We start from the raw sequence: 115,343 nt of genomic DNA, 5'->3' as shown, positions 1-115,343 counted from the left end.
GTGAATTAAAACTTTAGCAGCTTCAGTAAGGGCATCTTTAGGATTAATAGATCCATCAGTTTTGATTTCAAAAACTAATTTTTCGTAATCTGTCTTTTGCTCAACACGGAAGTTTTCAATTGCGTATTTTACATTTTTTACCGGAGTAAAAATTGAATCTGTAAAAATAGTTCCAATTGCAGCATTCTGTTTTTTGTTCTCCTCAGCAGGAACGTATCCTCTACCTTTTTCGATCGTTAAATCGAAATTCAGTTTAATTTTACTATCTAAATTACAGATAACAAGGTCTGGATTCAGTACTTGGAAACCTGAAATAAATTTTTGAAAATCACCTGCTGTTAATTGATCTTTACCAGAAACAGAAATAGTAACTGATTCATTATCGATATCTTCAATTTGGCGTTTGAAACGAACTTGTTTAAGATTAAGGATAATTTCGGTAACATCTTCAACAACACCTGAGATAGTAGAAAACTCATGATCTACACCTTCAATGCGAACGGATGTAATTGCATAACCTTCTAATGCTGAAAGCAAAACTCTTCTAAGTGCATTACCAACAGTCAATCCATAACCAGGTTCTAAAGGTCTAAATTCGAATTTACCTTCAAAATCGGTTGAATCGATCATGATAACTTTATCGGGCTTTTGAAAATTAAATATTGCCATAAATTTCGACTAAGTCAATTATTATTTGTTGTACAACTCTACGATTAATTGTTCTTTAATGTTTTCTGGAATTTGAAGTCTCGCAGGTACAGAAACAAAAGTCCCTTCTTTAAGATCATTATTCCAAGTAATCCATTCATAAACATGACTTGAATTAGATAAAGAACGTTCGATAGCTTCTAAAGATTTAGATTTTTCACGAACAGCAACTTTATCACCAGGCTTAAGGTGGTAAGAAGGAATATTAACAACTTCACCGTTTACTGTAACGTGTCTGTGAGATACGATTTGACGTGCACCTCTTCTAGAAGGAGCAATACCCATTCTAAAAACTACATTATCAAGTCTTGCTTCACATAATTGTAATAAAACCTCACCAGTAACTCCTTTAGTAGCTGATGCTTTTTCGAATAAATTTCTGAATTGTTTTTCTAAAATTCCGTAAGAATATTTAGCTTTTTGCTTCTCCATTAACTGAACAGCATACTCAGATTTTTTTCCTCTTTTTTTAGCCATCCCGTGTTGTCCAGGTGGGTAATTTCTTTTTTCGAAAGATTTGTCATCTCCGAAGATTGCTTCGCCAAATTTACGAGCGATTCTTGTGCTTGGACCAGTATATCTTGCCATTTTAAATTGTTTAAGATTGAGATTATGAATTCAGGTCTTATCCTTCGATAATCTATTTTCAATCTAGGTTATACTATATTTTTTGAGTATTAAACTCTACGTCTTTTAGGAGGACGACATCCGTTGTGAGGCATTGGAGTAACATCGATAATCTCTGTAACTTCAATTCCACCGTTATGAATAGAACGGATAGCAGACTCACGTCCGTTTCCTGGTCCTTTTACATAAACTTTAACTTTTTTAAGTCCTGCCTCAAGAGCTACTTTACTACAATCTTCTGCTGCCATTTGAGCTGCGTACGGAGTATTCTTTTTAGAACCTCTGAAACCCATCTTACCAGCTGAAGACCAAGAAATAACTTCACCTTTCTTATTAGTCAAAGAAATGATAATGTTGTTGAAAGTGGCAGAAATATGAGCTTCACCCGTTGATTCAACGATAACTTTACGTTTTTTTGCAGTTGCTTTAGCCATATTACTTATTATTTAGTTGCTTTTTTCTTGTTAGCAACAGTTTTTCTTTTACCTTTTCTTGTTCTAGAGTTGTTTTTAGTTCTTTGTCCTCTTAATGGAAGACCAGATCTATGACGGATACCTCTATAACAACCAATATCCATTAAACGTTTGATGTTTAAAGAAACTTCAGAACGTAATTCTCCTTCAATTTTAAAAGATGATACTGCTTCACGAATTGCTCCGATCTCATCATCATTCCACTCTTGAACTTTTTTATCTTGGCTTACTTGAGCTTTTTCTAAAATCTCAATAGCTCTACTTCTCCCTAATCCAAAGATATAGGTAAGTGCTATAACACCTCTCTTATTTTTTGGGATATCTACCCCTGCTATTCTTGCCATAATTATCCTTGTCTTTGTTTAAATCTAGGATTCTTTTTGTTTATTACGTACAATCTCCCTTTTCTACGCACAATGATGCACTCGGGACTTCTCTTTTTTACTGATGCTCTAACTTTCATAGTGAATATCCTTTAATATCTATAAGTAATTCTTGCTTTTGACAAGTCGTAAGGGCTCATTTCTAGTTTCACTTTATCACCAGGTAATAATTTGATGTAATGCATACGCATTTTTCCAGAAATATGAGCAATTACAATATGTCCATTTTCTAATTCTACACGGAACATCGCATTTGATAATGCTTCAATGATTGATCCGTCTTGTTCTATTGCTGATTGTTTTGCCATATAAAAATTAAGCTACTGCTTTTCTATTTTTACCAGTCTTCATTAAACCATCATAATGTTTGTTTAACAAGTATGAATTGATTTGTTGAATAGTATCTATTGCAACACCAACCATAATTATTAACGAGGTACCTCCAAAAAACATTGCCCAAGATTGTTGTACATCCATAAAACTTACAACAATGGCTGGGAACACAGCAATCAAAGCAAGGAATAAAGATCCTGGGAAAGTTATTAAAGACATTACTTTATCAAGAAAATCTGAAGTTTCAACTCCTGGTCTAACACCTGGAATAAAACCACCACTTCTCTTTAAGTCATCAGACATCTTATTAGTAGGTACTGTGATCGCAGTATAAAAGAAAGTAAATACAACAATTAAAGTTGCAAACACAAAGTTATACCAGAATCCAAACATATTACTAAAAGTACCTACAATTGATTGTGATGCGTCTGATTTTGATAATCCAGCTACAGCCGCAGGAATAAACATAATTGCTTGAGCAAAAATAATCGGCATAACCCCAGAAGCATTAAGCTTAAGTGGAATCCATTGTCTATTTCCTCCCATCAAATCTTGCTCATAATCACCTGAAGTTGTACGACGAGCGTATTGTACAGGGATTTTACGAACTGCCATAATTAACAGTACACAAGAAATGATTACTAATAACCAAATAATAATTTCAATAACTAATAACATTGGTCCTCCATTGTTATTGGTAACTCTGGTTGTAAATTCTTGAATAAAAGCTTGTGGAAAACGAGCTAATATACCAACCATAATCAACAATGAAATTCCATTTCCAATACCTTTATCTGTAATTTTCTCTCCTAACCACATGGCAAAAATTGTACCTGTAACCAAAATTATCACAGAAGAAAATAAAAACTCAAAAGAATTAAAACCTAGTAAGAATGCACTACTAGGTAATGTTCTATATAAATTATAGATGTAAGTTGGTCCTTGAACTAGTGTAATAACAATAGTTAACCAACGTGTTATCTGATTAATTTTTTTTCTACCGCTCTCCCCATCATTTTGAAGTTTTTGTAAATACGGAATCGCAATTCCCATTAACTGTACAACAATAGACGCTGAAATATAAGGCATAATACCTAAAGCAAAAACTGAAGCTTTAGAGAATGCACCTCCGGTGAACATGTCTAGAATAGATCCTAAACCATTTTTTGTTTGTCCCGCTAATCCAGTCAATTGCGTTGCATCAATTCCAGGAAGCGTAACGTGTGCTCCAAAACGATATACTAAAAGAAGTCCTAAAGTAATTAAGATTCTATTTTTTAGTTCTTCGATTTTCCAAACATTACTTATTGATTCAATAAATTTCTTCATACAATAGAAAAATTATATTGTTACAGCCTCTCCACCAGCAGCTTCAATAGCAGCTTTTGCAGTAGCAGTAAATTTGTGAGCAGTTACTTTTAATTTTGCTTTCAACTCTCCTCTACCTAAAATCTTAACGATTTCATTTTTGGTAGCTAGACGATTAGCCACATAAACTGTCATATCAACAGAGTCTGTAATAATACCATTGTCTACTAATAATTGAAGCGTATCTAAATTTACACCTTCGTATTCTTTACGGTTGATGTTTGTGAAACCAAACTTAGGTACACGTCTTTGAAGTGGCATTTGCCCTCCTTCAAATCCAATCTTTTTAGAATAACCAGAACGAGATTTTGCTCCTTTGTGACCTCTTGCAGAAGTACCACCTTTTCCTGAACCTTCTCCTCTACCTAATCTTTTATTTTGATTGTGCGTTGACCCTTCAGCTGGTTGTAAGTTACTTAAATTCATAACAGTATTTGTTATTTAGCTTCTTCAACAGAAACTAAGTGTTTAACTTTGTTTATCATCCCAAGGATAGCAGGATTTGAATCATGCTCTACAACTTGTCCCATTTTACGTAGACCTAAAGCTTCCAAACCTCTTTTTTGAGAAAGAGGACAGTTGATTTTGCTTCTTACTTGTTTTACTAATAATTTAGCCATAATTTCCTTGAATTAACCTTTAAAAACTTTTTCTAAAGAAACACCTCTTTGTTTTGCAACAGTATAAGCGCTTCTCATTTGTAATAAAGCATCAAAAGTTGCTTTAACTACGTTATGAGGATTTGATGATCCTTGAGATTTAGATAATACATCGTGAATACCTACTGATTCAAGAACTGAACGAACAGCTCCACCAGCAATAACTCCTGTACCATGAGACGCAGGAATTAAGAATACACGTGCACCACCAAATTTACCTTTTTGTTCGTGAGGAACTGATTGTCCATTCAAAGGAATTTTAACTAAATTTTTCTTAGCATCTTCTACTGCTTTCGCAATTGCTTCAGAAACATCTTTAGATTTTCCTAATCCATGTCCTACAACTCCATTTTCATCACCTACAACTACAATAGCAGAAAAACCGAAAGCTCTACCACCTTTTGTAACTTTAGTAACACGATTAACACTTACCAGACGATCTTTAAGTTCAAGACCACTTGGTTTTACCAATTCTACATTTTTGTATTTAGACATAATATATTAGAATTTAAGTCCAGCCGCTCTTGCGCCTTCTGCTAATGATTTAATACGACCGTGATATAAGTATCCTCCTCTATCGAAAGTTACTGTATCAATCCCAGCTTTTAACGCTTTTTCTGCAACAAGTTTTCCAACTGCGTTTGCAATTTCTACGTTCGTACCTTTACCTATTTCTTTTTCTCTTGAAGATGCAGCAAATAAAGTAACACCGTTTACGTCATCAATAAGTTGTGCGTAAATTTCTTTGTTACTTCTAAATACAGATAGTCTTGGTTTAGCAGCATAACCACTAATCGTTTTTCTAATTCTGAATCTAATTCTCTGTCTTCTATCAGATTTTGTTAATGACATAATCTTATTTTTTAAGCTGATTTACCTGCTTTTCTTCTTAATACTTCACCTACAAATTTAACACCTTTACCTTTATATGGTTCTGGCTTACGGAAACCTCTAATTTTTGCCGCAACCTGACCTAAAAGTTGTTTATCAATTGATGTTAATTTTACGATAGGGTTTTTACCTTTTTCAGATATTGTCTCTAAAACTACTTCAGGAGCAATTTCTAAAACAATATTGTGAGAATATCCAAGAGCTAAATCTAACTTTTGTCCTTGGTTTGAAGCTCTATAACCTACCCCAACCAACTCTAAAGATTTAGTAAACCCTTCATTTACACCAACAATCATATTATTGATTAATGATCTGTAAAGTCCGTGTTTTGCTCTGTGATCTTTGTGATCAGACGATCTTTCTACTAATACTTGATCGCCTTCAACTGTAACAGTTACGTCCGAAAACTCCTGAGTAAGTTGACCATTCTTTCCTTTTACTGTAATAATACCATCTTTAACTTCAACAGTCGTAGCAGCAGGGATTACAATTGGATTTTTACCTATTCTTGACATCTTATATAGTCTTTATAATTAGTATACGTAACAGATTACTTCACCACCTACATTTAATTGCTTAGCTTGTTTTCCTGTCATCAAACCTTTTGATGTAGAAACAATAGCAATTCCTAATCCGTTAAGGATTCTTGGTAAGTTAGCAGCACCTGCATATTTACGCAAACCTGGTTTACTAATTCTTTGGATATCTTTAATTACCGACTCTTTAGTATCTTTATCATACTTCAAAGCGATTTTGATTGAACCCTGAACGGCGTTGTCCTCAAATTTGTAACTCAAGATATAACCTTGATCAAATAAGATCTTAGTTATTTCTTTTTTTAGATTAGATGCCGGAATTTCAACAACTTTGTGGTTTGCAGCCACAGCGTTACGAACTCTCGTCAAATAATCTGCAATAGGATCTGTATACATATGTATTTGATTGCGATTATGGTTTTCGGGAGACACTCGTCTCCCGAACCTTTAATCAATTAAAATTATTTTTTGGTTTGCAAAAGTAATAACTTATTGCGAGATTACCAAGACGCCTTTTTAACTCCAGGAATTAATCCATTATTAGCCATCTCACGGAAAGTTACACGTGAAATACCAAATTGACGAATATAACCTCTTGGTCTACCTGTTAATTTACAACGGTTGTGCAAACGAACTGGTGAAGCATTTTTAGGTAATTTTTGTAAACCTTCAAAATCTCCAGCTTCTTTCAAAGCTTTTCTTTTCTCAGCATACTTAGCTACCGTTTTCTCTCTTTTCACCTCACGGGCTTTCATTGATTCTTTAGCCATGTCTTAATTCTTTTTAAAAGGTAAACCTAATTCAGCCAATAATGACTTTGCTTCTTTGTCTGTTTGAGCAGTTGTAACAAAAGTAATATCCATTCCTGAAATTTTGTTTACTTTATCAATATCAATTTCTGGGAAAATGATTTGCTCTAAAACTCCAAGGTTGTAATTACCTCTTCCATCAAAACCAGTAGCTTTGATACCACTAAAATCTCTTACACGTGGTAAAGCAGAAGTAATAAGTCTATCTAAAAACTCATACATTCTTTCACCACGTAAAGTAACTTTTGCACCAATCGGCATCCCTTTTCTCAATTTGAATGACGCAACGTCTTTCTTTGAAATAGTAGATACTGCTTTCTGTCCAGTGATCTTTGTTAACTCATCAACTGCATAGTCAATAAGTTTTTTATCAGATACAGCTGCACCAACTCCACGGCTCAAAACGATTTTTTCCAATTTAGGAACTTGCATTACGTTTGTGTATCCGAATTCCTCTTTAAGAGCAGAGATTACTCTACTCTTATATTCTTCTTTTAGTCTAGGTGTATATGCCATTACTATAGTACTTGATTAGATTTTTTTGAAAATCTTACTTTCTTATCTCCTTCTACTCTAATACCAACTCTAGTTGCTTCCTTAGTTTTAGGATCAATTAGTGAAATGTTAGATATTTGTATAGAAGCTTCTTTCTTAACGATACCACCTTGAGGGTTTTTAGCACTTGGTTTTGTATGTTTCGAAACCATGTTTACACCTTCAACTATCGCTTTATTTTTCTCACGGTAAACACGTAAAACTTTACCTTCTGAACCTTTATGGTCTCCAGCAATTACTCTTACGATATCTCCTGATTTTATTTTTAGCTTTATCATCTTAAAACGAATTAAAGCACTTCTGGTGCTAATGATACAATTTTCATGAATTGTTTTTCACGAAGTTCTCTTGCTACCGGACCAAAAACACGAGTTCCTCTCATTTCCCCTGCAGCGTTCAATAGAACACATGCATTATCATCGAAACGGATATAAGAACCATCAGCTCTTCTCACTTCTTTTTTGGTACGTACAACAACTGCAGTTGAAACAGCTCCTTTTTTAACGTTTCCGTTAGGAGTTGCATCTTTGATAGAAACTACAATCTTGTCACCAACAGAGGCATACCTTCTTTTGGTACCTCCTAAAACACGGATAGTTAAAACTTCTTTTGCTCCCGTGTTATCTGCTACTTTTAGTCTTGATTCTTGTTGTACCATAATTATTTAGCTCTTTCTAAGATTTCAACTAATCTCCAACATTTTGATTTACTTAAAGGACGCGTTTCGCTAATTCTTACAGTATCTCCAATGTTACAGTCGTTTGTTTCGTCGTGTGCAACGTATTTCTTTGTTTTCAACACGAACTTACCGTATAATGGGTGTTTTACTTTTCTTACTTCAGCAATAACAATAGACTTGTCCATTTTATTTGAAGTAACAACACCAATTCTTTCTTTTCTTAAATTTCTTTTTTCTTCCATCTTTCAGCAGAATACAATTATTGTAACTCTCTTTTAGTTAACTCTGTAGCCAATCTTGCAACTGTTCTTCTTACACTTCTAATTTGAAGTGGGTTCTCAATTGGAGAAATAGCGTGGGCCATTTTTAGGTCAGCATATATCTTCTTAGTTTGACTAAGTTTTTCTTGCAACTCCGCTGCAGAAAGATCTTTTATTTCTGATTGTTTCATAATATATTATAAATTATGCTTCGAAATCTCTAGCAACAACGAACTTAGTTTTTACTGGAAGTTTTTGTGCTGCAAGACGTAAAGCCTCTTTTGCAACTGACAATGGAACTCCTCCAACTTCAAACATTATTCTTCCGGGTTTAACAACTGCAGCCCAATATTCTACTGCACCTTTACCTTTACCCATACGTACTTCAAGAGGTTTCTTAGTGATTGGTTTGTCTGGAAATATTTTGATCCATAATTGTCCTTCTCTTTTCATGAAACGAGTTGCAGCAATACGCGCAGCTTCGATTTGACGAGAAGTTAAGAACATTCCATCTTCATGTACAGATTTAATACCAAACATTCCATTAGAAAGCTCAAATCCTCTTTGAGAATTTCCTTTCATTTTACCTTTTTGTACCTTACGGTATTTTGTTCTTTTAGGCTGTAACATTTTTCTTTAGTTTAAAAATTTACTTTCTTTTACGAGCGTCTGGTTTTGAACCTTTATTAAAGTTAGATTTGCCACGAGGAGCATCTCCACCTTTTCCACCACCAGCTTGTTTTTTATCCATTCCAGCAAGTGGAGAAAGATCTCTCTTTCCATAAACTTCACCTTTCATGATCCACACTTTGATTCCCATTCTACCGTAAGTAGTGTGAGCTTCTGCAAGTGCATAATCAATATCAGCTCTGAAAGTTGATAGAGGAATTCTACCTTCTTTGAAACCTTCTGAACGTGCCATTTCAGCTCCATTCAAACGTCCTGAAATCAAAACTTTGATACCTTCAGCGTTCATACGCATAGAAGCAGCAATAGCCATTTTGATTGCACGTCTGTAAGAAATACGACTTTCAATTTGACGTGCGATGCTTGTCGCCACAAGATAAGCATCTAATTCAGGTCTTTTAATTTCAAAGATGTTAATTTGAACCTCTTTGTCTGTAATTTTCTTAAGTTCTTCTTTTAACTTGTCTACCTCTTGACCACCTTTTCCGATAATAATACCAGGTCTAGCAGTAGTGATAGTAACGGTTACAAGTTTCAAAGTTCTCTCGATGATTACTTTTGATACACTAGCTTTTGATAAACGAGCGTGGATATACTTTCTGATTTTGTGATCTTCGGCAAGTTTATCACCGTAATCATTTCCACCATACCAGTTTGAGTCCCACCCTCTGATGATACCAAGTCTATTTCCAATTGGATTTGTCTTTTGTCCCATGCTGCTTAAGAATTGCTTTGTGTGTTATTGATAGCTCCAAGCACGATTGTAACGTGATTAGAACGTTTTCTTATTCTGTGTGCACGACCTTGTGGAGCTGGACGAAGTCTTTTTAACATCATTCCACCATCTACTCTGATCTCCTTAACAAATAATCCAGCTTCTTCTAAATTACCTTCACTATTTTTTTGCTCCCAGTTATTGATTGCAGATAATAATAGTTTCTCTAATTTTCTTGAAGCTTCTTTAGAACTAAATCTTAAAATGTTAAGTGCTCTTTCTACCTTCTGACCTCTTACCAAGTCCGCTACTAAGCGCATTTTTCTAGGTGAAGTAGGGCAGTTATTCAATTTTGCGAAAGCAATAGACTTATTAGCCTCTTTTCTCGCATCTGCTGTTTCTCTTTTACGAACTCCCATTGCTTCTTATTTTTTACCTTTATTTTTTGCTCCAGCATGACCTCTAAAAGATCTAGTTGGTGAAAATTCTCCTAATTTGTGACCTACCATGTTTTCTGTTACGTAAACTGGTACAAATTGACGACCGTTATGAACTGCGATAGTTTGTCCAACGAAATCTGGAGTAATCATAGAAGCTCTAGACCAAGTCTTAACAACTGCATTTTTACCACTTTCTACGTTTTCTTGAACTTTCTTGTCTAACTTATAATGAACGAAAGGTCCTTTTTTTAATGAACGTGCCATATCTTAATTATTTCTTTCTACGTTCTACGATATACTTGTTACTCGGGTTTTTCTTAGAACGAGTTCTATAACCTTTAGCTGGTATTCCATTTCTTGAACGTGGATGTCCACCAGAAGAACGTCCTTCTCCACCACCCATTGGGTGATCAACAGGGTTCATTGCAACAGGTCTTGTTCTAGGTCTTCTTCCTAACCATCTTGTTCTACCTGCTTTACCAGATACAACTAATTGGTGGTCTGAATTAGATACTGCTCCAATTGTAGCTGCACAAGTTAACAAGATCAATCTTGTTTCACCAGATGGCATTTTAATTGTAGCATATTTTCCATCTCTCGCCATCAATTGAGCAAATGTTCCAGCTGAACGAGCAATTACTGCTCCTTGACCTGGTCTCAATTCGATACAAGAAATAACAGTTCCTAAAGGAATTCTGCTTAAAGGCAATGTATTTCCAATTTCAGGTTGAGATTCTGGACCAGAAACTAATTTCTGACCAACTTTCAATCCGTTTTGAGCAATTACATACGTTTTCTCTCCATCAGCATAAGCTAATAAAGCGATAAATGCAGTACGATTTGGATCATATTCGATCGATTTCACTGTAGCTGGAATTCCTTCTTTTGTACGTTTAAAATCAATAATACGATATCTCTGCTTGTGACCACCACCCGTATAACGCATGGTCATCTTTCCTTGACTATTTCTACCTCCAGAGTTTTTTATCGGCGCTATCAAAGAGCGTTCCGGCTTATCAGTTGTAATGGCGTCATAACCATTCACAACTCTAAATCGCTGACCTGGGGTAATAGGTTTTAATTTTCTTACTGACATTTTTCTATCTTAGATATTGTTGTAAAAATCAATTGTTTCTCCTTCTTGTACTTGAACAATTGCTTTTTTGATTGCATTTGTCTTTCCGCTGATCAAACCACTTTTTGTGTATTTTGTAGTTCTATCCGGTCTTACATTCATTGTGTTAACACTCAAAATAGTTACTCCATAAGTAGCTTCAACAGCTTTCTTAATCTGAACTTTATTTGCTTTTTTGTCAACAACAAAACCGAAGCGATTCAAAACTTCACTTTCCTTGGTTACTTTTTCAGTTACTATAGGTCTAATTATGATGCTCATATTCCTATTATTTGCTTAAATTTTCTTCAATTACCTCTAAAGAGCTCTCCAATAACACTAAATTATTAGCATTTAGAATAGCGTAAGTGCTTAATTCATAACTACTTACAACATTAGAAGCTTTCAAATTGCGTGACGACAAATATACATTTTTATTTGACTCTCCCAACACAAATAGAGATTTTTTATTTTCTAACCCTAAAGCTTTCAAAACGTTAATGAAATTTTTAGTGTTTGGTGTTTCAAAATTAAAGTCTTCCAAAACAACAATACTTGCTTCTTTTGCTTTAATAGAGAAAGCTGATTTTCTAGCCAATCTCTTCAAGTTTTTATTCAATTTAAATGAATAACTTCTTGGTCTTGGTCCAAAAACTGTTCCACCACCTTTAAACAAAGGGTTTTTAATACTACCCGCACGAGCAGTACCTGTTCCTTTTTGTTTTTTAATCTTACGCGTACTTCCCGCTACTTCAGCTCTTTCTTTAGCTTTGTGAGTACCTTGTCTTTGATTTGCTAAATATTGTTTAACATCAAGATATACAGCGTGATTATTTGGTTCAATTGCGAATACTGAATCAGAAAGTTGAACTTTTCTCCCAGTATCTTTTCCGTTGAAATCTAATACTTTTACTTCCATTACTTCTGAATGATTACATAAGAGTTGTTATGACCAGGAACACATCCTTTAATAACTAGTAAGTTCTTTTCAGCAACTACTTTTAAAACTCTAAGGTTTTGAACTTTTACATTGTCTCCTCCCATTCTTCCAGCCATACGCATTCCTTTGAATACTCTAGATGGATAAGAAGAAGCTCCCACAGAACCTGGCGCTCTTAAACGGTTGTGTTGACCGTGAGTTGCTTGACCAACACCACCAAAACCGTGACGTTTTACAACCCCTTGAAAACCTTTACCTTTAGACACACCTTGTACATCTACAAATTCTCCTTCAGAAAAAATAGAAACATCAATAAGATCTCCTAATTTTTGCTCTGTTGCGAAATCTTGGAATTCAACGACTTTTTTCTTAGCTACAGTTCCCGCTTTTTTAAAGTGACCTAAAGCCGCTTTTGTGGAATGTTTCTCGTTTTTGTCATCGAAACCAAGTTGCAACGCTTCGTACCCGTCAACACCTTTGGTTCTGACTTGGGTAACAACGCATGGACCAGCCTCGATTACTGTACAAGGAATATTTTTCCCGTTTTCATCAAAAATACTAGTCATGCCGATTTTTCTACCAATTAACCCAGACATAAATATTAATTATTAATTATTAAATATAAATATAGAACGCAGCTTTTAACCGAATCCTATTTTTTAAGAGGTGCAAAAGTATAACTTATTTACACACAAACCAAAAAAATATTTTTCGCTTAAAAACAGCGTCCTTTTTTACTCTTGAACTACTTAAACTTTGATCTCAACTTCTACTCCACTTGGCAATTCAAGTTTCATTAAAGCATCAATAGTTTTAGATGAAGATGAATAAATATCAATTAATCTCTTATATGACATTACTTCAAATTGCTCTCTCGCTTTTTTGTTAACGTGCGGAGAACGTAGTACAGTGAAAAGTTTTTTATGTGTTGGCAACGGAATTGGACCTGTTACAACAGCACCGGTACTCTTAACTGTTTTTACAATCTTTTCAGCAGATTTATCCACCAACATGTGATCGTAAGATTTTAGTTTTATTCTGATTTTTTGACTCATTTTCTTAAAGATTAAGCGTTTCCTTTTGCTTTTTTGATAACTGCTTCTGAAATATTAGAAGGCGTTTCAGCGTAGTGTGAAAATTCCATTGTAGATGTTGCTCTACCAGATGAAAGCGTTCTTAATGTTGTTACATATCCAAACATCTCTGACAAAGGCACATCAGCCTTGATAGTTTTAGCACCATTTCTATCACCCATGTCATTAACCTGACCTCTACGACGGTTAATATCACCTACGATATCTCCCATGTTTTCCTCTGGTGTAATAACTTCCATTTTCATGATTGGCTCAAGAATGATTGCTCCTGCAGCTTTAGCCACTTCTCTATACCCCATTCTAGCTGCAAGCTCAAAAGAAAGCGCATCTGAATCGACAGGGTGGAAAGATCCATCAGTTAAAGTCACTTTTAAACTATCTACTTGGTATCCTGCTAAAGGACCAGTTTTCATAGCTTCACGGAAACCTTTTTCTACAGATGGAATATATTCCTTAGGAACGTTACCACCTTTTACAGCATTAATAAACTGCAATCCTACAGGAACTTTACCATCAACTTCATCAGCTGGCCCAAGTGTAAATACGATATCTCCGAATTTACCACGACCTCCTGATTGTTTCTTATATGTTTCTCTATGCGTAGCAGTTTTAGTAAACGCTTCTTTATATTCAACTTGAGGCTCACCTTGGTTCACTTCAACTTTAAACTCACGTTTCATACGATCAATCAAGATATCCAAGTGAAGCTCACCCATACCTGATATAATTGTTTGCCCCGAAGCCTCATCCGTTCTAACTGTAAAAGTTGGATCTTCCTCAGCTAATTTAGCTAAAGCCATACCCATTTTATCCACATCAGCTTTAGTTTTAGGCTCAATTGCAATACCAATTACTGGAGCAGGGAATTTCATTGACTCAAGAATAATTGGGTGTTTTTCATCACACATTGTATCTCCAGTCTTAATATCCTTAAACCCAACTGCCGCACCAATATCTCCAGCCTCGATATACTCGATAGGATTTTGCTTATTAGCATGCATTTGGTAGATACGAGAAATTCTTTCTTTATTTCCAGAACGAGTATTCAAAATATATGAACCCGCATCTAAACGACCTGAATAAGCACGGAAGAAAGCTAAACGACCAACATAAGGATCAGTAGCAATTTTAAATGCTAAAGCAGCGAATGGCTCTTTTACATCAGGACGACGAATAATCTTCTTTTGATCTTCCTCTAACAATTCAGCATCATCAGGATGAATACCCTCAATACCTTCTTTATCCATAGGAGACGGCAAATACTTACAAACAGCATCTAACATAAACTGAACTCCTTTATTTTTAAAAGAAGAACCAGCAAGCATCGGAATGATTGCCATATCTATAGTAGCAGCTCTTAAAGCATTATTAATCTCTTCTTCAGTAATAGAATTCTCATCTTCCATGTATTTATCAAGAAGATTCTCATCATAGTCAGCAACCGCCTCAATAAGTATAGATCTAAATTCTTTTACCTCTGCAAGCATATCCTCAGGGATAGGCACGATATCAAAAGTAGCTCCTTGAGTTTCATCATGCCAAATAATAGCTTGATTCTTAACCAAATCAACCACACCTTTGAAATCATTCTCTTCACCGATTGGCAAAGTGATTGCAACTGCATTAGACTTCAACATATCTCTAACTTGCTGACACACATTCAAAAAGTTAGAACCTTGTCTATCCATTTTATTAACAAATCCCATACGAGGAACTCTATATTGATCAGCAAGTCTCCAGTTAGTTTCTGATTGAGGCTCAACACCATCAACAGCACTAAACAAGAAAACCAACCCATCAAGTACACGTAAAGAACGATTTACCTCTACAGTAAAGTCAACGTGTCCCGGAGTATCAATAATATTAAAATGATATGGTTTTGATTCTGGCAAAGCCTTACCTTGCTCTGTTGGAAAACTCCACTCACAAGTTGTAGCTGCAGAAGTAATTGTAATACCTCTTTCCGCTTCTTGCTCCATCCAGTCCATTGTTGAAGCACCATTATGCACCTCACCAATTTTATGTGTTTTCCCTGTATAAAAAAGGATACGCTCTGTAGTTGTTGTTTTACCAGCATCAATATGCGCAGCAATCCCTATATTTCTTGTATATTTTAAATCTCTAGCCATTTCTTATGAATTAAAATCTAAAGTGAGAGAATGCTTTATTAGCTTCAGCCATCTTATGAGTATCCATTCTCTTCTTAACAGCCGCTCCTTCTTCTTTAGCCGCAGCTAAACATTCTGAAGCCAACCTTTGAGCCATAGATTTTTCATTTCTTCTTCTAGAATAAAGTATTAACCACTTCATTGCCATAGAAATCTTACGATCTGGTCTGATTTGCATTGGAATTTGGAATGTAGCTCCACCAACTCTACGACTACGTACTTCTACGTGAGGCATAACATTAGTTAAAGCATCTTTCCAGATTTCTAATGATGATTTTTCTGAATCTTGCTTTTTAGATTCAATGATGTCAATTGCATCATAAAATACTTTAAAAGCTGTAGATTTCTTACCGTCCCACATTAAGTTATTCACAAAACGCGTTACCAACTGGTCATTAAACCTCGGATCTGGTAAAAGTGGTCTTTTCTTTGCCGCTCTTTTTCTCATGTCTTTTTTTTAAAAGTTTAAATTACTTTTTTGCTTCTTTTGGGCGTTTAGCACCGTACTTAGATCTTCTTTGCGTTCTTCCTGCAACTCCTGACGTGTCAAGCGCTCCACGAACGATATGATATCTAACACCTGGTAAATCTTTTACCCTTCCGCCTCTAACTAATACTATCGAGTGCTCTTGTAAATTGTGTCCTTCTCCAGGGATGTAAGCATTTACCTCATTACCATTTGTCAAACGTACACGCGCTACTTTACGCATTGCAGAGTTTGGTTTTTTTGGTGTAGTAGTGTAAACACGCGTACAAACCCCTCTTCTTTGAGGACAAGAATCTAAAGCAACCGATTTACTCTTCTTAGTCATCTGAGTTCTTCCTGTTCTTACTAATTGTTGAATTGTTGGCATAATTAATACTAAAAATTTATTATGTATATTAAATTCCCGCTTTTTACGGGGTTGCAAATGTATAAAATATTTTTCACTATACAAACGTTAATGCATTAATTTTCAATAAGATTATTTAACCTTATGATTTTAATCTCAAAGATTAGATATTTGTATTATTTTTAATAAAACACTTTTAAAACTTGAAAACACTTTTCACTTTTTTTCTAATAATGACTTTAAGTTTACAATGTCGTGCACAACATTTTGAATTAAAGATAGCTGGAGAAAATAATTTAGACGAAAAAATCATAGACTCCATCCCATATTTAAAAAAACACAAAACCGTCAAATCCATCACTGATGAGATACAATTATTCTCAGAAAAACTTTCAGCGAAAGGCTATATTGACAACAAAATAACATCAAACGATCACATAAACGACAGCTTATACATCATCAGATTCAGCCTAAAGAAGAAAATAAATTTCATACATATATATATAGACAAAGAAAACACAATTTTAAAAACAGTATTCCCTAACATAAAAGAAGATACCCTCATAATTCCGTACGAAGAAATCGAATCACTATTAAACACAAAACTAAACCAACTTGAGCAGCTAGGCTATTCTTTTACAAATTTAAAACTAACAAACATCCAACATAAAAAAAACACTCTTTACGCTAATCTAGATTTCAAAAACAAGAAGAAAAGAGAAATAAACTCAATCATATTAAACTTCACACAAAACAACCAATCAAATTTTTTTCCTAAAGGCCACCTAAAACAACTTAACAAAAAATACAACAATAAAACCTTCAACCAAGAATCCATAAAACAACTCTACCAAGACATAAACAATTACGAATTTGTCTCTCAAACCAAATACCCAGAAATACTTTTCACGAATGATTCCACCAAAATCTATATTTATATTGAAAAAAGAAAAGCAAACACCTTTGATGGCTATATCGGCTTCACAAACAGCGAAAGCAAAAAAGTAACATTTAATGGATACTTAGACATCACCTTACTCAATACCCTTCATGCTGGAGAAAAATTCTCCTTATACTGGAAAAGCGACGGAAGCCAACAAAAGACTTTTAACACAAGTTTAGAGATCCCATACATTTTCAAAACCCCATTAGGAATAAAAGCCCAACTAAACATCTTTAAACAAGACAGCACTTTTCAGAATAGCAAAACCGCAATTAACCTTGGATACTATATCAACTATAACTCAAAAATATACTTAGGCTACCAATCTACGGAATCAAGCGACATACAGAATACAAACAACTCAACAATCAGTGATTACAAAAACTCATACACCACAATAAACTACAATTACAAAAAAACAAACTACAACAACAATCTATTTCCAGAAAAAGCACACATAAACTACATAGTCGGCTATGGCAAAAGAAACACAAATAACGAGCCTGAAACTGCAAAAAACAGCAAGCAATTTTACAGCTCGTTTAACATAAACTACAATTTTAAGCTAAACGAAAAGAATTACATTAACATAAATTCACAGAATTTTATCTTAAAAAGCGACAACTATATCATCAATGAATTATTAAGATTTGGAGGCATAAATTCAATTCGTGGATTTTCAGAAAATAGCCTACAAGCAAATTTTAATTGTCTAATTCTTACAGAATACAGATACTTAGTTTCACAAAATCTATACATCAATTCTATAGCTGATTACGGTATATACCAAGACTTAACAAACAATATCAATCAAAAAGAAATCAAAAAATTAATAGGAATTGGCATTGGAGTCACCATACAAACTACAAATGGATTATTAAAAATCGCCACGACAAACGGAAGCACTAAGACGCAAAATTTACAATTAAACAACACTATCATAAACATAAGTTATAATGTTAAATTTTAGTATTTAACAAAAAAATATTTTTATTTACTAGGAAAGTTAACAAATTATTAAGAGTTTTGCGATACTAATTCAAAATATTTAAAAATGAAACTAAAGTTCAATGGATTCTTAGTGCTATTCTTAGTACTAGTCGCGCAACTTACTTTTGCGCAAGAAAGAGTTGTTTCAGGGACTATTTCCGACAATGCGGGCATGCCATTACCAGGCGTGAGTGTATTGGTCAAAGGAACTAAAACCGGAACACAAACCGATTTTGATGGAAAATATTCTATCAAAGCTTCTTCAAGCCAAGTTTTGGTATTTAGCTACATTGGGATGAAAACCCAAGAAATAGCTGCAAGTTCTTCAGTAATCAATGTGAAACTGGCCGATGATTCAGTAGAATTAGAAAGCGTTGTTATTACTACTGCATTAGGGATCAAAAGAGAGAAAAAATCACTTGGATACTCTGCTCAAGATGTAAAAGGTGAAATAATCAGTGAAGGTGGAACTACCAATGCTGTTTCTGCTTTATCTGGAAACGTTGCTGGTCTTCAAGTTACTGCTCCATCTACAATGGGTGGTTCTACAAGAGTTATCTTAAGAGGTGTTGGATCTGTTACAGGAGAAAACAAACCACTTATCGTAGTTGACGGAATCCCATTAGATAACGGAAACTACAATGATGCCAACACCACAAGTGGTCGTGGAGGTAGAGATTACGGAGATGCTTCTGCGGATATTAACCCAGACGACATTGAATCTGTAACTGTATTAAAAGGTGGGCCAGCTGCTGCATTATACGGAAGTAGAGCAGGTAATGGTGCTATCTTATACACTACTAAATCTGGAAAGAAAAAAGGCGGTAAAAGCGAGTTCTCTTTCAATACAGGTCTAACGATGGAATCTATAAACATCAGACCAAATTTACAAAGATCATATGGTGGAGGTTCTATGTCAACTTTCAAAACTCAAGTTATTGATGGAAAAACTTACAACCTAGCAGAATATGATGTAGATGAAAGCTGGGGACCAAAGTTTGATCCAAACGTAAAATACTTACCTTGGAATGCTTTTGATAAAGAATTTGCAAATGATTATTTAAAAGAAAGATCATGGACAGCTTCTGCAAATGATGTAGATTCATTCTTTAGAGTAGGTACAACTAAAACCAACTCTTTATCTTACTTAACATCTACTCAAGATAGCAATTTTAGACTTTCTTATAGCAACCAACAGACTGAAGGTATAACACCGAATTCTTCACTTAAGAAAAACACCTTCTCGATTAATGCAAATTCTAAACTTGGAGACAAGTTTAAAATTGAAGGAATGATGACTTTTGTACAAACTAAAGGATTCAACAGACCTGAAGTAGGATACGGAGACAATTCAGTAGCTCAAAAATTCTATCAATGGGGACAAAGACAACTAGATTTCAATGATTTAAAAAATTACAAGTTAGCAGACGGAAGCCAAAGATCTTGGAACAGAACTGCATGGAATGATGGAACACCATTATACTCAGATAATCCATATTGGATTATGAACGAAAACACTTCTGATGACACGAGAAATCGTTTGTATGGTAATGCTAAACTTACCTACAACATAACTCCTGATTTGTATTTAGTTGGTAACGTTTACGGAGACATGTACACTTTAAACATTAACGAAAGAGTAGCAGTAGGTTCTCAAGCTACATCAAGTTTCAAATCGACTACACGTACTTTAAGTGATTTTAACTACGAAGCTCGTATTCATTATGACAAACGTTTTGGTAAATTCAGCATCAGTTCATTTGCAGGGGTTAACAAAAGAGTATCTAATTACTCACTATTAAGCGGAGAAACTGTAGGAGGACTTAGTTTAGCTAACTTATACAACCTTTCAAACAGTGTTGAAAGTGCTCTAGCAAAAAACACCGATACAAATAGCCAAACAAACAGTATCTATGGTTTTGTTTCTATCGGATATAATGATATGCTATTTTTAGAGGCAACAGACAGAAATGACTGGTTTAGTACAACATATAAAGATGTTAATTACGCTTCATTTACAGGAAGTTTTGTTTTCTCTGAATTAATGAAAAACTCTTCATGGCTTAACTACGGTAAATTAAGAGGAGGTTGGGCTCAAGCAGGAAACGCTACATCTGCATACAATTTAGCAGACTACGCTGACGTATTTACCCCTTTCCAAGGAGATCCTAGATACAGTAATCCAAACAGAGGTAACAACAAATATTTAGTACCTGAATTAAAAACTACTAAAGAAATCGGTTTAGAATTAAGCTTATTTAACAGAAGAGTTGGTATAGACGCATCTTACTACGATGTTGTAACTGAAGACTTAATAACTCCTGTAGAAACTTTCTCTGCTACTGGTAACACTAGTTATTATAAAAATGCAGGAAAATTACAAAACAAAGGATTTGAAACAACTATAACAGTTACACCAGTAAGAACTCAAGATTTCTCATGGGATGTTACATGGAACTTTGCTAAAAATGAGAACAAACTATTAGAATTATCTGGAGGTGCACAATCATTACTATTACAAACTGCACCATTCCGTGCTTCATTGTACGCAATAGTTGGTCAACCATACGGTCAGATTTATGGAACAGATTTCACTTATGATGACAAAGGAAATAAAATCATAGGAGCTAATGGTAGATACGTAGCATCTGGTCAAAAAGCACTTGGTTCGACTACTCCAGACTACAATATGGGTCTTAGAAACTCATTCAAATACAAAAATTTCAGTTTAAGCGCATTATTTGACATGCAAAAAGGCGCAAGCTACTTCTCAACATCACATATGTACGGAATGTACTCTGGTATGCTTGAGGAAACTGCAGCAAACGGAGTACGTGAAAACGGGGTAGTTCTAGAAGGTGTATTAGCGGACGGAACCCCAAACACAAAATCACTTACTGGTGTTCAATGGGGTAAAACTTATTCTGCTGGTATAGATAAACTTAATGTTTTCAGTTCTGACTACATTAAATTAAGAGAAGTTATGTTCTCTTACAGTTTCCCAGTAAAATACACAGGTCCTTTCTCAGCAGTTAAGTTATCTGCCTTTGGTAGAAATCTTTTTACATGGAACCTAGATTGGAAAGGAATGGATCCAGAAATGGCATCATACGGTAGTGGAAACGTTCAAGGAATAGAAGGTGGATCTTTACCATCAACTAGAACATACGGAATGAATCTAGAATTAAAATTCTAAAATAAGACAAAATGAAAAAAATATTCATATCATTATTATCAGTTATGGCTTTTGGCCTACTGACAACTACCGTAAGCTGTAGTGACGGATTAGAAGAATTAAACAAAAGTCCCAACCAGCCAGAGATTGTTACGGTCCCGGCTTATGGAATTTTCAATTATGCAAACAAGTACTTAATGGATAATACAAGGAGCGTTTTCCCATCAGGAAGACTAGCATTACCTTGGGTACAATATTCTGCTCAAACAACTTACACTGAAGAGGACAGATTCCAATTCAGAATTTCATCAAGAGATGCTTATTTCTCAGATTTGTATTTGACAGCTAGAGATTACAAAACAGTAATCGATGCAAATATAGCTCCTGAAACAGCTGCAAAAAACGCAGTTTATGGTAATAATAAAAACCAGATTGCAGCCGCAAGAGTGATGCTAGCTTATACTTTTTCACTATTAGCTGATACTTATGGGGATGTTCCTTATTATTCATACGGAAATAACGATCCAGATTTTCAAGCATTACAATTAGATAAAGGTATTGATACACCAAAATTTGCTTCGCAAGTAAAAATCTATACAGATATTCTAAAAGAGTTAAAAGAATCTGTTGCGATGTTGGTTTTGAACGAGCCAGTTTTCACAAAAGGAGATTATCTTTTTGATGGAGACGCTGAGAAACTTAAAAAATTCGCTAACTCTTTACGTTTACGTATAGCAACAAGAGTAAACGGAGTTGTACCTGGAGCTGCTACTCATATCACAGAAGCAATAGCTTCTGGGGTAATGACAAGTAATGCTGACAGTGTAGGTTTACAATACGAAAACAACAACGTAAACCCTGCTCCTTTCTATAAAGGATTCTATTTAGAAAACAGATCAGATTTCAGAGTTGCAAACACTTTTATTGATTTATTAAAAGGTAAAATTGGGGTTTTTGGAATTATTGATCCAAGATTACAAAAATACGCTGCACCTATTACTGCTGGTTTATTAGACATTAGAGATCAAGCCTATGCAGAAACTAACGATTTAACAAAGTATGCAGGTATGCCTTACGGTCTTGCTACTGATGAAGTTTCAACACAGAAAGCTAACACTTCTGTTTTTAGTTATAATGTATTGAAGAAAAATTATACTGAAATCCTAATGGAGTATGCAGAAGTAGAATTTTTACTTGCTGAAAATAATGGATGGAGTGATACTAATTACAAAAATGGTATTAGAGCGTCTATGGAACGTTGGGGTGTAGAGGATGCTAAGATTAATACTTACTTAGCAGCTGTTGCTGCTCCAAGTAAAGAAAATGTATTGACTCAAAAATACCTTGCTTTGTTTATGCAACCAGCAGAAGCTTGGGCTGAATACAGAAGAACAGGTTTTCCTTCTTCTTTATTAAAACCAGGACAAAAATATCCACTAAATGTTCCTGTGGGTTCAAAGGTTGAATATACTTTTGTTCCATTAGAACCATTAACAGATTTACCTACTCGTTTAACATACCCTACTAACTCAGCAACTCTAAATGGTGCAAACTATGCCGAAGCTGCTAAAAACATGGGTGGTGACAAACTAGATTCAAAATTAATCTGGGATAAAAACTAGTATTATTTAAGTGTTATTTGACACTATTACAATAAGAAACCACCAACGAAAGTTGGTGGTTTTTTTTATATATTTGCACTATGGAAAAAGAACATCAAATATTTGGAATTAGAGCTATCATAGAAGCAATCCAAGCTGGTAAAGAAGTAGACAAAGTATTCATCCAAAAAGAAATTTCTGGTGAATTAATGAAAGATTTAATGAAAGTGATGAAACGCGCTAATATTAATTTTTCTTATGTACCTGTTGAAAAACTAAATCGCTTAACTCCAAATAACCATCAAGGCGCTGTCGCAACCATATCTCCAATTGGTTTTATCGACATAGAGCATCTAGTAGAATCGACTCTAGAATCTGGATTAAAACCATTATTCCTGATATTAGATCAAATATCTGATGCTAGAAATTTTGGTGCCATTATTAGAACAGCAGAATGCACTGGAGTAAACGGAATTATTGTTCAAAAAGCGGGTTCAGCTCCTGTAAATGGAGATACCGTTAAAACATCGGCTGGTGCCGTTTTTAATGTTCCAATATGCAAAGTAGAACATATTAAAGATGCTGTATTTTACCTTCAAGGATCCGGAATAAAAACTGTTGCCGCAACTGAAAAAACAGATAAAAACATTTACGATTTATCACTAAACGAACCTTTGGCAATTATCATGGGATCTGAAGATAGAGGCATTAACCCTTCTGTTCTTAAAATTGTTGATGAAAAAGCAAAATTACCTATGTTTGGTACTATTGGCTCTTTGAATGTTTCTGTTGCTTGTGGCGCTTTCTTATATGAAGCTGTTAGACAAAGAAGCTAAATAACATAATCTTAGAAAGTAAATATAGCTTTCTAGTCGTTTAACAAAAAACTATACTTGTAAAATCAACATTTACGAGTATAGTTTTTTTTTGCTATACACACAACAGATAATAATTTTTAAAATTAAAACTAGTCAATAATATCTCAAATTAAACACAACCCACGCTAGTTTCTTTAGTTAACAAAACGCACAATTCCTAAAAGTTACATTAAACCCCCTCACCTATTTCTCAAAAAAAGCCAAGTATCAATATCCCAAATAACAATGAAAATTTTTCGTAAGAAACTAAGATAACACTTAATATTGATTACAAGTTTCATCATTTCCTTAAAATAAATATGGTGATAAAAATCTACATAAAACAATCCAAACAGATACAATTTTAAGTTCAATATAAGCGCGTATAAGGAAATCAAGCTAAAAAATAAACAATCCGTAGCAAAGAATAAACCTCTCATAAAAAATGAGATTACTACAAAACAAATTGATGTGCCCATATAAAATTCAAAAAAATAGCATTAACGAAAAAAGCAAAATGGAAAACACTTATAATATATCGATTTGACAGTGGAAACATAGATTAAAATTTAATATTTCATGACAATCATTTATATTCAACTTAAAACCATAATTTACATAGTTAAAAGAGTGTTTCAACTCAATAATACTGTCTATACTCTACCAATTTTAAGAAATTAAAAGCAAAGAACGCAGTGAGCCCCCGTCATACATACAAATTATTCCTATTAAATGAAAAATTGAGCTCAAAAAAAATCACTTTTTATTCAATCCAAAAAATCATTTTTTTTAATCATAAAAAATAAAGCTTTTCATTAAAAAAATGCAAATTTAATAAAAAGCACATAAAAATTTAACTTTACCTGTTTTAAAAAACAAGTAATAACTTACAATTAATAAATATTTTTAGTAAGAAATATAAACTTATTCCTAGGAAAAAGCTGTTTATTGAAATTACCAATTAGGTAGATTAACAATTTATTGTGAGTTTTGTGATTCTAATTAAAAATATTAAAAAGAATGAAATTAAAGTTCAAAGGGATCTTAGTGCTATTCCTAGCACTAATTGCGCAACTAACTTTTGCACAAGAAAGAGCTGTTTCAGGTACTGTTTCTGACAATACAGGGATGCCATTACCAGGTGTTAGTGTATTAGTAAAAGGAACAAAAACGGGAACACAAACTGATTTTGATGGAAAATACACTATCAAAGCTTCATCGAATCAGGTATTAATTTTTAGCTACATTGGAATGAAAACCCAAGAAGTAGCTGCAACGTCATCTACAGTTAATGTAAAATTAAAAGATGACTCAGTAGAACTAGAAGGCGTAGTTGTTACAGCTTTAGGAATTAAAAAAGAAGAGAAAAAACTTGGGTATGCAGTATCTAAAGTTTCTGCGGATGAAATTACTAAATCAGGTGAGCAAAATGTTCTTCAAGCATTAGCTGGTAAAGCTGCTGGAGTACAAATCATCGGATCTGGTGGAACTCCTGGTGCATCTAGTAAAATTATCATTAGAGGAACCAATACTATTACAGGTACAAGTGACCCTCTTATCGTAGTAGATGGTATTCCAATTGACAATTCTACAACTCAAACTAGTGCAGGTGACAATCCTTTTAATGCAAACTTATCAGGAATCAATAACTCAAACAGAGCATTAGACATTAATCCTGATGACATCGAAAGTGTTACTATTCTTAAAGGACCTGCTGCAGCTGCTTTATACGGAGCTAGAGCTGGTAACGGTGTTATTATTTACACTACTAAAAAAGGTAAAAACGGAAAAGGACTAGGTATTGATTACAATAATTCGTTAGCTATAGACAAAGTAAGTCAATTGCCTGCAAGACAAAACAAATATGTTCAAGGTAATTATGACAAAGCTGGAGTTCCTCAATATGCATCAAATACTCCACAAAGTTGGGGCCCATCGGCTGCATCATTAGGTCTTCCTACTTACGACAATCCACGTAATTTCTTTCAAGAAGGTATTACTCAAACTAATAATATTTCGATATACGGAGGAGATGACAAAGCTACCTTTAGAGCTTCTTATGGTAACGTTACGCAAACAGGGATGATTCCTGAAACAGGATTAAAAAGAAATACTCTTAGACTTTCAGGAGACTTAAAATTAAGCGAAAAATGGAAAGCGGGTGCTAGTATGCAATACACGCACACAACTACTACTTTAGCCCAAAACGGTAGTAATGCTTCTGGAGTTATGTTAGGTTTAATGCGTTCTCCTATTAATTATGACTTAAGAAACTACAAGGATGAGTTTGGAAATAACACCAACTATTTCTCTGGATATGACAATCCTTACTTTACTGTAAATGAAAATCAAGCAACAAGTGATGTAAATCGTGTTTTGGGTAACATCTACTTAACGTACAATCATGCAAAATGGTTATCATTAACAGCAAAAGGTGGTATTGATACTTACTCAGACGCACGTAAACAAATCTATGCTGTTTCATCAAATGGTGATGATTTAGGTGGGATTGGTGAAGTTGCTTACAATAGCATCACAAACAAAGATTACTATGGAGATTTAATAGCTTCAGGTTTAATACCATTAAACTCAGAATCGATAAAAATCAACTATACTGCGGGTCTTAACTTACGTTCTAATCAATATTTAGATATATTTTCAAGAGGTAAAGGTTTATCTGTACCAGGAGTATATAATTTGGGTAACGCAACTCAATTATACGCTTCTAACGTAGAAGAAAACACAATTTCTAGAGCTCTTTTTGCTCAAGTAGATTTTGACATCAAAGATCAACTTTTCATATCTGGTACAATCCGTAAGGAATGGGCATCTACATATGGTGACAATGTAAAAAGTGCTGTATTTCCTTCAGGAACGGCTTCTTGGATAGCATCAAATACCTTTGATTGGGGCAATTTCGTAAAATTTAGCTATGGATATGGAGAAGTAGGTATTGCGCCAGCAGCATATCGTACCAAAAGTTTTTACTCAAAACCATCCATGACTGATGGGTTCACAAATGGTTTAAGTTTTCCTTACAATGGAATAAATGGAATGGCTTTAGCTGGTCGTTTATCTAATCCTGATTTAAAACCAGAAAGAGTATTAGGTCACGATTTAGGATTAAGTACTAAATTTTTAAACAATCGTTTAGCGATAGATGTGAATTTATACTATAAAACATCTAAAGATTTATTAATTGATGTACCATTACCACAGTCATCTGGTTTTGCAGCACAATATAAAAATGCGGCTGAATTAGTTAACAAAGGTATTGAAGTAGAGATTGGCTACGATATATTTAAAAAAAGCAATCCATTTCAATGGAATGTTAATTTAAACTGGGCTAAAAACGAAAATGAAGTAACAGATATATCAGGTGGTTTACCTGAAATATCAATAGAAACTGCTTTTGCATCTATTGGATATTATGCTGTAAAAGGACAACCATTAGGAAGTTTTTACGGAACGAAATGGAAACGTGATGAAAATGGGCAAAAAATCATTGGAAGCAATGGATTAGCTGTCGTAGCTGATGAAGTAGGGAATTTAGGAAATTCAGCTCCAAAATGGACTGGTGGTATCAGAAATACTTTCTCTTACAAGAGAATAACTTTGTCTGCTTTATTAGATATTAGACACGGAGGAGAAGTTTACAATGGTACACTAGCAAGAATGCACAGCATAGGTGTCTCTGAAGCTTCTGCAGATAGAGAAAGAACTTATGTCATAGATGGTGTTAAAGAAGATGGAACTCCGAATGACAAAGCAATAACAGCCCAACAATATTATCAAAAATATCTTGGTGATGGTGGTGGAGCAGCAGAAGAGGCAGTAGAAACTGTAAACTGGGTTAGACTTCGTGATGCAACAATTAGCTATGATCTGAATGTAAAACAATTCCCATTCGTAACTGCTGCACAAATATCTCTAACAGGAAGAAACTTGTGGATAAATACAAACTACAAAGGAGTAGACCCTGAAACTAGCTTAACTGGTGCTGGATCTAGAATTAATGGATTAGACTATTTCAACAATCCTGGTAGTAAATCTTTCATAATGAGTCTACGCGTAAGCTTTTAATTAAAAACTAATAAAAATGAAAAAATACATAAAAGGTATAATTCTAACAGCGTTTAGCATAACGTTACTAAACAGTTGTCAATCTGAATTAGATGAATTTAACAACAATCCTAATAACCCCTCAGTTAGTACCCCTTCTTTATTGATGGCTGCAATGGAAGTTTCAACATTTTCTACGCATACAAGTGGTTTAATGAGAAATACAGGCATTTTTACACAACATTTGGCGGGTACAAATATTGGGCAAATGGGACCAATCGCAAGTTATATTGTAACCGAAGGAGATGTAAACAATGAGTGGAACCTTATTTATGGTACTACTTTAATGAATGGACATATCTTAAATAGAGATTTTGCAAAAGACTATCCATATTATAATGGAATAGGTCAGGTATTAACTGCTATAAATCTAGGATACGCTACAGATATGTGGGGAGATGTACCTTATGATGAAGCATTTCGTGCAGAACAAGGGAACAAAGCTCCTAAATACAATACACAACAAGAAATATACGCAAGATTACAAACTATCTTAGATGATGCTATTATAAACTTAGCAAAACCTTTAGCTAATAATGAAAAAGTACCTGAGGAAGACGATATGATTTTTAAAGGTGATACTAAAAAATGGATAAAAGTTGCTTACGTATTAAAAGCTAGATATGCTTTAAGACTAACTGCTATTGAAGGTAATGTTGCTGCTCAAAAAGCATTAGATTATATTACTCTAGCAGGTATGACTAAAAACGAAGATGATGCAAATACTTTGTTTACAAGTGAATCTAATAGTTTTAACCAATGGTATGCTTTTGAAGATACACGTGACAACTACTTAAAAGTGGGTAAATATTTTGTTGATTATCTAAAAAGCAACAATGACCCTAGACTATCAAGTATGATAGCCTTAACCAAAGCTCCAGTTCCTTTGCCACCAGGAACCATATTTATCCCAGAATATATAGGAAATGCACCTGAGGATCAATCATCTGTTGGAACTTCTTATATCGGAGCAGCATTTGCTAGTAAAGACTCTCCTATTGGAATTGTAACTTATGCTGAAGCAAAATTTATTGAAGCTGAAGCTAGAGCAATATTAGGACAATCAGGCGTACAAACTGCATTGAAAGATGCTGTAACTGCTTCTGTGACTAAGATTACTGGTACAGCTCCTACAGCAGGATTTTTAGCAACTGCAACTGCTGATTTTACTATTGCTAATATTATTCAACAGAAATATATTGCTCTATTTTTAACTATGGAGCCATATAATGATTATAGAAGAACAGGTTTTCCTGCGTTAGTTCCTAATCAAGATTCTAATACAAAAACTATACCTGTAAGACTACCTACTCCGTCTGATGAAAGACAATACAACCCAAACGCAACTGTGGTTAGTAATGTTACATCTCATATTTGGTGGGATAAAAACTAATCCTGTTTAAGCAATAGTATTACAATAACCACTCTGTTTATTCAGAGTGGTTATTTTTTTATATGATTGTCATCTAAAAAAATAAAACATCTGTTTTAATTCGTTTCTGTTTTTGTAGCATTGCCATCTTCTACAAAATCATAAACAACATTTAAGTTAGAGGTGAAAAAAGATTCTCTCTCGACAATAATCTCTTCTGGTTCGGGTAGATTAACAAAATTACCTTGCTCATCAAAATGTTTCATAAAAGCATCTTCTTCAGGGTTGAAATTAGGATCTTGCCAATCGTATAAAATAGGTTTTCGATATTCGGGTGTTTTATATTTTAATGATATTAAGAAACCTGTTATCAATCCCGCCAAATGACCTTCCCAAGAGATTGATGTGTCTACTTCTGGAAAAACATACCAAATCATCCCTCCATAAAGCAAAACAACGGATAACGACAAAGCCACTAATCGGTAATATTGAGTTTGTATGCCTTTGAAAAAAATAAAACTCACCAAAACATATATCAAGCCACTTGCTCCTATATGATAATTGGGTCTTGCAATGATCCAAGTAATTAATCCCGAAAAGAATATTCCGTAAAGAATTACGGGAACTGTTTGCTTTGGATAAAAAAATTGAAGCGCTGCCAATAAAACCAATAATGGTATCGAATTGTTATACAGATGACTTATATCTGCATGGATAAAAGGACTAAATATGATTCCTTGTAAACCTGAAAATACTCTAGGGAATATACCATATTCATAAAAGTCGAAATCATACCGTATTTGTAACCAATATACAATCCATAACAACAATACAGAAAACAATGGTAGTATAACAACCGAATTGGTAAACTTAAAAGGATTTTCCACTATTGATTATAATATATGATTAGTAGCTAAATTTATGTCAAAAATTTATCCAAAATAAATATAATGCTATTTTGTCAGACACTTATCTAATGCTAAAGCAGTTTTTTAGCCCAGATCGAAACGGCATCCTTTATTGTTGCTCCTTTAGCAATAATAAAGATATAGTGAAGAGCTGGAAATTGCTCTTAAAAAAAGCTAAATGTGATGACAAATCAAAATTGAAAATAGTAATTTTACAAAATGGAAGCACCATTAGCAGAACGCATACGACCACAGAAATTAGAGGACTATATTAGCCAAAGTCATTTGGTTGGACCAAATGGTTCTTTAACGCAACAAATAGTAAAAGGAATCATCCCGTCATTGTTATTTTGGGGACCTCCTGGAACAGGAAAAACGACTTTAGCTCAAATTATTGCACAGGAATCTAAACGTCCTTTTTATATACTGAGCGCTATTAATTCTGGGGTAAAAGATATTCGTGATGTTATTGAGAAAGCGAAACAAAGTGGGGGTTTATTTACTGCCAAAAATCCTATTTTGTTTATTGATGAGATTCATCGTTTTAGTAAATCGCAACAAGATTCGCTTCTTGCCGCTGTAGAAAAAGGATGGATTACTCTTATTGGAGCTACAACCGAAAATCCGAGTTTTGAAGTAATTCCTGCCTTATTATCAAGATGCCAAGTTTATATTTTGAATGCTTTTACAAAAAGTGATTTAGAGTTATTATTACATCGCGCTATGAAAACCGATGTTATATTAGCTACTAAAAAAATTGATTTAAAAGAAACCGAAGCGCTATTGAGACTTTCTGGAGGTGACGGAAGGAAATTGTTAAATATATTTGAACTAGTTATAAATGCATCACCAAATGATAATATAATTATTACTAATGATCGTGTGTTTGAACTGGTACAGCAAAACACGGTTTTGTATGACAAAAGTGGTGAACAACATTATGATATTGTTTCGGCTTTTATAAAATCAATTCGTGGAAGCGACCCTAACGGTGCTGTTTATTGGTTAGCAAGAATGATTGAAGGTGGTGAAGATGTAAAATTTATTGCTAGAAGAATGTTAATTCTATCTAGTGAAGATATTGGAAATGCAAACCCTACAGCATTTATTATGGCTAATAATACTTTTCAGGCTGTTACGACTATTGGTTATCCTGAAAGCAGAATAATACTAAGCCAATGCGCAATTTATCTCGCAACTTCGCCTAAAAGTAACGCTTCTTATCTGGCTATCGGTAATGCGCAACAACTTGTAAAACAAACTGGAGATTTACCTGTTCCTATACATTTACGCAATGCTCCTACTAAATTAATGAAAGAACTGGGTTATGGAGATGATTATAAATATTCGCATGATTATGCAAATAACTTTGCCGAGCAGGAGTTTTTACCCGATGCAGTATCTGAAACTGTATTATATAATCCCGGCAACAATTCTAGAGAGAATAGCAACCGGGAATTTTTGAGAAATCGCTGGAAAGACAAATACGGATACTAAATCCGTTTTTGTTTTAGAATTTAACAACTACTTTTTCTGAAACTAATTTGTCGTTTTGATAGTACTCAAAGTACCATTCGTTGTCTTTAACATTTAAAGATCCTTGAATATCTCCTTTTATAGCTATAAATGAATCTGGACGAGAAGTTTTCATTAACTTCATAACAACTTTTGGAGTTTTATCAATTAACTGATATCCTGTTTCTGTAGGTTGCGCATACAACAAATTAGGATCATCGTTATTCACAATAGTCTTAGCAACTGTAGTAGAAGCAACAACTAAAGGAGCCACTGAAACTGGCAGTTGATTATTTGAATTTGTTGAGGATTTGCCATTATATTTATAATTTAAAGCATTAACTGACATAAAAGCCTGATTTAAAGCTTCAGAATATGCTTGGTCATATTCTTTTATTTTACTTCTCCCTACATCTGATGTAAAAACAATTTTCCCATAACAATCTTTAAATGTAATATACAGTTTTGTCACTAAAAAAGCATTGTCTTTAATTACATTTATATACAATAAATCACATCTGTTATAACTTTCTGAACCAGCTTCATCTGCATAAAATGCATCAAAACCAGCTTTCTTCAAATTAAACTTTGTAAGAGTAGCCAATCTATATTGATTATCACTTCTCATAAAATCATATTTCAACGGAACAACAACCGCTTTATAATCGTTCAGAGATTGAGAGAAACCGTAGCTTGAGATAAAAAAAAGCAATAATAAGATTCTTGTTTTCATAGTTTTATAAATATTTTTTTAGTTCTAATAAATGATTAATTTGTTTTATATTTTGTTGTGCTTCAACATTCTTTTCATTAAAGAAAATTGCATCTATTCCTGCATTTAATGCACCTTGAATATCCGCATCTAGACAGTCACCAATCATAATACTATTTTCTTTTTTAGAATTAGCAACATTTAAGGCATATTCAAAAATAATAGGATTGGGTTTCTTTACCCCTGCCATCTCAGAATTTGTAATCGTTTGAAAATAAGACCCTATATTTGAGTTGGTTATTTTTCGATTTTGAACATCTGCAAATCCATTTGTAATGATATGTAACTTATATTTATCTTTTAGATATTCTAAAACCTCAATTGCACCATCAAAAAGATTATTATTATCTGGTAGTATTCGAATATACTCTTCAGACATTTCATCAATTAATTTATCAGAAATCTCATAATTCAAAGCATCAAAAGTATGCTTCAATCTATTATAACGCAATTCTATATGCGAAATTTTATCGTTTTGATATAATTTCCAACAAGCTTGATTTATGGGAATATATTGTTCTATAAACTCATTAATATTGATTGTTGGATGGCTTTCTTTTAAAATAGTCTCAAATGCTAATTCTGAATTTTTATCAAAGTCCCAAAGGGTATGATCTAAATCAAAAAAAATGTCGGTAATCATGGTATTGTTTTTCATTCTTAAAAAATTCCTTCATCTACAAAACTATAATATTTTGACTCAGTTATAATCAAATGATCTAAAACTTTAACATCTAAACTATCCCCTGCACGTTTTAATTTATTTGTAATTTGCTTATCTGCTTCACTTGGCTTCAAAACTCCCGAAGGATGGTTATGGCATAAGATTAAACCAGTAGCACCATTTTCGAGTGCTAATTTAAAAACCAATCGCACATCTACAATAGTACCCGAAATTCCTCCTTTACTTAATTGTGATTTTAAGATAATATTGTTTGAATTATTTAAAAATAAAACCCAAAATTCTTCATGCGGCAACTCTCCAATAATTGGGAGCATGATTTCAAAAACTCTTTTGCTAGATGTGATCATCGTTAACTCTACAATGTCCTCCACTCTTCTGCGTCGTCCTAACTCTGTCGCAGCAATAATCGAGACTGCTTTTGCACTCCCTATCCCTTTAAAAGTAATTAATTGCGCAAGAGATAATTTGCCTAGCGAATTCAAATTGTTATCTACACTAGAAAGAATTCTTTTACTCAAATCAACAGCAGATTCATTTCTGCTTCCTGAACCAATTAAAATAGCTATTAATTCTGCATCACTCAAAGCATCTTTCCCTTTGAGAATCAGTTTTTCACGAGGCTTATCATCCTCGGACCAAACTGTAATAGGCAAATGTGTTAGTTTCATAAATACGTATCAAAAATTTTATTAACTATAAATTCAGATTTTTATCAGTGTGCCCACACAACTCAAATCATCAATATTCATACAAATATCTTATTAAGCTAAGTTACATTTAAAATAAGAAAATTCGGTCAATGAAACAAAAAAAGCTATTTTAAATATACTTAAATTAAATAAAAAAGGATGAAATATAGTACACTACTATTAATGGCTATATAGTCTTGTGGTTGCAAACAAGAGCAAAGAGACAAAAAAAACATCTTATAACACTTTGACAAACAATACATTTTAAGAAAAACTATCGAATGTAGCAATTTCAACAATAGATCCAACATTCATTATGACTCAGCTTATTTATGGATTCAATACCTGAATGGTGATGTTCTCCAAAACAAAGAAATCTGCACAGATGTAATTATAAGATCTTATCGAATAATGAAACATAGACTTACAAAAAGAAATACATGAAGATATGGGGCTAATTATTTGAAATATCCGAGCTTAAAATATGGGGCTAACAAAACCGACGCTAATATAAACCACAGAAGAGTTCTTAATTTAGAAATTATCTTTGAAAGAAATGGACAAAAGTTAACAGTAAATCAAGATTCCTCAATATATAAAAACAGAAGAAATAGTATCTTGGATGATAAATGAAAAACTTCCTCATATTGGAATTATCACTAATAAAAAAACACGTGATGGAAAGCGAAACCTAATCGGTCATAATATTGGCGGAGGCCAAGTATTAGAAGACTACCTATTTAAATATAAAATTATAGTCCATTATACATATATATAATAAAAAAAGCCAACTACATCTAGTTGGCTTTGGTAAAAAATTTTTATTCCATTAATATTGAGATTATTCGATTAACACCTTTACATCATCAAAGTTCAAACCACCATAATTTCCTGAACTCATCAATAACAATGCTGAATTTTCTAAATTAAGGTTAAATAAGTATTCTTTAAAATCATTTGGATTTGTATAAATAATCAAGTCTTTTCGATTAAATGCTGTTGCTATTTGCTCATAAGTAACTTCATCTAATTGCTTAATTTTTACTGCATCTGGCGAATAAAAAACAATAGCAACATCTGCATATTCTAATGCTCCTTCATATTCTTTTAAAAAAGCCGCATTTAGACTGCTATAAGTATGTAATTCTAGACAAGCAACTAAAGTACGATTTGGATATTGCTCTTTAACTGCTTTTGTTGTTGCGGCAACTTTACTTGGCGAATGTGCAAAATCTTTATAGGCAACTTTACCTTTTCCTTCTGCAATTTTCTCTAGTCGTTTAGAAGCTCCTTTAAAACTTGCTATGGCTTCGTAAAAATCGGCTTCATCAACACCCATATTCTGGCAAATCCATTTTGCTCCAGCAAGATTATTCAAGTTATGTGCTCCAAAAACTTCAATTGGCATATACCCTTCTGGTGTTTCAAGAAGTGTTACTCCATCACTTACTGTATAATTTGGTGTATTATATGGTAATTTTCGAATTGGATTTGTAGCCGCTTCAGCCACACGTTTTACTTCTGGATCATTATCATTGTAAACCAATATCCCTCCATTTGTAATTTTCTCAATGAAAATCTCAAACTGCTCAACATAATTCTCATAAGTAGGAAAAACATTAATGTGATCCCAAGCTATACCTGAAATCAAAGCTATATTAGGTTGATATAGATGAAACTTTGGTCTTCTGTCTATAGGCGAAGATAAATACTCATCTCCTTCAAGAACCATAAAATCATTCTCTTCGGTAAGATGTACCATAGTATCAAAACCTTCTAATTGTGCTCCGACCATATAATCAACTTCGATATTATGATAATGCATTACATGCAAAATCATCGAAGTTATTGTAGTTTTTCCGTGAGATCCACCAATAACTACTCTAGTTTTGTTTTTAGATTGCTCGTATAAAAACTCCGGGTAAGAATAAATTTTCAATCCTAGTTCTTGAGCTTTAAGTAACTCCGGATTATCTGCCTTAGCATGCATTCCTAAAATTACTGCCTCAATATCAGAAGTAATTTTTTCAGGAAACCAACCCATTTCTAAGGGTAATATTCCTTTTTTTTCTAATCTCGATTTTGAAGGTTCAAAAATAGCGTCGTCACTACCTGTAACTTGATATCCTTTATTATGCAATGCTAATGCTAAATTGTGCATGGCGCTTCCGCCTATGGCTATAAAATGTGTTTTCATTTTAGTTTGCTCAGTTATACGTTTGTTTGTCTTGATTAAATCAATTTTTATTGTTTTTATACTCCTCCAAAACTTCTTTTGCCTTAATAGGCTGATTCATTTTCTTTTGGTATAAGTTGGCAAGCATAGTATAACTTGCCTTAGATTTACTTGTTATAATTGCATGTTTGTATTGTCGCTCGGCATCTGAATATCTTTTAAAATATTCATCAATATGGCCTCTTGACATATATCCGTCTATGGGAGACAACTTTAATAATTCATCAGAATATTTTATAGCTTTAGCTTGACTCCCACCAACAATTGCTGGTAATTGTAGATTTAATTCTATAAGAGCCCAACGCGCTCCAATATGTTTTGGATTTAGTACAATTGCTTGCTCAAATGCTCCTCGTATTTCATCAATCATTCCGAGTGCCTTAAATTTATTCACCTCAAGAGCTTTCATTCCTAAAGCACCACCATATTTATAAAAATTATTAGCAACTGCTGGCTTTAACTCTTTTAGCTTTTTATAATAAACTACAGCATCATTCCACTTTTTATTATGACTAGCAATATCACCCAAATACTCTAATGATTTAAAATCAGAGGGATTTTCTTTTAAAGCAGATTTAAAAAGATCCTCTGCCTTATCAAAATTCTCCGCATCAAATAATTTTTGAGCTTTCTCAAAAGTTGTCTGCGACCAGAATAAGGTCGGAAATAAAAGAAAGATTATTATTATTTGTTTCATACTCCAAAAATAGCAGAAATATAAAACGTATCGTTTCTTTTTTAGTATAAATTAGTAATTTGTAAGGAAATTATTTTCAACACAACACCAATCTTTTAAAATAATACTAAACCAGCTTTTATTAAGAATATCTACTTTGTCTTATTTCTAATTTCTGCCTCTTTATTTGGGCAACGATATGAAAAAAATTGAAATAAAAAACCCGATAAGCTTAAGAACTTATCGGGTTTAGTTTTATGATAAAAATCGGATTATTTGATAATTGTCATTTCGTCTACAATATGCTTTGCTCCAGCATATTTATCTATAATCCAAAGTACATAGCGAATATCAACATTGATTGTTCTTTGTAAGTTAGGATCAAAAATAACATCTCCTGCCATTGCTTCAATATTTCCGTCGAAAGCTACACCAATTAACTCTCCTTTTCCGTTAATTACTGGTGAACCTGAATTCCCTCCTGTAATATCGTTATCTGTCAAGAAATTTACAGGCATGTATCCTGCTTTATCTGCATATTGACCAAAGTCTTTAGCTTTATTTAATTCTAATAATCTAGCTGGTAAATCAAATTCTTGATCTCCTGCTTTATACTTTTTAACCATTCCGGTCATTGTAGTATAGTTATTAGTTTTAGCATCATTTCTTTTATCTTCTGGCAAAGCACGAACTTTTCCGTAAGTTAATCTCAAAGTTGAGTTTGCATCAGGATACTTAATAGCATTTAATTTAGACTCTCTTAAACCTTCTACTAATTTGCGGTAAGCAATTGCGAAGCTATCATCAGCTTTTAATTGTCCATCAGTTTTAGCACGGAATTTAGTTATCAAATCATTAGAGATAATGTACAATGGATCATGTACAATCGCTAATGGTTTTGGATCAGCCATAAACGCTAATACTTTATCCTTAGATGTAAAGTAACTTATTTCAGTTGCTTTTTTAACATCAGCAGTAAAATCACCGTTATTTTCTGATTTCATTTTAGCTATTTGTGGAGCTAAACCATACTCAGTAGCTTTAGAAGCATATAAATTCAATTGAGCAGTTAACACATCTTTTTCAAGAGGAGCATAAAACTCACCATAAATATTATCAATCAAAGCATTAATCTTAGGTAACATTTCTGCTTTTTTAGCATCATTTTCTCTGTAGTAAGCAATTAAGGCATTTCCTAAATTTACAGGACCAGTTGCATAACTTGAAGTACGTAAAAGTTGCGTTAAATAATTATCATGAGTCGCTTTTAAATTCGTCTCTCTATAATAACCATTAATCGTTGGAATTACATTTTCGTATTTTTCTTTGTTTGCTGGTAAAGCTGCCCATTCATAAAACTTATCTTCTTGTTCCGTTTTGGTAGCTACTGTTCCTGCTTTAGTTAAAGCATCAATCATACCTTGACGGTTTTTCCAGTAATTAGCAGTCGAAGCGTATTTAGACGCGTATTGCAAACGAACTGTTGCATCTTTGTCCATATATTTTTTCATCTGATCCATTCCTGTTTTAGCTCCCTCAACCCAAGCAGGGTAAGCAAACTTAATGTTTTGCTCAATTCCACCAGCTGGCATCCAACGGTTTGTTCTTCCTGGATACCCTAATATCATCGCAAAATCATTCTCTTTAACACCTTTTAAACTTACTGGCAAATAGTGCTTTGGCTGTAAAGGCACATTGTCTTTAGAATATTCAGCAGGATTTCCATCTTTATCAGCATATACTCTAAACATTGAGAAATCTCCAGTATGACGTGGCCATTCCCAGTTATCAGTATCTCCACCAAATTTCCCTACACTTTCTGGAGGTGTACCTACTAAACGTACATCTTTATAATCTTGATATACGAAATAGTAATATTCATTTCCTTGAAAGAAAGGACGAACAGAAACTGTATATTTTCCACCTTCATTATTTTCTTTCTCAATCAAAGCCGTTTCTTGTTGAATCGCTTTGTTTCTCTCTGCTTCTGTCATTCCATCATTTACTTTTGATAAAATTCTTTTAGAAACATCATCCATACGAACGAAGAAACGAACATATAATGATTTTGGTTTCATTTCAGCGCTTTTGTCTTTTGCCCAGAAACCATTTTTTAAGTAATTCTGCTCTTCACTAGAAAGTTCTGCGATAGCATCGTAACCACAGTGGTGGTTTGTTAAAACTAAACCGTTTTTAGAAACCATTTCAGCAGTACATCCTCCATTAAATTGAACTATTGCATCTTTCAAACTATGGTTATTGATACTATAGATTTCTTCAGATGTAAGCTGTAAGCCCATTTTTTGCATATCTCTATGGTTTAATCTCTCGATAAACATCAAGAACCACATTCCCTCGTCTGCACGAACAGGAAAAGCCATAAGGCACATTGTTAAAAATAAAATTATTTTTTTCATACGTTTTAAATATTTTTAGTTGTGCGAATATAGTGCATTTTCACAATTAAATACCTATGTACAATCCCCATATTAAGTATATGAACAAGATTTCATCTAATACTTATGAATTCCTCACATTCACAAACGGATCTATCTTACATAATTCATTTTATTTCACAAATAAATATGTAATAAATAATTTATTAAATAATATTTAAGCATACTTAATTTCTTATAAAAATTATTATACTTTTGTATAAATTAAATTTATACTGACATGAAAAAATTATTACTATGTGTAGCATTAGTAGTTTCTGCTATGGCTACTGCGCAAAAAGGGACAATTCTTGTAGGAGGAAATGTTGAATATTCTTCTGATAAAATTGGAGATGTAAAAAACGAATCATTTGATTTCTCACCTACATTCGGTTACCAATTCTCAGAAAACTGGACTGCAGGGGTAAATGCAACAGTTGGTAGCATACACAAAGAGGGATCAAAATCAGACAACCAAAAGATTGGTGGTTTTGTTCGTTACTCTAGACCTCTTAGCGAAACATTTGCAATTTTTGCAGACATAGGATCAGGTTATCAACAAAATTCTATAAATGATGCAAAAGGAATGTATGCTTATATTACTCCTGCATTATTCATAAACATGAAACAAGGGTTTGGTTTAAACTTTTCTATCGGTGGATTCAACTACGATAACATAGATGGTAAAAACGATCCTAGAAGAGAAAAAATTGGATTCAATTTTGGAAAAACATTAAACATTGGTATTTCTAAAAACTTTACTTTGTAAGAATACATTCTTTATTGAAACAAAAAAACCACCTATTGGTGGTTTTTTTGTTTATAAATAATAGTCAATTCAGACATTAATCATTCAACATTTTCCACAATTTATCTTTAAGCTCTTGTAAACCTTGTTGGGCTACAGAAGAAATAAACATATAAGGAGTATCTTTAAAAGCCACGTCAAGCTCTACTTTAAGCTCAGCTTTAAGCTCGTCATCTAGCATATCACATTTAGATATTACCAACAAACGTTCTTTATCTAACATTTCTGGATTATACTTTGTTAATTCATTTACCAAAATATCATACTCCGCTTTAATATCAGGAGTATCAACTGGAACTAAGAACAACAAAGTCGAATTACGTTCAATATGACGTAAGAAATAATGTCCTAATCCTTTTCCTTCTGCTGCTCCTTCGATAATACCCGGAATATCTGCAATTACAAAAGATTGAAAATCTCTGTAAGCTACAATTCCTAAATTAGGCTTTAATGTCGTAAACGGATAATCAGCAATTTTAGGTTTCGCAGAAGTTAAAACTGACAACAAAGTAGATTTACCTGCATTTGGGAAACCAACTAAACCAACATCAGCAAGAACTTTAAGCTCTAAGATTACATCCATCTCTACTCCTGGCAAACCTGGTTGCGCATATCTCGGTGTTTGATTAGTTGAACTTCTAAAATGCCAGTTCCCTAATCCTCCTTTACCACCTTTAGAAAGAATTTGTTTTTCTCCGTGTTCAGTAATTTCAAATAAAACTTCACCCGTTTCTTTATCTTTAACAACTGTTCCTAATGGCACTTCAATAAACTTATCATCACCATCAGCTCCAGTACTTCTGTCTCCTCCACCATCTCCACCGTGGCCAGCTTTAATGTGACGAGCAAATTTTAAATGAAACAAAGTCCAAAGTCCTTTATTCCCTACCAAAAAAACATGACCACCACGTCCTCCATCTCCACCATCTGGGCCACCTTTTTCAATGAATTTCTCTCTATGTAAATGCGTTGAACCTTTTCCTCCTTTACCGGAAGAAACAAATATTTTAACGTAATCTACAAAATTTCCCTCTGTCATAATTCTCTGTATTCAGTTGCAATCTCATTTTCAGCGCTACTTGCTACTGAAAACTAAGACTGGAAACTATTTTATTTTAATCTTTTAATGCTTTTATTAATACTTTATCAATCTTAACGCCATCCATATCGATGACTTCCAACTCAAATTTTTGCCAAATCAACTTTTCTCCTTCTTTAGGAATACGTGATAATTCAGTCATAATAAGTCCACTTACAGTTGTAACTTCATAATCATTAATCAATTCGTCTAACTCAAAATAAGTTAAGAAATCATGTAATGAATAATGCCCATCAACCAACCATGTTCCATCTTCCCTTTCTACTAGTTGAAACTCATCTTTATAAAAATCAGCTGCATCTCCTACAAGAGCTTCCAGAATATCATTTAATGTTATAATTCCTTGAAAAATTCCATATTCATCAGAAACAAAAGCATAATGTATACCCGTTTTCTTAAAATTCTCTAATGCTTTATATGCTGTAGTTTGCTCCATTATAAAAGGCGCATCTGTCATTATAGAAGCCAAACTAAAATCCTCTTTTTCAATATTAGCAAAGATTGTCTTCAAATTAACAACTCCCGAAATATCATCATAATTCTCTTTATAGACAGGATAAATGGAGTGTAAATCTTCTAATATTAATTCTTTTACACGCTGTTTATCTGAATCTAAAGGCAAGAAAACTACTGACTTTCTGTGGGTCATTAACGAATTCACTTTTCTATCTCCAATATGGAAAACACGCTCAACAATATCTTGTTCAATTTCCTGAACTTCACCACCTTCAGTTCCTTCTTTAATAATGGCTTTTATTTCTTCTTCGGTTACTTTACCATCGGCAGTCGGTTTTATTTGCAAAACATTTAATAAAAAGTCTGTCGAATTAGTCAATAACCAAATAAACGGAGCGGTAATGATCGAAATAATCTTCATAGGCAATGCTACTGCTTTAGCAATAGCCTCAGGATGATTCAATCCAATTCTTTTAGGCAACAATTCACCTAAAACAAGAGAAAAGAAAGTCAAAACTACAACTACTATCCCCACAGCAACTGAATGTCCATAAGGTCGTAAAACTTCAAACGTACTTACAAAACCTTCAACATCCATCGTGATTTTATCACCACTATAAATACCAGTCAAAATACCGATTAAAGTAATTCCTATTTGAACTGTCGACAAAAACTTATTAGGTGAATTTGCCAAATCAAGGGCGATTCTAGCACTTTTGTTTCCCTTTTTTGCTGCTGTCTCTAATCTATTCTTCCTTGCCGAAATCAATGCGATTTCCGACATAGAGAAAACCCCATTTAAAATTATTAGAAAAAATATTATTAGTATTTCCATTTTTATGTTTAAACATTTAAAGTTTAAAGCCTAAAATTTAACCCGAATAAATACTATTTAGGTAAATTTTAAACCTTAAACTTTAAACTATTTTTTTTTATTACAAATTATCAATTACACTAGTCAAACGCTCCGTTATTTCTTCAATAGACCCGATGCCATTTACAGCGTAAAATTTATTTTGCTCTTTATAATATCCAATTAATGGAGCCGTTTTTTCGTTATATTCCTGATATCTCACGCGAATTTTTTCTTCATCCTGATCATCAGCTCTTCCACTTGTTTTTCCTCTTTCTAATAAACGAGCTACTAGAATTTCATCATCAGCTTCTAAAGCAATTGTTGCAGTAACGCTTGTACCAATAGTTGGTAAAAACTGATCTAATGCTGCTGCCTGATCTAGTGTTCTAGGATAACCATCAAATAAAAACCCTGCTGTATCTGGATGTTTTTTTACCTCATCAATTAACATTGCAGTAGTTACTTCACATGGCACTAATTCACCATTATCCATAAAAACTCTAGCTTTCTTACCTAAATCTGTATCATTTTTTAAATTAAAACGAAATATATCTCCAGTTGAAAGATGGGTTAATTTGTATTTTTCTTTTAAAAATTCTGCCTGAGTTCCTTTTCCTGCACCAGGTTTTCCAAATAAAACAATATTAATCATAGTTTGTGTGTTGTGTCGTACTTCCTTATTCTTTAAAGAAGTTTAAAGTGAATAGTTAATTTATAATTCTTTGGTTTTGATTCTAAATTTATTCTGCTAATTGATATACTTCAGACAAATTTCTCCCCAAACCATCATAGTCTAAACCGTAACCAACGATAAATTTGTTTGGAATTCGAATTCCGATATAATCAATTTTAACATCTTTTTTATAAGCCTCAGGTTTAAAGAACAAAGTAGCTATTTTTAAATGCTTAACATTTTGTTTTTTAAACATTTCTTTAAGTTCAACTACAGTATTTCCTGTGTCAACAATATCCTCAATAATAACCACTGATCTCCCAGTTAAATCTTGATTTAACCCTATCAATTGTTTAACATCGTGAGATGTTTCTGTTCCTTCATAAGATGCCATTTTAATAAATGAAACCTCGCAGTGTTTTTTATATTTTTTTAAAAAATCAGCAACAACCATAAAAGAACCATTAAGTACACCGATAAAAATTGGAATTTCATCTCCAAAATCATCTTGTACCTGGGCTACCATTTTAGTAATTGCAAAATCGATTTCTTTAGCCGAAATAAACGGAACAAATTGTTTATCGTGAAGTTGTATCATTATTTTTTACATTTAAAATAATGGGCAAAGATACAGAATTCGAGTTTTAGAATTGAAAATTGACCCAAAATTTGTATTTTTAAATCAAAAAAAAGATCAATGCCCTCTGAATTACAAAAAAACCTTGATTACGTAAGTGCTTACAGAGAAAATAGACTTAAAGGTGCGCAAAGTGTTTTGGAAAATCCTGATTGTTTTCCAGAGTTAATTGCAATTTGCTTCGACATTTCAAACAAAAACACGCATAAAGCCTGTTGGATTTTAGAATTTGTATCTTATGAAAAGCTAGAATGGCTACAACCTCATCTCGATTTTTTTTGCTCGAACCTTAAAGTTTTAAAAGACGAAAGTTCTATTAGACCTATCGCAAAAATCTGTCAACTTCTAGTCACAGCTCATTATAAAAAATCAGAAACAAATATTAATCTTTCTGAAACTCAACTTCAGGATATCATCGAGACTAGTTTTGATTGGTTAATAACCGATACCAAAGTCGCAGCAAAAGCCTACTCCATTAGAACCTTACATATATTAGGCAAACATTTCGATTGGATTCATCCCGAATTACAAATCATATTAACCAAGGATTACGGAAATCATACTGCTGCTTATAAAGCAGTTGCCCGAGAAATTCTCAAGAAAATAAAATAGCATTTTCCTATTCAATCATTATAAAGTATCTTTGCGCATCACAAACACACAACAATGAATTATTTTTCTTCTGATTTTAAATTAGGAATATTAGGCGGTGGCCAATTAGGCAAAATGCTTCTTTTTGACACACGTAAATTTGACATACAAACCTATGTTTTAGACCCAAGCGATGAAGCTCCAAGCAAAATTGCCTGCAATAAATTCTTTCAAGGTGACCTAATGGACTTTGAAACTGTTTACAATTTCGGAAAACAAGTAGATGTTTTAACTTTCGAAATCGAGCTTGTAAACCTTGAAGCTCTTGAAAAATTAGAAAACGAAGGCATCAAAGTATATCCTTCGCCAAAAACTTTAAGAGGAATCCAGAATAAAGGAATCCAAAAAGATTTTTACATTAAAAATAATATCCCAACTGCTCCTTTTCAAAGATTTGAAAATCTAGAAAGTTTAAAATCTACTGTCACATCGAGCGGAATCGAGATGCCTTTTGTATGGAAATGTACGGAGTTTGGATATGATGGAAATGGTGTAAAAGTTATTCGTCAAGCTTCTGATTTAGATAATCTGCCTAATGTAGAATGTATTGCTGAAACAATGGTTCCGTTCAAGAATGAACTTGCTGTTATTGTTTGCCGCAATCCATCGGGAGAAATAAAAACATATCCTGTTGTAGAAATGGAATTTCATCCGGAAGCAAATCAAGTAGAATATGTAATTTGTCCTGCTCGAATAGACGAGAAAGTAGCTCAAAAAGCAAGAACAATTGCGCTTAATGTTTCGGAGAAATTTAATCATGTTGGCCTTTTGGCAGTTGAAATGTTCCAAACTCAAGACGATGAAATCTTAGTAAACGAAGTTGCTCCACGCCCTCACAATTCTGGACATTATTCTATCGAAGCAAGTTATACTTCACAATTCGAAAACCACTTACGCGCCATTCTAGATCTTCCGTTAGGGAATACTGATAGTAAAGTAGCTGGTGTTATGGTAAACTTGGTTGGAGCTGAAGGATTTTCTGGTAATGTAGTTTATCAAAATATCGAAACTATTTTAGGATGGAATGGTGTAACACCACATATTTATGGTAAAAAACAAACCCGCCCTTTCAGAAAAATGGGTCACGTTACAATCGTAAATGGTGACATGAATGAAGCAAGACGAATCGCTGAGGATGTTAAGAACACTATTAAAGTAATTAGTATATAGTTTTCAGTCTCTCTAAAAACTTTAAACCAAAAACAAAAAATAAACACACACATGAGCAAAGTAGCCGTAATCATGGGAAGCATCTCCGACATGCCAGTAATGCAAGATGCCATAGATATATTAAAAGGATTTGATATAGAAGTTGAAGTTGATATTGTATCTGCTCACAGAACGCCAGAAAAACTATTCGATTTCAGCAACAATGCTCATACTCGTGGTATTTCTGTAATTATTGCTGGAGCAGGTGGAGCAGCACATTTACCTGGAATGGTTGCTTCTATGTCACCACTTCCTGTAATTGGAGTTCCTGTAAAATCAAGTAATTCTATCGATGGTTGGGATTCGGTTTTATCTATTCTACAAATGCCAGGCGGAGTTCCTGTAGCAACGGTTGCTTTAAACGGAGCTAAAAATGCTGGAATCCTTGCAGCACAAATTATAGGAAGCCATGATAAGGTAGTTCTAGACAAAATTATAGCATATAAAGAAAGTCTAAAAGAAGCAGTTTACAAATCTTCTGAAGGTTTAAAAAAATAAAACATACATAAAAACGACAAAGGCTTCACATTACGGAAGCCTTTGTTCTTTTATAGTTTATTTAATTACGCCTCATCTTCGATTTCCTCTAAAACAGATTCAAATTCATATTCATTTATGTCTTCGTTGTTTATCCAATTCTCTGAAGTAACCAAATTGTAATTTATATCGTCTTGAGTAGTCAATTCCCAAACAATAGCCGCAGCTTCGGGAAATGAAATATTTTGTGACATTTGATTTTCAAACAATCTTTTTATAAGATTTCTGTCAGACAAACCATTATTCAATAATTTCAGTACGTTTTCGGCTGTCAATTTTTGTACTTCACCATCAGTTGGTGTCATTGAAAAATGAACGATAGAAGCTTTTGCGTTTGGAAATTTTCCGTTATATGCTTTAAACAGTAATTGATTTATATGGAATAAAGTTCCTTGCATATCTATTTCTGGATATTCTTCACAAACCTTATCTATTAACATATTATGCGCTATTTGCTCGATTTGTCCATCGCTTAATCTATCAGCAAATTTATATTTTAAGACTATCTCGGCTGCTTCATTAGGCTCGTAATCGGAAATAGCCATTTCTAATAACTCGGGCAAACTACTTTTTTCTGCCGATGCACCATCTGGATAGTTGAATCGTTCTAATAACTGAATAAGATCTTCATCTGACCAATATCCTTCAACTTCGTTTACAGTATCTATTCTCTTTATTACAATTTGATAATTCATCATTTTTCTATTTTATAATTTCTGATTAGCATTTTATAATTCTAATCACATTTTTTCAATTTACGCTTTTAAAAATGTGTACAGAAATAAATAACATATCTATAACACAATTTAAGAGGATTTTATGCCGAGAATCGATCTGGTTTAAACGATTAGATTTTTATAAATTGTTATCTTTGGAATTCAAAAACATTGAGTTCAATTCATAAAATAATTACATCATAATGAACGTCTTACTTTCAAAATTTACAACCAAGCATAATACAGCACCTTTTTCGCAAATTAAAATCGAAGACTACGTTCCTGCATTTCAGGAAGGAATTGCTTTGGCGAAAGCCGAAATTGATGCAATTGTTAACAATCCCGAAGCGCCAACTTTTGAAAATACAGTTGTAGCAATGGATTTTTCAGGTGACATTTTAGATCGTCTTTCGAGTGTTTTTTTCAACTTAAACTCAGCGGAAACGAGCGACGAAATGCAAAAAATCGCTCAGGAAGTTTCTCCATTATTATCTGAATTTGGAAATGACATTACACTAAACGCTGCATTATTTGTCAAGATAAAAGCCGTTTATGACCAAAAAGAAAATCTAAATCTTAATCCTGAACAAACGACACTTCTTGACAAAAAATACAAGAGCTTTTCTAGAAACGGAGCTAATTTACCCGAAGATAAAAAAGATCAATTAAGAGAAATTGACAAAGAATTATCTAAATTGAGTTTGCAATTTGGCGAGAATGTTTTAGCTGAGACAAATGCTTTCGAATTGCATCTAACAAATGAAAGTGATCTTGCAGGATTACCTGAAGGAACTATCGAAGCAGCTCGTTCATTGGCCAAAAGCCAAGAAAAAGAAGGGTGGATTTTTACTCTAGATCATCCAAGCTATGTTCCGTTTATGACCTATGCTGATAATCGTGAATTGCGTAAAAAACTAGCAATCGCTTTTGGAGCAAAAGCATTTCAGAATAATGAATTTGACAATCAGGAAATTGTGCTTAAAATCGTAAAATTACGTTTTGAAAGAGCCAATTTGCTCGGATATAAAACACATGCTCATTTTGTTCTCGAAGAACGTATGGCTGAAAACCCTGAAAAAGTATTCTCTTTTTCTAATGATTTATTGGCTAAAGCAAAACCTGCTGCCAAAAAAGAATTTGCTCAACTTACTGCTTTTGCAAAAGAGTTGGACGGAATTGAGCAATTAGAAAAATGGGATGGTGCTTACTATTCGGAGAAATTAAAACAACAGCTTTTTAATCTGGATGACGAAAAACTAAAACCATATTTTCAATTAGAGAAAGTACTTAACGGTGCTTTCACAATTGCAGGAAAACTATACGGACTTACTTTTACAGAAATATTTGATATTGACAAATACCATGAAGAGGTAATGACTTATGAAGTTACAAATGATAAAAACGAATTAGTTTCAATCTTCTACGCCGACTTTTTTCCAAGAAAAGGAAAGAGAAATGGTGCCTGGATGACATCGTTTAAACATCAATATAGAAAAGATGGCGTAAACGAAAGACCGCATATTTCGAACGTTTGTAATTTTACAAAACCAACTGAAACAAAACCTTCATTATTGACTTTTAATGAAGTAACAACTTTGTTTCACGAATTTGGTCACGGATTACACGGAATGTTAGCTGATACAACTTACCCAAGTTTATCTGGAACATCAGTTTATTGGGATTTTGTAGAATTACCAAGTCAGATTATGGAAAACTGGTGCTACGAGCCTGAGGCTTTAGCTTTATTTGCGAACCACTATGAAACTGGAGAAATTATTCCGATGGAATATGTAAATAAAATCAAAGAGAGTGCAAGTTTTCAAGAAGGTTTAGCAACGTTACGTCAGTTAAGTTTTGGACTATTAGACATGGCTTGGCACGGGCAAGATCCAACTGCAATCACTGATTTAAAAACATTTGAAACGGAGCAATTTAAAGACACTCAATTATATCCTGATGTGAAAGAAAATGCAATGAGTACTGCTTTTTCACATATTTTTCAAGGAGGATATTCTTCTGGATATTACAGCTACAAATGGGCAGAAGTTCTAGATGCCGATGCATTTGAATACTTTCAGGAAAAAGGGATTTTCAATAAGGAGGTTGCAACTAAGTTTAAAGACAATGTCCTTTCAAAAGGAGGAACGGAACATCCAATGATTTTATACAAACGTTTTAGAGGTCAAGAACCAAAACCTGAAGCTTTATTAAAAAGAGCAGGATTGATTTAAAAATTAAAAGGCTTTAAATTTATTCCCCCCTTTTTTATTCAAATTTAATTTTCTAAGATTTATAGTATCTTAATAACAGATAAAAGCAGCTAAAACACTAAATTTTAGCTGCTTTTTGGTTATTCTCATTTTGCTGTTTAAGGGACCAATGCCCTCCCGTTTTGATACTCTACTTCTTACTAGCCCTTAGTTATCATTAAATTTGACATGATTTGCATTAATAATCTTCTTATTCCTGAGCTTTAACAATCTTTTTAAGTTGAGCAATCTTTAATAATCGTATTTCTTCAATGCGGTTTATTTTTGCATTATTTTGATTTTTTAGATTAGGTTTTGTCATAAACAAATACGACTCGAATACATGACTTAGATACAAAGGGGATTTCCCTATACCTCGTATCGTATCAGAATTTTGGGATTGATGACATGTAAAACAATTTACCAAATTAGTAGCATTAATAGTATGAACATCATCTTGAAATGTTTGTGTATATGTTTCCATTGTTACATTAGCTAAATTCGAAGAACCTCGTGCTAATGAACCTGGTAACACGCTAGCTATTGCACTTTTTACAATTGTATCAGCCTGCTTTTCAGGAGACATACCACTAGTATTTAACCAAATAGCACCGTTATAAAAATAATTCTTAAAGACATCTTTCAAATTTGCTTGTACACATTTATTGAGATTATCAATGTTATTAAAATTCACTGGTTCTGTTTGGCTTGTAACCATAAACGAGCTCGAATCTAAAACTCTAGGAACACCATATTCATAGAGAACAAATGCCTTATTTGGCACTAATGGATTATGCCCTTTTAACGTTATGCCTTGCACCCCTGAAGTTGTTCCTTTTTCATAAAACAACATCTCCTTTTCAGAAGTTACAGAATTATTTTTCCAATCATAAACAGGGGCCATCTCTTTATGCTCAAAGGTAGCCCAAATAAATTCAGGATGATTTTTTACAACTCCTACAACATGCATTCCCAATAGTGCCATAGTTTTTATCTCATATTTATTCTTCTTATTTTGAACAGCTGCTTTAGTTGTGAAATAATCTGCACGCTTCTCTTTCGCAATTGAATTTACATTAATCCACGAAACTTTTAACTCAAGGGAACCAACAGGAAATGCCTCCAAATTAGAATAAGGCAATTTTCCACTATTAATCATAGATGCTGCTAAAACAGCCTTCTTCATAAATATATCATTAATGTGGATAGAATAAAATACTGTATCACCACCAGCTCTTTTCTCTGAATTAACTTTAGGATTAGATACTAAAATACCTTCATCAAAACCAGCTTGATTGTAAGAACTTAGAACCAATTTTAAACCAAACTGTGGATTAACTCGCTCCATCTGAGGATCAACCACTCTAAGAGAATCCAAAAACAAAGGATTCCCACTTTGTAAAGGCTTTGTAAGCCACAAAAATTTTTGCCACGACCATTGATGAAAATCACAATTTGTTGTCGTCTGGCTATCAAATGGACTTCCATCACCTTCTTTTGGAGCTGGAGTCTGTTCATGAGGAAACCAACTAGTTTCGCAATCACATGGAGCTGATTTAGCATCAGCATACCCAGTTGACAGCCCTTTTTTATTAAAAAAGTAGAATCCTATACCTCCAATTATTACAATAACTAGTAGGCTAATAATATATATTTTTTTCATAATTTCTTGGTTTTATTTATTTTTTAGAATTTAGAATGAAGTATTATACTATTTCCTTATCTAAGATAATTCATGGTTCTCCTCTGGTTCTAAACAAAACATTTCCATTACACTACTCCTGTTAAGTAAACTGTTTCTACCTACAATCGTTGCAAAGTCTGAAATCGAGAAAGAACCTCTTATCGGGACTTGATTAATTCTTGGTACTTTAATAACCTCAGCAACTCTTTCCTCTTTTAAAAGTTTTTCACTAAGAGATAAGTCTGAATGATAGTCCAGGCTTCGATAATTCCATGTATCAGAAACTAAATTTGGGGGATCGTGCGACATATTTAATTTTTTATAGGTTAAGTATTAAAAATCATTGGGGCTGATTTCATTTTATTAAAACTATTTGGTTTTTCAAGACTAAAGAAACAATAATCTAACAAATCAAAACAACGTATAAATACCTGATTTTCAATAAAAAAAATAATCAAATTAACATTTCATAAAAACTAAGCTTCAAAAAAAGGCCATCTGAACAGACGACCTTTTCGAATAAATTAACTTCCTATTCAATTTAGGCTTTTGCATTTATGCCAATTCTTCTTTTAGAACTGCTAAAGCTTTTACTGGTACGTCTTCAATTGTATGATTATAGTATGAAAATCCTCCAATTCCATTCCAACTATTATCAATAGCAAATGCAGCATCAAAATTGGCTAAAAATGCACCTATAGCTGGAGGAGTTACATGATGCACATATTGTCCATTAAGACTAACTACTTTTGTATACTTTCCAAGCCCTGTTGCATATATTTTTCCTGTTACCGGAACAACGATATGGCTATCAGGGCCTTGTATAGCCTGAGTAATTACTACAGTACCTGTCACAGAATGTTGAGATGGTACTACTACTAAACTAAATCTTGCGATTGGAGCACCTGGTATTCCAACATTTCCGATTGTGCCTTGTGCTAAATAAGCACCTACTAATAAATTTGACATAATTTTCTAATTTAAATTTTTCCTTACTCGTAAGGCTTTTCAGTACCGCCTCGTTTTTTTTATTGGGTTCTGCTCCAAAATTTTTGATTTATTAGAAACAACCTTTCTAAGCAATCTCTTTCTATTTTCTTTATTAAAATTACAATACATCCAAAGTCATAAATAAAAAAATGTCATAAGACAGGTTTTTTTATCCATAGAGCAAACAATAATCGGAATAAAACCATTCCGGGCAACCAATTAAAAGTGAACACTTTATAAAAAACTAACATCTAAAATGCAGCAACATTAGTTTTTTGCAGTATTTAAAATCTATAGGAAGAATGAAAACTTAAATCTAAAAACAGTTCGATATTATTTCATCATTAACATTTCTAACTTTTCCAACGTTTGCTTTGCTTTTTCCATTTTAACTGCATATTCATCATTTACTTTTTGAACGTCAGCATTACAAAAACTGCAAATAGTTTCTTCTTCATAAACATAATTATCACATCCGCTGCACAACTTAAGTGCTTTGGGGATTCTTGGAACCCGAATTGTATTATCAGGAACTGGAATGGGAGTTTCACTATTTGGTGATTGTATCTCTACTATTACTCCATTTTCATCTTCAACTATAATTTCAAAAAGCCCCATATCAAAAGATACGCCTGGTGCTTCTTGTATTTTTCTTATTCGCTCCTTAAGGCCTTTCTTTTGTAATTCTAAAGCGCGATGATGGCAAAAAGGATTATTACCTCTCTTCCCAAACAACACATGACTTGTCCATGTACAGCCAGCCAAACAAGAAGATTCATAATAACAGCCTTTACAACCACCCCACAATTCTTCTTTATTTCTATATCTTGAAAAAACCATTTCTTCACTATACTTCCATATGTCTTCCAACTCCATATCTTTTACATTCCCTCCTGTATATGCGCTTGTTGGTAATGAAGGGCAACCTTTAATTTTACCATCAGCCTCAATTCCTATTCCTGTATGTCCTGCAGAACATCCTGTATAATATTTTTCATTACCTTGTCTCCAAATATGTTCATACGGTCCAAAATAACCAATGTTATTTCCTGCCTGTATTAAAATATTATGTGCTAAGGCTTTTCTGTATATTACAATAAGGTCATCGTAAAAATCAATTAATTCATAAGGCTGAACTATTAACTCATCTGAATTATCCACGGCATTACCCATAGCAACAGCAAGTTGTATTTGCCAGTTCTTTACATCATTTTCTATTAGAACATCTAAGAGTTCATTCAGCTCATTTTTGCTTCTTTTAGTAATTACTGTATTTACACTAGAAGTTATATTGTGTTTTTTTAGCAGTTGTAAGCAATTAACAGCATGTTCAAAAGAATCTCTTCTTCCTCTTATTTTATTATGTGTATCAGGCATCCCATCGATGGAAACACCTATATTATTTATTCCTGCTTTTTTTGCATCAATGATTCGTTCTTCGTTTAAATTATATGCACCAGACTGCATAGAACATTCAATCCCACTTTGATGTATTCTTTCGATAATTTCAAGCCAGTCTTTTCTCAAAAAAGCTTCTCCACCAATAATAGAAATCTCTCTTGTACCAAGACGTTTAAGACTATCAATAACACCAAAACATTGTTCCGTAGTTAATTCTCCAGGTCTTACTTTTCCAGCTCTAGATCCGCAATGTGAGCATTTCAAATTACATGCTAAAGTAATTTCCCACACTACATGAACTGGAGTAGCTGTTTCATAATCATCTCTTACTCTGTATCGTGCCGAAGTCTTGTCCATCTTAATTTTCTATTTATGGTTTGATAATTGATTAAAAAAACGGCTTAAAAAGTAAAACTTAATAAACCGTCTTTTTTCGATTACTTTTTCTTTTTCAAAGCATCAATTGCATCAAGCAATTCTACCAATGCTACATGCAAATCTTTTTGATCTCTTATGGTTTTCTTAGCTTGCTCAGCTACTGCAACCATTTTTTCTAAATCATTTGAAGCTATCGCTTCTCTGATTCCTACTCCGTAAAGTACTGTTGACATAATATCTTATGTTTATAGTTATTCTTACTCTTTAGGTTTTTCAGTTACCCCCTTGTTTCTCTGTACAAGTCAGTTTATTTTTTCTTTTTTAAAGAATCTATTGCGTCTAGCAAGTCTAGCAGAGCTACAGTTAGATCTCCTTGATCTTTTATGGTTTGCTTCGCTTGTTTAGCGACAGCCTCCATCTTAGCCAAATCATTTGATACTAAAGCTTCTCTAATAGCGACGCCGTATGGCATAATTATTCCCATCGTTATAGTTTTTAATACTAATTATTGTTTTACTTCATGACTAATAACTTTTATAAGTTATTAGTCATGTGAAAAAATCATTGTAGTAGCCTAGTTACCCAATGTTATAGTTCTTCCAAATTGTGAATCATCACTAACATTTGTACAAAACATCCACTCAGTAGTAAAACGAGTACCATCTTCGTTCTCTCCCGTTGCTACATATTTATGATGGATGTTAAGTTTTGGTTTGTGGCTTTCTAAATTAAGATTATAGAATAAAGATCTCCCAAGTGTACCAAATCCATAGGTTCCACTAGCTCCTTCAATAACAGGAAGAATAACAGGCCCAACGCCTCCACCATTCCATTCAACATAAGGATACACATTCACATTTTTTACTTTTACAGGTATTGCTTGCATAATAATAGTTTTGTCCTACTCATAAGGCTTTTCAGATCCGCCTCCGCTTTGTACTGTGCGAAACAGTCCGTTTGTTTTAGTGGGTTCTGCTCCACTCATTTAATGAGTTAGCTGAATCATTTAAATATCAAAAAAACTATTATAAATGATAGATTTGGGGCTAACTTCTATTTCAAAGCTATTATAAATAAATAGGCATTTTTAACAAAATGGTATCAAACGGGAAATTTTGGTCATGAAACAAACAAAAAATGACATAGAACACAAAAACCTATAAATAACTAATTTTAAATTCATTGAAAAATAAATTATACTTCACGAAAACAAACTTTCATTTATTTTTGAAAGTTTAAAAACTTTTATTTACATTTGCTATATGGAATTCAAAGAAGCAAAAAATAAATTCGTTCAAACATGGGGAGCATTAGGTTCTCAATGGGGTATTAATAAAACCATGGCACAAATCCATGCTTTATTAATGGTATCCAACGAACCTGTTTCTATGGAAGATGTAATGGAAGAATTGCAAATTTCTCGTGGTAATGCCAGCATGAATTTACGTGCTTTGATGGATTGGGGAATTGTTTACAAAGAATACAAATCGGGAGAAAGAAGAGAATTCTTTACTGCCGAAAAAGATTTAGACGAACTTGCTGTAAAAATCGCAAGAGAAAGAAGTAAACGCGAAATTAAACCTGCTCTTAAAATATTAAAAGAAGTTTCATCTATTGACTCGAAAGATTCAGCAGAAGAAAAACACTTTGTTGAGCAAACCACCAAGTTGTATGATTTTGTATTAAAGGCAGACAATATGCTTGATAAAATGACAGAATTTAATGAAAACTGGTTGGGACGTTTGGTTCTAAAGATTATGAAGTAAAACCTCAAAACTAAAAAAATTTAATCAAAACTTTCATTTTTTTCTGAAAGTTTAAAATAATAAATAACTATGAAAGCAATAAACTATCTAAATTACTTTTTTGTCAGTTTACCAGTTATACTGGGTATCGCAGGGATTATCCATGAAGTATTCCCTATTTTAGGTATCCTTGCAACAATCATAACAGGCATATTTCAAGTTATTATAGCTATAAAAATGATAATAGATGAACCATATGACAGAAATCTCCAAATCTATATTACAACTGTAATTATATATTTTGCAACATGGTTTGCATTCCCAAAAATCGAATATATACCGATACTAAAACACGGTCTTATATTAATCCCAATACTTCTTGCCATTTATCTTTCAGTAATAATCTATAGAAAAGCAAACCTATGAGCTTCTTAACCGCCGAATGGAAAAATTTAGCATTATTTAATTACGAAGTTGATGCTAAAACATTAGAAAAATATGTTCCTCCAGGAACCAAAATAGATTTATGGAACAACAAATGTTATGTGAGCCTAGTTGGTTTTATGTTTGAGAATACAAAAGTATTAGGCATAAAAGTTCCTTTTCATATCAATTTTGAAGAAGTAAACCTTCGCTTTTATGTAAAACGATTTGAAAATAGACAATGGAAACGCGGAGTCGTATTTATAAAAGAGATAGTCCCGAAAACTGCCATTACTTTTATTGCAAACACATTATACAATGAACATTACCAAACCAATAAAATGGAACATTCTGTTAGCGAAAATGCAGCATCTAAAACGTTTGTTTACCAATGGGAAAACCATAACAAATGGAATTCAATTGAGGTTCAAACTGAAAAACAAAAAACGGAAATAGAATTAAACTCTGAAGCCGAATTTATTACTGAGCATTATTTTGGATATACAAAATACGATAAAAATACCACTTTTGAGTATGAAGTAACTCATCCAAGATGGGAACAACTAGCAATAATCGATTATAAAATAGATGTTGATTTTGAAGATAATTACGGAAAAGATTTTGCTTTCCTGAATCAATCAAAACCACTTTCGACTTTTTTAGCGATTGGCTCTAAGATTACTGTCGAAAACAAGAAAAAAATAAAGTCATGAATGCAAATCTTAATATTATTGGGTACTTCATTTACTTAATAATTACCATTTTCATTATTGTTCGGGTTGGAAAATCCTGTTATAAAAATGGTAACGTGTTCGTTTCTGAACTTATACCCGATCATGAAGATTTATGCCTTCGAATAAACCAGATATTGCTTTTGGGGTATTATCTATTAAATATTGGTTATTGTGCCATGACTTTAATTTCGTGGGAAACAATAATAGCTACCAACCAACTCATAGAAGTAATAGCAACCAAAACCGCACTTATCATATTTATAATCTCAGGATTACATTATGTAAACATCATTATAATAACTAAATACGTTCAGAAATTAATTAATAACTAGTAAATCAAACACCATGGAAACTACAAAAATTTTAGTCGGTTATGCAATCTATTTACCAATAGCACTTTTCCTTACCTATTATGTTTCTAAAACTTTATTCGCAAACGGAAAAATATACATGTTAGACATTTTTAGAGGGAGAGAAGAAATTGCCGATGCAACAAATAAACTTTTTGAAACAGGTTTTTATCTACTTAATCTTGGCTTTGCATTAATGATATTAAGAATAAGCGAAGACATTAGTAACTATCAAATCTTAATTGAAGCTTTAAGTTATAAAATAGGAAGTTTTTCTATTTACCTCGGTTTAATGTTATTCCTTAATTTGTATTTCTTTTTTAGAGGAAAAAGAAAAGCCAGAGAAGCACAACAAGAAGACAGATTAGTTTTAAAAGTTTAATTGATAACCAAACCTAGCAGGTTTTAAAAACCTGTTAGGTTTAATACTTCACAAAATGAGTAAGCTTATTATCGCAGCTGGAACAGGTTTTCTAGGACAAGTTTTAGTCAATCATTTCAAAAATAAATTTGAAGAAATTGTAATTCTCACCCGAGGAAAATCACAAACCATAGATGCAATTAAATACGTTAACTGGAATGCAAAAACTTTTTCTGGTTGGGAAAATGAGCTTGAAGGCGCAACGGCTTTAATTAATCTAGCAGGAAAATCTGTAGATTGTCGTTATACCAAAGAAAACAAAAGAGAAATTCTATTATCTCGAATAGAAAGTACCCGAATTTTAAACAAAGCTATTTTAAATTGTGTAACTCCACCTAAGCATTGGCTAAATTCATCAACAGCTACCATTTATCGATTTTCATTAGATAAAGAAATGGATGAAACTACTGGCGAAATTGGAAATGATTTTTCTATAAATGTAGCTTTATCTTGGGAGAAAGCATTCTTTAAAACAGAAACTCCAAATACATTAAAAACTGCTTTAAGGACCTCAATAGTTTTAGGAAAGAAAGGCGGTGCTTTAATTCCGCTTAAAACCTTAGCCAAAATTGGATTCGGAGGGAAACAAGGAAAAGGAAATCAATTTATTAGTTGGATCCATGAAGACGATTTTGCAAATGCAATAGATTTTATACTCCAAAAAGAAATGATTGGGATTGTTAATCTTGTTTCTCCAAAACCGATTCGTGATGCAGACTTTATGAAGAAACTTCAAAGAAGTATTGGTTTTCCTTTCGGGATCCCACTGAATACATTTCTGCTTAAAATAGGAGCTTTCTTTATTCGAACACAACCCGAATTAGTTTTAAAAAGTCGAAATGTAATTCCGAAAAGGCTTATAGAAAGTGGATTTAAATTTAAGTTCGATAATATAGAAGTTGCTTTTCGAAACCTATTGAATTAAAACTTTGTCAAAACATGAAGCTTTTCCACATGCAAATTTCAACAATCTTGTCATTTCGACAAGGGAGAAATCTTCTCAAGAAGCTCGACAATCAAAGTCAAATATTATTTTCAAAGTTTTAATCTTTGGGGAGTTACTTACGGAGATTTCTCCCTTGTCGAAATGACAAGATTGAGCAAAACACACGATAAATCAATGACAACAATTCATCTTACAACAAAAATAAAAGCACCAAAACAAATCGTCTTTGATAATTCCAGAGATATTGATGTTCACCTACGATCTGCAAGTAAATCAAATGAAAAAGCAATTGCAGGCGTAACAACTGGATTAATAAGTTATAATGAAACTGTAACCTGGCGAGGAAAACACTTTGGGTTTTACTTAACACACAAAAGCCGGATTACTGCAATTAATTTTTACGACTACTTTGTAGATGAAATGGTTGAAGGAAAATTTAAATCATTTAAACACGAACATTTTTTTGAAGAAGAAAATAGGCAAACAATCATGACTGATAAATTACAATATGAAACTCCGTTTGGGATCTTAGGACAATTATTTGATGATTTATTTTTAAAGAAACATTTAATTCAATTCCTTTTAGAACGAAACAAAATCCTAAAAGAAGTATCTGAACAAGGGCAACTAAAGTAAATTCCTTACCTTTATAATTATTATGTAGTGTGAATAATTACTAAAACAATTTTAAAAATAAATATATGTCAGTAAAAACAAAAATTTTATCAGTAGCCTTTTTTGCAATCACATCTATGGGGTTTGCACAAACTAATTGTAAAGAATTGAAAGGATGCGAAAGAAAATTATGTGAATTGAACACAAAATTAGAATACGCTAAGAAAGCTGGAAATCAAAATCAAATTAAAGGTGTTGAAGAGGCAATAGCTCAAACTAAAAAGAACTGTACTACAAAAACAGTTGCCAATGACCTTGACAAAAAAGTAAAAGAAAAACAAAAAGAAGTTAAGGAAAGAACCGATGAGTACAACAAAGCGGTTAAAAATCAAGAATCAAAAGAAAAAATCAACAAGAAAAAGAAGAAATTAGACGAAGCTAAAGCTGAATTAAATAAAGCTCTTGCGGATCAAAAAACGAAATAAGATTTGTCATACATATCCAAGACCCGATGTTAATGCATCGGGTTTTGTGTTTACAGCTATTTTATCCACAAAACACAACCATCAACCACCAAAAAATCGGAATACTTTCTACCCAAAAAGAGGTATAATATTTAGGTCGTTTTTCATTTGCAAAAACAATAAAAAGCGACAAAACAAGAACCATGATTAAATTAATCACCAATTGATTTTTATCAAAATTAGATTTTAAAAACTCCAAAAAATAAAATGGAATCAAAAGTAGTAATCCTAAAACTTTAGTTCGCTTTACTCCTATTTGCTGTGGAACAGTTTGCAAATGCGGATCATCATTTGCTAAATCGATAATCTCAAAAATCAATATAAGTACAAAGACTAAAATGAGACGCTGCACACATTTTAAATAAAAATCGGATGTAAAAGCAATTTCGGCATTTATCAATGGTAAAACCAAAGTAGCTCCAACCCAACAAAGCGCTACAATATATATCTTAACTCCTGCCCAATTTCGGGCATTTTTTCGATTTGGGAAAAAAGGAAGTGTATAAAGTGCTGTAATTGCCAGAATTCCAACCGAAACAATTTGAGTAATCCTCTTTAATTGAAAAAAATAATAACCAACCAATATAAGAGAACAAAAACTAAAAACTGCAATAATTTTTAATTGATTTCCTATTGGTAATCTCTTTACTCGAACCAAGGCATCGTATTTCACAAAATTATAGCCGACAATTGTTCCAAAAAAAACAAATAAAGAGATTGATTCATCATACTCAATACCAAACATATGGAATGTTAAACGCACTAATGCATAACATGATAAAGCAACATGAATACTACTTATGATGTAAAAATTAATTAGTTGCGTAATTACCCTCATAGAACAAAAATAATCAATTATTAAGAAATCAACCCTTTAGTTGTAAATTTCACAAAAATTGCCACTGAAAATAGCAATTAAATTATTATTAATACTTAATTTTGCAGCACTAAAAAACAACACTTTTACTACTATATGAAAACAGATGCTTTTGCTTTAAGACACATTGGGCCAAGAGAAACGGACCATCAACATATGTTGAAAACAATCGGAGTTGAATCTATTGAACAACTCGTTTATGAAACGCTTCCAGATGACATTCGTTTAAAAGCACCATTAAACTTAGATCCTGCAATGACAGAATATGAGTTTTCAAATCACATACACCAATTAGGAAATAAAAATAAGGTTTTTAAATCATATATTGGTTTAGGATACAACCAAGCAATTGTTCCAGCTGTAATTCAAAGAAATGTTTTCGAAAATCCAGGATGGTACACAGCATATACACCTTACCAAGCTGAAATTGCTCAAGGTCGTTTAGAAGCAATTCTTAATTTTCAAACTACAGTTATTGAATTAACTGGAATGGAAATTGCAAATGCATCTTTATTAGATGAAGCAACTGCTGCTGCTGAAGCGATGGCTCTGTTATTTGATGTAAGATCAAGAGATCAAAAGAAAAACGAAATCAATAAATTTTTCGTTTCTGAAGAAATTTTACCACAAACATTATCAGTTTTACAAACTCGTGCAACACCAATCGGAGTTGAACTAGTTATAGGAAATCACGAAACATTCGATTTCTCAACAGCTTATTTTGGAGCAATCCTTCAATATCCTGGAAAACACGGACAAGTTCATGATTATGCAGCTTTCATTGCTAAAGCAAAAGAAAATGAAATAAAAGTTGCTGTTGCAGCTGATATTTTAAGTTTAGCAAAATTAACTCCTCCAGGAGAAATTGGAGCAGCTGTTGTTGTAGGAACTACACAACGTTTTGGAATTCCGTTAGGATATGGCGGACCACACGCTGCTTATTTTGCAACAAAAGACGAATACAAGCGAAGCATGCCAGGACGTATCATTGGAGTAACAATTGATACTAACGGAAACCGTGCTTTACGTATGGCATTACAAACACGTGAGCAACATATAAAACGTGATAAAGCAACTTCAAACATTTGTACTGCACAGGTATTATTATCTGTAATGGCAGGAATGTATGCAGTATATCACGGACCAAAAGGATTGCAATATATTGCAGACAAAGTTCATGCTGCAACTGCAACTCTTGCAAATGAATTAAAAAAGCTAGGAGTAGAACAAACCAATACTGCATTCTTTGATACAATCGTAGTAAAAGCCGATGCTAAAAAAGTACGTACAATTGCAGAACAAAACGAAATTAACTTTTACTACATCGACGATAACACAATTTCTATTTCATTAAATGAAACAGTAAGTGTAGCTGAGGTAAACGAAATCATTTCAGTTTTTGCTACTGCTACAAATCAAAAAGCAACAGCAATTGATAGCTTAACTAATACAAATCATTTCCCAGAGCATTTAAAAAGAACATCATCATTTTTACAACATGATGTTTTCAACAAATACCACTCAGAAACAGCTTTGATGCGTTACATCAAAATGTTAGAGCGTAAAGATTTAGCTTTAAATCATTCGATGATTTCACTAGGTTCTTGTACGATGAAGCTAAACGCAGCTGCTGAAATGTTACCATTAAGTAACCCACAATGGAACAACATTCACCCTTTTGCTCCTCTTGATCAAGCACAAGGATACCAAGAAATGTTGAAAAAACTAGAACAGCAATTAAACGTTATTACCGGATTTGCTGGAACTACTTTGCAACCTAACTCTGGTGCACAAGGAGAATATGCAGGACTTATGGTTATTCGTGCGTACCACCAATCAAAAGGAGATCACCATAGAAACATTGCTTTAATTCCATCATCGGCACACGGAACAAATCCTGCTTCGGCTGCAATGGCTGGAATGAAAGTTATTGTTACAAAAACTTTGGAGAACGGTAACATCGACGTAGAAGATTTACGTGAAAAAGCAATTCTACATAAAGATAATCTATCTTGTTTAATGGTAACTTACCCTTCTACACATGGAGTTTACGAAAGTGCTATTAAAGAAATTACTCAATTAATCCACGATAACGGTGGTCAGGTTTATATGGATGGTGCAAATATGAATGCTCAAGTAGGATTAACAAATCCTGCTACAATTGGAGCTGACGTTTGTCACCTAAACTTACACAAAACTTTTGCAATCCCTCACGGTGGTGGTGGACCAGGAGTTGGACCAATTTGCGTTGCTCCACAATTAGTTCCATTTTTACCAGGGAACCCAGTTATTGCAACAGGAGGAGATCATGCAATTACAGCTATTTCTGCTGCTCCATGGGGTTCAGCTTTAGTTTGTCTAATTTCTTATGGATACATCTCTATGTTAGGAGCTGAAGGTTTAAAAAGCGCTACTCAGCATGCTATTTTAAATGCTAACTACATCAAAGAAAAATTAAGTGGTCATTACGATACTTTATACTCTGGAGAGATGGGTCGTGCAGCTCACGAAATGATTCTAGAATGTCGTCCATTTAAACAAAAAGGAATTGAGGTTACTGATATCGCAAAACGTCTAATGGATTACGGTTTCCATGCACCAACGGTTTCTTTCCCAGTAGCAGGAACTTTAATGATTGAACCTACTGAAAGTGAAAACTTAGAAGAATTAGATCGTTTTTGTGAGGCTATGATTTCTATTCGTAAAGAAATTGAAGCTTCAACAATCGAAGATAAAAATAATGTCTTAAAAAATTCACCACATACATTAGCAATGCTTACTACAGATGTTTGGGATTTTCCATACACAAGAGAACAAGCGGCTTTTCCATTAGATTATATTGCTGAAAACAAATTCTGGCCAACTGTACGCAGAGCCGATGATGCTTTTGGAGATAGAAATTTGGTTTGTAGCTGTGCTCCTATTGAAGCATATATGGAAGAATAAAAATAAAAACAAATCTTACAAATGCCTCGATTAATCGAGGCATTTTTTTTTATCCTGTAAAATACCTATAAAAATAAATTTTCAAGCCAGCACAAATTAATTCACAAAAACACAATAAACAACACAAATAATCAGAATATAAACAAATATTTTAACGAAAGATAAATTATTTCATAATTATATGCACGCATAGTAAATATTATAGTTGTAATTATAATATTATTTCTAAATTAGCCTAAATTATTAGGAAAACTGCGTAATGAAAATAAAAATAACTGGAATAGGAAGTTATATTCCACAAAAAGAAATAAGGAATACAGATTTTAACGAACATGTATTTTTAAATGAAGACGGAACTCCTTTTGGTTACCCAAATGAAGTTGTCATCAATAAGTTCAAAGGAATAACAGGTATTGAAAACAGACGTTATGCAGAAGACAAATATACATCTTCCGATTTAGCCTATTTTGCTTCACAAAAAGCAATAGAGAATGCTAATATCGATCCAGAAACGCTTGATTACATCATTTTCGCACACAATTTTGGCGATGTAAAATACGGAACAACTCAATCTGACATATTACCGAGTTTAGCGACACGCGTAAAAAATAAATTAGGAATTAAGAATCCAAAATGTGTTGCATATGACATTCTTTTTGGATGTCCAGGATGGATTGAAGGCGTGTTACAAGCTAATGCTTTCATTAAATCTGGCATGGCAAAACGTTGCTTAGTAATTGGAGCCGAAACGCTTTCTAGAGTTGTAGATGATCATGACAGAGATTCTATGATTTATTCAGATGGAGCTGGCGCATCAGTTATCGAAGCTTCTGATGATGAAACTGGTTTATTATCATACGAAAGTGCCACTTTTGCAAATGATGAAGCCGGATATTTATTTTTCGGAAAATCATACAATCCCGATTTAGATCCTGATACCAAATACATAAAAATGTATGGCCGTAAAATATATGAATTTGCTTTAAGCCAAGTTCCTGCAGCTATGAAAAGCTGTTTAGACAAAAGCGGTATTGCAATTGATGATGTCAAAAAAATTCTGATTCACCAAGCAAACGAAAAAATGGACGAAGCTATAATTCATCGTTTTTATAAACTACATGGCAAAACTCCTCCAGAAAACATCATGCCTATGTGTATTCATGATTTAGGAAATAGCAGTGTAGCAACAGTTCCAACCCTTTACGATTTACTATTGCAAGGAAAAATAGAAAATCATGAAATCAACAAAGGTGATGTTATCATATTTGCTTCAGTTGGAGCAGGAATGAATGTTAACGCATTTGTATACAGACATTAATTCGTTTTCATGAATTAACCAGTCACAGTTTACAATATGCTAAACTAATTACTCGACTGAAAACTAAAAAAGTCCGCATTTTAAAATGCGGACTTTTTAGTATATTTGCACCCTAATTAAAACTAAGAACGAGAGATTGCTTCGTTCCTCGCAATAACTATGTACGAAAAAACATTTCCGAATAAACGATTCAAACATACTTTAGAATTTCTAAAAAAGCATATCACAACATCCGAAACCGTTTTAGACTTAGGAGTTGAAAATCCGTTTTCAAAGATCATGAAAGCTGAAGGTTTTAAGGTAAAAAATACCACAGGAGAAGATTTAGATATCGACCAGACAGTATTTTCTATCGAAAAACAAGATGTGGTTACCGCTTTCGAAATCTTCGAACATTTGCTAAATCCATTCACTATTTTAAACGAAATAAAATCAGATAAACTATTCATCTCGATTCCTATGCGTTTATGGTTCTCACCAGCATATCGTAGTAAAACAGATATGTGGGACAGGCACTACCACGAATTTGAAGATTGGCAATTAGATTGGCTTCTTGAAAAAACAGGCTGGAAAATAATCGACAGACAAAAATGGACCAATCCAGTAAAGAAAATCGGAATCCGTCCTTTATTGCGAAGCTTTACAAATAGATACTATATTGTTTACGCAGAAAGAAAATAATTTTCAGTATCAGTTTTCAGTTTATTAAATATGAAATATTACATTGTTATACCGGCACATAACGAGCAAGAATATATTGGTTTAACGTTGCAGTCATTAATTTCGCAAACCGTTTTACCAAAAAAAGTTGTTGTAGTCAATGACAATTCTACCGATAAAACGGAAGAAATTGTATTGAATTATGCCAAAGAAAATCCATACATCTCATTGGTTAACAAAACCTCGAGTGCTATACATTTGCCAGGAAGCAAAGTAATCCAAGCATTTCACAAAGGGTTTGAAACACTCGACGAGGATTATGATATCATTGTAAAATTAGATGGAGATTTAATTTTTCCTCCAAACTATTTCGAAACTGTTATTTCTCACTTTCAATCCGATCCAAAAATCGGAATGGCAGGAGGTTTTTGCTACATAGAAAAAAATGGAGATTGGATATTAGAAAATCTAACCGACAAAGATCATATTCGTGGTGCACTAAAAGCCTATCGAAAAGAAACTTTTCAACAAATTGGAGGCCTAAAACCCTCAATGGGCTGGGACACAGTAGACGAATTGCTTTGTAAATATTACGATTGGAAAATAGTTACCGATTCTTCTTTACACGTAAAACACCTTAAACCAACTGGTGCTAATTACAGCAAAACAGCACGTTATAAACAAGGTGAAGCTTTTTATACTTTAGGCTATGGTTTTTGGATCACTGCAATTGCATCTGCAAAACTAGCAATGATGAAGAAAAGACCTTTTCTATTCTTTGATTACATTAAAGGATTTTTGAAAGCAAAAAAAGCAAAAACACCATTATTGGTAACCGATGCACAAGCAAAATTCATTCGAAATTATCGTTTGAAAAAAATGAAAGAAAAGCTTTTTTAGTTCAAGCAATCAAAAAAACTATAAAATCTAAACCGTAAACTGGCAACTATTTTCGTAATTTAGCCCATATTCGTAAAAACTATGATGCTCATTCGTTATTTATCCCAAATAGGAAGATACTTCTTGATGCTTAAAGAAATTTTCAATAAACAAACCAAATGGTCTGTTATGAAGAAACTAATCTTTAAAGAAATTGATGACTTAATTATTGATTCCCTTGGTATTGTTTGTTTCATTTCATTCTTCGTAGGAGGAGTTGTTGCAATTCAAACCGCATTAAACTTAACAAATCCATTAATTCCAAAATACTTAATTGGTTTCGCAACCAGACAATCCGTTATTTTAGAATTTGCCCCAACATTTATCTCTGTTATTATGGCAGGAAAAATGGGCTCTTTCATCACATCGAGTATAGGAACTATGCGAGTAACCGAGCAAATTGATGCGCTGGAAGTTATGGGGGTCAATTCATTAAACTACCTGGTTTTTCCAAAAATAATTGCTTTACTACTATATCCTTTTGTAATCGGAATTAGTATGTTCTTAGGAATTTTTGGTGGTTGGCTAGCTGGAGTTTATGGCGGTTTTACGACCAGTGATGATTTTATAATGGGAGCACAAATGGAATTTATTCCGTTTCATATTACTTATGCTTTTATTAAAACGATAATATTCGCCATGCTATTGGCAACTATTCCATCTTTTCATGGCTATTATATGAAAGGTGGTGCACTAGAAGTAGGAAAAGCAAGTACAGTAGCATTCGTTTGGACATCTGTATCTATTATCCTTTTTAATTATATACTAACACAATTGTTATTAGGCTCATGATAGAAGTAAAAAATATAGAAAAATCATTTGGCGACAGCAAAGTACTTAAAGGCGTTTCGACCGTATTTGAAACTGGAAAAACAAACCTAATCATTGGGCAAAGTGGATCAGGAAAAACGGTGTTATTAAAAAGTTTATTAGGTATTCATGCTCCAGATTCTGGAACAATTGAGTTTGATGGTAGAGTTTATTCAGAACTAGATCCAGATGAAAAAAGAGAATTACGTACCGAAATCGGAATGGTATTTCAAGGAAGTGCCTTATTTGATTCCATGACGGTTGCCGAAAACGTTGCTTTCCCTCTTAAAATGTTCACGACAGATACTGGATCTAAAATTCAAGACCGTGTTGATTTCGTTTTAAAAAGAGTAAATCTAATTGATGCACATAAAAAATTACCGTCGGAAATTTCTGGAGGAATGCAAAAACGTGTCGCAATTGCTCGTGCTATTGTAAATAACCCTAAATACTTATTTTGTGATGAACCAAACTCTGGTTTAGATCCAAATACTTCGACTTTAATTGATAACTTAATTAAAGAAATCACCGAAGAATATAATATCACAACCGTAATTAATACGCATGATATGAACTCGGTGATGGAAATCGGAGAGAATATTTTATTCTTAAAAAATGGTGTAAAAGAATGGCAAGGAACAAAAGAAGAGATTTTTATAACTGATAATAAAGCTATTGTAGAATTTGTTTATTCATCAAATTTATTCAAAAAAGTAAGAGAAGCTTATTTAAAAGGATAACCTTTCGATAAAATTCTAAAATAAATTACAAGCCATTTAGAAATTAAGATAATTTTAAGATTCAGTTCTTAAACTTAATTTCTAAATGGCTTTCTTTTTTACCAATAAAACTAGCTTTTTACTGGCAATAACTCTACTTCAGCATTTGGATTAAAAAGATAAGTCCTCCCGGAGCTTATTTCGAGACATTCAAAACGCTTGGTCCTAACGGCCATCTTCTTAAAAACTTTCCCATTATGGATCCTAAAAACGCTTCCAAATGGTATTTCAAAAATATAATTCTTATCGTTTTCTTTGTCATATTGTTTTAAAGCCAATGACAATGTTGCATCAGTGTCGCTACTTGCTGTAGGATTTTTAAAATGTTTGGCTAACAATGGTAATAAATGACTCGGAAAAATCTCCGGTCGTATAAATGGAACCATTAACCGCTGGAAAGAATATTTCCATTCATCTCCATGAGGTTTAATATTTCTTCCAAATTTCTCGAAGGCTACCAAATGAGAAATTTCATGAATTAGTGTAATCAAAAACTTGTATTTATTTAAGCTAGAATTCACAGTAATTTCATGTTTACCGCTTGGCCCTTTTCTATAATCACCATGACGTGTCTGACGCTCATTTACGATTTTCAGATGAACTTGATTGGCAACAATCAAATCAAAAACAGGGTTCACTGCATGTTCAGGTATATATTTAGCTAAAGTTTGGCTCAAAACAATTTAATTATGAATTATAAATTACTAGTTATAAATTCTTATTTGTGATTACGATATATCGCTTATTACTTTCACTCAAAACTTATAACTTATAATTTGTTTACGGATTCGTAGAAGAAACCTCCAACACTTTTCCGTTAAAATATTTATTCCCATTAAGGGTAAAATCGTAAATGTATGTTGCCATTCCCTCTGCCGAAATTGGTGCCTGATATCCTGGAAAAGCTTCTTGCAACATTTCTGTTTGAACAGAACCTAATGCCAAAACATTAAATGAGATTCCTTTTTCTTTGTATTCTTCAGCCAATAATTCTGAGAGTGTAATTACGGCTCCTTTACTAGAACTATACGCTGCAAGTCCTGCAAATTTAAGACTACCGCGAACACCTCCAATAGAACTTATTGTTACCACATGACTTCCTTTTTGAAGATATGGCAAACAAACTCTAGTTAAATTGGCTACTGCAAAAACATTTACTTTATAAATATTTTCAAAATCGGCCTGAGTAGTTTCTGCAAAAGGCTTTAAAAGCAAAGCTCCAGCATTATGCACCAATGCATCTACTTTTTTCCAAGTCGAAGAAAGAAATTCGTCTACTTTGTATAATTCAGACTCATCAGATAAATCAATAGAAAGACAAGTCACATTAGAATGTTCCAAAAGCAATTGAGGAATTTTTCTTGAAATTGCCAATACCTGATGTCCAGCATTTGCAAATTGCAAAGCCAATTCATAACCTATCCCCCTGCTCGTACCTGTGATAATAATATTTTTCATCTGGCAAAAATAAGGAAAACCAATAAAAAAGCATAGCTTATTTAGTCATGATAATCTCTTTTGTTGGAGAACTTGCCATATGCGTCACCGCAGGCAAAAATTCTTGAATAAATGAAGTCATATGTGGTACATCCATCACTTTAAATTCATCCGAAACATGATGGTAGAACTCAAAATTTTCGAAATCAAATGTACTTATAGATTGGCAAGGAGCATTAAATGCTTCGTAAAAAGGAAAATTATCTGATCTGAAAAACAATTTGTATTCGGCTTCTTTGGGTAAAAACCCAATAGTTTTATCTCCAGTATATTCATTGATTTTTGTTGCCATATTCGATTTATCAAAACCTGTAATATAAGCTAAAAAATCACGCTTCATTGGCACACCAATCATTTCGATATTTAACTGAGTATATAAATTAAAGTTTTGGCTTTTAAGTTTTTTAGCCAAATGTTTAGAACCCAAAAGTCCCTTTTCTTCTCCTGCAAAAAATACAAATAACACACTTCTTTTATTCGATTTCGTTTGACTAAAATACTTAGCCATTTCAGCAACTGCTACAACTCCAGACGCATCATCATTAGCACCATTATTTATAAAATCGCCATTAAGCCCTTTTTTATCAATACCAATATGATCATAATGTGCACTTAAAATCACAAATTCTTTTTTCAAACTAGGATCTGTTCCTTCTAAATATCCAACTATATTATATGCTGGGGCTTTAAACGTAGATAAAGTATCTCGATAAGAAGAAAAATAAGGTTTCACATTATTACTCTTAAAAAAATCTTCTAGATAAACAGCTGCTTTTTCAATTCCTTTTGTTCCAGTTTCCCTACCTTCTAATTCATCTGAGGAGAGATATTTTAAAGCCGAAGATACTTCACTCTCTTTTACTTTATAATCAATTACTAATTTTGGATTTGACTGCGTTGCTTCGATTGCAACTTGTGTATTGGTTTTACACGCAAAAAAAATAAACGGAAATAAAAAGAATAGTTTTTTCATTACTGTGGTTTGATTTAGCTAAGTTTTAAGCTTTACATTAAAATATTTATTATACACTTTAAAAGTCTGAACACCTGCCAAGACAATAAAAAACAACGGAATAAGAATTGACATCACATAGTTAAAAACATATAATGTATTCTTAAAAATGAGTTGCAATATTAAAATAAGGCTTAGCATTCCTAAAAAAACTCCAATTAAAGTTCCTGCAATATAATAATATTTATAATTCTTTTCTATAGAAATAAAATTCTCATTTATTAAATACAAATTCCACCCAGTCCAGAAAGGCAATTGCAAAAAATTAAAACAATTAAGTAAAACTCCAATAACAAAAGGAGAATACATTATATTTCTCTCTATGAAACTATCGTTATTTATAGTTGTATCAGCATGAGCATAAAATGAATAAGACAGAATCAGCATGAAAGCAATTGCAAAAAAGTCTATCCCTTTCATTAATTTTCTATTATTCACCAGCTGTTTTGCAAATAATAGCGTAAAGTAAATAACGAATGATTCTACAAAAATGATCCCTAACAGAAACAAAAACAAATTATGAAATCCTGTTTTATTATAGATTTCAAATCCAACTAAGTTTAGATATCCAAGCGGAATTGAGCCTAAAAAACTAACCACAAAACCTACCGAAATATTCTTAATCCGTTTCATCGTTTCAAAAATTTACGATTTTATTACTTTGTGCCAAGTGCAATCGATATTCATTTATTCCAGTTTTATAAGCCAAATACGGCACTCCTTTTTGGTGATTTGCAATACTTATTTCATACATATAAGTAATATGTCTCGCGAGTTCTTTCCATGCAAACCATAAGGAATGCTTTGGGTCATAAATATGCGTTGGTTCACTCGCTGCTCCATTTAATTCAACAATCGAAAAGTTTTCTCCTCGTTCTAATTCTTCTAAACTATTGTACATGATATCAAATCTCCCAAAATAAAACTCTGGAATTTGCATACAAATAGCATTAATTGTTTGAGTAAGTTTAGGAGTAATCCAGTGGCTTCCATCTAAAAATTTTGCCCCTCTGGCATGGTTCCCAAAAGGCATTAAATTAAGCTGTTCACCTGTAGGCAAAACTCGTTGTAATGATGTACCGTATTCTTTTCTTAAAGCATCAAGTTGTAGCTTATATCTAGGAACTTCATTTATTAACTCTTCGATAGTTGCAACGCCATTACCAATGACTATCAGAAATTCTTTAGAAACAATTCCTGTAATTTTACCTGTTTTATCATTGGGGTGACGAACATAGAATATTCCAATTTCATTTTCAAATGGAATTATATCCTGCAATAAAAAATCAAAATTTGCTTTTGTCGCATATTCCTTCAACTCCTCAACAGATTTAATTTTTTTCACACCTGAGCCTCGTAACCCTATATCTGGTTTTGCGATTAATGGAAACCGAATTTCTTTTTCTACAATTGCAGCTACAATATCTAACAGAACAGATTTCTCCTTAATTAAAACAGTTTTAGGATAATATTTTTTTGGAATCAAATCATAAATTGCTTTTTTGCTTTCCATCATAAATCCACCGTTTTTAATTCTCGGATTAGATGCATTAAAGAAAAATATTGACTTTGCTTTGATGGCATAAAAACCCCAAAGAAAATAAATAGGTATATACAAAATCTGAAATGGCCAATATTCCCAATTGCCGATTTTATGAAAAAACAGTTTCATCCTTTATAGTTTTAAATTGTAATAAATGATGTTAGGTAGTCGAGATTTATAATTAAATCATAATACCCTAGCGTCACTTTATTCTTTTCGACTACAGTTTGAGTAATACTCAATGTTTTTAATTTGTTGTCACGATTAATAACTAATCCGTTTTCTTTATTATCTTTTTCAGTGTATCTATGAAAGTCTAGCATTTCTAATGCTGAAATTTCATCTTTACCTGTTAAGAATGAAGCAAACCAGCTGGCTCTTTTCTCTCTTATTTCTTCTGAATATAGAGTAACAGAAGACCAAATATGATTTTCATTCGCATTCAACTCTATCGTTTCTTTTTGAAAACCATCCCAACGCAACTGAAAAAGCTTGTTTTTCTCATATAAAACCAATGTAAAAGGTTCAATATTTTCTAAATTTATTACACTCCAAAAGTCTTTTGGTGATTTGTGTTCTATAATATCCAAAACAATTAATCCACGACTTTTTCGATAAGGTAATTTAACTTCATGTTTTACTGAAGCACCATTTAAGAGCACCAAAGCTGTTCCTTCATCGTCTAATACGTACCAAGTACCTCCTGCTTTTGAATCTTTTGGAAAAATCAAATGCTTCCCTTTTCTAATATAATTCTTAGGCGGAATCGCACTAAGTCGCACCACTTTTTCATCCCGATTAGAAGTCAGAATAATTTTTCCTTTACTATTTACAAAAGTTACTGTACACATTGTTTTCTATATTCGATTGTAGAACGTGCTACACCAAAATTTTTATCTAATACAACATTATCACACTGAAAAAGAGCCACTTTTATCAACGCTTGATGATGGATGCAATGTTCTAAGTTGTACAATAACTCTCTATAATAATTACTCTGGATTCTGAACGTAAGACCGTTAATATTCTGTTCCAAATAAATTATTTTATTATCACTTTTTAAACCTGATTTTACATCAAGAACGAATTGTTTCGCAAATTGTATTTTCGTCTCAATCCTTTTATCACGTTCTCTATTATCATAATTTAAAATACCAGAATCGTAACTATTTTCAAGACATTGAAACATTTCAAGAATATGTCGGATATGCTCTCCAATGCTTGAATCACTTAGAACTCCGTAAGGTTTTGAATATTCTTTATCCGACAATTGATCTAACAAATTTGTTAACTCATCTAAACTGTGCTTTATTGATTTTAACAACATGACGATTTCATTTTAAAAGGGTAAGTATTTTATTTCTATTTAGATAAAGTAATCCCAAACAACAAATTAATGTAGTTAGAGCAAGCCAAAAAAGGAGCCCTCCATCACCTTTAACTTCAATTCCTAAAACAAATAAATGCGAAAGAATAGCACCAATCATAATACCACATCCGCCTAAAGCTCCTAGCCACGTTGTTTTAGGAATTAAAGTTAGAATCGCAACAACCAATTCAGCAATTCCAGTTCCAATTCTTCCATAAGGTTCAACCTCTAAAGTCGAGAAAATATAAATACTCTCAGGTGCACCGGTAAACTTAAAATACAAAGTCTGCAATAGAATTGCTGAAGCAATTATTCTTAGAATCCAAGCTATGTGTTTCGTTTTCATCCTTAATTATTTATATATCCTCTTCCAATTATTCTCTGCTTTTGCTTTTAAATTTATTTCATCTTCATTCCATCTTTTCAAAGTATTATTAAAAAAAGCATTGTAAAATAAATAGAGTTTCTCATCAATGATTTTAAACGTTTCAGGATTTATTTTAACCTTATCTCCCGAATCTCCCATTGCAAAAGCGCACCATCCACCAAATTGTGGTTCAAATACCGTAGGATTTTTGATAAAAACATCTTTATTTGTAGCCGATGAGAATTTATAAGTAACTCCCATATAAGATGTTTTAAAATCATCTTTACCTTTTATAGCTTTATTTTGCTTAAAATAAGCCACAGGATCATAACCTTGTATAGCAACTTTATTATCTAAATTAAACTGAGTAATTCTTTTCGCATCATTTTGTGAAAACATAGTAATCGATACTAAAACAAACACTATTGCAACTATCTTTTTCATCTTACTTTATTTTAAGTTTTTTGCAACTGCAACCAATAATTCAGTAGATATGCGGTGTTTAAAATCTGGTGCTATATATTCAAATTGAATCTCTCCTTCTTTATTTAAAATAAAGACTGAAGGTACTGGTAAGAATAACTTATTACCTCCATTAGAATGTACGTTTAAAATTAATTTATAGTTTTCTGGAGCTTCAAAAACAATTCCCATTGCCTTTGCTAATTCTCCTTTGCTATCAGAAAGCAACAAATAATTCAGTTTATCTTTTTCTTCAGTGATTTTTAAATTATTAGACGAGTCAGAACTTATAGCGATAATTTGATATCCTAAATCCAATAGTTGTTTTTCGGCTTCAGCCAAAGCTGATAAATGAGCATTGCAGTAAGGACACCACCCGCCACGATAGAAAACTAAAATTGTTTTCTTCTTTTTAAATAAATCTAAAAGAATAATATCTTTATTCTCTGATGATTTTAAAGTAGTATTTGGAATTTTTTCACCTATTAATAAAGGTGAAATATCCGTTGCCAATTTGGGCATCATGCTTTGAGCATGTATTATTGAGCTTATTGCCACTAAAGCAATGCAAATTATTTTTTTCATAGTCTTACATTTTAATAATGTAAAGCTACTTCGGTATTGCAAACCAAAATGTCGGCTAGATTACAGTTCTAATAAAATAATTATAATTTAGTAATATCCTGTATTATAATTTCTTTTCGATTGTAAATTAAAAGCTTATTTGTTTCTAATTCATTAATCAATTGAGTTGCCGTTTGTCTTGAAGTACAGATAATTTGTGCAATATCGTTTTGAGTTAAATAATTCTCGATTGTTACTAAGTTTCCAGCCTTCACTCCTTCTTTTTCAGCCCAATCTTTTAAGAACTGAATCAATCTCGTTCTGGCATCTTTAGAAATTAAGTTGGAGTAGTTATTTTTGATACGTTTCATCTTCAGCCCAACAAATTTTGTATATGATAGTGCTAAACTCGGATTTCGCAATAATAAATCCTCAAAATCCGACATTAAAAAACTACAAATAGAAACATCTTCTGAAAGCACTTTTGCATATTCATTTGCTTCCTTATCAGTCTCTAAAGTCAGTTCACCAAACAGATCTCCTTTCTGAATAATATCTTTTATAGTTTCATTTCCTTGTTCATCAACTGCAACAATTTTGATATTTCCTTTCTTCAATAAGAAAATACGAGGCAAATCAGAAGAAGAGAAATAAATAATCTCCCCTTTTTCTGCTTTTTTAAAACCTGTAATGATACACAATTGTTTTATTTGTCCATAACTTAATGTCCGGAACAATTTGTGATCACGCAAATACCAATATTTTAAATCTTCGTACATAATATCCAATCTAGGATTGTAAATGTAATTAATTTTAAATTTTAAAAACAAAACCCTTTCGAAGTCATATTATCGAAAGGGTCGTTGATCTTAATTAAATTAAAAGATTATCCAGCAATAACTGCTCTTGAAATTACTATTTTTTGAATTTCTGAAGTTCCTTCATAAATCTGAGTAATTTTTGCATCACGCATAAAACGTTCTACATGATATTCTTTTACGTATCCGTTTCCACCATGAATTTGCACAGCCTCTACTGCAGTATCCATTGCCACTTGCGAAGCAAATAATTTAGCCATAGCACCGCTTACATCGTAATTGTTATGTTGATCTTTATCCCAAGCTGCTTTCATACAAAGATGACGGGCTGCTTCAATATTTACCGCCATATCTGCTAATTTAAAAGCGATTGTTTGGTGGTTGCAAATTTCAGTTCCAAAAGCTTTACGCTCTTTTGAATATTTAAGTGCTAATTCATAAGCTCCAGAAGCTATTCCTAATGCTTGAGAAGCTATTCCGATTCTTCCACCTGCTAAGGTTTTCATAGCAAACTTAAATCCAAATCCATCTTCACCGATTCTGTTTTCTTTTGGCACTTTTACATCACTAAACATTAATGAATGCGTATCTGAACCACGAATTCCCATTTTTTGCTCCTTAGGACCAACAGAGAAACCTGGCATATCTTTAGTCATGATTAAAGCATTTATTCCTTTATGCTTCAATTCTGCATGAGTTTGTACAATTACAATATATACTGAAGCAGTGTTACCATTAGTAATCCAGTTTTTTGTACCGTTTACCAAATAATGGTCACCCATATCAATTCCTGAAGTCTTTTGTGATGTAGCATCACTTCCTGCTTCTGGCTCGCTTAAGCAAAAAGCACCGTGAATTTCTCCCGAAGCTAATCCTGGTAAATATTTTTGTTTTTGTTCTTCGGTACCAAAAGCTTGAAGTCCCCAACAAACTAATGAATTATTTACCGACATAACTACAGAAGCCGAAGCATCAACTTTCGAAATCTCTTCCATTGCAATTACGTACGAAGTCGTATCTAAACCACTTCCTCCGTATTTAGGATCTACCATCATTCCCATGAATCCTAGTTGTCCCATTTTTTTTATTTGTTCCGTAGGGAAAATTTGCTTTTCGTCTCTTTCTATCACACCTGGCAATAATTCGTTTTGAGCAAAATCTCTAGCGGCTTGTTGTATCATTAAGTGCTCTTCGGTAAGATTAAAATCCATAGTATTATAAAATAAAAGTTGCTTTTTGTTAAAAAAATATATTCAAAGGTAATTTTTTATACTGAAATTTTCAATATTGGCAAGCATTTTTGAGTAAGGAAAACAGCTCACTATATCGTTATCGTAATAATATCAAGGACTTTGCTTCAAAACAACTTTTCAGTAATAATTAATTTTACGTTAATACGCGCCAAATTAGCTTTCGAAATACTTAAAACACAACCATTTTTTGCATAAAAAAACTACGTCCTTTCTATAAAAATACTCAAAAATCACATCAATTCAAAAATAACAAAAGACTACTCTAGATAATTCCACTTCATAACCAATCTAGAATTTATTAATAATATGATTTTTCTCGTAACAACATATCGAAAGTAATTAGTAAAAATACGATTCAATACTTTATAGAAATATAAGTTTGGAGAAAGACAGAAGTAGATCTGAAGGATTATATTACTAAAACACCAATATTAGTAAGCCACTAATAACCAAATAGGTAGTTTTCAAATGGACATTTTCTTACACAAGAGATTTTCTCAATAAAAACACTATTTTTTTTTAAAAAAGACAGGAAATAAAAGTATTTTTGCTAAAACTGCACAAATAACATAAATATGAGAAATTATTTACTATTACTTATTGTAATTTTAGTGTTACCATTTTCAAGCGTTACAGCTCAAAAATCTTTTAATATTGATGGTGTTGTAGTACCTAGAACAATGCAATTTCAAAGTAAAACCTTATCATTAAATGGTGCTGGTGGTAGATCAAAAATGTGGTTAGAAGTATATGTTCAAGCTTTATATTTATCCCAATTGAGTCAAGATCCCCAATTTATTATTGATAGTGACACCGAAATGGCTATTCGAATCGAAATTACTTCATCAATGGTATCGTCTAACAAATTAACAAAGGCAATGAATAGTGGTTTCGAAAAATCAGCTGGAGACAATTTAGAAGCATTACGTCCCAGAATCGAACAATTTAAAAGTTACTTAAGTGACGAAATAACACAAAAGGATGTTTTTAAACTTATATATTCTCCAATTGATTCGTCTGTATGGGTATTCAAAAATGATATTTTAAAGGGAAAGGTAGAAGGATTTGATTTCAAAAAAGCGCTCTTCGGAATTTGGTTATCTGATAAACCTGCTGATGAAAAATTGAAAAATCAATTATTAGGAAAATAATTTTCAATACTATCTAGTTTAAAATATCAAACAAATTATTGAACAATATTGTAATAGAAAAAGAACAGTAAAGAAAATTTTTCTAAGACATACTAACTAAAATAATTATACTAACCAGCTTTAATTTTTAATCTAAAATTATTTCCAAAAAGACAAAAACCATATTTGTAAGACAAAATAACAATTAAATATTTTTTTCGTATTTTTTTTATTACAAATTATTTGTTAAATTTAAATATACCCAAGTTCAAAAATAAAACTGGCTTCGCTACCTATTAGCGAAGCTTTTTTTATGGCTAAAAGAGTAATCCTAAATACAAACTCATTTAACGATAAAAATCTAAATCCGTACATTAACTACTGATAATAAGAATATTAATTCTAAAAAAAACAATATTCTAATGCACAATCTACAAAACAAAAAAATTTAAATAAAAAAATGATATAGAAAAAGTAACTTCTCACTAGCAAAACAACAATTATATAAAACACTGATTACTGGTAAGTTAAACAAAACTAAAAATTCTATAAAGGTTAAGATATTTGAGTTAAAAATAAGTATATTCACATAAAAACACACAATTAAACATATTTTTGTAAGAAATAAGATAAATTACAAAATATGAAAAAAAATTTAACGTTACTTATACTAATTTCTACTTTGCAATTCGCAACTATTTCCGCACAAAAAACTTTTACCGTAGAGAGTGTTGTACTACCAAGAACAATCCAATTTAAGAATACAACTTTATCATTGAATGGTGCTGGTGGAAAATCAAAAATCTGGTTAGGATCATGTGTACAATCATTGTATTTATCACAGTTGACTCAAGATCCTGAATATATTATAGATGGTGATATTGAAATGGCAATCCGCATAGATATAACCTCTACGATATCACCTTCAACCAAATTAACAAAACTAATATATGACCATTTTAAAAAATCTGCTGGAAATAATCTTGAACTCTTGAGATCGAGACTAGAAGAATTAGATAATATACTTAGTGGGGAAATGAGACAAAAAGATGTTTTTAAATTTATTTACTCTCCTATTGATCCTACTATATTTGTCTATAAAAACGATGTATTAATAGGGGAAATTCAAGGGACTCATTTCAAAAAAGCCTTTTTCGGAATTTGGCTATCTGACGAAGCTGCTGATAAAAAATTAAAAAATCAATTATTAGGAAAATAATCCTCACTTTCTGACAAAACAAACATCAATCTAATAAGATTCTATTATAACAAAATTACAAGTCTAATTACTCAAAAATTGTGTCTTTATATATTACAATCAAAAACATTTAGCAAGAGCAAATGATTTATTATTTTATCTAAAAGTATCCTAAAAAAAATCATAATTCAAATTTGTAAGATAAAACATATTAGGTTAAATTAAATTTAGTAGCTTTTATTTTACAAATAAATAGTTAATTACAGAATAATTAAAGTAGATTTGACATATCACATACACAAACACAAAAAAAGCAGCTTATTTCAAATATAGCAATACATGACTCCTTATAAACTTCTAATAATTTTTCAGTTTTATTCGCTAAAACCAACAACATTACACACTGAAAACAAGATAATTACAACAAAAAAACACAACTATCCCATTTAGGAGTTATATCTTAAAATGGAAAATTAAAAGGGTTCAATAAATTAAATAACCGAGGCTAAAAAACCTCACTTAACAATAATCTAAAAAAACTAACCAACTAATAATATGAACTTTAACTAAAACAAAAAACATTCTTAAATAAGTCACTTTTATCAAAAAGACAGCTTAATCACCCATGGAATATAGAAATTAGGGGTATTTTTGTAAAAATCACAAAATTTACAAAAAGATGAAAAAATTTTTAATGCTATTGACAGTAATTTCAACTTTACAATTCACCAATGTTTCTGCACAAAAAACTTTTACTGTTGATGGAGTTGTTTTACCAAGGACGATTCAGTTTCAGAACAAAACCTTATCATTAAATGGTGGTGGCAACAGGTCTAAATTATGGTTAAACTCATGTGTTCAATCATTATACTTATCGCAATTAACTCAAGATGCTGATTATATCAGGCAAAGTGACACTGAAATGGCTATTCGTATTAGTATTACTTCCACAATTGAACCAGCAAGTAAACTTACAAAACTTATATACGAACGTTTCGAAAAATCTGCTGGAAATAATATCGAACTCATAAGACCAAGATTAGAACGGTTTACTAATTTACTAGCTGGTGAAATAAAACAAAAGGATGTTTTTAAATTTATTTATTCTCCAGTAGATCCTGCTGTCTGGGTTTATAAAAACAATATTCTAAAAGGAAAGATTAAAGGAAAAGATTTCAAAAAAGCACTTTTCGGAATTTGGTTATCTGATAAACCTGCTGATGTAAAATTAAAAAATCAATTATTAGGTAAATAAATATTGTAATATTTTCAAGTGTTAACTTTCAATTAAAGCACGTTTAATAAAGTATTTAAGGAAAAAGACTTCTTATTTAACCAGAAAATAAAGAAATAAGAAGTATTTTTGCGAAAAATTTAAATTACAATACTAATGAAAACTTTATTTCTATCACTTACAATAATAATGACTTTGCAATTTTCGACCGTTTCGGCTCAGAAAATTTTTAATATTGAAGGTGTAATGGTTCCAAGAACAATAGAATTTCAGAACAAAACTTTATCATTAAATGGTGCAGGCGGAAGAACAGCAATGTGGTCAGATTTATATGTACAGGCATTATATCTATCGCAATTAAGTCAAGACGCAAAGTTTATTCTTGATAGTGATACTGAAATGGCAATTAGAATTGAAATCACCTCTTCAATGGTATCTTCTAAAAAGCTAACAAAAGCAATGGATGATAGTTTCCGAAAAACTGCTGGAGATAATTTACAATCATTGCTACCTCGAATTGAAAAATTTAAAAGCTACTTAAGCGAAAACATAACCAAAAAAGATGTTTTTAAACTTATATATTCACCTTATGATGCTTCAATCTGGGTATATAAAAACAATAATTTAAAAGGAAAAATTGAAGGAACAGATTTCAAGAAAGCTCTTTTTGGTATCTGGTTAGCAGACAAACCAGCTGATGAAAAATTAAAAAATCAATTATTAGGCAAATAACAATTTTTAGCTAATTTGGTTAAAAAAACATCATTATGTGAAGCAATCGATTTTTTTTTCACAATACACATTTCGCATTAACCTATTTTTTATATTTGTCTAAATTAAACTAATCGCAGTAAAATGAAAGATTTATTAAAGAAATTTGAAAATAAGGAACCTGAGATCGTATTCAACTGGAAAGATTCTGAAACCGAAGCCGAAGGATGGACAGTAATTAATTCCCTTCGAGGTGGAGCCGCTGGTGGGGGTACTCGAATGCGAAAAGGTTTAGATGTAAACGAAGTTTTATCATTGGCAAAAACAATGGAAGTAAAATTTTCAGTTTCTGGACCTGCGATTGGCGGTGCTAAATCTGGTATCAATTTTGATCCAAATGATCCTAGAAAAAAAGGGGTTTTACAACGTTGGTATAAAGCAGTTTCTCCATTACTAAAAAGTTATTATGGAACTGGTGGTGATTTAAATGTTGATGAAATTCACGAAGTGATTCCAATGACCGAAGAATGTGGTGTTTGGCATCCGCAAGAAGGGGTTTTTAACGGTCACTTTAAACCTACTGAAGCAGATAAAATCAACAGAATTGGTCAATTGCGTCAGGGAGTTATCAAAGTAATCGAAAATCCAAAATTCTCCCCTGATGTAACAAGAAAATATACAGTTGCTGATATGATTACAGGTTTTGGTGTTGCCCAAGCTGTACGTCATTTTTACGCTACTTATGGTGGTGAGGTAAAAGGTAAAAAAGCTATCGTACAAGGATTCGGAAATGTAGGATCTGCTGCTGCTTTTTATTTGGCAGACATGGGAGTTAAAGTAATTGGAATTATCGATAGAGATGGCGGATTAATTAAAGAAGAAGGTTTTTCTTTTGATGAAATCAAAGCATTATTTTTAGCCAAAGATGGTAATAAACTTGTTGCTGATAATATGATTCCATTTGAAGAAATAAATGAAAAAATATGGACAATTGGAGCTGAAATTTTCACTCCTTGTGCAGCTTCTAGATTGGTAACTCAAAATCAAATTGATGCTTTAATTACTAATGGTCTAGAAGTAATTTCTTGTGGTGCAAATGTACCTTTTGCTGACAAAGAAATTTTCTTTGGCTCTATAATGGAACAAGTTGACAGTAAAGTGAGTTTAATTCCTGACTTTATTTCAAACTGTGGAATGGCACGTGTTTTTGCTTACTTCATGGAAAAGAAAGTACAAATGACCGATGAAGCTATTTTTAATGATACTTCAGAAATTATAAAAAATGCAATTGTTAAAGCGCATGCTTTAAACCAATCAAAAACAAATATCAGTGCAACTGCATTTGAAATAGCACTGAAACAATTAGTATAATTTTTTTATACTTTATCCTAAACGGATCAAACTTGTATTTTACCTGTTTGATCCGTTTTTTTTGTTCTTTACTCCCAGATCGAACCAATAATATCTATTCCATTAGGTATTTGAATTGACACAATACAAATCTGCATACAAGAAACAAATACTAAAACCAGCATTTCATAAAATCCGTACCAGCCTTTGATTGTAAACAATTTTTAGTACTTTTAAACGTTTAAATTTAAAACTAATTTTATAAAAATATGGCAATCCCTACTGGCCTAATATCTAGATTACTAGGCAAAGCTAGCGACACGTTTGTAAATGCTCCTGGTTCTGATAGAAAGAAATCAATCATCGTTACTGTGCTTTTGTATGGACTAATCATACTGCTTTTATTCTTCATTCGTTTTTGGCCACCTGCAAATGGTATAAACGAACTAGCTGGAGGCGGAGGTGGCGGTGGCGTTACTGTAAACTTTGGCGATAGCGATTTGGGCTCAGGTGCAAATTACAAAAGTGAAGTTTTGGACGTAAAAAACCATGCTAAACAAACTCCTGTAAAATCAACTCCCGAAGAAGCCATACTATCACAAGAAAACTCAACAGAAGAGAGTGTTGTAATTCCTGAAAAAGAGAAAACTAAAAAGCCAATAACAGTTACAAAACCTGACCCAAAGCCTGTAGTTGAAAAACCAAAAGTTTCAAACACTACTAATGATGCTTTATCGAGTATTTTAAAAGGCTCAAATAAAGGTGGTGATGGAGATGATAAAGTTGCAGGAAACAAAGGAAAATCAAACGGAAACTTGAATTCTAATGGTTATTACGGAACTGGCGGTTCTGGCGGTGGAACTGGTGGCGGAAACGGAACTGGTAATGGTATAGGAACAGGAAGCGGATACGGCTCAGGAAGTGGCTCTGGTGGTGGATCAGGGTATTCTCTTGGAAACAGAAAAGCATTATCTAAACCTGCTCCAAACTATACTTGCAATGAAGTTGGAAGAGTAGTTGTAGAAGTTTCTGTAGACAGAAACGGAAGAACGATAAGTGCAATTGCAGGAATTAAAGGAACTACAAATACCGCAAAATGCTTACTAGATCAAGCCAAAATAGCTGCAATGAATACAAAATGGGCCGCAAGTAGCGATGCTCCCGAAAAGCAAGTAGGTAAGATCATCTACAATTTCGATTTGAATTAAGAACAATAAAAAAGGCTTTCAGTGTAAAAAATCTGAAAGCCTTTTTTATTTATAGTCTTAACTTTTTTATTACTTAGGACTTGTTGCAATAACAAACTTAAGATTATTCCTTACTCCTATTTGAAGCACATCTACCAAGTCTTGTACTTGAAGATTAAACGGAATCCTTACTACTACTGTTTGCTCTTTATCTGTTCCTAATTTTGACATTAATGTTGCTTCTAACTCTTCAAAATCTACAGGCTGTTTATCGATAAAGAATTTTTTATCTTCTGTAACCGATAAACTTATAAATTGTTTGTTTGTTTTTTCGTTTGCTTTGGCTTTTGGTAATGTCATTTTTATAACATTAGGATTTGCCAATGTCGATATAATCAAGAAAAACAAAAGCAAGAAAAACATAATGTCACTTAGCGATGAAGTTGCCACCTCGGCATGAAATCTTCTTTTTCTTTTAATAGACATAGCTTATGATCTTTGAATGATATTTACAAATTCTAGTATTTGTTTCTGAATTTTCAATGCAAAATCATCAATTTTACCATTCAAAAGGTGGTAAGCACTATAAGCAATAATACCTACAATTAATCCTGAACCACTACTAATCATTTTTTCATATAAACCTCCAGAAATATTACCAATACTAATATTCTCAGTAACAGAAATACTATAAAATATTTTAATAACCCCTGAAATAGTTCCAATAAAACCTAAAGTTGGCGCAATACCTGCAATAAGACCTAAATGCCCAAGACGTCTTTCCATCTCCCCTATTTCAATATCGGCTGCACGATCCATATTCGATTCAATTTCGGCAATTGGCCTACCTATAACAAGAACACCTTCCTTAAGAATATTACCTGCTGCAGTATCACTTCTCTCAACAATACTTCTAGCCATATCTAAATTACCAGAATTCAGATTCACACTAACATCCATCATTAATCTATTATCAATTTTAGAAGCTTTACTTATATATAAATAACGTTCGATTATTATGTAAAAAGTATAAAACAATAAGATGGCAATTGGAATAAGGAAGACCCCTCCTTTTAAAATAAATCCTAAAACAGAAATCTCTGTATTAGGTGCAATTTTTTCGATAACTACGTTAGATGCGGCGTTTGCAATGGTATCCGCTTGTAATTGAATGAAGCTAAACATATATTAATTCTTGTTTTTAATAATTAATTCTAAAAAATATTCCAATTTTGCAATAAAGATACTTTTCGTTGTTATATTAAACTAAAAAAAACGAAAATTATTTCAATCAGCAACTATTTTACAAGAAATAAATGAACTATCAAGAAACTACAAACTGGATGTTTAATCAACTCCCGATGTATCAATTACAGGGGGCTTCAGCTTATAAAGAAGATCTAACCAACATTAAGCTACTGGCTTCTCATCTTGATAATCCTGAAAATCAATTAAAATGTATTCATGTTGGCGGAACAAATGGTAAAGGCTCAACCTCACATATGCTTGCTTCGATTTTACAGGAAGCTGGTTATAAAGTTGGATTATATACTTCGCCGCATTTAAAAGACTTTCGAGAACGCATTAAAATTAACGGTGAAGAAATTTCAGAAGATTTTGTCTGTGAGTTTATAAGCAAACACAAAACTTTTTTCGAATCTAATGATATGAGTTTTTTCGAAATGTCGGTTGGTTTGGCGTTTGATTATTTTGCTAATCAAAAAGTAGATATCGCTATTATTGAAGTTGGCTTAGGCGGAAGATTAGACGCTACCAATATTATCAAACCGCTAATTTCGGTGATTACCAATATAGATTTAGATCACACTCAATTTCTAGGAAATACCCCTACCGCAATTGCAGGTGAAAAGGCGGGAATAATTAAACCAAACTCTCCTGTAGTAATTGGAGAATATACTCCAGAGACACAGCCTGTTTTTTTAGCCAAAGCTAAAGAAAACAATGCACCTATTTATTTTGCTTCCGATATGATTACCGAGGTTTATCCTTCGGACTTATTAGGAGATTACCAACAGCATAATAAAAAGACGGTACAGCAAACAATTCATATTTTAAATTCTCAAAATGAATTTAAAGTTACTGATGAAAACCTTAAAACGGGTTTATTAAAAGTTACAAAAAACACTGGTTTACAAGGTAGATGGCAACAACTTGGTGAGAATCCAAAAATCATTTGTGATACTGCCCATAACAAACATGGCCTGGCAATTGTCATGAACCAAATAAAAAAAGAAACTTTCGAGAACTTGCATATTGTCCTGGGGGTTGTAAACGATAAAGATTTAGATTCTATTCTACCTCTATTCCCAAAAAAAGCGCAGTACTATTTCTGTAGCCCTAATTCTTCTCGTGGTTTAGCTACTTCTATTTTACAAGAAAACGCAAAAAAACATGGATTAATTGGTGAAACGTACAATTCTGTTTCTGATGCTTTTGTTGCTGCTAAAAAAAACACAACAAAAAATGATTTCATTTATGTAGGCGGAAGCACATTTGTAGTAGCCGAACTACCTTTATCTAGTGAAGAGAAATAAAAAAGGCCAAACAAATTAGATTCAAAAGACAACAAAACTTGTACTACTTGATTTTTAATGCAAAAACCAAGTAGTACAAATAACTAAAAATCAACAAGCTAAAAATTAATTTTACATTTTATTTAAAAAAGCTTTGGAGATACAGAAAACAGTCTTATATTTGCACTCGCAATCACAAAATGATAGCAACCTAGTAAAATAGGGCGATTAGCTCAGCTGGTTCAGAGCACCTCGTTTACACCGAGGGGGTCGGGGGTTCGAACCCCTCATCGCCCACAAAACTCCTTAAGTAATTAAGGAGTTTTTTTATACTTTACCGAGTATCGGGGAGATACTCAAGCGGCCAACGAGGGCAGACTGTAAATCTGCTGTGAGAACTTCGCAGGTTCGAATCCTGCTCTCCCCACAAAAAGGGCAAAAGAAGTAAAAGATCACTTTTTCATTCTTTACAAAAAACCCTCAAAAAAGTAGCAAAACCTGCAAATCCTAGGATTCGCAGGTTTTTTGTTTTTAAAGCTCTTATTAAGCGTCAATACCAAAACCTGTAGAACTGTAGAAATTATTTTATATTAGCATAAAATCTGAGCTAATACAAAACACAATGAAGAAATACTCACAGATTTACTCTTTGCTATTAATACTTTTTCTTCTCACCTCCTGTCAACAAAAACGAATCGAGGGAGAAAAAATAATTATCAACTCCGAAACCAATGGCGTAATTACCTCCGATGGCCCTCCATGGATATCTCGGAATATCATACAAGACAGAAAAGGCAATATTTGGATTGCATCGTTTACTGGTGTTTTCCGTTACGATGGGAACTCTTTTACCAACATAACAAGCAAAGCAATCCCTTTCCGCTTTTTTTCAATTTTAGAAGATAAAAAAGGTAACTTTTGGCTTGGCACTATTGGCTCAGGTGCTTATTATTATGATGGTAAATCTTTTCAGAATTTCTCAACTAAAGAAGGACTCCTTAATAATGAAGTAACAAGTATTTATGAAGACAAAAAGGACAACATCTGGTTCGGTGTTTCTGGAGGAGCAAGTAGTTACGATGGAAAGTCTTTTCGAAATTATATCATAGATGGAAATGAGATGAACGAGGATCAAACAGGAAAAACTTTCCCAAACAGACGTCCTTATGAGGTTAATTCTATTATTGAAGACAAAAAGGGTAATTTTTGGTTTGCTACAAGAGGCAACACCTTTGTGTATGATGGAAAAATATTTTCTGTTTTCGCCCATAACGACAAACCCTTTAAAAATGTTCGTTCTATAATGGAAGATAAAAAAGGTAATATCTGGCTTGGTGGACCTGATGGCCTTTGGCGCTATGACAGTAAAGTGTATACTAATTTCACACAGAATTTTGTCGGTCATATAATCGAAGATAGAAAAGGTAATATTTGGACTAATTCACAAAGAAATAATAGCCAAGTTTGGGCACTTTTACGCTATGACGGAAATTCCTTGTCCAACAAAAAGCCTACTGTAACCGAAATTAAGTCAGGAGGAAATGGCCTTTTTGGCATTTTAGAAACTCGTGATGGAAATATTTGGTTTGGATCTATGAAGGGAGTATATCGTTATGACGGAAAAACTACCACAGACTTCAAAAGTAAAGACGACTAGAAATAACATTTCACCCATCAACCTTTTTTAACTCTTAAAACATTTAATAATTTATCCATTTTTCTCGAGTTTTCCCCAAAGTCGGTTAAATTATTAAAATCTATAGTTAAAGATTTATTGTTATTAAAGTATATTTTTAATCTATCAGCAACTCGCCCATCATACACTTTCCAACTTTTAATTTCAGACAAATTAATTGTTTGATTTTCTATTCTCGTATACACAGGCTTCTTTTCCCACTCAATTACAATTATGTCTTTTTCATTTTGAAAATCAACAACTAATGTCCCTGTAGATATATATCCTAATAAAAAAACAGAAATAAAATGAAAAACCAACATGCCAAAATATGAAAATTCAAATCTTACAACTACCGAAATAAGTATTTGTACTAATATAAAAACTGCATACGATAACACTAAAAACGAAGTGCTTAAGGTTTTTACTTTCATTTAATATTTTAATTTTCCATTATTTATTTGAGCTGAAATAACTAGACGTAGATTTATGTAATATCTCCAATTTCATTTTTTACTAAAATAACTAAAAAATTTAAATTACAATACCAATCGTCAAATTATACAAATTAAAACAAAAGCATATTCTTACCACTACCCTACAGAGATTTCATTCAAGCTACTTATACGAATAGAACTACAAATAGGCAACCAAATTATTTTTCTGTCCTTATATTTAATTAAAACAACACTATGTATCAAATCATTGCAAACACAAATCAAAAATTCTTCTTATCTAAATAAAAAAAAGCTTAGGATATCCAGAAAACAATCTTATATTTGCACTCGCAATCAGAAAATGATAGCAACCTAATAAAATAGGGCGATTAGCTCAGCTGGTTCAGAGCACCTCGTTTACACCGAGGGGGTCGGGGGTTCGAACCCCTCATCGCCCACCAAAAAACTCCTTAAGAAATTAAGGAGTTTTTTTTGTCTGCTCTTTTATTTCATCCAAGCTTCATAAGTCATTTCAAACTTAATTTCACCCTTGCCATGTTTACCTATTTCTGTCCAACCCATTTTTCTATAAAATAACTCAGCTCTTGTTTTTGGAGAAGTTCCTAGCCAAACACTAACCTTTGTTTGCTCAAAATACCAGTCAAGCATAATATCATGAAGCTGTTTTCCAATTCCCCTTTTTTCAAACTCTGGTTTTAAAAATAATGCCCAAATATTATTGTCATTCATATCTACAATCGAAAAACCAACAAGTTCATTATTAATTTCACAAACCCATCCTTTTCCTCTTGTTATTATAAAATCCTCGCAATCTTTATCTGTTACCAATCTAGGATCAGACAACGTATTTTCTTTTACCGAATTTCTTACTACTTGAATTTGCTTTATATCCTCAATTTTTGCTTCTCTGATAATCATATTCAAATCAATTATAATTTCACCTAATCTTTTAACTTTAACCTTCAACCAAACAAATCACAAAAGTGGTTTTTCCGTCTTGATCTTTAAAATCTAGATAACCACCATGAGCCTCGATAATGCTTTTGGAGAGTGTTAACCCAATTCCCGCTCCTTCTTTTCGTGTGGTAAAAAAAGGCAAAAATACTTTGTTTTCTATTTCTTCATCGATTCCGCTTCCATTATCTGTAATCTTTATAAAAATCCTATTTTCTTTAATTTCAGCTACAATTAAAATCTGTTTGCTTTCAGTATTTTCTAGAGCATGCATACTATTGGTCAAAAGATTAATCAGTACTTGTTCTATTTGTTGCTGATCAACAAACAACCAATACTTAAAAGCTATTGTATTTATGACTTCAATTCCTTTTTCTTTGAATAATGGATTCATAATTTGAAGACAATATTCTATAAGCAGCAATAAATCGATTTTTTCTTTTTGTGGTGAAGGCAGCATGGCTAATTTACGATATCCTTCTACAAATTTCTGCAGAAGATCGCTCCTCCTCAACATCGTTCCTACTCCATTTTTGATATCTTCTAAATCATCTGAAGAAATAGAATCTTGCTCTACCAATTCTTGAAGATTTTGAGAAATCGAACGAATTGGCGTTATCGAATTTAAAAGCTCATGGGAGATTACTTTCATTAAATTTACCCAAGCTTCTTTCTCTTTTTTCTCAACTACATTTTGAATCGAATCTAGCAAAACGATAAAATAATCTAAATCACAAATCTCTGTTCTAGATGTCTGCATGACAAATGTTTGGACATTCTCTTGATTTACTCGTATTTCTATCGCCGTTTTGACTTCCTGAAAACCCTGTTCTTCAATAACGTCACATAAAGCTGGCAAATGGTTTTTTAAATACTTCCATTTAGTAATTTTTGGAACATCAAAATATTTAGAGAAATAATCATTCATCAAAAAAATATTCCAGTCATCTCCTTCCTTTTGCAAAATAAAAATTCCCATTTCGATATTATTCAATATAGAACGGTAAACAATATCTCGCGAAACTTCTTCTTTTTGTTTCGTCTTTAGTGTATCATATAAATCAAACAAATCATCATAATTCTTATTAAATCTATGCTTAGAAAAATCCGAAGAAAAATCATCCTGCACTATCGATGCGATGGTTTTATTATAAAGCAAAACAAAATTTTTGACATAAAAATACATTTCACGAATCAGTAAGAAAACAATAAACAAACTAAATATAGCAGTAAAAAGCAACTCCTTTTTAAAAACCAAAATGGTAATCTCAATTGCAGCCAATATGATGATTAACCTTAAGAAAAGGAGATTGTATATTTTAAATGATTTGAACATATTAGTTAATGCTAATGTTATATTTCTCTAAACGTCGATATAAAGATCCTCTTGATAGCCCTAATTCTTCGGCTGTTTTACTAATGTTATTATTATTTTTAAGCAATGCTTTTTCAACTGTGGCCTTCTCTACTGTTGATAGCTGAATATCATCTGCATTTTCATCATATACTGTTATGTGCTCCAGATCCAAATCTGAAACCGTAATGCGATTGTTTTCACAAAGGATAATTGCTCGTTCTATTTTATTCTCCATTTCACGGATATTACCTTTCCATGCATGTCGCTCGATTTGCTCAAATACTTTCTTATCAAAAACAACTGCTTCTCTTCCGTATTTTCGACTCATCTTTTCCAACAGGTATTCAGCTAGAGGAATTTTATCTTCGTTGCGTTCTCGTAAAGGCGGCAAAACTATTTCCATTGTATTGATACGATAATACAAATCTTCCCTAAAGTTTTTATCTTCTACCTCTAGTTTTAGATTTAAGTTTGTCGCAGTGATAATCCGTACATTAAGTGGCCTGGCTTTTGTTTCTCCCAATCTGGTTACTGTTTTTGTTTGAATAACCTGCAACAGCTTAGATTGTAGATGCAAAGGGACATTTCCTATTTCATCCAAAAATATAGTTCCGTTTTGAGCCATTTCAAAACGTCCTGGAGTATCTGTTTTTGCATCAGTAAAAGCACCTTTTGCATAACCAAATAATTCACTCTCAAAAATATTAGAATTTAGAGATCCTAAGTCAACAGCCACAAAGGGAGCGTTTTTTCTTTCTGATTGACTATAAATATGATGTGCTAGAACAAATTTACCTGTTCCGTTTTCTCCAAGTATCAAAACATTAGCATCTGTTTTAGCTACTTTATCCGCCAACGAATATGCTTTTTTTATAATTTCTGAATGGCCTACAAAAAAGTCATCATTAACCTCAATATCCTTAACCTTTCTTTGGTTTTTACGGCTTTTATCAACAGCTTGCTTTACAGATTCTAGTAGTTTCTTATTCTCCCAAGGCTTTAATATATAATCAAAAGCTCCAGACTTTAATCCTTCAACTGCTGTTTCTACTTTACCAAAAGCTGTCATTAAAATAACTACCGTTTTTGGCGAAAGCGCATTTATTTCTTTCAGTAAATACAACCCTTCTCTTCCGTCCTCAAAACCAATCCGATAATTCATATCAAGCAAAACGACATCAATTGTATTTTTTGCTAATAATTCGACAATGTTTTTTGGATTATTGAGCGTATAAATATTCTCAAAATACTTTTTTAGGTACAATTTTGACGCAAAAAGGATGTCTTCTTGATCATCTATGATTAATATTGAAGCAGTTGTCTTTTTCATTTTTGTTCAGTTTTGGACGAAAGATGTCCAATTATGGACAGTATGGATTTTATTTAAAAAATAAAAACTTAAAAACAAGGTAGTTACAATGTTTAAAATTTTGGCATAAAAATCACATTAGAGTTTGTAAATCACTAATTATTAACACCTTTCAAAAGTAAAAATAACAAAATAAACATCTATAAATTGCATTGTGAAATATCTTAATTTTCAGATGTGTTTCTTTTGCTTCGTTGATGAAAAATAAAAAACTTAAACACTAAAAAAACAACCATGATCATTATTAAAAAACTTTCAAAAATATTTAGAACCGAGGAATTAGAAACCAACGCATTAAGTGAAATTTCATTAACGATTAACCAAGGCGATTTTGTTTCGATCATGGGGCCATCTGGGAGCGGAAAGTCAACTTTATTAAATATTGTTGGTTTACTCGATAGCGCTTCTGGTGGAAGTTATTTACTCCTTGATCAGGAAATGGTCGGATTAAAAGAGAAATTAAGATCTAAAGCCAGAAAAGAAAATATTGGTTTTATTTTTCAGAATTTTAATTTAATTGATGAAATATCAGTTTACGACAATATCGAATTACCATTAATCTATAACAACGTCCCAGCATCCGAAAGAAAAACAAAAGTTCAGGAAATTGCCAATAAGTTAAATATCGCACATCGATTAAAGCATTATCCACAACAGCTTTCTGGTGGGCAACAACAGCGTGTTGCAGTAGCAAGAGCTTTAATTAATAATCCGAAAATAATTCTTGCCGATGAACCTACAGGAAATTTAGACAGTAAAAACGGAAATGAAGTAATGGAACTACTCACCGATTTACATGCTAATGGCGCAACCATTTTAATGGTAACTCATTCTGATTATGATGCTTCTTTTTCTCAAAAAACAATTTTAATGAAAGACGGAATTATACTTTCGGAAAAAACAAACAATAGAAATGTTGATGTTTTTATAGCTAACCCTAAAAAACTAGAATCATGCTAAAAAATTGGATCAACATATTTATCTACCATATCAAAAACAACAAACTTTTTACTGCTTTGAATGTTTTGGGATTGAGCATTGGAATTTCTGGGTTAATTTTTGCCATTTTGTATTGGAACAATGAGCATTCATATGACCAATGGAATCCCGATAAGGATAAAATCTTTTCTGTTATGAATGATATTGGAGAAGGCAACATCTGGTCAGTAAATCCAGCAACAATCGCACCCATATTAAAAATAACCTCTCCAGCTTTAGATAGTTATTGCTACACCCAAGTTGAATACTATAAAGAGACAATTACATATAATGGAAAACGGGAATTATTAGACAAAATTTATACTGCACAAAGTACTTTTTTTACTTTTTTCCCTTATGAATTTATTCATGGCAACGGAAAGACTGCTCTTAAGGACCGCAATAGCATGGCTCTATCTGAAGAAACTGCTTCTCGATTATTTGGTAATGAAAACCCTACGGGCAAGCACGTAAAATATTTAGACAAACTATTTGTCATTAGAGGAGTATATCGATTAAATCATAAATCGTCTGTAATGCCTGCAGCAGTAACTACTATAATAGAGGAAGATTTAGCGAAGAATAAAGATAAATGGAGTTACAATTTTGGATTGATGGTCAAATTAAAGAAGGAAAGTGATACCACTTCAATCATTAAAGATTTAAATACCATCTTTATAGACAAGTGCCTAAAAATACAGGCAAATCAAGAAGGTTTATCTGTTGAAAATTATATAAAAAAATATGGCGAACCAGTTAAATCAAGTTTGCTTTCCCTACCCAATACCAGACTGCACAAAGGGAACGATCCTTTTCCTGGAGACAGTGGAAATTTACAATTCTTAAGAATATTGATGGGACTATCTGTTCTAATCTTATTGCTTTCGATTGTAAATTACATCAATTTAGCTACAGCCAATGCGGTAAAGAGAGCCAAGGAAGTAGGAATCAGAAAAATTGTTGGCGCAGGAAAATCACAAATCATAACTCAATTTGTATTTGAAACAGCATTAATTACTCTTTTTTCTCTTTTATTAGCATTAGTAATCGTAGAACTTACCTTGCCTTTTTATAATTCTTTCTTAAACAAAGATCTTATACTCGAAGGATCCCAATTTTACATTCAATTAGTATTAATTTTTACAATTGTAATTGTTGTTGCCGGAGTTTTACCTGCAATATATGTATCTAATTTTGAACCATTAAAGGTTTTAAAAGGAAATTTTTCTCGTAGCAAAAATGGAATATGGTTACGAAATGGAATGCTAGTTTTACAATTTACTATTGCTACGTTTTTCATTATTGGCTCATTTATAGTTTACCAACAGGTAAAATATATGACTGAGAAAGATTTAGGTTTTAAAGGTGCACAAGTTATAGATGTGATTTTTAAGAGCAAGGAAGGCAAAGACCAATACGACAGATATAAAATAATTAAACAACAAGCACTAAATATTAAAGGTGTCGAAGCAGTTTCGGCAGGGTTATTTTCTATTGGTAGTGATGAAAATTCCTGGGATAACTTTTCATATAAAAGCAATAAGGGAGTTTTAGTTCAGCGAATGGGAGTTGATTATGGAATGTTGAATATATTAGGCATCAAAATAGTAAAAGGAAGAGATTTAACCGATACATTTTCTTCGGATACAATATCCAACGTTTTACTTAATGAAACGGCTGTTAAAACAATGCATGAAGCCAACCCAATAGACAAAGTAATTAATTGGAGAGGAAAAAACTATAAGATAGTAGGTGTCGTAAAAGACTTCAATTATTTTGGACTTGAAAACAGAATAAGCCCAATGATTTTTATGCATTTAACTACCAATGCTATCAGAAAAGAGGTCTTACATAATATTTCTTTTAAAATAGCTCCACAAGATATGTCTAAAACTATCGCTGCTCTTGATCAATTTTGGAGAACAAACGTAGATGCAGAATATCCATTCGAATACAATTTTGTAGATAAAAATTTTGCTAGAAAGTACAAACAATACAAGAATCAAAGCCTTTTATTTTCTTTACTAAATATCATTGTTATTCTTATTGCTGTATTTGGATTATTTGCTTTAGCCTCTTTCTCAATGGAAAGGCGATTACGAGAAATTGCAATTCGAAAAACACTCGGTGCAGAGACCAATATTTTACTTCAAGAATTATCAAAACAATATATTATATTTTGTGTGATTGGTTTTGCAATAGGAATTATTCCTGCCTATTTTTTATTAGAAAAATGGCTTGAAAATTTTGCTTATCGTATCAGCATTCCTATTCTGCCGTTTATAATCGCTTTTGTATCATTATTGTTTCTAACGCTGACAATCGTTTTAGCCAAAGCCTATCAAGTAACAAAAGTTGATGTTTTAAAATATTTAAAATATGAATAAAACCAAGCCATTATTAACTACAAAAACTCCTTAATTTCTTAAGGAGTTTTTGATTTATATAAAAAATTCTTCTTGTCTCTAATGCTATTAGAAGACCTTATTGAATTTTAATTTTATTGTAATCAATCCATCGTTTTAAATTACCTGTAAATCTTTTTAAATGATCCTCATTCAAAAAGATATTTGTCCAAGTATCAAATCTGTCGCACTGCACACTAATATAGTACAACATAACTCCCAAGCAAACCAATGGCAATATTCGTTTTTCTTCTTCACTTATTTCAATTATGGATTCATAACCTTTAAGGAAACTTTCTGCTTTTATTTCGTAATCCTTCTCATTTGGATTTGTAACATACAGCTGAAACAAAAAGTATGAAATATCCAGACATAACCATCCATTACCACAGAAATCGAAATCAAAAAACGTTATTTTATTATCTTCATTAAAATGCATATTATCAAACCATACATCTAAATGAACTGCTCCAAATCTAACTTCTTTATTTTTTATTTTAGCAAACTCCTTTTGAAGAAAATTAGCTAGATTTTTCAGAAAAAGGATTTCGTCAGTTTCTTTTTTAAAAAACGCCTGTGTTCGCTTAATCGAATCTATCAGCAAAATACTTTCGTTATAGGTCACTCTTTTTAATTCAAAATTTTGAGCTGACTCATGAACTTTGGCTAAAGCCTGACCAATAAAGAAACTTGTTTCTTCGTTAAATCTTGCTGATTTTGCACCATCAGCAAAAGAAAACAACACCCCAAATCTTTTTCCTTCGGGAGCATTTAATTCCTGTATATATTCATTTGTATTGTCTGCAATTGGATACGAAACCGAAGCCTTATTTTTCGACAAATAAATCAAAAGCCTCAATTCTTCAGCTATCTCTGTTTTTGTTCTCCAATCAAAATTATAAACACGAAAAACATACTTTTCATCAACATCTGTAACCATATAAACATGATTCATTGCTGTTCTAAAAAGAGTACATTCAGTATGCTTACTTAAACCATATTCTTGTTGCAATAACTCACCAAGCTTGCTAGCTGAAAGTACGGAACTTATTACTGGAAATTGTAGCATTCTTTTATATTTTATCTGTCATTTCAATACTTTACTAATTTATCTACCATCAAGGATAAATCATAAGGAATACAAAAGCAAATAAATTAACCAAAAGTACTACACCATAAACAATATTAGATTTTCCTTTACTTAATGACAACATTACAGTAAACACCGATAATGCTAACAAAACAATAGATTTAATATCAAGACCTAAGATAATAGGCATATCCATCATGATACAAACTGCTGCAACACTAGGAATAGTTAACCCAATACTTGCCAAAGCAGATCCCAAGGCCAAGTTTATACTAGTTTGAAGTCTATTTTTTCTCGCTGCTATGATAGCCGCAATTGCTTCGGGCAATAAAATAATTGCTGCAATTACTACCCCTACCAAAGTTTTTGGCAAACTATAACTAACAATAATGCTCTCGATTGTAGGAGAAAGAGTCTTTGCCAACAACACAACAATTCCTAAACTTATAATAAGAAAAGTAAGACTTGTAAAGAACACCTTGTTATTAATAACTATAGGCTCAGCTGCATCTTCATTTTCATCATCTCCAATTGTCAGGAAATATTGTCGGTAGCGACTCGTTTGTGCAAACAAAAAAGAGGCATAAATAATAAGACAGGCTGCTGAAGCAAAAACTAATTGCGGTACTGAATAGTAAGATCCCAAAACACTTTCTGTAAAAGTAGGAAACACCAAGGTAAATACTATAATCGATACTAGCGATACCAAACCAATGGTTACTGAAGAAACAGAAAAATTCTGTTCATAATGTTTCAATCCACCGATTAAAAGGCACAATCCAATAATACCATTAAGAATAAGCATTGTTGCTGCAAATACTGTATCTCGAGCGAGCGAAGCTGCTGCTGAACCCTCTGACATCATTAACGAAATAATAATCGAAACCTCAATAACAGTTATTGATATAGCCAAAATAATGGTTCCATAAGGCTCTCCCACTCTTTCTGCAATTATCTCGGAATGATGTACTGCCGACATAACACTGAGGATTAGTAGTATACTTGCTACTATTTGAAAAATACTGCTATTCTCTACAAGTCCGCTAAAAAAGAGAACCCAGGATAGTATTGGAATAATAATTGTCCACTGAAGTAATTGTTTCATTTTTTTAATATATAAATACTTGAAATTAATTTTTCGCCAATAGATTTTATCATAAATTGGCTTTATATTCCCAATATATAACTTTTTTCGCTAAAATCAGTAAAAAACTACATTATATTTACTATTTTGTCATTATCTTAATCATTTATTAAAACCACCTCTTTAAACTTATTCCCTATAAGTCATAGACAAAATAGTTCATAAACAAGTCCTTAAGAACTCACAAACCGCTAAAAAAACTAAGCTGTTTTTATTTATTTTTATATTCAAACCTCTCTCTTAAATAAAACTTTATTTTAATATTAACACGTATCAAAGCACATAAAAAAATAGCTAATAATTCAACAGAATCATTTTCTTATACTCCAAGAACAGTGATTTTTTCGTCTCAAACAATAAAATTAAATAAGTTAAAATGAACAAATCAATCCCTCTATTTATCATTACTGGAGGACCAGGAGTTGGCAAAACAACTATAATCGGAGAATTAAAAAGAAGGAATTACAATTGCATAAATGAAGTTGCTCGTAATATAATTAAAGAGCAAGCAAAATCAAATGGCGAAGCTTTACCTTGGGCAGATAAAGAAAAGTTCACATTATTAATGCTAAAACGTTCGATTGAAAATTATATCGAAAACAAAGATAATTCGTTCATTACTTTTTTTGATCGAGGAATCCCAGACACGCTAGCCTATACAGAACTAATCAAATTACAGCCTTCTGCACAACTAACAAAAGCCGTTAAAATGTATCGTTACAATCCAATTGTGTTTGTCCTACCCCCTTGGAAAGAAATATACCAAACAGATTCTGAACGCAAACAAACTTATCAAGAAGCAACTGACACCTATGAAGCAATAACAAATACTTACAATAATTGTGATTATCAATTAATCGAAGTACCAAAATTAGACGCAAAGAAAAGAGTTGATTATATTCTGTCTATAATTGAAAAAAGACAATTTACATAACTGGAGTTATATATAATAGCAATTCAAAAGAAATAAAATACCTTTAGCCAGTAACCATAACAATACTGCCATTCCTAGATAGCTCCATGCCCATTTACCAGCTCTTCTGTTCCAACTAAAATAATACATTACAACCTCCCAGTATTTTACAATTACAAATACACACAAACCTATTAATCCCACCCAAATCATTTCTACCGATTGGATATAAAAACTACAGATTAAAACAGAAAGTAAAAAAAGGACTGTAACAAATTGTAAATAAATATAATTTTTATAATTATGCTTATAATTAACCTTTAGAGACAGAATAAGAAAAGACGCCATTAATAAAGAGGTCAATGCCGTTATAAAATATGACAAGACTTCACTTGACAGATACAAAAAAACTGCATCAATCAATAAAACCAAAACAGTACAAGTTGCCAACGAGTAAATACTTCTTTCAATACGAGGATCCTTATAAGGAATCAGAACTGGATATATATATTTTTCAAACGGGCGCCAAATAGGCAAAGCATAAACAGCCACAAGACTTGTTATAACAACTTCATAATAATACAGTTTATCTTGAGGCACTTTATACAAAATAAACAAAATAGCAGAAGTTACAATAATCGCAGGAAAGCAAATTGTCTTTATCACTTTCCACTTATTGTTCTCCCAGAAATTATCTCGTATTTCATGTATATACCCCTTTACAAGATACTCTTTAGTAAACAAGGCTGTTGATTGACTCCAGACCAAAAAGATTCCAAGATGCGCGAGAACAGTACGCAAAACCATATCATCAACTTTGCAAGTCATAAAAACACAAGCAACACCAATCAATAGCAATTCATAAGTAAGTAAAACTTCTGAAAATAATACTTTAAACAAAGGCTGGAATTGCCTGATGAGAATCTTTATAATGAGACCCCAATAATTACGCATCAATGCAATTACCGCACATACTGCAATAAATGTGGCCAAATACAACATCCAACTTGTAAGCGATTGTGCTTGCATCCATAATTCTATAGAAGAATTTTTCGCAGGAATATACAACAGCTGAGAATTCATAAAGATTTCCTTTGCCAATGCATCTCTTACATGATTATCGAAAGCTGGGAATTCACTTTTATGTTTCAGCCAATACAGTTCTCCATCAACACCATTATTTTGCAAGACTGCAAATTCATACAGCACTTTTTTTTGAGCTTCATTTAATAATACAATCTCATTAGGAGCATTCTTAGGATCATTCCCTGCATACACACCAGTACAAAAAATTAACAGAAGCAATATTATTCTTTTCAAAACTAACGTAAATTTATCCAATCAAAAATACTAATAATAAATCTATACAAATCAGAACAAGAATAACTTTTAACATAAAAGGACTACAAAAACAAGCTTTGGAATGCAATTAATTTCATAAAACAAAAAACCCGTTCGCTAAGCGAACGGGTTTTGTAATAATATATAATCTAGTTATTATGCTTCGAATGGAAGTATAGAAACGTATGATTTATTATCTCTTTTCTTTTGGAACTTTACAACTCCATCTACTCTTGCGTGTAGAGTGTGATCTTTACTAATGTAAACGTTTTCACCTGGATTATGTTTTGAACCTCTTTGTCTAACGATGATGTTCCCAGCAATAGCAGCTTGTCCTCCAAAAATCTTAACGCCTAAACGTTTTGATTCTGATTCTCTACCATTCTTCGAACTACCGACACCTTTCTTGTGAGCCATGACGTATGAGTTTAAATATTGTTATTATTCTTTAGTAGCTTCTTTTTTTGCTTTTGGAGCCGCTTTTTTAGCTTTAGGAGCCGCTTCTTCAGTAGCTACTTCTTCTGCTACAACTGCTTTCTTAGCTGCTGCTTTTTTAGTTCCTCCAGCTGCAGTAATACCTTCAATTACAATTTGAGTAAGATATTGTCTGTGACCATTTCTCTTTTTGTAACCTTTTCTTCTTTTCTTTTTGAAAACGATTACTTTGTCTCCTTTTAAGTGTTGTAACACTTTAGCTTCTACAGAAGCACCTTCTATAGCTGGGGCGCCTAAAGTAATATTCCCATTATCATCTAATAAAAGAACTTTGTCAAAAGAAACTTTTGAACCTTCTTCATTAGCTAATCTGTGAACATAAACCTTTAAGTCTTTGCTTACTTTGAATTGTTGCCCTGCTATCTCTACGATTGCATACATACCAAATTGATTTATTGATTTTTAAGGTTGCAAATATACAATTAATAATTTACTGTGCAATTTCTTAATGCAAAAATATTCCACTCTTTTTAATCCCTGTTTTTCAATTGCTTTCAATTTACCCTAAAACACCATTGTAGTAAAATACTGTTAAAAATTAATCAAAAAAAAATCTATTATGCCATTCTTAATCAAAATAAGTTATTTTTGATGTAACTATTTCTAATTAATCATTACCTATTAAGTGTAATAAAAAATTATTAACCTTTATGAAAAAATCAATAATTATGTTAAGTGCGGCGCTTATGTTAGGAGGAGTGGCATCAGCTCAAAAAGTAGCTTTTGAAGAATACGATTTAGATAATGGCTTGCATGTTATTTTACACAATGATTCCTCGGCACCAGTCGTAATAACTTCTGTAATGTACCATGTAGGATCAAAAGACGAAACTCCAGACAGAACTGGTTTTGCACATTTTTTTGAACATTTATTATTTGAAGGAACAGAAAATATTAAACGTGGTGAATGGATGAAAATTGTGACTGCCAATGGCGGAACCAATAACGCTAACACATCTGACGACAGAACTTATTATTACGAGGTTTTCCCATCTAACAACTTAGAATTAGCACTATGGATGGAATCAGAAAGATTGATGCATCCTGTTATAAATAAAATTGGAGTTGACACACAGAACGAAGTTGTTAAAGAAGAAAAAAGAACTAACTATGACAACCGTCCTTACGGAAATATTCTTACTGAGGTAAAGAAAAATATGTTTAAGAACCACCCATATCGCTGGACAACAATCGGATCCATGAAAGATCTTGACGCGGCGACTCTGGACGAATTCAAAGCTTTTAATAAAAAATTCTACATTCCAAACAATGCTGTTTTGGTAATTGCAGGAGATTTTGATAAAACAAAAACAAAAGAATGGGTTCAAAAATACTTTGGACCAATCAAAAAAGGAGAAAAACTTCAAAAACAAACTTTTACAGAAGAGCCAATCACTCAACCTATAAAAGCTAAATACGAAGATCCAAACATCCAAATTCCGATGCTTGTTGCTTCATACCGTACTCCATCTATGAAAACCAGAGATGCAAGAGTTCTAGATTTAATCTCTTCTTACCTAAGTGATGGAAAAAGCTCTAAACTTTACAAAAAAATAGTTGACGACAAAAAAATGGCTTTACAAATTGGAGCTGTTGGTTTTAGCCAAGAAGATTACGGCATGTACATTTTATATGGTCTACCTATGAACCCTTACACATCTGATGATTTATTAAAGGAAATTGATGAAGAAATTGTAAAACTTCAAACCAACTTGATTTCTGAGAAAGATTACGAAAAATTACAAAACAAGTTCGACAACAATTATGTTAACTCAAACTCAACTGTTGAGGGAATTGCCGAAAACCTAGCAAGTTACTACCTACTTTATGGCGATGTAAATCTTATAAACACTGAGATCGATCTCTATCACTCAATAACAAGAGAAGAAATTAGAGATGTTGCAAAAAAATATCTAAATCCTAATCAACGTTTAATTTTAGACTATGTTCCTACTACGAAGGCACAAAATTAAGACTCTTAGAATCATGAAAAAAAGAAACATTATTTTAATCCTATTATTCGTAACAGGAATTATGCAAGCACAAGATCGTCCACAACCTAAACCAGGTAAATCACCAATAGTAAATATTAAAAAACCACAAACCTTTGTTTTGGCAAACGGAATGAAAGTTTTGGTTGTTGAAAACCACAAATTACCTAGAGTAAGCTTTAACCTAACCCTTGACAACGCTCCTTTTACAGAAGGAAACAAGAAAGGAGTAGATGAGCTAACAAGTAATATGATTGGCGATGGAACAAAAAAAACAAACAAAGAAGCTTTTAACGAAGAGATAGATTTTTATGGAGCGAATATTAATTTCAGCTCAAGTGGTGCTTTCGCAAGCTCTCTTTCTAAATATTCAGGAAGAATCTTAGAATTATTAGCTGAAGGTGCTTTACAGCCTAATTTTACTCAAGTAGAATTTGACAAAGAAAAAGCAAAACTCAGCGAAGGTCTTAAAGCTGAAGAAAAAAGCGTACCTGCTATCGAAAGAAGAGTCGTTGACGCATTAGCATTTGGAAAAAATCATCCTTCTGGAGAATTCATCACTGAAGAAACCTTAAAAAACATAACACTGGCTGATGTAGAAGAGAATTACAAAAAATATTTTGTCCCTGAGAATGCCTATTTGGTAGTTATTGGAGATATAAAATTTAAAGAAACTAAGGCAGCTGTAGAAAAACTTTTTGGAAAGTGGGAGAAAAAAACACAACCAAAAGACACTTATCCTGCTCCTATAAACGTAGCTAATCTTCAAATTAACTTTGTTGATGTTCCAAATGCTGTACAATCAGAAATAGCATTAGTTAACACCGTAAATTTAAAAATGAATGATCCAGATTTCTTTCCTGCAGTAATTGCTAATCAAATTTTAGGAGGAGATTTTAACAGTTATTTAAATATGAATTTACGCGAAGCACACGGATGGACATATGGCGCTAGTTCAGGTCTAGGAAGCGGAAAATACACTACTAAATTCAAAGCCGCTTCTGCAGTAAGAAATGCCGTAACGGACAGTGCTGTAGTAGAATTTGTAAAAGAAATTAAAAGAATCAGAAGTGAAAAAGTTTCGGACGAGATTTTAAAAACTGTTAAAGCAGGATACATAGGTAGATTTGTAATGCAGGTTGAGAAACCTCAAACAGTAGCTAGATATGCATTGAATATAGAAACTGAAAATCTCCCAAAAGATTTTTATGAAAAATACATTCAAAACATTAACAATGTAACTCCTGATGAAATACTTAGAGTAGCCAATAAATATTTCCTAATTGACAATATGAGAATTGTAGTTACCGGAAAAGGATCTGAAGTAATTCCAGGTTTAGAAAAACTAAATATTCCTATTAGTTATTTTGACAAGTATGCTAATCCTACTGAAAAACCATCATTAAAAAAAGAGGTTCCTAAAGGAGTAACTGCCAAAAATGTATTCGATAACTACATAAAAGCTATTGGTGGAGAAAAAGCTGTTGCCTCTGTAAAAACTATTGCAATGCTAGGATCAACAACCATTCCTCAGGCACCATCACCATTAACATTCACTTCTAAAATGGATGCTAAAGGAAAAATGATGGTTTCATTAGCTATGGGACCTATGAACTTAATGAAACAAGTTGTCAATGAAAAAACTGCTTACATTGAACAACAAGGACAACGAAAAAATCTTGAAGGCAAAGATCTTGCTGAAATGAAAGCTAGTGCTGTTCCTTTTGAAGAACTACAGCTTTCTAAAAAAGATGGATTAGTAATTGACCGTGTCGAACCAATTAATAATAACGATGCTTATGCTATAGTAGACGGCAAAACAACCTACTTTTTTGACACAAAATCCGGATTAAAAGTTGCTGAAGCTAAAGTAGCCGAACAAGCAGGAAAATCAATAACACAAATTACAAATTTTGGTGACTATAAAGAAGTAAAAGGAGTTAAGGTACCTTTTAATATTATTCAAAATGTAGGCTTTGAATTAAACATCAAAATGTCGGAAGTAAAAATCAACGAAGGAGTTTCTGACGCTGATTTCTTATAGAAGAAGCTGAAATACTAAAATTCTTAAAAGCTTTGTCAAAGTTTAAACTTTGACAAAGCTTTTTTTTGTGTTTTACTTTTCACAAAAAACCAGCTTACTTTTTACGAATATCAGCCCACAATTAAAACTCACTTCTTCGCCGACAGATAAACTCCTACTAAAACAATGAAAGCTCCCAGAAGCTGAATTGGCGTAAGCATCTCATTATCCAAAAATCCCCAGAAGAAAGCTATTATCGGAATTAAATAGGTCACTGAAGTTGCAAATACAGGAGATGACATTTGTATTAATTTAAAAAACAAAACGTTTGCAATACCCGTCCCAACTACTCCAAGAACAACAATAAAGAAAATAGAATACTGGGCATTTTCGTCATACATTACTTCATGAAATCCTGAAAAACTTAATATTACAATTGCAGGAATTAATAACACCATAAAATTCCCTGTAGTAATACTCAGCGAACTCAAGTCTGACAAGTACTTCTTTATCAAGTTTACATTTATTGCATAACAAAGTGACGCTACAACTACTAAAATGGCATAGTAATAATTTTGCTCAGGATGACTCATTGCTCCATTAAAAACCAAAAGCAAACAACCTACCAAACCAATAAAAACACCAAAAATTTGTCGTCTCTGAGATTGCATTCCAAAAATAAACACTCCTATTACCAAAGTATTTAATGGAGTTAACGAATTTAAGATTGCCGTAATCGAGCTATCAATTTCCGTTTCGGCAATTGCAAAAAGATAGGCAGGTGTAAATGTTCCAAAAAAAGAAGTTAACGCAATAAATTTCCATTGGCGTTGCGGAATTTTAGCCAAGCTTTTAAAACCAATCAATAGCAAAAATAAGGCAGCAAAAATAATTCGCAAAGAACCCAACTGAATCGCTGTTAAACCTATTAATCCTTTTTTTATCAATATAAAAGAACTCCCCCAAATTAGAGCCAATCCTATTAAATAAACCCACTTTACTTCTTTTAAACCCATATCACCTCTTTTAAAGCAAAATTGTAATAAATTTATGAATTCTCCATTCGATTTTTATTAATTTTGCAAACAAATCCTGTCGTAAACTATTAAAACAAAACAATATGAAAATCGTAAAATCAATCGCAACTTTAGCAATTGCAAGCCTTTTATTTATAAGTTGCAAAAAGAATGAAACAGAAACTAAAGAAGTAACTACAACTGAAACTGTTGCTCCAAAAGCAAATAAAGAAATTGCTGCTCAAAATGTACAAACCGCAAGTTTTGAGATTGAAGGAATGACTTGTGCAATGGGATGTGCAAAAACTATCGAAAGCGAGTTAGCTGACCTTGATGGTGTACAAGATGCTAAAGTAGATTTTGACAAAAAAACTGCTACTGTAACTTTTGACAAAACTGTTCAAAATCCTGAAAACTTAACTAAAATAGTTCAAGCTACTGGTGACGGTAAAACATATAAAGTTTCAAACATGAAATCGTAATTCAAACGATTTTAATGATACAAAAAAAAGAGCATTCATAACGAATGCTCTTTTTTTGTATCTGTATTTCTTATAATTACTTCCATTTAATAGTTTCCATCAGATGTTGCATATCATTTTTAATATAACTCGCTGCAGGCATGATTGAATCAAAATTTGGCTTAGCATAAAAATAAACTGAACCCGTCACAAAATGCTTAATACTGTCTGTGATATAAAATTGAGAGTTTGTAGCAGCATTTCCGTCAACTTGATAAAACATACCATAAGCTTTTTTATCAGGGTTTAAATACGGCTGTTCTAATATATCATCCGCTTTTATAACATGCTCGTAAGTTAGCTTCTGAGCATCTTTCAATAATTTATTAATATCATTATTGACAGGTTTATAAGTAAGGTAAATCGTAGCTTTCATTTTTGGATATGAAATCATGAACCCGCAATCTTTTTCCCCTTTTATAACCGCATCTGCATTTATCTCAAAAGCAAAAGGACATTGGTTTTCAAAATTTACATATTTAGCTTCTGCATAATCCAGTCTCAAATAACTTGCTGGCTTAGGCACAACATCATCTTTGCAACTTACTACAGTCAATGTTATTATAAAAATCGTGATTATGGCAATTGATTTTTTAAGCATTTTGTTATTCTATTGTTACTTTTATTTGTTTTATTCTTTTACTATCCACTGATTCTATCGTAAAAACACAGTTCTGAAAAGTTATTTTTTGATTCTTCTTTGGAAAATTCCCTATGATTTCCAAAATAAAACCTCCTAATGTTTCGGCTTCTCCTTTTTGTATTTCAAATAAGTCCTCATCAACATCTATAATTCTATAAAAATCTTTAAGATTTATCTTTCCTTCAAACAGGTAATTCTTATCATCAATTTGAGAAAAATTAATGTGTTCATCATCAAACTCATCACTTATATCTCCTACTATTTCTTCTATAACATCCTCTAAAGAAACTAACCCAGAGGTTCCACCGTATTCATCAACAACAATTGCTAAATGGCTTTTCATACTCTGAAAATCTTTCAGTAAATTGTCTAATTTCTTATTCTCTGGCACAAAAAATGGCTCTCGAATAAGTGTAGCCCAGTCAAAATCTTTTTTATCTATATATGGAAGCAAGTCTTTAACGAACAAAACCCCTTCAATCTGATCAATATTGTCTCGGTAAACTGGAATTCTAGAATATCCTTTTTCGATAATTTTAGGATATATTGCTTCAAAAGACTCTGAAATCTCTAATGCAAAAATATCAATCCTCGGACTCATTACCTGTTTTGTATCTGTATTTCCAAAAGAAACAATCCCTTCTAATATTTTTTGTTCTTCAGTTGATGTATCTTCTGAATCAGTAAGTTCTAAAGCCTGAGACAATTGCCCTACTGAGAAACTCGTCTTTTGCTTCCCTAATTTATTATGCAAATAAATTGTTGCTGAACGCATTGGCAGACTAATAGGAGAAAGCAATTTATCTAACAAAGCTAATGGATATGCTACTCGCTGTGCAAATTTAAGATTATTACGACTTGCATAAACCTTTGGCAAAATTTCACCAAAAAACAATATCAAAGCAGTAACCAAAATCACTTCTAGAATAAATTTCAACACTGGAGAAATCACTGCTCCAAAAATATCTCGACCTACAAAAGAGAACAAAATAACAACTCCAATATTAATAAAATTATTGGCCACAAGAAGTGTCGCTAAAAGCTTTTTGGGTTTATCCAACAGGTTAGAAATTATTCTTCCTTTGGATACGTTTTGTTGTAATGCCTCATCAATATCTTTTTGAGACAACGAAAAAAGTGCTACTTCGGCGCCTGAAACAATGGCCGAACAAAAAAGTAAAATAAATATTCCAAGAAAACCAACAATCAGGTCGGTATCTAAGATGTTTGCAACGTATAAACTGGGCTCTGGGTCCAAATTAAAAAGAATTAGTTAAACAATCAGAATGGCAAATCATTTATTGGTAAACCATCATTCGAGGCGTCAAAGTTAGTGTTTTTTGACGATTCTGAAGAAGGATTCTGCTTCTGCCCTTCAGTCTCTTTTTTAGTTGTCAAGAAAGTAAACTCTGTTACTTGTATCTCGGTCGTATGTTTCGTCGAGCCATCTTCGGCTTGCCATTGGCGTGACTTTATTCTTCCTTCGATATATATTTTATCTCCCTTTGACAAATATTTTTCACAAATTTCTGCGGCTTTATTACGCACAACAAGATTATGCCACTCTGTTGAAGTGATCTTCTCATTGGTTGTTTTATTTATATAAACCTCATTAGTTGCCAATTGAAATCGCCCAATGCAATTCCCACCATCAAAATAATGCATTTTTACATCGTCACCTAAATGACCTATCAACATCACTTTATTTAATGTTCCGTTCATGACTTACTATTGTATTTCTATCAAAGATACATTTTTTTAGAAAATTATTTTATTCTGTTTCAATAAAATTATGAATCACTATAGGAAAAGGATATGTTTTTAAATCCTGCGCATTAATCCCATTTATAATTGTCTCATTAATTTTTATTTTCCAAAATTTAATATACAAATGCTGGTGTGATAATTTATGAATAATACTTTTTGGATTACATTCTTCTATTCCTATAATAGAGTACGCAACAAAAAACTCTTCTTTAATATAAGCTGCTATAAAATCAAAATCTTTTTCAGCATCTGTTTCCAACAGTGGAAACTCATACAAATTGTGCCAGATTCCTTTTGCTGTTCGTTTTTGCAAAACAGTATTACCTATTTCATCCTCAACAACCAGATAATTAAAATATCGAGCCGTTACTTTTAGTTTTTTAGATTTAACCGGCAACACATCAACTTTTTTCCGCTGTAAAGCTGCACAACTATCATTAAACACACAGACCAAACAATTTGGACTTTTGGGTACACATTGTAACGCTCCAAACTCCATTATAGCCTGATTAAAAATTGCGGGATTATCTTTCGGCATTAATTCATATGCCAAAGCAGCAAATTCTTTTTTAGTCGAAGCTAGAGCAATATCTGTTTCAACATCGAAGTAACGTGATAAAACACGAAACACATTTCCATCCACAACAGGAACAGCTTCATTATAAGAAAACGATGCTATAGCAGCTGCTGTATATTCTCCTACTCCTTTTAATTTTAATAATTCAGCATAAGTTCCAGGAAACACTCCGTTTAATTCATTTGCTACAAACTGTGCTGTTTGATGCAAATTTCTAGCTCTCGAATAATATCCTAATCCTTGCCAAAGTTTCAAAACCTGCTCTTCATTGGCGTTAGCCAAATCAAAAACAGTAGGAAATGCTTTTGTAAAAGACAAAAAATAAGGCATTCCTTGCGCTACTCGGGTCTGTTGTAGCATTATTTCTGATAGCCAAATAGGGTAAGAATCGGTAGTATTTCGCCATGGCAAATCGCGTTTATTTTGTAAATACCATTTTATCAATTGTTTAGAAAAATTCATCATTAAATATTAGACAACAAAAGTAAAAGTTTATGTAATTAAAATTTAACGAATTAGCTTGAATATTTGTTTTTTTAATTCCTATATTTGCAAACTCAAAAAATAGTATACCATTATAAATAGGAAAGAAAATGACGAAAGCAGATATCGTAGCGAAGATTTCAGAAAAATTAGGTCTTGAAAAAGGTGACGTTCAAGCAACTGTAGAGACTTTTATGAATGAAGTAAAAACTTCATTAGAAACTGGAGACAATGTTTATTTAAGAGGGTTCGGTAGTTTTATTGTAAAAACCAGAGCTGAGAAGACTGGAAGAAACATTTCTAAAAATACCACTATTAAAATTCCAGCACACAACATCCCTGCGTTTAAACCTGCAAAAGTTTTCGTAGAAGGAGTAAAGACAAATAACGAAGCAAAATAATACTATTAATTAATCATAAAATCGATAAGATATGCCAAGTGGTAAAAAAAGAAAGAGACATAAGGTAGCAACGCACAAACGTAAAAAAAGAGCGAGAGCTAACCGTCACAAGAAGAAAAAGTAGTTTTAAACTACTTTTTTCTTTTTAAACGTTCATTGAAATTGAAAATTAGTTACCAGTCATCAATACACAGTACTCAGTCTACTGATTACATAAAACTGCTTACTGCCTGCTAATTTTCCCCGGGTTCAATACCTGTTAAAAATATTGTTTAATCCATCCTTACAATTCAGTTATGAGTTATATGTTATGAGTTTAAGAGTTGCAAAGCTATGAACTGAAAACTGTGAACTGAAAACTAAAAAGTTCGGATAAAAATTTACAAATGAATAAAGAATTAATCATTAGATCAAGTTCTGATTTCGTAGATTTTGCCTTATTAAAAGATGGAAAACTAATTGAATTACACAAAGAAGAAGAGAAAAGCAATTTTCAAGTTGGCGATATTTTTATAGCCAAAATAAGAAAACCAGTTGCTGGACTTAATGCTGCTTTTGTAAATGTTGGCTTTGAAAAAGATGCCTTTTTACATTATCATGATTTAGGACCTAACTTAGCTTCTCAATTGAAATTCATAAAACTTGTAAGCGCAGGTAAATTAAAAGATTTCTCCCTAAAAACCTTTCAGTTTGAAAAAGAGATTGATAAAGACGGCACCATTACTGATATTTTAAGTGCTAATCAATCTGTTTTAGTACAAGTCGTAAAAGAACCAATATCTACTAAAGGTCCAAGAATTAGTGCAGAACTATCTTTGGCTGGACGTTTTATTGTTCTGGTTCCTTTTTCTGACCGTGTTTCTATTTCACAAAAAATAGAAGACAAAAAAGAAAAGGATCGCTTAAAAAAACTTGTATTATCGATCAAACCTAAAGGATTTGGTGTTATTGTTCGCACAGTAGCCGAAGGCAAAAACGTAGCCGAATTAGAAAAAGATTTGCAGAACCTGCTTAGCAGATGGACTGCAATGTGTAAAAAATTACCAACTGCTCATCATCCATCCAAAGTATTAGGAGAACTCAATAGAGCTTCTTCAATATTAAGAGATGTATTTAATGATACCTTTAGTGGTATTCAAATTGATGACGAAGAGTTGTACCATCAAACGAAGGATTATCTGCAAGAAATTGCACCTTCAAAACAATCGATTGTTAAGTTTTATCAATCAAATGATACTCCAATTTTCGAGAAATACAACATTGAGAGACAAATCAAGACTTCTTTTGGGAGAACTGTTTCTATGAGTAAAGGGGCTTATCTTATTATCGAACATACTGAAGCTTTACACGTTATAGACGTAAATAGCGGAAACCGTTCTAATAAGGCCACTAATCAAGAAGACACAGCCATGGAAGTTAATATGATTGCTGCTGCCGAAATCGCTAGACAATTACGTTTGCGTGATATGGGTGGAATAATCGTAGTTGATTTTATTGATATGTCTAATCCTGAAAACAGGAAGATTTTGTTCGACTTCTTGCGAGAAGAAATGAGCGACGATAAAGCAAAACATAAAATCTTACCGCCTAGCAAATTTGGATTAGTTCAAATTACAAGACAAAGAGTAAGACCCGAAGTAAACATTAAAACTAGAGAAGAAAATCCTAACAATGAAAATGGCGAAATTGAAGCGCCAATTTTAATCATTGACAGAATCACTGCTGATTTAGAAAGACATTTAAAAACCCACAAAAAAGTTGTGCTTAACACACATCCATTTGTGGCAGCTTACCTCTGTAAAGGTTTTCCATCAATACGTTCAAAATGGTTTTTTGAATATAAAAAATGGGTGAAAATTATACCTCGTGACGCTTACACGTACTTAGAATATCATTTCTACGATAAAGACGGAAATGTTATTAAAGAATAAAACAAGAAACCGCCTTTCGAAAGATTGGCGGTTTTTTTGTACCTATAAATTAAAGTTTAGAATATTTTAAGTATTTCAAACAAACCGTTCAAACAAAAGCATTTTTCTTACATTTGAGATCTGTTTAAATTATCAAAGATGTATCTAACAAAATACTTAAATTATTTCATAGTAGCTTTTGTTTTACTCTCTACAAAAGCATTCGCTCAAAATGACACTCTTTTTTTTGACAAAAATTGGAGAACTACCGACAAAGAATTAGCTATTTACTATAGAATCAAACCTGTAAAAACAAAAGCAAAAAATGTTCTTGGTTACAGAATAGCTAATATTGATTCTGTTTATATAATTAATGACTATTATTTAAAAAGTAATAAAATACAATTTGAAGGTTATTCAAAAGACCCTGAAGGTGAATATTTAGTTGGTAATGCAAAATGGTACAATGAGGACGATAGTAAATCCTACACAAGAGAGTTTAATTATAAACAAAACAACAACGACTCAAGATTCAGAATCCCTCAGTGGCCAATCTTTTATGCAAGTTATTCGATTGCAACAAAAAGTCAGCTTACTGGCGGTTTAGAATTTTGCTTAGATTGCAAAGACAAAAACAAACTTTTTTTGGGCTTAGGATATGGAATTACCAGTTATGATGGTAAATACTATGGTTTACCTGACTTACATTTATCCTATAACTTAAAGGAATTCCTATTCATAAAAACGGGCGGTTCTGATAAAAATGCCTATGCATTGGCTGGTTTAACATTATTAAACATGATCGATTTAGGTTTTGGTTATTCCGTATCATTTAACAGAGAAAAAAATCCTGTAATTAAAGGTTTTACTTTTGGAATTACTATTCGGTTCACCAGGAATAACGATGCTTATGGTAAACTAAAAGTAATGTAACCCTCACTTATTCCCTCACAACCTCAACTTTTCGTCTTATTTCATTCCCAAATTCATCTACAACTGTAATATAATGAAATCCAGCTGTCATCACAATTGGTTTTTCATGAAAAACTTTAGTCACTCCTTTGTAAACATTATCCACATACCAAAACAATTGACTTTCTCTTTGTGAATACGCCACTCTAAAAATTACAGGTTGCACTTCACTATTGAAATTTTTGGTTAAATAGATTTTACTATTCGCTTTAGGATAAATAAAATCCATAGAAGCTGTTTGAGTGCCTGTACAATTATCTCTGAATGGCGGTAATGGCATATATTCGATATGCTTACTTTTATAATACCATGCCATTACAGGAGGCAAAACAAACCAATTCTTCACAACTATATTTTCGATACTTTCACAGCTACTATTTACCTGAAACTTTTCGGTTTGGTCTAAATGTACTGTTTTATGATACGGGCAAATTGAAGTCGTTTTTCCTTTTACCGTAACCCATTGCTTTATTTTCGGACAGCCTTCTTTAGCTAAATATCCACTTAAACGACAAACTTCAACCTCATCCAAATCCTTATAGGGAGTTGCAAACCATTTTTGCCTTGGTAATAAATTAAACACATCAAATAAAATTGGAGCTGCACTTGTAACTCCTGTTAATGTTGGTCTTCCTTCTCCTGTTGCATTTCCTACCCAAACTCCAACTACATATCTAGAATTTGTTCCTATTGCCCATGCATCACGATTACCAAAACTTGTACCTGTTTTCCAAGCTATCTTAAGTGAGCTGTCATAAAACTTCCAGGCTTCATCTCCTTCTGGCCTGTTTACCTCTTCCATGGCGTTATACGTTAACCAAATTGAACCTGCACCTAAGATATTCTTCTGCGTACTTTCGTCTCCAAAATCAGGCTCAAAATCGTTTTCATAATTTAGCTCTGTAAACTCATTTGTTCGGTACTTTCCATTACTTTTATTAAAATAATTTACTGTCGATGACATCCCTGCATAACTACGGCATAAATCCCATAAATTACTCTCAGCTCCTCCCAGAATAAGTGACAGCCCATAATGATCTGGCGGTTTAGAAATATTTTTTAATTTAAATTTTTGCAGTTCTTCATAAAATTTATTTACTCCAAAATCTTGTAACATCAAAACCGAAGGAATATTAAGCGACCTTGATAATGCCCGATGCGCTGGCACTGCCCCATCAAATGTTAGGTTGAAATTTTGTGGTGTATAACCCGCAATCTGCGTTGGTACATCGGCAACTAATGTGTTCGGCAATAACTCTCCATCATCCAGCATTGCAGCATACAATAAGGGCTTTAAAATACTTCCTGTACTTCTTGGTGCATCTATTATATCAACATCTTTTTGATGATCACTATTTGTTGGAGAATTCCCTACATAACTTATTACGTTTCTATTGGATACATCAATTACCAAAATAGCCAAATTACTAACCTCATTCTGCTTGTATTGATTGTAATAGTATTTTGCAATTTGATTTACTCTATTTTGCAAATCAAAGCCTATCGTAGTTTTTACTCTAACTCCTTCTTGATTTTTAGCCACTCGTTGCAATAAATGAGGTGCTATTTGTGGCAGATCATATGGTTTTCGAGGTAAAGGCTCTTCTATAGATAGTTCATAAGTTTGTCTATCAATAATTCCTTCCAGATTAAGCTTACGCAAAAGGCGATTACGCTTCTCTAATAATTTTATTTGGTTCTTTCCTGGATAAATTAAACTTGGTGCGTTTGGTAAAACTGCTAAAGTCGCATTCTCTGCCCACGATAACTGATTTGATTTCACTCCAAAATACCTCCATGAAGCCATTTCTAGACCAACTACATTTCCTCCAAAAGGAGCGTGAGCTGCATACAGCTCTAATATCTCATCTTTTGAATATCCTAATTCTAATCTTATCGCAAGAACAACTTCTATCAGTTTTTCAAAATAAGTCCTTCCTTTTCCTTTTCTCGACAATCGGATTACTTGCTGTGTAAGTGTACTTCCTCCTCGAACAACCTTTCCCGCTTTTCTGTTTTGTTTAATAGCATTGACCATAGCAACAGGATTAAAACCTGGATGCTTATAGAAATATTCATCTTCAAAATATACTATACACTTCTTAAACTTATCAGGAACACTATCTTGTGCAGGAAAACGCCATTGTCCATCACGAGCAATCTTCGCTCCTAACAACTCTCCTTCTTTACTCTCAATAACCGTAGAATAGGGTTCTTGAAATAATGTTCGTGGTAATGAAAAATAATAAATCACCACTAACAAAAATGCTAGCAGTGATTTTATCTTATTCTGTTTTATCCAATTTATAATGCGTTGAAGGAACGCTTTTAATTTATTTTTCAAATCTTCTAATGTAATTTTAACCGCAAAGTTCGTAAAGTTTTTTTTGCTCGCAGATTTAGCTGATTCTGCAGATTTTATTTCTATCTGCAAAATCTGCGTGAAACTTTACTTCACCACTTCAACCCAAAATCCTTTCGTTCTAGCCAAAAATGTATTATCGTACATTGCTTCACATTGCAATCCTGGCAAATAATAATTACCTAGGTAAGATGCATTCAAGAGAATTTTAAACACTTTGGTTTCACCTGCTTTTAGTCCAAAATAGAAATTAGTTCTATCATCACGAATATCAATATAATCAGCGACATTATTGGTTGCGTCCCCATAATCTGTAAAGCGAGTATTTACAATTTCAAATCCTGAAGGTAAAATTTGAGTCAATGCTACATTTTCGACACGTTCATTTCTTAGGCTTCTAACTGTTACCTCAGCGATAAATTCTGTTCCTTGTGTTATCTTAGAAACATTTATTACTCCGCCTTTTCTGTTTTTGAAGACTATACCAGCCGATACATCACTCTGAATTACATTTTCCTGACCTATCGGTAAAATTCCAGTATTCAATACGCGAACATAAATCGTATTCTTTTTATTGTTTTTTAAAGTGA

At 32.6% G+C, this 115,343-nt stretch carries 125 protein-coding genes and 3 tRNA genes (2 of these 128 only partly in view); 47 read left to right on the top strand and 81 right to left on the bottom strand.

The genetic code is table 11. The annotated features are described in order from the left end of the window. The 31 genes from LPB87_RS04415 to rpsL form a co-directional block, all read right to left on the bottom strand. On the bottom strand, positions 1 to 669 hold the 5' portion of the coding sequence (locus LPB87_RS04415) for a DNA-directed RNA polymerase subunit alpha (RefSeq protein WP_008464329.1). The gene continues 324 nt to the left of window position 1, outside the view; 669 of the gene's 993 nt are visible here — the first part of the coding sequence; the start codon lies at positions 667 to 669; the stop codon falls past the left edge of the window. A gap of 21 nt (positions 670 to 690) precedes the next feature. Next, positions 691 to 1,296 (bottom strand): 30S ribosomal protein S4, encoded by a 606-nt coding sequence (gene rpsD, locus LPB87_RS04410; protein ID WP_035619621.1) that lies wholly within the window; start codon positions 1,294 to 1,296, stop codon positions 691 to 693. A gap of 89 nt (positions 1,297 to 1,385) precedes the next feature. After that, positions 1,386 to 1,769 carry a 30S ribosomal protein S11 gene (gene rpsK / locus LPB87_RS04405; RefSeq protein ID WP_007803677.1) on the bottom strand — a complete coding sequence of 128 codons (384 nt, stop codon included), beginning with the start codon at positions 1,767 to 1,769 and terminating at the stop codon, positions 1,386 to 1,388. Positions 1,770 to 1,777: 8 nt separating this feature from the next. Continuing rightward, positions 1,778 to 2,152 carry a 30S ribosomal protein S13 gene (gene rpsM, locus LPB87_RS04400; protein WP_129539785.1) on the bottom strand — a complete coding sequence of 125 codons (375 nt, stop codon included), beginning with the start codon at positions 2,150 to 2,152 and terminating at the stop codon, positions 1,778 to 1,780. 2 nt (positions 2,153 to 2,154) lie between these two features. Further along, positions 2,155 to 2,271 (bottom strand): type B 50S ribosomal protein L36, encoded by a 117-nt coding sequence (ykgO, locus tag LPB87_RS04395; protein ID WP_072945378.1) that lies wholly within the window; start codon positions 2,269 to 2,271, stop codon positions 2,155 to 2,157. Between the two features lie 12 nt (positions 2,272 to 2,283). Beyond that, a complete protein-coding gene (gene infA / locus LPB87_RS04390) occupies positions 2,284 to 2,499 on the bottom strand; it encodes a translation initiation factor IF-1 (RefSeq protein WP_007136545.1) in 216 nt (71 codons plus the stop codon). A gap of 7 nt (positions 2,500 to 2,506) precedes the next feature. Further along, positions 2,507 to 3,853 (bottom strand): preprotein translocase subunit SecY, encoded by a 1,347-nt coding sequence (gene secY, locus LPB87_RS04385; RefSeq protein WP_129539786.1) that lies wholly within the window; start codon positions 3,851 to 3,853, stop codon positions 2,507 to 2,509. 12 nt (positions 3,854 to 3,865) lie between these two features. Continuing rightward, the gene (gene rplO, locus LPB87_RS04380; RefSeq protein ID WP_039111735.1) at positions 3,866 to 4,318 is read right to left on the bottom strand and encodes a 50S ribosomal protein L15; all 453 of its coding nucleotides are present in this window, start codon (positions 4,316 to 4,318) and stop codon (positions 3,866 to 3,868) included. Positions 4,319 to 4,329: 11 nt separating this feature from the next. Beyond that, a complete protein-coding gene (gene rpmD, locus LPB87_RS04375) occupies positions 4,330 to 4,512 on the bottom strand; it encodes a 50S ribosomal protein L30 (protein ID WP_017495010.1) in 183 nt (60 codons plus the stop codon). A gap of 12 nt (positions 4,513 to 4,524) precedes the next feature. Next, entirely contained in the window at positions 4,525 to 5,049 is a 525-nt protein-coding gene (gene rpsE, locus LPB87_RS04370; RefSeq protein ID WP_085950271.1) for a 30S ribosomal protein S5, read from the bottom strand. A 3-nt stretch (positions 5,050 to 5,052) separates the two neighbouring features. After that, a complete protein-coding gene (gene rplR, locus LPB87_RS04365; RefSeq protein WP_129539787.1) occupies positions 5,053 to 5,403 on the bottom strand; it encodes a 50S ribosomal protein L18 in 351 nt (116 codons plus the stop codon). A gap of 11 nt (positions 5,404 to 5,414) precedes the next feature. Then, positions 5,415 to 5,957 (bottom strand): 50S ribosomal protein L6, encoded by a 543-nt coding sequence (gene rplF / locus LPB87_RS04360; protein ID WP_129539788.1) that lies wholly within the window; start codon positions 5,955 to 5,957, stop codon positions 5,415 to 5,417. 18 nt (positions 5,958 to 5,975) lie between these two features. Beyond that, entirely contained in the window at positions 5,976 to 6,374 is a 399-nt protein-coding gene (gene rpsH, locus LPB87_RS04355; RefSeq protein WP_129539789.1) for a 30S ribosomal protein S8, read from the bottom strand. A gap of 104 nt (positions 6,375 to 6,478) precedes the next feature. Then, the gene (gene rpsN / locus LPB87_RS04350) at positions 6,479 to 6,748 is read right to left on the bottom strand and encodes a 30S ribosomal protein S14 (protein ID WP_007803655.1); all 270 of its coding nucleotides are present in this window, start codon (positions 6,746 to 6,748) and stop codon (positions 6,479 to 6,481) included. 3 nt (positions 6,749 to 6,751) lie between these two features. Further along, entirely contained in the window at positions 6,752 to 7,303 is a 552-nt protein-coding gene (rplE, locus tag LPB87_RS04345) for a 50S ribosomal protein L5 (RefSeq protein WP_035619635.1), read from the bottom strand. A gap of 2 nt (positions 7,304 to 7,305) precedes the next feature. Next, positions 7,306 to 7,620 (bottom strand): 50S ribosomal protein L24, encoded by a 315-nt coding sequence (gene rplX, locus LPB87_RS04340; RefSeq protein ID WP_035619636.1) that lies wholly within the window; start codon positions 7,618 to 7,620, stop codon positions 7,306 to 7,308. Between the two features lie 11 nt (positions 7,621 to 7,631). Continuing rightward, positions 7,632 to 8,000 carry a 50S ribosomal protein L14 gene (gene rplN, locus LPB87_RS04335; protein WP_007803649.1) on the bottom strand — a complete coding sequence of 123 codons (369 nt, stop codon included), beginning with the start codon at positions 7,998 to 8,000 and terminating at the stop codon, positions 7,632 to 7,634. A gap of 2 nt (positions 8,001 to 8,002) precedes the next feature. Then, complete coding sequence (gene rpsQ, locus LPB87_RS04330; RefSeq protein WP_129539790.1) at positions 8,003 to 8,263, bottom strand: 30S ribosomal protein S17; 261 nt, start codon at positions 8,261 to 8,263, stop codon at positions 8,003 to 8,005. Positions 8,264 to 8,280: 17 nt separating this feature from the next. Further along, positions 8,281 to 8,472: a 50S ribosomal protein L29 gene (gene rpmC / locus LPB87_RS04325; RefSeq protein WP_007803639.1), complete on the bottom strand. Its 192-nt coding sequence runs from the start codon at positions 8,470 to 8,472 to the stop codon at positions 8,281 to 8,283. Between the two features lie 13 nt (positions 8,473 to 8,485). Further along, positions 8,486 to 8,911 carry a 50S ribosomal protein L16 gene (rplP, locus tag LPB87_RS04320; RefSeq protein WP_039111738.1) on the bottom strand — a complete coding sequence of 142 codons (426 nt, stop codon included), beginning with the start codon at positions 8,909 to 8,911 and terminating at the stop codon, positions 8,486 to 8,488. 19 nt (positions 8,912 to 8,930) lie between these two features. Further along, the gene (gene rpsC / locus LPB87_RS04315; RefSeq protein ID WP_035619639.1) at positions 8,931 to 9,683 is read right to left on the bottom strand and encodes a 30S ribosomal protein S3; all 753 of its coding nucleotides are present in this window, start codon (positions 9,681 to 9,683) and stop codon (positions 8,931 to 8,933) included. A gap of 5 nt (positions 9,684 to 9,688) precedes the next feature. Continuing rightward, complete coding sequence (gene rplV, locus LPB87_RS04310; RefSeq protein WP_007803631.1) at positions 9,689 to 10,102, bottom strand: 50S ribosomal protein L22; 414 nt, start codon at positions 10,100 to 10,102, stop codon at positions 9,689 to 9,691. Between the two features lie 6 nt (positions 10,103 to 10,108). Then, positions 10,109 to 10,387: a 30S ribosomal protein S19 gene (rpsS, locus tag LPB87_RS04305; RefSeq protein WP_008464288.1), complete on the bottom strand. Its 279-nt coding sequence runs from the start codon at positions 10,385 to 10,387 to the stop codon at positions 10,109 to 10,111. 7 nt (positions 10,388 to 10,394) lie between these two features. After that, positions 10,395 to 11,219, bottom strand: coding sequence for a 50S ribosomal protein L2 (gene rplB / locus LPB87_RS04300; RefSeq protein ID WP_035619640.1), 825 nt, complete (start codon positions 11,217 to 11,219; stop codon positions 10,395 to 10,397). Positions 11,220 to 11,228: 9 nt separating this feature from the next. Continuing rightward, on the bottom strand, positions 11,229 to 11,519 hold the full coding sequence (gene rplW, locus LPB87_RS04295; RefSeq protein WP_129539791.1) for a 50S ribosomal protein L23: 291 nt from the start codon (positions 11,517 to 11,519) through the stop codon (positions 11,229 to 11,231). Positions 11,520 to 11,526: 7 nt separating this feature from the next. After that, complete coding sequence (gene rplD, locus LPB87_RS04290) at positions 11,527 to 12,156, bottom strand: 50S ribosomal protein L4 (protein WP_035619641.1); 630 nt, start codon at positions 12,154 to 12,156, stop codon at positions 11,527 to 11,529. Next, positions 12,156 to 12,773, bottom strand: coding sequence for a 50S ribosomal protein L3 (rplC, locus tag LPB87_RS04285; RefSeq protein ID WP_035619642.1), 618 nt, complete (start codon positions 12,771 to 12,773; stop codon positions 12,156 to 12,158). Before rplC ends, rplD begins: the two co-directional genes overlap by 1 nt. Before the next feature lie 153 nt (positions 12,774 to 12,926). After that, entirely contained in the window at positions 12,927 to 13,232 is a 306-nt protein-coding gene (gene rpsJ / locus LPB87_RS04280) for a 30S ribosomal protein S10 (RefSeq protein ID WP_011963470.1), read from the bottom strand. Positions 13,233 to 13,243: 11 nt separating this feature from the next. Beyond that, positions 13,244 to 15,400: an elongation factor G gene (gene fusA / locus LPB87_RS04275; protein ID WP_129539792.1), complete on the bottom strand. Its 2,157-nt coding sequence runs from the start codon at positions 15,398 to 15,400 to the stop codon at positions 13,244 to 13,246. 10 nt (positions 15,401 to 15,410) lie between these two features. After that, positions 15,411 to 15,887, bottom strand: a complete 477-nt coding sequence (gene rpsG, locus LPB87_RS04270; RefSeq protein WP_007803600.1) for a 30S ribosomal protein S7 — start codon at positions 15,885 to 15,887, stop codon at positions 15,411 to 15,413. Between the two features lie 22 nt (positions 15,888 to 15,909). After that, positions 15,910 to 16,293: a 30S ribosomal protein S12 gene (gene rpsL / locus LPB87_RS04265; RefSeq protein WP_022828353.1), complete on the bottom strand. Its 384-nt coding sequence runs from the start codon at positions 16,291 to 16,293 to the stop codon at positions 15,910 to 15,912. A 212-nt stretch (positions 16,294 to 16,505) separates the two neighbouring features. Here rpsL and LPB87_RS04260 point away from each other — a divergent pair, with 212 nt between their 5' ends. The 6 genes from LPB87_RS04260 (at position 16,506) to LPB87_RS04235 (ending at position 29,353) form a co-directional block, all read left to right on the top strand. After that, complete coding sequence (locus LPB87_RS04260; protein WP_230605062.1) at positions 16,506 to 18,185, top strand: hypothetical protein; 1,680 nt, start codon at positions 16,506 to 16,508, stop codon at positions 18,183 to 18,185. 84 nt (positions 18,186 to 18,269) lie between these two features. Beyond that, positions 18,270 to 21,401, top strand: a complete 3,132-nt coding sequence (locus LPB87_RS04255; protein ID WP_230605061.1) for a SusC/RagA family TonB-linked outer membrane protein — start codon at positions 18,270 to 18,272, stop codon at positions 21,399 to 21,401. A gap of 11 nt (positions 21,402 to 21,412) precedes the next feature. Next, positions 21,413 to 23,002, top strand: coding sequence for a SusD/RagB family nutrient-binding outer membrane lipoprotein (locus LPB87_RS04250; RefSeq protein WP_230605060.1), 1,590 nt, complete (start codon positions 21,413 to 21,415; stop codon positions 23,000 to 23,002). 80 nt (positions 23,003 to 23,082) lie between these two features. Then, positions 23,083 to 23,817 carry a 23S rRNA (guanosine(2251)-2'-O)-methyltransferase RlmB gene (gene rlmB, locus LPB87_RS04245; protein WP_129539796.1) on the top strand — a complete coding sequence of 245 codons (735 nt, stop codon included), beginning with the start codon at positions 23,083 to 23,085 and terminating at the stop codon, positions 23,815 to 23,817. 1,041 nt (positions 23,818 to 24,858) lie between these two features. After that, a complete protein-coding gene (locus LPB87_RS04240; RefSeq protein ID WP_230605059.1) occupies positions 24,859 to 27,921 on the top strand; it encodes a SusC/RagA family TonB-linked outer membrane protein in 3,063 nt (1,020 codons plus the stop codon). A gap of 16 nt (positions 27,922 to 27,937) precedes the next feature. Next, positions 27,938 to 29,353: a SusD/RagB family nutrient-binding outer membrane lipoprotein gene (locus LPB87_RS04235; protein WP_230605058.1), complete on the top strand. Its 1,416-nt coding sequence runs from the start codon at positions 27,938 to 27,940 to the stop codon at positions 29,351 to 29,353. Between the two features lie 95 nt (positions 29,354 to 29,448). On the opposite strand, the gene LPB87_RS04230 is transcribed toward LPB87_RS04235, so the two are convergent. Further along, complete coding sequence (locus LPB87_RS04230; RefSeq protein WP_230605206.1) at positions 29,449 to 30,222, bottom strand: rhomboid family intramembrane serine protease; 774 nt, start codon at positions 30,220 to 30,222, stop codon at positions 29,449 to 29,451. 237 nt (positions 30,223 to 30,459) lie between these two features. Here LPB87_RS04230 and LPB87_RS04225 point away from each other — a divergent pair, with 237 nt between their 5' ends. After that, the gene (locus LPB87_RS04225) at positions 30,460 to 31,737 is read left to right on the top strand and encodes a replication-associated recombination protein A (protein ID WP_230605057.1); all 1,278 of its coding nucleotides are present in this window, start codon (positions 30,460 to 30,462) and stop codon (positions 31,735 to 31,737) included. Positions 31,738 to 31,750: 13 nt separating this feature from the next. On the opposite strand, the gene LPB87_RS04220 is transcribed toward LPB87_RS04225, so the two are convergent. From LPB87_RS04220 to radC, 3 genes are read right to left on the bottom strand one after another with little or no spacing between them, the layout of a single operon-like run. Beyond that, complete coding sequence (locus LPB87_RS04220) at positions 31,751 to 32,488, bottom strand: hypothetical protein (RefSeq protein ID WP_230605056.1); 738 nt, start codon at positions 32,486 to 32,488, stop codon at positions 31,751 to 31,753. A 4-nt stretch (positions 32,489 to 32,492) separates the two neighbouring features. Further along, the gene (locus tag LPB87_RS04215; protein ID WP_230605055.1) at positions 32,493 to 33,170 is read right to left on the bottom strand and encodes a YjjG family noncanonical pyrimidine nucleotidase; all 678 of its coding nucleotides are present in this window, start codon (positions 33,168 to 33,170) and stop codon (positions 32,493 to 32,495) included. Between the two features lie 17 nt (positions 33,171 to 33,187). Next, positions 33,188 to 33,880 carry a DNA repair protein RadC gene (radC, locus tag LPB87_RS04210; RefSeq protein WP_230605054.1) on the bottom strand — a complete coding sequence of 231 codons (693 nt, stop codon included), beginning with the start codon at positions 33,878 to 33,880 and terminating at the stop codon, positions 33,188 to 33,190. A gap of 643 nt (positions 33,881 to 34,523) precedes the next feature. Here radC and LPB87_RS04205 point away from each other — a divergent pair. Continuing rightward, complete coding sequence (locus LPB87_RS04205; protein ID WP_230605053.1) at positions 34,524 to 34,679, top strand: DUF1287 domain-containing protein; 156 nt, start codon at positions 34,524 to 34,526, stop codon at positions 34,677 to 34,679. 63 nt (positions 34,680 to 34,742) lie between these two features. Here the strand turns inward: LPB87_RS04205 and LPB87_RS04200 are convergent, their stop codons facing one another. The 3 genes from LPB87_RS04200 to LPB87_RS04190 all read right to left on the bottom strand — a co-directional run bounded on the left by LPB87_RS04200 (position 34,743) and on the right by LPB87_RS04190 (position 39,230). Further along, complete coding sequence (locus LPB87_RS04200) at positions 34,743 to 36,098, bottom strand: Mur ligase family protein (protein ID WP_230605052.1); 1,356 nt, start codon at positions 36,096 to 36,098, stop codon at positions 34,743 to 34,745. Between the two features lie 40 nt (positions 36,099 to 36,138). Then, positions 36,139 to 36,834, bottom strand: coding sequence for a tetratricopeptide repeat protein (locus LPB87_RS04195; RefSeq protein WP_230605051.1), 696 nt, complete (start codon positions 36,832 to 36,834; stop codon positions 36,139 to 36,141). 251 nt (positions 36,835 to 37,085) lie between these two features. Next, positions 37,086 to 39,230 (bottom strand): S46 family peptidase, encoded by a 2,145-nt coding sequence (locus LPB87_RS04190; protein WP_230605050.1) that lies wholly within the window; start codon positions 39,228 to 39,230, stop codon positions 37,086 to 37,088. A 259-nt stretch (positions 39,231 to 39,489) separates the two neighbouring features. Between LPB87_RS04190 and LPB87_RS04185 the strand changes: the two genes are divergently transcribed. Further along, on the top strand, positions 39,490 to 40,017 hold the full coding sequence (locus tag LPB87_RS04185; RefSeq protein ID WP_129539808.1) for an outer membrane beta-barrel protein: 528 nt from the start codon (positions 39,490 to 39,492) through the stop codon (positions 40,015 to 40,017). Between the two features lie 76 nt (positions 40,018 to 40,093). On the opposite strand, the gene obgE is transcribed toward LPB87_RS04185, so the two are convergent. The 4 genes from obgE to hpt all read right to left on the bottom strand — a co-directional run bounded on the left by obgE (position 40,094) and on the right by hpt (position 43,738). Next, positions 40,094 to 41,095 carry a GTPase ObgE gene (obgE, locus tag LPB87_RS04180; RefSeq protein ID WP_129539809.1) on the bottom strand — a complete coding sequence of 334 codons (1,002 nt, stop codon included), beginning with the start codon at positions 41,093 to 41,095 and terminating at the stop codon, positions 40,094 to 40,096. Positions 41,096 to 41,171: 76 nt separating this feature from the next. Continuing rightward, entirely contained in the window at positions 41,172 to 42,446 is a 1,275-nt protein-coding gene (locus LPB87_RS04175) for a hemolysin family protein (protein WP_129539810.1), read from the bottom strand. A 100-nt stretch (positions 42,447 to 42,546) separates the two neighbouring features. Further along, the gene (locus LPB87_RS04170) at positions 42,547 to 43,119 is read right to left on the bottom strand and encodes an adenylate kinase (protein WP_129539811.1); all 573 of its coding nucleotides are present in this window, start codon (positions 43,117 to 43,119) and stop codon (positions 42,547 to 42,549) included. A gap of 88 nt (positions 43,120 to 43,207) precedes the next feature. Beyond that, entirely contained in the window at positions 43,208 to 43,738 is a 531-nt protein-coding gene (gene hpt, locus LPB87_RS04165; protein ID WP_129539812.1) for a hypoxanthine phosphoribosyltransferase, read from the bottom strand. A 99-nt stretch (positions 43,739 to 43,837) separates the two neighbouring features. Between hpt and LPB87_RS04160 the strand changes: the two genes are divergently transcribed. The 3 genes from LPB87_RS04160 to purE are packed head-to-tail and all read left to right on the top strand — an operon-like array spanning position 43,838 to position 46,135. Next, on the top strand, positions 43,838 to 44,389 hold the full coding sequence (locus LPB87_RS04160) for a hypothetical protein (protein WP_230605049.1): 552 nt from the start codon (positions 43,838 to 43,840) through the stop codon (positions 44,387 to 44,389). Positions 44,390 to 44,443: 54 nt separating this feature from the next. After that, positions 44,444 to 45,598, top strand: a complete 1,155-nt coding sequence (locus LPB87_RS04155; RefSeq protein ID WP_230605048.1) for a 5-(carboxyamino)imidazole ribonucleotide synthase — start codon at positions 44,444 to 44,446, stop codon at positions 45,596 to 45,598. Positions 45,599 to 45,649: 51 nt separating this feature from the next. Continuing rightward, positions 45,650 to 46,135: a 5-(carboxyamino)imidazole ribonucleotide mutase gene (gene purE, locus LPB87_RS04150; protein ID WP_195735593.1), complete on the top strand. Its 486-nt coding sequence runs from the start codon at positions 45,650 to 45,652 to the stop codon at positions 46,133 to 46,135. A gap of 65 nt (positions 46,136 to 46,200) precedes the next feature. Here purE and LPB87_RS04145 read toward each other — a convergent pair whose 3' ends face one another. Beyond that, entirely contained in the window at positions 46,201 to 46,872 is a 672-nt protein-coding gene (locus LPB87_RS04145; RefSeq protein WP_230605047.1) for a hypothetical protein, read from the bottom strand. A 221-nt stretch (positions 46,873 to 47,093) separates the two neighbouring features. Here LPB87_RS04145 and LPB87_RS04140 point away from each other — a divergent pair, with 221 nt between their 5' ends. Beyond that, positions 47,094 to 49,121, top strand: a complete 2,028-nt coding sequence (locus LPB87_RS04140; protein ID WP_230605046.1) for a M3 family metallopeptidase — start codon at positions 47,094 to 47,096, stop codon at positions 49,119 to 49,121. Positions 49,122 to 49,350: 229 nt separating this feature from the next. Here LPB87_RS04140 and LPB87_RS04135 read toward each other — a convergent pair whose 3' ends face one another. The 7 genes from LPB87_RS04135 to LPB87_RS04105 all read right to left on the bottom strand — a co-directional run bounded on the left by LPB87_RS04135 (position 49,351) and on the right by LPB87_RS04105 (position 54,478). Then, positions 49,351 to 50,802, bottom strand: coding sequence for a hypothetical protein (locus LPB87_RS04135; protein ID WP_129539816.1), 1,452 nt, complete (start codon positions 50,800 to 50,802; stop codon positions 49,351 to 49,353). Positions 50,803 to 50,862: 60 nt separating this feature from the next. Next, positions 50,863 to 51,132 carry a hypothetical protein gene (locus tag LPB87_RS04130; RefSeq protein WP_129539817.1) on the bottom strand — a complete coding sequence of 90 codons (270 nt, stop codon included), beginning with the start codon at positions 51,130 to 51,132 and terminating at the stop codon, positions 50,863 to 50,865. A gap of 246 nt (positions 51,133 to 51,378) precedes the next feature. Further along, positions 51,379 to 51,792 carry a DUF1842 domain-containing protein gene (locus tag LPB87_RS04125; protein ID WP_129539818.1) on the bottom strand — a complete coding sequence of 138 codons (414 nt, stop codon included), beginning with the start codon at positions 51,790 to 51,792 and terminating at the stop codon, positions 51,379 to 51,381. A 354-nt stretch (positions 51,793 to 52,146) separates the two neighbouring features. Next, positions 52,147 to 53,571 (bottom strand): radical SAM protein, encoded by a 1,425-nt coding sequence (locus LPB87_RS04120; protein ID WP_230605045.1) that lies wholly within the window; start codon positions 53,569 to 53,571, stop codon positions 52,147 to 52,149. A gap of 80 nt (positions 53,572 to 53,651) precedes the next feature. Continuing rightward, complete coding sequence (locus tag LPB87_RS04115) at positions 53,652 to 53,825, bottom strand: DUF1843 domain-containing protein (RefSeq protein WP_230605044.1); 174 nt, start codon at positions 53,823 to 53,825, stop codon at positions 53,652 to 53,654. Positions 53,826 to 53,899: 74 nt separating this feature from the next. Further along, positions 53,900 to 54,064 carry a DUF1843 domain-containing protein gene (locus LPB87_RS04110; protein ID WP_230605043.1) on the bottom strand — a complete coding sequence of 55 codons (165 nt, stop codon included), beginning with the start codon at positions 54,062 to 54,064 and terminating at the stop codon, positions 53,900 to 53,902. A 102-nt stretch (positions 54,065 to 54,166) separates the two neighbouring features. After that, positions 54,167 to 54,478, bottom strand: coding sequence for a hypothetical protein (locus LPB87_RS04105; protein WP_129539821.1), 312 nt, complete (start codon positions 54,476 to 54,478; stop codon positions 54,167 to 54,169). Positions 54,479 to 54,854: 376 nt separating this feature from the next. On the opposite strand from LPB87_RS04105, the gene LPB87_RS04100 reads away from it, so the two are divergent. The 8 genes from LPB87_RS04100 to LPB87_RS04065 all read left to right on the top strand — a co-directional run bounded on the left by LPB87_RS04100 (position 54,855) and on the right by LPB87_RS04065 (position 59,311). Then, positions 54,855 to 55,358, top strand: a complete 504-nt coding sequence (locus LPB87_RS04100) for a MarR family transcriptional regulator (protein WP_230605042.1) — start codon at positions 54,855 to 54,857, stop codon at positions 55,356 to 55,358. A gap of 69 nt (positions 55,359 to 55,427) precedes the next feature. Then, positions 55,428 to 55,763 (top strand): hypothetical protein, encoded by a 336-nt coding sequence (locus LPB87_RS04095; protein WP_230605041.1) that lies wholly within the window; start codon positions 55,428 to 55,430, stop codon positions 55,761 to 55,763. Further along, positions 55,760 to 56,473 (top strand): DUF2071 domain-containing protein, encoded by a 714-nt coding sequence (locus LPB87_RS04090; protein WP_230605040.1) that lies wholly within the window; start codon positions 55,760 to 55,762, stop codon positions 56,471 to 56,473. The genes LPB87_RS04095 and LPB87_RS04090 overlap by 4 nt, the downstream gene beginning before the upstream one ends. Next, positions 56,470 to 56,826, top strand: coding sequence for a hypothetical protein (locus LPB87_RS04085; RefSeq protein WP_230605039.1), 357 nt, complete (start codon positions 56,470 to 56,472; stop codon positions 56,824 to 56,826). Before LPB87_RS04090 ends, LPB87_RS04085 begins: the two co-directional genes overlap by 4 nt. Before the next feature lie 13 nt (positions 56,827 to 56,839). Then, positions 56,840 to 57,226, top strand: a complete 387-nt coding sequence (locus tag LPB87_RS04080) for a hypothetical protein (protein ID WP_230605038.1) — start codon at positions 56,840 to 56,842, stop codon at positions 57,224 to 57,226. Positions 57,227 to 57,281: 55 nt separating this feature from the next. After that, complete coding sequence (locus tag LPB87_RS04075) at positions 57,282 to 58,190, top strand: TIGR01777 family oxidoreductase (protein ID WP_230605037.1); 909 nt, start codon at positions 57,282 to 57,284, stop codon at positions 58,188 to 58,190. Between the two features lie 195 nt (positions 58,191 to 58,385). Further along, a complete protein-coding gene (locus LPB87_RS04070; RefSeq protein WP_230605036.1) occupies positions 58,386 to 58,847 on the top strand; it encodes an SRPBCC family protein in 462 nt (153 codons plus the stop codon). A gap of 65 nt (positions 58,848 to 58,912) precedes the next feature. Continuing rightward, positions 58,913 to 59,311, top strand: coding sequence for a DUF1090 family protein (locus LPB87_RS04065; RefSeq protein WP_230605035.1), 399 nt, complete (start codon positions 58,913 to 58,915; stop codon positions 59,309 to 59,311). A gap of 61 nt (positions 59,312 to 59,372) precedes the next feature. On the opposite strand, the gene LPB87_RS04060 is transcribed toward LPB87_RS04065, so the two are convergent. After that, complete coding sequence (locus tag LPB87_RS04060) at positions 59,373 to 60,188, bottom strand: hypothetical protein (protein ID WP_230605034.1); 816 nt, start codon at positions 60,186 to 60,188, stop codon at positions 59,373 to 59,375. A 135-nt stretch (positions 60,189 to 60,323) separates the two neighbouring features. Between LPB87_RS04060 and gcvP the strand changes: the two genes are divergently transcribed. The 6 genes from gcvP (at position 60,324) to LPB87_RS04030 (ending at position 67,640) form a co-directional block, all read left to right on the top strand. Beyond that, entirely contained in the window at positions 60,324 to 63,173 is a 2,850-nt protein-coding gene (gene gcvP / locus LPB87_RS04055; protein WP_230605033.1) for an aminomethyl-transferring glycine dehydrogenase, read from the top strand. A 259-nt stretch (positions 63,174 to 63,432) separates the two neighbouring features. Beyond that, positions 63,433 to 64,491 carry a ketoacyl-ACP synthase III gene (locus tag LPB87_RS04050; RefSeq protein WP_230605032.1) on the top strand — a complete coding sequence of 353 codons (1,059 nt, stop codon included), beginning with the start codon at positions 63,433 to 63,435 and terminating at the stop codon, positions 64,489 to 64,491. A gap of 159 nt (positions 64,492 to 64,650) precedes the next feature. Beyond that, entirely contained in the window at positions 64,651 to 65,172 is a 522-nt protein-coding gene (locus LPB87_RS04045) for a class I SAM-dependent methyltransferase (protein ID WP_230605031.1), read from the top strand. A gap of 30 nt (positions 65,173 to 65,202) precedes the next feature. Then, positions 65,203 to 66,051: a glycosyltransferase family A protein gene (locus tag LPB87_RS04040; RefSeq protein WP_230605030.1), complete on the top strand. Its 849-nt coding sequence runs from the start codon at positions 65,203 to 65,205 to the stop codon at positions 66,049 to 66,051. Between the two features lie 81 nt (positions 66,052 to 66,132). Beyond that, the gene (locus LPB87_RS04035) at positions 66,133 to 66,882 is read left to right on the top strand and encodes an ABC transporter permease (protein ID WP_035619715.1); all 750 of its coding nucleotides are present in this window, start codon (positions 66,133 to 66,135) and stop codon (positions 66,880 to 66,882) included. Further along, complete coding sequence (locus tag LPB87_RS04030; RefSeq protein WP_230605029.1) at positions 66,879 to 67,640, top strand: ATP-binding cassette domain-containing protein; 762 nt, start codon at positions 66,879 to 66,881, stop codon at positions 67,638 to 67,640. The genes LPB87_RS04035 and LPB87_RS04030 overlap by 4 nt, the downstream gene beginning before the upstream one ends. 110 nt (positions 67,641 to 67,750) lie before the next feature. Here the strand turns inward: LPB87_RS04030 and LPB87_RS04025 are convergent, their stop codons facing one another. The 12 genes from LPB87_RS04025 to LPB87_RS03970 all read right to left on the bottom strand — a co-directional run bounded on the left by LPB87_RS04025 (position 67,751) and on the right by LPB87_RS03970 (position 76,522). Beyond that, positions 67,751 to 68,356: a SprT-like domain-containing protein gene (locus LPB87_RS04025; protein WP_230605028.1), complete on the bottom strand. Its 606-nt coding sequence runs from the start codon at positions 68,354 to 68,356 to the stop codon at positions 67,751 to 67,753. A 103-nt stretch (positions 68,357 to 68,459) separates the two neighbouring features. Continuing rightward, complete coding sequence (locus LPB87_RS04020; RefSeq protein ID WP_129539837.1) at positions 68,460 to 69,137, bottom strand: SDR family oxidoreductase; 678 nt, start codon at positions 69,135 to 69,137, stop codon at positions 68,460 to 68,462. Between the two features lie 37 nt (positions 69,138 to 69,174). Beyond that, positions 69,175 to 70,149 carry a M20/M25/M40 family metallo-hydrolase gene (locus LPB87_RS04015; RefSeq protein WP_230605027.1) on the bottom strand — a complete coding sequence of 325 codons (975 nt, stop codon included), beginning with the start codon at positions 70,147 to 70,149 and terminating at the stop codon, positions 69,175 to 69,177. Positions 70,150 to 70,167: 18 nt separating this feature from the next. Beyond that, positions 70,168 to 70,821: a hypothetical protein gene (locus tag LPB87_RS04010; RefSeq protein WP_230605026.1), complete on the bottom strand. Its 654-nt coding sequence runs from the start codon at positions 70,819 to 70,821 to the stop codon at positions 70,168 to 70,170. Between the two features lie 4 nt (positions 70,822 to 70,825). Then, entirely contained in the window at positions 70,826 to 71,860 is a 1,035-nt protein-coding gene (locus LPB87_RS04005) for an ATP-grasp domain-containing protein (protein ID WP_230605025.1), read from the bottom strand. A gap of 11 nt (positions 71,861 to 71,871) precedes the next feature. Next, positions 71,872 to 72,582, bottom strand: coding sequence for an NRDE family protein (locus LPB87_RS04000; protein ID WP_230605024.1), 711 nt, complete (start codon positions 72,580 to 72,582; stop codon positions 71,872 to 71,874). After that, positions 72,570 to 73,058: a DinB family protein gene (locus tag LPB87_RS03995; RefSeq protein ID WP_230605023.1), complete on the bottom strand. Its 489-nt coding sequence runs from the start codon at positions 73,056 to 73,058 to the stop codon at positions 72,570 to 72,572. The genes LPB87_RS04000 and LPB87_RS03995 overlap by 13 nt, the downstream gene beginning before the upstream one ends. Positions 73,059 to 73,065: 7 nt before the next feature. Continuing rightward, positions 73,066 to 73,446: a DoxX family protein gene (locus LPB87_RS03990; protein ID WP_129539842.1), complete on the bottom strand. Its 381-nt coding sequence runs from the start codon at positions 73,444 to 73,446 to the stop codon at positions 73,066 to 73,068. 6 nt (positions 73,447 to 73,452) lie between these two features. Then, entirely contained in the window at positions 73,453 to 73,911 is a 459-nt protein-coding gene (locus LPB87_RS03985; protein ID WP_129539843.1) for a YHS domain-containing (seleno)protein, read from the bottom strand. Positions 73,912 to 73,917: 6 nt separating this feature from the next. Beyond that, entirely contained in the window at positions 73,918 to 74,514 is a 597-nt protein-coding gene (locus LPB87_RS03980; protein ID WP_129539844.1) for a peroxiredoxin-like family protein, read from the bottom strand. A gap of 80 nt (positions 74,515 to 74,594) precedes the next feature. Beyond that, entirely contained in the window at positions 74,595 to 75,272 is a 678-nt protein-coding gene (locus tag LPB87_RS03975) for a Crp/Fnr family transcriptional regulator (RefSeq protein ID WP_129539845.1), read from the bottom strand. Positions 75,273 to 75,379: 107 nt separating this feature from the next. After that, the gene (locus LPB87_RS03970; protein WP_230605022.1) at positions 75,380 to 76,522 is read right to left on the bottom strand and encodes an acyl-CoA dehydrogenase family protein; all 1,143 of its coding nucleotides are present in this window, start codon (positions 76,520 to 76,522) and stop codon (positions 75,380 to 75,382) included. A 617-nt stretch (positions 76,523 to 77,139) separates the two neighbouring features. On the opposite strand from LPB87_RS03970, the gene LPB87_RS03965 reads away from it, so the two are divergent. The 6 genes from LPB87_RS03965 to LPB87_RS03940 all read left to right on the top strand — a co-directional run bounded on the left by LPB87_RS03965 (position 77,140) and on the right by LPB87_RS03940 (position 83,395). After that, positions 77,140 to 77,715, top strand: a complete 576-nt coding sequence (locus LPB87_RS03965; protein WP_129539847.1) for a chalcone isomerase family protein — start codon at positions 77,140 to 77,142, stop codon at positions 77,713 to 77,715. A gap of 622 nt (positions 77,716 to 78,337) precedes the next feature. Continuing rightward, the gene (locus LPB87_RS03960) at positions 78,338 to 78,913 is read left to right on the top strand and encodes a chalcone isomerase family protein (protein ID WP_230605021.1); all 576 of its coding nucleotides are present in this window, start codon (positions 78,338 to 78,340) and stop codon (positions 78,911 to 78,913) included. A gap of 658 nt (positions 78,914 to 79,571) precedes the next feature. Beyond that, on the top strand, positions 79,572 to 80,147 hold the full coding sequence (locus tag LPB87_RS03955; protein ID WP_230605020.1) for a chalcone isomerase family protein: 576 nt from the start codon (positions 79,572 to 79,574) through the stop codon (positions 80,145 to 80,147). Between the two features lie 135 nt (positions 80,148 to 80,282). Next, positions 80,283 to 80,858: a chalcone isomerase family protein gene (locus LPB87_RS03950; protein ID WP_129539850.1), complete on the top strand. Its 576-nt coding sequence runs from the start codon at positions 80,283 to 80,285 to the stop codon at positions 80,856 to 80,858. Positions 80,859 to 80,981: 123 nt separating this feature from the next. Beyond that, complete coding sequence (locus tag LPB87_RS03945; RefSeq protein WP_129539851.1) at positions 80,982 to 82,208, top strand: Glu/Leu/Phe/Val dehydrogenase dimerization domain-containing protein; 1,227 nt, start codon at positions 80,982 to 80,984, stop codon at positions 82,206 to 82,208. A gap of 248 nt (positions 82,209 to 82,456) precedes the next feature. After that, positions 82,457 to 83,395 (top strand): energy transducer TonB, encoded by a 939-nt coding sequence (locus tag LPB87_RS03940; protein WP_230605019.1) that lies wholly within the window; start codon positions 82,457 to 82,459, stop codon positions 83,393 to 83,395. A 69-nt stretch (positions 83,396 to 83,464) separates the two neighbouring features. Here the strand turns inward: LPB87_RS03940 and LPB87_RS03935 are convergent, their stop codons facing one another. Both LPB87_RS03935 and LPB87_RS03930 read right to left on the bottom strand, forming a co-directional pair. Beyond that, on the bottom strand, positions 83,465 to 83,860 hold the full coding sequence (locus LPB87_RS03935) for a biopolymer transporter ExbD (RefSeq protein WP_129539852.1): 396 nt from the start codon (positions 83,858 to 83,860) through the stop codon (positions 83,465 to 83,467). Positions 83,861 to 83,863: 3 nt separating this feature from the next. Continuing rightward, entirely contained in the window at positions 83,864 to 84,559 is a 696-nt protein-coding gene (locus tag LPB87_RS03930) for a MotA/TolQ/ExbB proton channel family protein (protein WP_129539853.1), read from the bottom strand. 131 nt (positions 84,560 to 84,690) lie between these two features. On the opposite strand from LPB87_RS03930, the gene LPB87_RS03925 reads away from it, so the two are divergent. From LPB87_RS03925 to LPB87_RS03910, 4 genes are all read left to right on the top strand, one after another. Next, positions 84,691 to 85,929, top strand: a complete 1,239-nt coding sequence (locus tag LPB87_RS03925) for a folylpolyglutamate synthase/dihydrofolate synthase family protein (RefSeq protein WP_230605018.1) — start codon at positions 84,691 to 84,693, stop codon at positions 85,927 to 85,929. Positions 85,930 to 86,130: 201 nt separating this feature from the next. Further along, positions 86,131 to 86,205, top strand: a tRNA-Val gene (locus tag LPB87_RS03920). A 49-nt stretch (positions 86,206 to 86,254) separates the two neighbouring features. Next, positions 86,255 to 86,335: transfer RNA gene (locus tag LPB87_RS03915), tRNA-Tyr, on the top strand. Between the two features lie 195 nt (positions 86,336 to 86,530). Then, complete coding sequence (locus LPB87_RS03910; protein ID WP_230605017.1) at positions 86,531 to 87,565, top strand: two-component regulator propeller domain-containing protein; 1,035 nt, start codon at positions 86,531 to 86,533, stop codon at positions 87,563 to 87,565. Between the two features lie 17 nt (positions 87,566 to 87,582). Here the strand turns inward: LPB87_RS03910 and LPB87_RS03905 are convergent, their stop codons facing one another. Beyond that, complete coding sequence (locus tag LPB87_RS03905; protein WP_230605016.1) at positions 87,583 to 88,017, bottom strand: hypothetical protein; 435 nt, start codon at positions 88,015 to 88,017, stop codon at positions 87,583 to 87,585. A 386-nt stretch (positions 88,018 to 88,403) separates the two neighbouring features. Between LPB87_RS03905 and LPB87_RS03900 the strand changes: the two genes are divergently transcribed. Next, positions 88,404 to 88,481: transfer RNA gene (locus LPB87_RS03900), tRNA-Val, on the top strand. Positions 88,482 to 88,524: 43 nt separating this feature from the next. Here the strand turns inward: LPB87_RS03900 and LPB87_RS03895 are convergent. The 3 genes from LPB87_RS03895 to LPB87_RS03885 are packed head-to-tail and all read right to left on the bottom strand — an operon-like array spanning position 88,525 to position 91,682. Further along, positions 88,525 to 88,959, bottom strand: coding sequence for a GNAT family N-acetyltransferase (locus LPB87_RS03895; RefSeq protein ID WP_230605015.1), 435 nt, complete (start codon positions 88,957 to 88,959; stop codon positions 88,525 to 88,527). 37 nt (positions 88,960 to 88,996) lie between these two features. After that, entirely contained in the window at positions 88,997 to 90,331 is a 1,335-nt protein-coding gene (locus tag LPB87_RS03890) for a HAMP domain-containing sensor histidine kinase (RefSeq protein WP_230605014.1), read from the bottom strand. Between the two features lies 1 nt (position 90,332). Continuing rightward, a complete protein-coding gene (locus LPB87_RS03885) occupies positions 90,333 to 91,682 on the bottom strand; it encodes a sigma-54 dependent transcriptional regulator (RefSeq protein ID WP_230605013.1) in 1,350 nt (449 codons plus the stop codon). Between the two features lie 273 nt (positions 91,683 to 91,955). Between LPB87_RS03885 and LPB87_RS03880 the strand changes: the two genes are divergently transcribed. Both LPB87_RS03880 and LPB87_RS03875 read left to right on the top strand, forming a co-directional pair. Continuing rightward, positions 91,956 to 92,681: an ABC transporter ATP-binding protein gene (locus LPB87_RS03880; protein WP_129539862.1), complete on the top strand. Its 726-nt coding sequence runs from the start codon at positions 91,956 to 91,958 to the stop codon at positions 92,679 to 92,681. Next, positions 92,675 to 95,086: an ABC transporter permease gene (locus LPB87_RS03875; RefSeq protein ID WP_230605012.1), complete on the top strand. Its 2,412-nt coding sequence runs from the start codon at positions 92,675 to 92,677 to the stop codon at positions 95,084 to 95,086. Before LPB87_RS03880 ends, LPB87_RS03875 begins: the two co-directional genes overlap by 7 nt. Positions 95,087 to 95,183: 97 nt before the next feature. Here LPB87_RS03875 and LPB87_RS03870 read toward each other — a convergent pair whose 3' ends face one another. Both LPB87_RS03870 and LPB87_RS03865 read right to left on the bottom strand, forming a co-directional pair. Then, a complete protein-coding gene (locus tag LPB87_RS03870; RefSeq protein WP_230605011.1) occupies positions 95,184 to 96,173 on the bottom strand; it encodes a phosphotransferase in 990 nt (329 codons plus the stop codon). A 49-nt stretch (positions 96,174 to 96,222) separates the two neighbouring features. Beyond that, positions 96,223 to 97,299, bottom strand: coding sequence for an ionic transporter y4hA (locus LPB87_RS03865; protein ID WP_230605010.1), 1,077 nt, complete (start codon positions 97,297 to 97,299; stop codon positions 96,223 to 96,225). Between the two features lie 415 nt (positions 97,300 to 97,714). On the opposite strand from LPB87_RS03865, the gene LPB87_RS03860 reads away from it, so the two are divergent. Then, positions 97,715 to 98,272 (top strand): AAA family ATPase, encoded by a 558-nt coding sequence (locus LPB87_RS03860; RefSeq protein WP_230605009.1) that lies wholly within the window; start codon positions 97,715 to 97,717, stop codon positions 98,270 to 98,272. Between the two features lie 6 nt (positions 98,273 to 98,278). Here LPB87_RS03860 and LPB87_RS03855 read toward each other — a convergent pair whose 3' ends face one another. The 3 genes from LPB87_RS03855 to rplU form a co-directional block, all read right to left on the bottom strand. Beyond that, a complete protein-coding gene (locus LPB87_RS03855) occupies positions 98,279 to 99,571 on the bottom strand; it encodes a hypothetical protein (RefSeq protein WP_230605008.1) in 1,293 nt (430 codons plus the stop codon). Positions 99,572 to 99,748: 177 nt separating this feature from the next. Further along, positions 99,749 to 100,009, bottom strand: coding sequence for a 50S ribosomal protein L27 (rpmA, locus tag LPB87_RS03850; protein ID WP_007805051.1), 261 nt, complete (start codon positions 100,007 to 100,009; stop codon positions 99,749 to 99,751). A gap of 24 nt (positions 100,010 to 100,033) precedes the next feature. Then, positions 100,034 to 100,468: a 50S ribosomal protein L21 gene (rplU, locus tag LPB87_RS03845; RefSeq protein WP_129539866.1), complete on the bottom strand. Its 435-nt coding sequence runs from the start codon at positions 100,466 to 100,468 to the stop codon at positions 100,034 to 100,036. Positions 100,469 to 100,737: 269 nt separating this feature from the next. Here rplU and LPB87_RS03840 point away from each other — a divergent pair, with 269 nt between their 5' ends. Further along, complete coding sequence (locus LPB87_RS03840) at positions 100,738 to 102,060, top strand: pitrilysin family protein (protein WP_129539867.1); 1,323 nt, start codon at positions 100,738 to 100,740, stop codon at positions 102,058 to 102,060. Positions 102,061 to 102,073: 13 nt separating this feature from the next. After that, positions 102,074 to 104,122, top strand: coding sequence for an insulinase family protein (locus tag LPB87_RS03835; protein ID WP_230605007.1), 2,049 nt, complete (start codon positions 102,074 to 102,076; stop codon positions 104,120 to 104,122). 128 nt (positions 104,123 to 104,250) lie between these two features. On the opposite strand, the gene LPB87_RS03830 is transcribed toward LPB87_RS03835, so the two are convergent. Continuing rightward, positions 104,251 to 105,117 carry a DMT family transporter gene (locus LPB87_RS03830; RefSeq protein WP_230605006.1) on the bottom strand — a complete coding sequence of 289 codons (867 nt, stop codon included), beginning with the start codon at positions 105,115 to 105,117 and terminating at the stop codon, positions 104,251 to 104,253. 104 nt (positions 105,118 to 105,221) lie between these two features. Here LPB87_RS03830 and LPB87_RS03825 point away from each other — a divergent pair, with 104 nt between their 5' ends. After that, complete coding sequence (locus tag LPB87_RS03825; protein ID WP_129539869.1) at positions 105,222 to 105,599, top strand: heavy metal-associated domain-containing protein; 378 nt, start codon at positions 105,222 to 105,224, stop codon at positions 105,597 to 105,599. A gap of 76 nt (positions 105,600 to 105,675) precedes the next feature. Here the strand turns inward: LPB87_RS03825 and gldD are convergent, their stop codons facing one another. Genes gldD through mutY form a run of 4 tightly spaced genes read right to left on the bottom strand, consistent with a single transcriptional unit; the run spans position 105,676 to position 109,087 of the window. Then, the gene (gene gldD, locus LPB87_RS03820; RefSeq protein WP_230605005.1) at positions 105,676 to 106,239 is read right to left on the bottom strand and encodes a gliding motility lipoprotein GldD; all 564 of its coding nucleotides are present in this window, start codon (positions 106,237 to 106,239) and stop codon (positions 105,676 to 105,678) included. A gap of 4 nt (positions 106,240 to 106,243) precedes the next feature. After that, positions 106,244 to 107,539 carry a gliding motility-associated protein GldE gene (locus LPB87_RS03815; protein ID WP_230605004.1) on the bottom strand — a complete coding sequence of 432 codons (1,296 nt, stop codon included), beginning with the start codon at positions 107,537 to 107,539 and terminating at the stop codon, positions 106,244 to 106,246. Between the two features lie 23 nt (positions 107,540 to 107,562). Beyond that, positions 107,563 to 108,003 carry a single-stranded DNA-binding protein gene (gene ssb, locus LPB87_RS03810; RefSeq protein ID WP_129539872.1) on the bottom strand — a complete coding sequence of 147 codons (441 nt, stop codon included), beginning with the start codon at positions 108,001 to 108,003 and terminating at the stop codon, positions 107,563 to 107,565. A 49-nt stretch (positions 108,004 to 108,052) separates the two neighbouring features. Beyond that, entirely contained in the window at positions 108,053 to 109,087 is a 1,035-nt protein-coding gene (gene mutY / locus LPB87_RS03805) for an A/G-specific adenine glycosylase (RefSeq protein ID WP_230605204.1), read from the bottom strand. A 131-nt stretch (positions 109,088 to 109,218) separates the two neighbouring features. Between mutY and LPB87_RS03800 the strand changes: the two genes are divergently transcribed. The 3 genes from LPB87_RS03800 to LPB87_RS03790 all read left to right on the top strand — a co-directional run bounded on the left by LPB87_RS03800 (position 109,219) and on the right by LPB87_RS03790 (position 112,352). Further along, the gene (locus tag LPB87_RS03800; RefSeq protein WP_024981932.1) at positions 109,219 to 109,509 is read left to right on the top strand and encodes an HU family DNA-binding protein; all 291 of its coding nucleotides are present in this window, start codon (positions 109,219 to 109,221) and stop codon (positions 109,507 to 109,509) included. Between the two features lie 386 nt (positions 109,510 to 109,895). Continuing rightward, positions 109,896 to 111,440 carry a ribonuclease E/G gene (locus LPB87_RS03795; RefSeq protein WP_129539873.1) on the top strand — a complete coding sequence of 515 codons (1,545 nt, stop codon included), beginning with the start codon at positions 109,896 to 109,898 and terminating at the stop codon, positions 111,438 to 111,440. Between the two features lie 138 nt (positions 111,441 to 111,578). Continuing rightward, complete coding sequence (locus LPB87_RS03790) at positions 111,579 to 112,352, top strand: hypothetical protein (protein ID WP_230605003.1); 774 nt, start codon at positions 111,579 to 111,581, stop codon at positions 112,350 to 112,352. Between the two features lie 7 nt (positions 112,353 to 112,359). On the opposite strand, the gene pbpC is transcribed toward LPB87_RS03790, so the two are convergent. Next, entirely contained in the window at positions 112,360 to 114,735 is a 2,376-nt protein-coding gene (gene pbpC, locus LPB87_RS03785; RefSeq protein ID WP_230605002.1) for a penicillin-binding protein 1C, read from the bottom strand. Positions 114,736 to 114,840: 105 nt separating this feature from the next. Further along, positions 114,841 to 115,343: the 3' end of an MG2 domain-containing protein gene (locus LPB87_RS03780; protein ID WP_230605001.1), read on the bottom strand. The gene runs 5,173 nt beyond the window's last position; only the last 503 of its 5,676 coding nucleotides appear in the window; its start codon lies beyond the right edge, outside the window — the gene reads right to left on this strand; its stop codon occupies positions 114,841 to 114,843.

Origin of the sequence: Flavobacterium sp. EDS, from assembly GCF_020991525.1 — a bacterium.
In the GTDB taxonomy this organism is placed as follows: domain Bacteria; phylum Bacteroidota; class Bacteroidia; order Flavobacteriales; family Flavobacteriaceae; genus Flavobacterium.
Note: the sequence above shows the minus strand (reverse complement) of the source record. Positions and strands in the feature narration are given on the sequence as shown.

Coding starts and splice junctions, on each gene's coding strand:
- rpsD (WP_035619621.1), bottom strand. CDS start 1,296: ATGGCAAGATATACTGGTCCAAGCACAAGAATCGCTCGTAAATTTGGC.
- rpsK (WP_007803677.1), bottom strand. CDS start 1,769: ATGGCTAAAGCAACTGCAAAAAAACGTAAAGTTATCGTTGAATCAACG.
- rpsM (WP_129539785.1), bottom strand. CDS start 2,152: ATGGCAAGAATAGCAGGGGTAGATATCCCAAAAAATAAGAGAGGTGTT.
- ykgO (WP_072945378.1), bottom strand. CDS start 2,271: ATGAAAGTTAGAGCATCAGTAAAAAAGAGAAGTCCCGAGTGCATCATT.
- infA (WP_007136545.1), bottom strand. CDS start 2,499: ATGGCAAAACAATCAGCAATAGAACAAGACGGATCAATCATTGAAGCA.
- secY (WP_129539786.1), bottom strand. CDS start 3,853: ATGAAGAAATTTATTGAATCAATAAGTAATGTTTGGAAAATCGAAGAA.
- rplO (WP_039111735.1), bottom strand. CDS start 4,318: ATGAATTTAAGTAACTTACAACCAGCTGAAGGGTCAACGCACAATCAA.
- rpmD (WP_017495010.1), bottom strand. CDS start 4,512: ATGGCTAAATTATTAGTAAAACAAGTAAGAAGCAAAATCAACTGTCCT.
- rplR (WP_129539787.1), bottom strand. CDS start 5,403: ATGTCATTAACAAAATCTGATAGAAGACAGAGAATTAGATTCAGAATT.
- rplF (WP_129539788.1), bottom strand. CDS start 5,957: ATGTCAAGAATAGGTAAAAATCCAATTGTAATCCCTGCTGCTACGACT.
- rpsH (WP_129539789.1), bottom strand. CDS start 6,374: ATGTATACAGATCCTATTGCAGATTATTTGACGAGAGTTCGTAACGCT.
- rpsN (WP_007803655.1), bottom strand. CDS start 6,748: ATGGCTAAAGAATCAATGAAAGCCCGTGAGGTGAAAAGAGAGAAAACG.
- rplE (WP_035619635.1), bottom strand. CDS start 7,303: ATGGCATATACACCTAGACTAAAAGAAGAATATAAGAGTAGAGTAATC.
- rplX (WP_035619636.1), bottom strand. CDS start 7,620: ATGATAAAGCTAAAAATAAAATCAGGAGATATCGTAAGAGTAATTGCT.
- rplN (WP_007803649.1), bottom strand. CDS start 8,000: ATGGTACAACAAGAATCAAGACTAAAAGTAGCAGATAACACGGGAGCA.
- rpsQ (WP_129539790.1), bottom strand. CDS start 8,263: ATGGAAGAAAAAAGAAATTTAAGAAAAGAAAGAATTGGTGTTGTTACT.
- rpmC (WP_007803639.1), bottom strand. CDS start 8,472: ATGAAACAATCAGAAATAAAAGATCTTTCTGCAGCGGAGTTGCAAGAA.
- rplP (WP_039111738.1), bottom strand. CDS start 8,911: ATGTTACAGCCTAAAAGAACAAAATACCGTAAGGTACAAAAAGGTAAA.
- rpsC (WP_035619639.1), bottom strand. CDS start 9,683: ATGGGACAAAAGACAAATCCAATTGGAAATAGACTTGGTATCATCAGA.
- rplV (WP_007803631.1), bottom strand. CDS start 10,102: ATGGGAGTTCGTAAAAGAGAAACAGCAGATGCGAGAAAAGAGGCTAAT.
- rpsS (WP_008464288.1), bottom strand. CDS start 10,387: ATGGCACGTTCATTAAAAAAAGGACCTTTCGTTCATTATAAGTTAGAC.
- rplB (WP_035619640.1), bottom strand. CDS start 11,219: ATGTCAGTAAGAAAATTAAAACCTATTACCCCAGGTCAGCGATTTAGA.
- rplW (WP_129539791.1), bottom strand. CDS start 11,519: ATGAGCATCATAATTAGACCTATAGTAACTGAAAAAGTAACCAAGGAA.
- rplD (WP_035619641.1), bottom strand. CDS start 12,156: ATGGAAGTAAAAGTATTAGATTTCAACGGAAAAGATACTGGGAGAAAA.
- rplC (WP_035619642.1), bottom strand. CDS start 12,773: ATGTCTGGGTTAATTGGTAGAAAAATCGGCATGACTAGTATTTTTGAT.
- rpsJ (WP_011963470.1), bottom strand. CDS start 13,232: ATGAGTCAAAAAATCAGAATAAAACTAAAATCTTACGATCACATGTTG.
- fusA (WP_129539792.1), bottom strand. CDS start 15,400: ATGGCTAGAGATTTAAAATATACAAGAAATATAGGGATTGCTGCGCAT.
- rpsG (WP_007803600.1), bottom strand. CDS start 15,887: ATGAGAAAAAGAGCGGCAAAGAAAAGACCACTTTTACCAGATCCGAGG.
- rpsL (WP_022828353.1), bottom strand. CDS start 16,293: ATGCCAACAATTCAACAATTAGTAAGAACAGGAAGAACTCAGATGACT.
- LPB87_RS04260 (WP_230605062.1), top strand. CDS start 16,506: ATGACTTTAAGTTTACAATGTCGTGCACAACATTTTGAATTAAAGATA.
- LPB87_RS04255 (WP_230605061.1), top strand. CDS start 18,270: ATGAAACTAAAGTTCAATGGATTCTTAGTGCTATTCTTAGTACTAGTC.
- LPB87_RS04250 (WP_230605060.1), top strand. CDS start 21,413: ATGAAAAAAATATTCATATCATTATTATCAGTTATGGCTTTTGGCCTA.
- rlmB (WP_129539796.1), top strand. CDS start 23,083: ATGGAAAAAGAACATCAAATATTTGGAATTAGAGCTATCATAGAAGCA.
- LPB87_RS04240 (WP_230605059.1), top strand. CDS start 24,859: ATGAAATTAAAGTTCAAAGGGATCTTAGTGCTATTCCTAGCACTAATT.
- LPB87_RS04235 (WP_230605058.1), top strand. CDS start 27,938: ATGAAAAAATACATAAAAGGTATAATTCTAACAGCGTTTAGCATAACG.
- LPB87_RS04225 (WP_230605057.1), top strand. CDS start 30,460: ATGGAAGCACCATTAGCAGAACGCATACGACCACAGAAATTAGAGGAC.
- LPB87_RS04220 (WP_230605056.1), bottom strand. CDS start 32,488: ATGAAAACAAGAATCTTATTATTGCTTTTTTTTATCTCAAGCTACGGT.
- LPB87_RS04215 (WP_230605055.1), bottom strand. CDS start 33,170: ATGATTACCGACATTTTTTTTGATTTAGATCATACCCTTTGGGACTTT.
- radC (WP_230605054.1), bottom strand. CDS start 33,880: ATGAAACTAACACATTTGCCTATTACAGTTTGGTCCGAGGATGATAAG.
- LPB87_RS04205 (WP_230605053.1), top strand. CDS start 34,524: ATGATAAATGAAAAACTTCCTCATATTGGAATTATCACTAATAAAAAA.
- LPB87_RS04200 (WP_230605052.1), bottom strand. CDS start 36,098: ATGAAAACACATTTTATAGCCATAGGCGGAAGCGCCATGCACAATTTA.
- LPB87_RS04195 (WP_230605051.1), bottom strand. CDS start 36,834: ATGAAACAAATAATAATAATCTTTCTTTTATTTCCGACCTTATTCTGG.
- LPB87_RS04190 (WP_230605050.1), bottom strand. CDS start 39,230: ATGAAAAAAATAATTTTATTTTTAACAATGTGCCTTATGGCTTTTCCT.
- LPB87_RS04185 (WP_129539808.1), top strand. CDS start 39,490: ATGAAAAAATTATTACTATGTGTAGCATTAGTAGTTTCTGCTATGGCT.
- obgE (WP_129539809.1), bottom strand. CDS start 41,095: ATGACAGAGGGAAATTTTGTAGATTACGTTAAAATATTTGTTTCTTCC.
- LPB87_RS04175 (WP_129539810.1), bottom strand. CDS start 42,446: ATGGAAATACTAATAATATTTTTTCTAATAATTTTAAATGGGGTTTTC.
- LPB87_RS04170 (WP_129539811.1), bottom strand. CDS start 43,119: ATGATTAATATTGTTTTATTTGGAAAACCTGGTGCAGGAAAAGGAACT.
- hpt (WP_129539812.1), bottom strand. CDS start 43,738: ATGATACAACTTCACGATAAACAATTTGTTCCGTTTATTTCGGCTAAA.
- LPB87_RS04160 (WP_230605049.1), top strand. CDS start 43,838: ATGCCCTCTGAATTACAAAAAAACCTTGATTACGTAAGTGCTTACAGA.
- LPB87_RS04155 (WP_230605048.1), top strand. CDS start 44,444: ATGAATTATTTTTCTTCTGATTTTAAATTAGGAATATTAGGCGGTGGC.
- purE (WP_195735593.1), top strand. CDS start 45,650: ATGAGCAAAGTAGCCGTAATCATGGGAAGCATCTCCGACATGCCAGTA.
- LPB87_RS04145 (WP_230605047.1), bottom strand. CDS start 46,872: ATGATGAATTATCAAATTGTAATAAAGAGAATAGATACTGTAAACGAA.
- LPB87_RS04140 (WP_230605046.1), top strand. CDS start 47,094: ATGAACGTCTTACTTTCAAAATTTACAACCAAGCATAATACAGCACCT.
- LPB87_RS04135 (WP_129539816.1), bottom strand. CDS start 50,802: ATGAAAAAAATATATATTATTAGCCTACTAGTTATTGTAATAATTGGA.
- LPB87_RS04130 (WP_129539817.1), bottom strand. CDS start 51,132: ATGTCGCACGATCCCCCAAATTTAGTTTCTGATACATGGAATTATCGA.
- LPB87_RS04125 (WP_129539818.1), bottom strand. CDS start 51,792: ATGTCAAATTTATTAGTAGGTGCTTATTTAGCACAAGGCACAATCGGA.
- LPB87_RS04120 (WP_230605045.1), bottom strand. CDS start 53,571: ATGGACAAGACTTCGGCACGATACAGAGTAAGAGATGATTATGAAACA.
- LPB87_RS04115 (WP_230605044.1), bottom strand. CDS start 53,825: ATGTCAACAGTACTTTACGGAGTAGGAATCAGAGAAGCGATAGCTTCA.
- LPB87_RS04110 (WP_230605043.1), bottom strand. CDS start 54,064: ATGCCATACGGCGTCGCTATTAGAGAAGCTTTAGTATCAAATGATTTG.
- LPB87_RS04105 (WP_129539821.1), bottom strand. CDS start 54,478: ATGCAAGCAATACCTGTAAAAGTAAAAAATGTGAATGTGTATCCTTAT.
- LPB87_RS04100 (WP_230605042.1), top strand. CDS start 54,855: ATGGAATTCAAAGAAGCAAAAAATAAATTCGTTCAAACATGGGGAGCA.
- LPB87_RS04095 (WP_230605041.1), top strand. CDS start 55,428: ATGAAAGCAATAAACTATCTAAATTACTTTTTTGTCAGTTTACCAGTT.
- LPB87_RS04090 (WP_230605040.1), top strand. CDS start 55,760: ATGAGCTTCTTAACCGCCGAATGGAAAAATTTAGCATTATTTAATTAC.
- LPB87_RS04085 (WP_230605039.1), top strand. CDS start 56,470: ATGAATGCAAATCTTAATATTATTGGGTACTTCATTTACTTAATAATT.
- LPB87_RS04080 (WP_230605038.1), top strand. CDS start 56,840: ATGGAAACTACAAAAATTTTAGTCGGTTATGCAATCTATTTACCAATA.
- LPB87_RS04075 (WP_230605037.1), top strand. CDS start 57,282: ATGAGTAAGCTTATTATCGCAGCTGGAACAGGTTTTCTAGGACAAGTT.
- LPB87_RS04070 (WP_230605036.1), top strand. CDS start 58,386: ATGACAACAATTCATCTTACAACAAAAATAAAAGCACCAAAACAAATC.
- LPB87_RS04065 (WP_230605035.1), top strand. CDS start 58,913: ATGTCAGTAAAAACAAAAATTTTATCAGTAGCCTTTTTTGCAATCACA.
- LPB87_RS04060 (WP_230605034.1), bottom strand. CDS start 60,188: ATGAGGGTAATTACGCAACTAATTAATTTTTACATCATAAGTAGTATT.
- gcvP (WP_230605033.1), top strand. CDS start 60,324: ATGAAAACAGATGCTTTTGCTTTAAGACACATTGGGCCAAGAGAAACG.
- LPB87_RS04050 (WP_230605032.1), top strand. CDS start 63,433: ATGAAAATAAAAATAACTGGAATAGGAAGTTATATTCCACAAAAAGAA.
- LPB87_RS04045 (WP_230605031.1), top strand. CDS start 64,651: ATGTACGAAAAAACATTTCCGAATAAACGATTCAAACATACTTTAGAA.
- LPB87_RS04040 (WP_230605030.1), top strand. CDS start 65,203: ATGAAATATTACATTGTTATACCGGCACATAACGAGCAAGAATATATT.
- LPB87_RS04035 (WP_035619715.1), top strand. CDS start 66,133: ATGATGCTCATTCGTTATTTATCCCAAATAGGAAGATACTTCTTGATG.
- LPB87_RS04030 (WP_230605029.1), top strand. CDS start 66,879: ATGATAGAAGTAAAAAATATAGAAAAATCATTTGGCGACAGCAAAGTA.
- LPB87_RS04020 (WP_129539837.1), bottom strand. CDS start 69,137: ATGAAAAATATTATTATCACAGGTACGAGCAGGGGGATAGGTTATGAA.
- LPB87_RS04015 (WP_230605027.1), bottom strand. CDS start 70,149: ATGAAAAAACTATTCTTTTTATTTCCGTTTATTTTTTTTGCGTGTAAA.
- LPB87_RS04010 (WP_230605026.1), bottom strand. CDS start 70,821: ATGAAACGGATTAAGAATATTTCGGTAGGTTTTGTGGTTAGTTTTTTA.
- LPB87_RS04005 (WP_230605025.1), bottom strand. CDS start 71,860: ATGAAACTGTTTTTTCATAAAATCGGCAATTGGGAATATTGGCCATTT.
- LPB87_RS04000 (WP_230605024.1), bottom strand. CDS start 72,582: ATGTGTACAGTAACTTTTGTAAATAGTAAAGGAAAAATTATTCTGACT.
- LPB87_RS03995 (WP_230605023.1), bottom strand. CDS start 73,058: ATGTTGTTAAAATCAATAAAGCACAGTTTAGATGAGTTAACAAATTTG.
- LPB87_RS03990 (WP_129539842.1), bottom strand. CDS start 73,446: ATGAAAACGAAACACATAGCTTGGATTCTAAGAATAATTGCTTCAGCA.
- LPB87_RS03985 (WP_129539843.1), bottom strand. CDS start 73,911: ATGAAAAAGATAGTTGCAATAGTGTTTGTTTTAGTATCGATTACTATG.
- LPB87_RS03980 (WP_129539844.1), bottom strand. CDS start 74,514: ATGAAAAAAATAATTTGCATTGCTTTAGTGGCAATAAGCTCAATAATA.
- LPB87_RS03975 (WP_129539845.1), bottom strand. CDS start 75,272: ATGTACGAAGATTTAAAATATTGGTATTTGCGTGATCACAAATTGTTC.
- LPB87_RS03970 (WP_230605022.1), bottom strand. CDS start 76,522: ATGGATTTTAATCTTACCGAAGAGCACTTAATGATACAACAAGCCGCT.
- LPB87_RS03965 (WP_129539847.1), top strand. CDS start 77,140: ATGAGAAATTATTTACTATTACTTATTGTAATTTTAGTGTTACCATTT.
- LPB87_RS03960 (WP_230605021.1), top strand. CDS start 78,338: ATGAAAAAAAATTTAACGTTACTTATACTAATTTCTACTTTGCAATTC.
- LPB87_RS03955 (WP_230605020.1), top strand. CDS start 79,572: ATGAAAAAATTTTTAATGCTATTGACAGTAATTTCAACTTTACAATTC.
- LPB87_RS03950 (WP_129539850.1), top strand. CDS start 80,283: ATGAAAACTTTATTTCTATCACTTACAATAATAATGACTTTGCAATTT.
- LPB87_RS03945 (WP_129539851.1), top strand. CDS start 80,982: ATGAAAGATTTATTAAAGAAATTTGAAAATAAGGAACCTGAGATCGTA.
- LPB87_RS03940 (WP_230605019.1), top strand. CDS start 82,457: ATGGCAATCCCTACTGGCCTAATATCTAGATTACTAGGCAAAGCTAGC.
- LPB87_RS03935 (WP_129539852.1), bottom strand. CDS start 83,860: ATGTCTATTAAAAGAAAAAGAAGATTTCATGCCGAGGTGGCAACTTCA.
- LPB87_RS03930 (WP_129539853.1), bottom strand. CDS start 84,559: ATGTTTAGCTTCATTCAATTACAAGCGGATACCATTGCAAACGCCGCA.
- LPB87_RS03925 (WP_230605018.1), top strand. CDS start 84,691: ATGAACTATCAAGAAACTACAAACTGGATGTTTAATCAACTCCCGATG.
- LPB87_RS03910 (WP_230605017.1), top strand. CDS start 86,531: ATGAAGAAATACTCACAGATTTACTCTTTGCTATTAATACTTTTTCTT.
- LPB87_RS03905 (WP_230605016.1), bottom strand. CDS start 88,017: ATGAAAGTAAAAACCTTAAGCACTTCGTTTTTAGTGTTATCGTATGCA.
- LPB87_RS03895 (WP_230605015.1), bottom strand. CDS start 88,959: ATGATTATCAGAGAAGCAAAAATTGAGGATATAAAGCAAATTCAAGTA.
- LPB87_RS03890 (WP_230605014.1), bottom strand. CDS start 90,331: ATGTTCAAATCATTTAAAATATACAATCTCCTTTTCTTAAGGTTAATC.
- LPB87_RS03885 (WP_230605013.1), bottom strand. CDS start 91,682: ATGAAAAAGACAACTGCTTCAATATTAATCATAGATGATCAAGAAGAC.
- LPB87_RS03880 (WP_129539862.1), top strand. CDS start 91,956: ATGATCATTATTAAAAAACTTTCAAAAATATTTAGAACCGAGGAATTA.
- LPB87_RS03875 (WP_230605012.1), top strand. CDS start 92,675: ATGCTAAAAAATTGGATCAACATATTTATCTACCATATCAAAAACAAC.
- LPB87_RS03870 (WP_230605011.1), bottom strand. CDS start 96,173: ATGCTACAATTTCCAGTAATAAGTTCCGTACTTTCAGCTAGCAAGCTT.
- LPB87_RS03865 (WP_230605010.1), bottom strand. CDS start 97,299: ATGAAACAATTACTTCAGTGGACAATTATTATTCCAATACTATCCTGG.
- LPB87_RS03860 (WP_230605009.1), top strand. CDS start 97,715: ATGAACAAATCAATCCCTCTATTTATCATTACTGGAGGACCAGGAGTT.
- rpmA (WP_007805051.1), bottom strand. CDS start 100,009: ATGGCTCACAAGAAAGGTGTCGGTAGTTCGAAGAATGGTAGAGAATCA.
- rplU (WP_129539866.1), bottom strand. CDS start 100,468: ATGTATGCAATCGTAGAGATAGCAGGGCAACAATTCAAAGTAAGCAAA.
- LPB87_RS03840 (WP_129539867.1), top strand. CDS start 100,738: ATGAAAAAATCAATAATTATGTTAAGTGCGGCGCTTATGTTAGGAGGA.
- LPB87_RS03835 (WP_230605007.1), top strand. CDS start 102,074: ATGAAAAAAAGAAACATTATTTTAATCCTATTATTCGTAACAGGAATT.
- LPB87_RS03830 (WP_230605006.1), bottom strand. CDS start 105,117: ATGGGTTTAAAAGAAGTAAAGTGGGTTTATTTAATAGGATTGGCTCTA.
- LPB87_RS03825 (WP_129539869.1), top strand. CDS start 105,222: ATGAAAATCGTAAAATCAATCGCAACTTTAGCAATTGCAAGCCTTTTA.
- gldD (WP_230605005.1), bottom strand. CDS start 106,239: ATGCTTAAAAAATCAATTGCCATAATCACGATTTTTATAATAACATTG.
- ssb (WP_129539872.1), bottom strand. CDS start 108,003: ATGAACGGAACATTAAATAAAGTGATGTTGATAGGTCATTTAGGTGAC.
- mutY (WP_230605204.1), bottom strand. CDS start 109,087: ATGAATTTTTCTAAACAATTGATAAAATGGTATTTACAAAATAAACGC.
- LPB87_RS03800 (WP_024981932.1), top strand. CDS start 109,219: ATGACGAAAGCAGATATCGTAGCGAAGATTTCAGAAAAATTAGGTCTT.
- LPB87_RS03795 (WP_129539873.1), top strand. CDS start 109,896: ATGAATAAAGAATTAATCATTAGATCAAGTTCTGATTTCGTAGATTTT.
- LPB87_RS03790 (WP_230605003.1), top strand. CDS start 111,579: ATGTATCTAACAAAATACTTAAATTATTTCATAGTAGCTTTTGTTTTA.